The sequence below is a fragment of the Streptomyces sp. NPDC002156 genome (assembly GCF_053593675.1).
The window spans coordinates 1-94,188 of record NZ_JBSFDA010000019.1; the positions used below are offsets into that span (position 1 = coordinate 1).

Annotated in this window: 80 protein-coding genes and 5 pseudogenes; 35 read left to right on the plus strand and 50 right to left on the minus strand. The window is 69.8% G+C overall.

The window, feature by feature from the left end:
• Positions 1-359: 359 nt before the first annotated feature.
• The 3 genes and pseudogenes from ACWCRB_RS11175 to ACWCRB_RS11185 form a co-directional block, all read right to left on the minus strand.
• Positions 360-803, minus strand: a pseudogene (locus ACWCRB_RS11175) (transposase); the annotation flags it as partial.
• A gap of 27 nt (positions 804-830) precedes the next feature.
• Complete coding sequence (locus ACWCRB_RS11180; RefSeq protein WP_450995794.1) at positions 831-1,772, minus strand: IS3 family transposase; 942 nt, start codon at positions 1,770-1,772, stop codon at positions 831-833.
• Positions 1,760-2,050 (minus strand): transposase, encoded by a 291-nt coding sequence (locus tag ACWCRB_RS11185; protein ID WP_450995795.1) that lies wholly within the window; start codon positions 2,048-2,050, stop codon positions 1,760-1,762. The genes ACWCRB_RS11180 and ACWCRB_RS11185 overlap by 13 nt, the downstream gene beginning before the upstream one ends.
• Before the next feature lie 316 nt (positions 2,051-2,366).
• Here ACWCRB_RS11185 and ACWCRB_RS11190 point away from each other — a divergent pair.
• A pseudogene (locus tag ACWCRB_RS11190) lies at positions 2,367-2,507 on the plus strand (IS30 family transposase); the annotation flags it as partial.
• A 191-nt stretch (positions 2,508-2,698) separates the two neighbouring features.
• Here the strand turns inward: ACWCRB_RS11190 and acnA are convergent.
• From acnA to ACWCRB_RS11210, 4 genes are all read right to left on the minus strand, one after another.
• The gene (gene acnA, locus ACWCRB_RS11195; protein WP_450995796.1) at positions 2,699-5,413 is read right to left on the minus strand and encodes an aconitate hydratase AcnA; all 2,715 of its coding nucleotides are present in this window, start codon (positions 5,411-5,413) and stop codon (positions 2,699-2,701) included.
• A gap of 261 nt (positions 5,414-5,674) precedes the next feature.
• A complete protein-coding gene (locus ACWCRB_RS11200) occupies positions 5,675-8,389 on the minus strand; it encodes a hypothetical protein (RefSeq protein WP_450995797.1) in 2,715 nt (904 codons plus the stop codon).
• Positions 8,386-9,858, minus strand: coding sequence for an SWIM zinc finger family protein (locus ACWCRB_RS11205; RefSeq protein ID WP_450995854.1), 1,473 nt, complete (start codon positions 9,856-9,858; stop codon positions 8,386-8,388). The genes ACWCRB_RS11200 and ACWCRB_RS11205 overlap by 4 nt, the downstream gene beginning before the upstream one ends.
• 329 nt (positions 9,859-10,187) lie before the next feature.
• Positions 10,188-11,039 carry a helix-turn-helix transcriptional regulator gene (locus ACWCRB_RS11210; protein WP_450995798.1) on the minus strand — a complete coding sequence of 284 codons (852 nt, stop codon included), beginning with the start codon at positions 11,037-11,039 and terminating at the stop codon, positions 10,188-10,190.
• A gap of 85 nt (positions 11,040-11,124) precedes the next feature.
• Between ACWCRB_RS11210 and ACWCRB_RS11215 the strand changes: the two genes are divergently transcribed.
• The 3 genes from ACWCRB_RS11215 (at position 11,125) to ACWCRB_RS11225 (ending at position 13,801) form a co-directional block, all read left to right on the plus strand.
• A complete protein-coding gene (locus tag ACWCRB_RS11215) occupies positions 11,125-11,931 on the plus strand; it encodes an SDR family NAD(P)-dependent oxidoreductase (RefSeq protein ID WP_450995799.1) in 807 nt (268 codons plus the stop codon).
• A 50-nt stretch (positions 11,932-11,981) separates the two neighbouring features.
• Positions 11,982-12,179 carry a DUF4236 domain-containing protein gene (locus tag ACWCRB_RS11220; RefSeq protein ID WP_235474283.1) on the plus strand — a complete coding sequence of 66 codons (198 nt, stop codon included), beginning with the start codon at positions 11,982-11,984 and terminating at the stop codon, positions 12,177-12,179.
• Positions 12,180-12,271: 92 nt separating this feature from the next.
• A complete protein-coding gene (locus tag ACWCRB_RS11225; RefSeq protein ID WP_450995800.1) occupies positions 12,272-13,801 on the plus strand; it encodes a helix-turn-helix domain-containing protein in 1,530 nt (509 codons plus the stop codon).
• Positions 13,802-13,854: 53 nt separating this feature from the next.
• Here the strand turns inward: ACWCRB_RS11225 and ACWCRB_RS11230 are convergent, their stop codons facing one another.
• A complete protein-coding gene (locus ACWCRB_RS11230) occupies positions 13,855-14,274 on the minus strand; it encodes an SsgA family sporulation/cell division regulator (protein ID WP_450995801.1) in 420 nt (139 codons plus the stop codon).
• Positions 14,275-14,553: 279 nt separating this feature from the next.
• Between ACWCRB_RS11230 and ACWCRB_RS11235 the strand changes: the two genes are divergently transcribed.
• From ACWCRB_RS11235 to wrbA, 4 genes are all read left to right on the plus strand, one after another.
• Complete coding sequence (locus ACWCRB_RS11235; RefSeq protein ID WP_450995855.1) at positions 14,554-15,573, plus strand: ROK family glucokinase; 1,020 nt, start codon at positions 14,554-14,556, stop codon at positions 15,571-15,573.
• Positions 15,574-15,788: 215 nt separating this feature from the next.
• Complete coding sequence (locus tag ACWCRB_RS11240) at positions 15,789-17,222, plus strand: sugar porter family MFS transporter (protein WP_450995802.1); 1,434 nt, start codon at positions 15,789-15,791, stop codon at positions 17,220-17,222.
• Positions 17,219-17,518 (plus strand): WhiB family transcriptional regulator, encoded by a 300-nt coding sequence (locus ACWCRB_RS11245; protein ID WP_450995803.1) that lies wholly within the window; start codon positions 17,219-17,221, stop codon positions 17,516-17,518. Before ACWCRB_RS11240 ends, ACWCRB_RS11245 begins: the two co-directional genes overlap by 4 nt.
• A 101-nt stretch (positions 17,519-17,619) precedes the next feature.
• Entirely contained in the window at positions 17,620-18,243 is a 624-nt protein-coding gene (wrbA, locus tag ACWCRB_RS11250; protein ID WP_450995804.1) for an NAD(P)H:quinone oxidoreductase, read from the plus strand.
• A gap of 5 nt (positions 18,244-18,248) precedes the next feature.
• Here wrbA and ACWCRB_RS11255 read toward each other — a convergent pair whose 3' ends face one another.
• Entirely contained in the window at positions 18,249-21,056 is a 2,808-nt protein-coding gene (locus tag ACWCRB_RS11255) for an ATP-binding protein (RefSeq protein ID WP_450995805.1), read from the minus strand.
• Positions 21,057-21,271: 215 nt separating this feature from the next.
• On the opposite strand from ACWCRB_RS11255, the gene ACWCRB_RS11260 reads away from it, so the two are divergent.
• A complete protein-coding gene (locus ACWCRB_RS11260) occupies positions 21,272-22,243 on the plus strand; it encodes a pirin family protein (protein ID WP_450995806.1) in 972 nt (323 codons plus the stop codon).
• A gap of 23 nt (positions 22,244-22,266) precedes the next feature.
• On the opposite strand, the gene ACWCRB_RS11265 is transcribed toward ACWCRB_RS11260, so the two are convergent.
• Positions 22,267-22,854 (minus strand): TetR/AcrR family transcriptional regulator, encoded by a 588-nt coding sequence (locus ACWCRB_RS11265; protein WP_450995807.1) that lies wholly within the window; start codon positions 22,852-22,854, stop codon positions 22,267-22,269.
• Positions 22,851-23,183 (minus strand): non-heme iron oxygenase ferredoxin subunit, encoded by a 333-nt coding sequence (locus ACWCRB_RS11270; protein ID WP_450995808.1) that lies wholly within the window; start codon positions 23,181-23,183, stop codon positions 22,851-22,853. The genes ACWCRB_RS11265 and ACWCRB_RS11270 overlap by 4 nt, the downstream gene beginning before the upstream one ends.
• Positions 23,184-23,370: 187 nt before the next feature.
• Here ACWCRB_RS11270 and ACWCRB_RS11275 point away from each other — a divergent pair, with 187 nt between their 5' ends.
• Positions 23,371-24,738, plus strand: coding sequence for a lanthionine synthetase LanC family protein (locus ACWCRB_RS11275; protein ID WP_450995809.1), 1,368 nt, complete (start codon positions 23,371-23,373; stop codon positions 24,736-24,738).
• A 16-nt stretch (positions 24,739-24,754) separates the two neighbouring features.
• On the opposite strand, the gene ACWCRB_RS11280 is transcribed toward ACWCRB_RS11275, so the two are convergent.
• The 7 genes from ACWCRB_RS11280 to ACWCRB_RS11310 all read right to left on the minus strand — a co-directional run bounded on the left by ACWCRB_RS11280 (position 24,755) and on the right by ACWCRB_RS11310 (position 32,712).
• A complete protein-coding gene (locus ACWCRB_RS11280) occupies positions 24,755-26,848 on the minus strand; it encodes a SpoIIE family protein phosphatase (RefSeq protein WP_450995810.1) in 2,094 nt (697 codons plus the stop codon).
• 101 nt (positions 26,849-26,949) lie between these two features.
• Positions 26,950-27,621, minus strand: coding sequence for a GntR family transcriptional regulator (locus ACWCRB_RS11285; RefSeq protein WP_235474292.1), 672 nt, complete (start codon positions 27,619-27,621; stop codon positions 26,950-26,952).
• 76 nt (positions 27,622-27,697) lie between these two features.
• On the minus strand, positions 27,698-28,699 hold the full coding sequence (locus tag ACWCRB_RS11290) for a proline racemase family protein (RefSeq protein ID WP_450995811.1): 1,002 nt from the start codon (positions 28,697-28,699) through the stop codon (positions 27,698-27,700).
• 50 nt (positions 28,700-28,749) lie between these two features.
• On the minus strand, positions 28,750-29,649 hold the full coding sequence (locus ACWCRB_RS11295) for a dihydrodipicolinate synthase family protein (RefSeq protein ID WP_450995812.1): 900 nt from the start codon (positions 29,647-29,649) through the stop codon (positions 28,750-28,752).
• A 99-nt stretch (positions 29,650-29,748) separates the two neighbouring features.
• The gene (locus tag ACWCRB_RS11300) at positions 29,749-31,137 is read right to left on the minus strand and encodes an FAD-dependent oxidoreductase (RefSeq protein ID WP_450995813.1); all 1,389 of its coding nucleotides are present in this window, start codon (positions 31,135-31,137) and stop codon (positions 29,749-29,751) included.
• An 88-nt stretch (positions 31,138-31,225) separates the two neighbouring features.
• Positions 31,226-31,543 (minus strand): (2Fe-2S)-binding protein, encoded by a 318-nt coding sequence (locus ACWCRB_RS11305; protein WP_450995814.1) that lies wholly within the window; start codon positions 31,541-31,543, stop codon positions 31,226-31,228.
• Positions 31,540-32,712 (minus strand): NAD(P)/FAD-dependent oxidoreductase, encoded by a 1,173-nt coding sequence (locus ACWCRB_RS11310; protein ID WP_450995815.1) that lies wholly within the window; start codon positions 32,710-32,712, stop codon positions 31,540-31,542. Before ACWCRB_RS11310 ends, ACWCRB_RS11305 begins: the two co-directional genes overlap by 4 nt.
• A 166-nt stretch (positions 32,713-32,878) precedes the next feature.
• Between ACWCRB_RS11310 and ACWCRB_RS11315 the strand changes: the two genes are divergently transcribed.
• From ACWCRB_RS11315 to ACWCRB_RS11335, 5 genes are read left to right on the plus strand one after another with little or no spacing between them, the layout of a single operon-like run.
• A complete protein-coding gene (locus ACWCRB_RS11315; RefSeq protein WP_450995816.1) occupies positions 32,879-33,991 on the plus strand; it encodes a TniQ family protein in 1,113 nt (370 codons plus the stop codon).
• Positions 33,981-34,742, plus strand: a complete 762-nt coding sequence (locus tag ACWCRB_RS11320) for a TnsA-like heteromeric transposase endonuclease subunit (RefSeq protein ID WP_450995817.1) — start codon at positions 33,981-33,983, stop codon at positions 34,740-34,742. The genes ACWCRB_RS11315 and ACWCRB_RS11320 overlap by 11 nt, the downstream gene beginning before the upstream one ends.
• Positions 34,739-36,895, plus strand: coding sequence for a transposase (locus ACWCRB_RS11325; RefSeq protein WP_450995818.1), 2,157 nt, complete (start codon positions 34,739-34,741; stop codon positions 36,893-36,895). Before ACWCRB_RS11320 ends, ACWCRB_RS11325 begins: the two co-directional genes overlap by 4 nt.
• On the plus strand, positions 36,892-38,082 hold the full coding sequence (locus tag ACWCRB_RS11330) for a TniB family NTP-binding protein (protein ID WP_450995819.1): 1,191 nt from the start codon (positions 36,892-36,894) through the stop codon (positions 38,080-38,082). The genes ACWCRB_RS11325 and ACWCRB_RS11330 overlap by 4 nt, the downstream gene beginning before the upstream one ends.
• Before the next feature lie 54 nt (positions 38,083-38,136).
• The gene (locus ACWCRB_RS11335; RefSeq protein ID WP_450995820.1) at positions 38,137-39,270 is read left to right on the plus strand and encodes a TniQ family protein; all 1,134 of its coding nucleotides are present in this window, start codon (positions 38,137-38,139) and stop codon (positions 39,268-39,270) included.
• A gap of 26 nt (positions 39,271-39,296) precedes the next feature.
• Here ACWCRB_RS11335 and ACWCRB_RS11340 read toward each other — a convergent pair whose 3' ends face one another.
• The 11 genes and pseudogenes from ACWCRB_RS11340 to ACWCRB_RS11390 form a co-directional block, all read right to left on the minus strand.
• Positions 39,297-39,479: a hypothetical protein gene (locus ACWCRB_RS11340; protein WP_450995856.1), complete on the minus strand. Its 183-nt coding sequence runs from the start codon at positions 39,477-39,479 to the stop codon at positions 39,297-39,299.
• Between the two features lie 342 nt (positions 39,480-39,821).
• Positions 39,822-40,250, minus strand: a pseudogene (locus ACWCRB_RS11345) (TniQ family protein); the annotation flags it as partial.
• Positions 40,243-40,680 carry a DUF6221 family protein gene (locus ACWCRB_RS11350; RefSeq protein ID WP_450995821.1) on the minus strand — a complete coding sequence of 146 codons (438 nt, stop codon included), beginning with the start codon at positions 40,678-40,680 and terminating at the stop codon, positions 40,243-40,245. The pseudogene ACWCRB_RS11345 and the gene ACWCRB_RS11350, both read right to left, overlap by 8 nt.
• Positions 40,681-40,804: 124 nt before the next feature.
• Entirely contained in the window at positions 40,805-41,737 is a 933-nt protein-coding gene (locus tag ACWCRB_RS11355; RefSeq protein ID WP_450995822.1) for a TniQ family protein, read from the minus strand.
• 427 nt (positions 41,738-42,164) lie between these two features.
• A complete protein-coding gene (locus ACWCRB_RS11360; protein WP_450995823.1) occupies positions 42,165-43,664 on the minus strand; it encodes a ThiF family adenylyltransferase in 1,500 nt (499 codons plus the stop codon).
• A complete protein-coding gene (locus tag ACWCRB_RS11365; protein ID WP_450995824.1) occupies positions 43,661-44,035 on the minus strand; it encodes a hypothetical protein in 375 nt (124 codons plus the stop codon). The genes ACWCRB_RS11360 and ACWCRB_RS11365 overlap by 4 nt, the downstream gene beginning before the upstream one ends.
• Entirely contained in the window at positions 44,032-44,298 is a 267-nt protein-coding gene (locus tag ACWCRB_RS11370; RefSeq protein ID WP_450995825.1) for a hypothetical protein, read from the minus strand. Before ACWCRB_RS11370 ends, ACWCRB_RS11365 begins: the two co-directional genes overlap by 4 nt.
• Before the next feature lie 70 nt (positions 44,299-44,368).
• Positions 44,369-44,521, minus strand: coding sequence for a hypothetical protein (locus ACWCRB_RS11375; protein ID WP_450995826.1), 153 nt, complete (start codon positions 44,519-44,521; stop codon positions 44,369-44,371).
• A gap of 168 nt (positions 44,522-44,689) precedes the next feature.
• Complete coding sequence (locus ACWCRB_RS11380) at positions 44,690-45,214, minus strand: ImmA/IrrE family metallo-endopeptidase (protein WP_450995827.1); 525 nt, start codon at positions 45,212-45,214, stop codon at positions 44,690-44,692.
• Positions 45,201-45,524, minus strand: a complete 324-nt coding sequence (locus ACWCRB_RS11385; RefSeq protein ID WP_450995828.1) for a helix-turn-helix domain-containing protein — start codon at positions 45,522-45,524, stop codon at positions 45,201-45,203. The genes ACWCRB_RS11380 and ACWCRB_RS11385 overlap by 14 nt, the downstream gene beginning before the upstream one ends.
• 393 nt (positions 45,525-45,917) lie before the next feature.
• Positions 45,918-47,618, minus strand: coding sequence for a hypothetical protein (locus ACWCRB_RS11390; protein ID WP_450995829.1), 1,701 nt, complete (start codon positions 47,616-47,618; stop codon positions 45,918-45,920).
• Between the two features lie 204 nt (positions 47,619-47,822).
• On the opposite strand from ACWCRB_RS11390, the gene ACWCRB_RS11395 reads away from it, so the two are divergent.
• The gene (locus tag ACWCRB_RS11395) at positions 47,823-48,695 is read left to right on the plus strand and encodes a hypothetical protein (protein WP_450995830.1); all 873 of its coding nucleotides are present in this window, start codon (positions 47,823-47,825) and stop codon (positions 48,693-48,695) included.
• A gap of 303 nt (positions 48,696-48,998) precedes the next feature.
• On the opposite strand, the gene ACWCRB_RS11400 is transcribed toward ACWCRB_RS11395, so the two are convergent.
• The 3 genes from ACWCRB_RS11400 to ACWCRB_RS11410 all read right to left on the minus strand — a co-directional run bounded on the left by ACWCRB_RS11400 (position 48,999) and on the right by ACWCRB_RS11410 (position 54,724).
• Positions 48,999-50,684: a SpoIIE family protein phosphatase gene (locus ACWCRB_RS11400; RefSeq protein WP_450995831.1), complete on the minus strand. Its 1,686-nt coding sequence runs from the start codon at positions 50,682-50,684 to the stop codon at positions 48,999-49,001.
• 568 nt (positions 50,685-51,252) lie between these two features.
• Positions 51,253-54,330 carry an NACHT domain-containing protein gene (locus ACWCRB_RS11405; RefSeq protein WP_450995832.1) on the minus strand — a complete coding sequence of 1,026 codons (3,078 nt, stop codon included), beginning with the start codon at positions 54,328-54,330 and terminating at the stop codon, positions 51,253-51,255.
• A 37-nt stretch (positions 54,331-54,367) separates the two neighbouring features.
• The gene (locus tag ACWCRB_RS11410; protein ID WP_450995833.1) at positions 54,368-54,724 is read right to left on the minus strand and encodes a trypco2 family protein; all 357 of its coding nucleotides are present in this window, start codon (positions 54,722-54,724) and stop codon (positions 54,368-54,370) included.
• A gap of 188 nt (positions 54,725-54,912) precedes the next feature.
• Here ACWCRB_RS11410 and ACWCRB_RS11415 point away from each other — a divergent pair, with 188 nt between their 5' ends.
• On the plus strand, positions 54,913-55,503 hold the full coding sequence (locus tag ACWCRB_RS11415; RefSeq protein WP_389349335.1) for a TetR/AcrR family transcriptional regulator: 591 nt from the start codon (positions 54,913-54,915) through the stop codon (positions 55,501-55,503).
• 14 nt (positions 55,504-55,517) lie between these two features.
• Here the strand turns inward: ACWCRB_RS11415 and ACWCRB_RS11420 are convergent, their stop codons facing one another.
• Entirely contained in the window at positions 55,518-56,537 is a 1,020-nt protein-coding gene (locus ACWCRB_RS11420) for an SMP-30/gluconolactonase/LRE family protein (protein ID WP_389349334.1), read from the minus strand.
• Between the two features lie 218 nt (positions 56,538-56,755).
• On the opposite strand from ACWCRB_RS11420, the gene ACWCRB_RS11425 reads away from it, so the two are divergent.
• Complete coding sequence (locus ACWCRB_RS11425) at positions 56,756-58,564, plus strand: flavin-containing monooxygenase (protein WP_450995834.1); 1,809 nt, start codon at positions 56,756-56,758, stop codon at positions 58,562-58,564.
• 399 nt (positions 58,565-58,963) lie between these two features.
• Positions 58,964-59,803 carry an enoyl-CoA hydratase/isomerase family protein gene (locus ACWCRB_RS11430; RefSeq protein ID WP_389349332.1) on the plus strand — a complete coding sequence of 280 codons (840 nt, stop codon included), beginning with the start codon at positions 58,964-58,966 and terminating at the stop codon, positions 59,801-59,803.
• 210 nt (positions 59,804-60,013) lie between these two features.
• Here ACWCRB_RS11430 and ACWCRB_RS11435 read toward each other — a convergent pair whose 3' ends face one another.
• A complete protein-coding gene (locus tag ACWCRB_RS11435; protein ID WP_450995835.1) occupies positions 60,014-60,607 on the minus strand; it encodes a TetR/AcrR family transcriptional regulator in 594 nt (197 codons plus the stop codon).
• Between the two features lie 96 nt (positions 60,608-60,703).
• Here ACWCRB_RS11435 and ACWCRB_RS11440 point away from each other — a divergent pair, with 96 nt between their 5' ends.
• From ACWCRB_RS11440 to ACWCRB_RS11510, 15 genes and pseudogenes are all read left to right on the plus strand, one after another.
• A complete protein-coding gene (locus ACWCRB_RS11440) occupies positions 60,704-61,774 on the plus strand; it encodes a zinc-binding dehydrogenase (protein WP_450995836.1) in 1,071 nt (356 codons plus the stop codon).
• A gap of 3 nt (positions 61,775-61,777) precedes the next feature.
• The gene (locus ACWCRB_RS11445; protein WP_389349329.1) at positions 61,778-62,302 is read left to right on the plus strand and encodes a nuclear transport factor 2 family protein; all 525 of its coding nucleotides are present in this window, start codon (positions 61,778-61,780) and stop codon (positions 62,300-62,302) included.
• Between the two features lie 169 nt (positions 62,303-62,471).
• Complete coding sequence (locus tag ACWCRB_RS11450) at positions 62,472-63,269, plus strand: SDR family NAD(P)-dependent oxidoreductase (protein WP_389349328.1); 798 nt, start codon at positions 62,472-62,474, stop codon at positions 63,267-63,269.
• Positions 63,270-63,540: 271 nt separating this feature from the next.
• The gene (locus ACWCRB_RS11455) at positions 63,541-64,368 is read left to right on the plus strand and encodes a pentapeptide repeat-containing protein (protein WP_450995837.1); all 828 of its coding nucleotides are present in this window, start codon (positions 63,541-63,543) and stop codon (positions 64,366-64,368) included.
• Between the two features lie 465 nt (positions 64,369-64,833).
• Entirely contained in the window at positions 64,834-65,538 is a 705-nt protein-coding gene (locus ACWCRB_RS11460; RefSeq protein WP_389349326.1) for a GntR family transcriptional regulator, read from the plus strand.
• Positions 65,539-65,879: 341 nt separating this feature from the next.
• Positions 65,880-66,746, plus strand: a complete 867-nt coding sequence (locus ACWCRB_RS11465) for a fumarylacetoacetate hydrolase family protein (RefSeq protein ID WP_389349325.1) — start codon at positions 65,880-65,882, stop codon at positions 66,744-66,746.
• 48 nt (positions 66,747-66,794) lie between these two features.
• Positions 66,795-67,577, plus strand: coding sequence for an SDR family oxidoreductase (locus ACWCRB_RS11470; RefSeq protein WP_389349324.1), 783 nt, complete (start codon positions 66,795-66,797; stop codon positions 67,575-67,577).
• Positions 67,578-67,666: 89 nt separating this feature from the next.
• Entirely contained in the window at positions 67,667-68,539 is an 873-nt protein-coding gene (locus ACWCRB_RS11475) for an ABC transporter substrate-binding protein (protein WP_389349323.1), read from the plus strand.
• A 14-nt stretch (positions 68,540-68,553) separates the two neighbouring features.
• On the plus strand, positions 68,554-69,453 hold the full coding sequence (locus ACWCRB_RS11480) for an amino acid ABC transporter permease (RefSeq protein WP_450995838.1): 900 nt from the start codon (positions 68,554-68,556) through the stop codon (positions 69,451-69,453).
• Positions 69,453-70,214, plus strand: coding sequence for an amino acid ABC transporter ATP-binding protein (locus ACWCRB_RS11485; protein ID WP_389349321.1), 762 nt, complete (start codon positions 69,453-69,455; stop codon positions 70,212-70,214). Before ACWCRB_RS11480 ends, ACWCRB_RS11485 begins: the two co-directional genes overlap by 1 nt.
• Positions 70,215-70,293: 79 nt before the next feature.
• Positions 70,294-71,487 (plus strand): pyridoxal phosphate-dependent aminotransferase, encoded by a 1,194-nt coding sequence (locus ACWCRB_RS11490; RefSeq protein WP_450995839.1) that lies wholly within the window; start codon positions 70,294-70,296, stop codon positions 71,485-71,487.
• Between the two features lie 233 nt (positions 71,488-71,720).
• Positions 71,721-72,089: pseudogene (locus ACWCRB_RS11495) on the plus strand (MMPL family transporter); the annotation flags it as partial.
• Positions 72,089-73,030 (plus strand): SGNH/GDSL hydrolase family protein, encoded by a 942-nt coding sequence (locus tag ACWCRB_RS11500; protein ID WP_450995840.1) that lies wholly within the window; start codon positions 72,089-72,091, stop codon positions 73,028-73,030. The pseudogene ACWCRB_RS11495 and the gene ACWCRB_RS11500, both read left to right, overlap by 1 nt.
• 253 nt (positions 73,031-73,283) lie before the next feature.
• Positions 73,284-74,051 carry an SDR family NAD(P)-dependent oxidoreductase gene (locus ACWCRB_RS11505; RefSeq protein WP_450995841.1) on the plus strand — a complete coding sequence of 256 codons (768 nt, stop codon included), beginning with the start codon at positions 73,284-73,286 and terminating at the stop codon, positions 74,049-74,051.
• Between the two features lie 228 nt (positions 74,052-74,279).
• A complete protein-coding gene (locus ACWCRB_RS11510) occupies positions 74,280-75,467 on the plus strand; it encodes a sensor histidine kinase (RefSeq protein ID WP_450995842.1) in 1,188 nt (395 codons plus the stop codon).
• A gap of 228 nt (positions 75,468-75,695) precedes the next feature.
• Here ACWCRB_RS11510 and ACWCRB_RS11515 read toward each other — a convergent pair whose 3' ends face one another.
• From ACWCRB_RS11515 to ACWCRB_RS11590, 16 genes and pseudogenes are all read right to left on the minus strand, one after another.
• Entirely contained in the window at positions 75,696-76,499 is an 804-nt protein-coding gene (locus ACWCRB_RS11515; protein ID WP_450995843.1) for a hypothetical protein, read from the minus strand.
• A gap of 54 nt (positions 76,500-76,553) precedes the next feature.
• Positions 76,554-76,673, minus strand: a pseudogene (locus tag ACWCRB_RS11520) (IS5/IS1182 family transposase); the annotation flags it as partial.
• 155 nt (positions 76,674-76,828) lie between these two features.
• Entirely contained in the window at positions 76,829-77,260 is a 432-nt protein-coding gene (locus tag ACWCRB_RS11525) for a hypothetical protein (protein WP_450995844.1), read from the minus strand.
• 494 nt (positions 77,261-77,754) lie between these two features.
• The gene (locus ACWCRB_RS11530; protein ID WP_389349314.1) at positions 77,755-79,491 is read right to left on the minus strand and encodes an ABC transporter ATP-binding protein; all 1,737 of its coding nucleotides are present in this window, start codon (positions 79,489-79,491) and stop codon (positions 77,755-77,757) included.
• Entirely contained in the window at positions 79,484-81,307 is a 1,824-nt protein-coding gene (locus ACWCRB_RS11535) for an ABC transporter ATP-binding protein (protein ID WP_389349313.1), read from the minus strand. The genes ACWCRB_RS11530 and ACWCRB_RS11535 overlap by 8 nt, the downstream gene beginning before the upstream one ends.
• Positions 81,308-81,370: 63 nt before the next feature.
• The gene (locus ACWCRB_RS11540; protein WP_389349312.1) at positions 81,371-81,499 is read right to left on the minus strand and encodes a hypothetical protein; all 129 of its coding nucleotides are present in this window, start codon (positions 81,497-81,499) and stop codon (positions 81,371-81,373) included.
• A gap of 44 nt (positions 81,500-81,543) precedes the next feature.
• Entirely contained in the window at positions 81,544-81,789 is a 246-nt protein-coding gene (locus ACWCRB_RS11545) for a hypothetical protein (protein WP_450995845.1), read from the minus strand.
• A gap of 47 nt (positions 81,790-81,836) precedes the next feature.
• Positions 81,837-81,989 carry a hypothetical protein gene (locus ACWCRB_RS11550; protein WP_450995846.1) on the minus strand — a complete coding sequence of 51 codons (153 nt, stop codon included), beginning with the start codon at positions 81,987-81,989 and terminating at the stop codon, positions 81,837-81,839.
• Between the two features lie 78 nt (positions 81,990-82,067).
• Positions 82,068-82,241, minus strand: coding sequence for a hypothetical protein (locus ACWCRB_RS11555; protein WP_450995847.1), 174 nt, complete (start codon positions 82,239-82,241; stop codon positions 82,068-82,070).
• Between the two features lie 39 nt (positions 82,242-82,280).
• Positions 82,281-82,415, minus strand: a complete 135-nt coding sequence (locus ACWCRB_RS11560) for a hypothetical protein (RefSeq protein WP_450995848.1) — start codon at positions 82,413-82,415, stop codon at positions 82,281-82,283.
• A gap of 75 nt (positions 82,416-82,490) precedes the next feature.
• Positions 82,491-82,658, minus strand: coding sequence for a hypothetical protein (locus ACWCRB_RS11565; protein ID WP_450995849.1), 168 nt, complete (start codon positions 82,656-82,658; stop codon positions 82,491-82,493).
• Positions 82,659-82,720: 62 nt separating this feature from the next.
• A complete protein-coding gene (locus tag ACWCRB_RS11570) occupies positions 82,721-82,879 on the minus strand; it encodes a hypothetical protein (protein WP_389349307.1) in 159 nt (52 codons plus the stop codon).
• Between the two features lie 30 nt (positions 82,880-82,909).
• Positions 82,910-84,703 carry an alpha/beta hydrolase family protein gene (locus tag ACWCRB_RS11575; protein ID WP_450995850.1) on the minus strand — a complete coding sequence of 598 codons (1,794 nt, stop codon included), beginning with the start codon at positions 84,701-84,703 and terminating at the stop codon, positions 82,910-82,912.
• The gene (gene lanL / locus ACWCRB_RS11580) at positions 84,700-87,588 is read right to left on the minus strand and encodes a class IV lanthionine synthetase LanL (RefSeq protein ID WP_450995851.1); all 2,889 of its coding nucleotides are present in this window, start codon (positions 87,586-87,588) and stop codon (positions 84,700-84,702) included. Before lanL ends, ACWCRB_RS11575 begins: the two co-directional genes overlap by 4 nt.
• A 549-nt stretch (positions 87,589-88,137) precedes the next feature.
• Positions 88,138-90,969 carry a LuxR C-terminal-related transcriptional regulator gene (locus ACWCRB_RS11585; protein WP_450995852.1) on the minus strand — a complete coding sequence of 944 codons (2,832 nt, stop codon included), beginning with the start codon at positions 90,967-90,969 and terminating at the stop codon, positions 88,138-88,140.
• A gap of 138 nt (positions 90,970-91,107) precedes the next feature.
• Entirely contained in the window at positions 91,108-91,569 is a 462-nt protein-coding gene (locus tag ACWCRB_RS11590; RefSeq protein WP_389349303.1) for an Lrp/AsnC family transcriptional regulator, read from the minus strand.
• 189 nt (positions 91,570-91,758) lie between these two features.
• On the opposite strand from ACWCRB_RS11590, the gene ACWCRB_RS11595 reads away from it, so the two are divergent.
• Positions 91,759-94,188: ATP-binding protein (locus tag ACWCRB_RS11595; protein ID WP_450995853.1), on the plus strand; the 2,430-nt coding region annotated here is incomplete at its 3' end.

The window sequence follows — 94,188 nt, forward strand, 5'->3', positions numbered from 1 at the left end:
CCACCCCCCAGGTCATCAAGGACAGGGGGACACAGTCATGCCGGGCCCGGAGGCCAGCGGCCCTCTTGCAGGACCGCGGAAAACATAACGGGGGACACCCGTACGTCCGACATGACCCAGCCATGACATAGTCACTCCTTCCGTCTAGACCCGGACTTCGCAGGTCACCCGTTAGTGGCGGCTCAGCGCATGATCGCCGACCGTCTCCTATCGAAATCGGGCGCATCGCGATAATCAGGCGTTCCGCCTGACCGCTGCGGGACCGACCGTGACCGTTTGATCTTCACGATCGAGGGACCTGCGAAGTCCGGGTCTAGACGGGTGTGTCAACTTAACGGCTGATCTTGGTTGTTGAGGTGTCAGTTGTTGTTCGGGGTCAGGCGGCCTCCGAAGGCGATCTGGAAGGCGTTCAGGGGCGCCTTCCAGCGCATGGCCCACCTCTTGCGGCCCTTGCCGGTCGGGTCCAGGCTCATCAGGGCCATGTAGATGCACTTCAACGCGGCGACCTCGTTGGGGAAGTGCCCGCGGGCGCGGACGGCCCTGCGGATGCGGGCGTTGACGCTCTCGATCGCGTTCGTGCTGCGGATGACCTTGCGGATCCCGACGTGGAAGGAGAGGAAGGGGACGAACTCGGCCCAGGCGTTCTCCCACAGCTTGATGATCGCCGGATACTTCCGGCCCCAGGCTTCCTGGAACTCTCCGAACCGCTCGGTGGCCGCGTCCTCGCTGGGGGTGGTGTAGACGGGCTTGAGTGCCTTGGCGACCTTGTCCCAGTCCTGGCGGGCCGCGTAACGGAATGTGTCAATCCCCTGGTTGCGCAGAGACGTTGGTTATGCGGCCCGGCCTTCCTGATCGGCCCGCGTTCGTGTTTCCTGGATGATCCGTTCGAACTCGGCGGGTGGTTTCCCGCCGGCCGAGCTGTGACGGCGTTTCGTGTTGTAGAAGTCCGCGATCCACGTGGCGGTCTTCAGCCTCGCCTCGGCGCGGGTGGTGAAGGTGTGCCGGTGGATGTACTCGACCTTGAGGACCGAGTGGAACGACTCCGCGGCGGCATTGTCCAGTGCGGACCCGACACGCCCCATCGACTGGACCACGCCCCAGCGGCCGCACAGCTGCTGGAACGCCTCGGATGTGTATTCGCTGCCGCGGTCCGTGTGGAAGATGACGCCGTCGACCTGGCCGCCCCGGGTCGCGATCGCCATCTGCAGGGCGGCGCCGACCAGCGCGGCGTCGTGCCGCGCACCCATCGCGTAGCCCAGAGCCCGGCGGGAGAACGCGTCGTGGACGGATGCGAGGTAGAGCTTGCCCTCGCCGGTGCCGACCTCGGTCATGTCGCCCCACCACAAGACGTTGGGCGCGATGGCGTCGAACTTGCGTCGCACCAGGTCAGGAGCAGTCTTCCGCTTGCCGGGACGGGTCAGCGAACGGCGTCGACGAGGAGGCTTGCGGCGCTGCAGTCCGAGTTCGGCCATGATCTCGGCGACGGTGTTCTCCGACACCTGCCAGCCCTCCTCCCACAAATCCAGCGTGATCCTCGGCGAGCCGTACGTCCGGCCCGAGAGGTCAAAGAAGCAGCGGATCCTCCCGGCCAGCTCTGCGCGTCTGACCTCGCGTTTCGTCGGCTCGGACGGTCTGCGGCGCCACTTGTAGAACCACGCCTCCGACACGCCGAGTGCTCGGCAGGAGGTGCGGTACGCAATGCTGTGCCCGGTCTTCTGGTCGCTGATCACCCCGACGAGCACCGCCGGGTCCGCCACAACTACTTCACCCACAAGACCATGCAGCGTTTGAGCACATCACGCTCCATGGCCAGCTCCTTGTTGTCCTTCTTCAGCTGCGCGTTCTCCCGCCGCAGCCGCGCGAGCTCCTCGCTCTCACCCGTCGCCGCGGCCCCGCCGGCCATGCGGGCCCGCGACACCCAGCTCGCCAGCGTGGTCTCGTTGATCCCGAGATCCTGAGCGACCTGCGCGATCGGCTTGCCGGTCTCGGCGACGATCCGCACAGTCCCCTCACGGAACTCCGCGTCGAACTTCCGCCTCTTGCCCGCCATGACCCTCAACTTCCCCTGCAGTCAGGGTCTCTACGCTACGAGGGGAAGGTCAACACCGTCGTCCCCGCTTGTACGTGCGAATCGGGTGAGTGGGGAGAGCTGGGCCGCCCGGCCGTGAAGTGTCCGGTCCGAGCCGGGCCCTCAAGGACGCCTACGGCGCCGCTACCGCGATGAGCTGCGCTCATCCTTGACCGCCCGGCTCGGATCTGAAGGATCGGCTGGTTGCCGGGCGGCCCGGGGAAGAGCGCCGTCTGCCTGGTCGTCGCGGAGCAACTCCGCGTTCCCCATGGCCTATTCCGCGGAGTTCGGACTGGGTCCGAAGGGCACAGGCCTCTCCGTCCATACCCGCGAGCACCTGGACGCCGTTGCTGCCGAGCTGAACAGCCGCCCACGCAAAACGCTCGGCTGGGAAACCCCAGCCGAGCGTCTCGCTAAGCTCCTGGCGACAGCCAGTTGATCACTGTGTTGCGACGACCCTTGGAATGCGCCGTACCAGGTGCGGGGCTCTCCGCCGTCGCAGGATGCACAGCTCCGCTCCGGGAACAGATCGCGAGCGACCATGGTCGCAGGCACGTCTTCCGCACCGTCGCGCGCGAGCGCCCCGCCCCCCGCGCGAGATGCAGGGGCAGGGCGCTCGTTCACGTCAGGTCAAGAACCGGCAAGTTGGCGAAGCACGTAGTGCAGGATGCCGCCGTTGCGGTAGTAGTCGGCCTCACCGGGGGTGTCGATGCGGACGACCGCGTCGAACTCCACACCCGTGTCGGTGGTGACCTTGACCGTGGCGGGGGTGGTGCCGTCGTTCAGCTCGGTGATGCCGGCGATGGAGAAGGTCTCCTCGCCGGTCAGCCCGAGGGACTCGGCGGACTGGCCCGCCGGGTACTGGAGCGGGATGACGCCCATGCCGATGAGGTTCGAGCGGTGGATGCGCTCGTACGACTCGGCGACGACGGCCTTGACGCCGAGGAGCGCGGTGCCCTTGGCGGCCCAGTCGCGGGACGAGCCGGAGCCGTACTCCTTGCCGGCCAGGATGACCAGCGGGACGCCCTGCTCGATGTAGTTGCGCGAGGCGTCGTAGATGAAGGAGACCGGCCCGCCGTCCTGCGTGAAGTCGCGGGTGTAGCCGCCCTCGGTGCCGGGCGCGATCTGGTTGCGCAGGCGGATGTTGGCGAACGTACCGCGGATCATCACCTCGTGGTTGCCACGGCGGGAACCGTACGAGTTGAAGTCACGACGCTCGACACCGTGCTCGGTGAGGTACTTGCCACCGGGGGTGTCGGCCTTGATCGCGCCGGCCGGGGAGATGTGGTCGGTGGTGACCGAGTCGCCGAGCTTGGCGAGGACGCGGGCGCCGGCGATGTCCGAGACCGGGGTGGTCTCCATCGTCATGCCCTCGAAGTACGGGGGCTTGCGGACGTACGTCGACTGCGCGTCCCACTCGAAGGTGTTGCCGCTCGGGATCGGCAGCGCCTGCCACTGGGCGTCGCCAGCGAAGACGTCCTGGTAGGACTTGTTGAACATGTCCTCGCCGATGGCGTTCGCCACGACGTCGTTGACCTCGGCCTCGGAGGGCCAGATGTCGGCCAGGAAGACCGGCTTGCCCTCCTGGTCCACGCCGAGCGCGTCACGCGTGATGTCGACCTTCATGGAACCGGCGAGGGCGTACGCGACGACCAGCGGCGGGGACGCCAGGTAGTTCATCTTGACGTCCGGGTTGATCCGGCCCTCGAAGTTGCGGTTGCCGGAGAGCACCGACGTCACGGCCAGGTCGTGGTCGTTGACGGCCTTGGAGACCTCCTCCGGCAGCGGTCCTGAGTTGCCGATGCAGGTGGTGCAGCCGTAGCCGACGAGGTTGAAGCCGACCTTGTCGAGGTAGGGGGTGAGCCCCGCCTTGTCGAAGTAGTCGGTGACGACCTTGGAGCCGGGCGCGAGGGTGGTCTTGACCCACGGCTTGCGGGTCAGGCCCTTCTCCACGGCCTTCTTCGCGACGAGCGCGGCGGCGACCATGACGTACGGGTTCGAGGTGTTGGTGCAGGAGGTGATGGCCGCGACCGTCACCGCGCCGTGGTCGATCTCGTAGGTCGAGCCGTCGGCGGCGGTCACGGTGACCGGGTTGGTCGGCACGCCGTTGCTGGTGGCCGGGGAGTCGGAGGCCGGGAAGGACTCCTTGCCCGCCTCGTCGTCGTCGGCGACGTAGTTGCGTACGTCCGACTTGAACTGCTCGGCGGCGTTCGCGAGGACGATACGGTCCTGCGGGCGCTTCGGGCCGGCGATCGACGGGACGACCGTCGACAGGTCCAGCTCCAGCTTCTCGGAGAAGTCGGGCTCGGCGGCCGGGTCCAGCCAGAGGCCCTGCGCCTTGGCGTAGGCCTCGACGAGCGCGAGCTGCTGGGCGTCGCGGCCCGTCAGCTTCAGGTACTTGATGGTCTCGTCGTCGATCGGGAAGATCGCGGCGGTGGAGCCGAACTCCGGCGACATGTTGCCGATGGTGGCGCGGTTCGCGAGGGAGGTGGCGGCCACGCCCTCGCCATAGAACTCGACGAACTTGCCGACGACACCGTGCTTGCGGAGCATCTCGGTGATGGTCAGCACGAGGTCGGTGGCGGTCGTGCCCGGGGTCAGCTCACCGGTGAGCTTGAAGCCGACGACGCGCGGGATGAGCATCGAGACGGGCTGGCCCAGCATCGCGGCCTCGGCCTCGATACCGCCGACGCCCCAGCCGAGCACACCGAGGCCGTTGACCATGGTGGTGTGGGAGTCGGTGCCGACCAGGGTGTCCGGGTACGCCTGGCCGTTGCGGACCATGACCGTACGCGCGAGGTGCTCGATGTTGACCTGGTGGACGATGCCGGTGCCCGGCGGGACGACCTTGAACTCGTCGAACGCGGTCTGGCCCCAGCGCAGGAACTGGTAGCGCTCGCGGTTGCGGCCGTACTCCAGCTCGACGTTCTGCGCGAACGCCTCGTGGGTGCCGAACTTGTCGGCGATGACGGAGTGGTCGATGACCAGCTCGGCGGGGGCGAGGGGGTTGATCTTCGCCGGGTCGCCGCCGAGCTCCTTGACGGCCTCACGCATGGTGGCGAGGTCGACGACACAGGGCACGCCGGTGAAGTCCTGCATGATCACGCGGGCGGGCGTGAACTGGATCTCCTGGCTGGGCTGCGCCTGGGAGTCCCAGTTGCCGATGGACCGGATGTGGTCGGCGGTGATGTTCGCGCCGTCCTCGGTGCGGAGGAGGTTCTCCAGCAGCACCTTCAGGCTGTACGGAAGGCGAGCCGAGCCTTCCACCTTGTCCAGCCGGAAGATCTCGTACGACTCGTCGCCCACGCTGAGCGTGCTACGGGCGTCGAAGCTGTTCGCCGACACGACAGTCTCCTTCATTGATGTGCGCGTTCCACCGCATCCTGCCGCCACGCCTACTTGGCCGATCCGCTAAGGTAAGGCTAAGTTAGGTAAGCCTTACCGCTGGACCGGCAGTGGAGTGGGCCGCGGTACGCCCGGCAGATATCTCGATGTCGAGATAACTCTAGTACATGGGTGGCGGATGGTCATGCCCGGCCGCCGTGTGATGTGCCCGACCGTACGGCGGCCACCGCGCGGTGATGTCCTGCGCGGTGGCCGGGCCGGTCAGCCCAGTACGTCGCGCAGCAGGCGCGCGTTCTTCACCACCTGGCTCGATCCGGTGCGCGCGGCGGCCGTCGTGACCTCGGGTATCTCGCCCTTCGCCGCGCAGCGGGAGGCGCAGTCGATGCCGAGGGCGAGCAGTGCTCCGGTGCCCCGGACGACGGGGTCGCCCAGCAGGCGAGGCAGGGCGGTTTCGAGGACCGACCAGATCGTGGCGTACGCGCCGGTCTCGGCAGCCGTGCGCAGGGACGCGGTCACCCGGTTCGCCTCGACCCACGTGGCGCGCAGCATGTCGGCCAGCCGGCGGCCGAGCAGGCCGGTGTCCAGCTGGCCCCGTCCGGCGAGCACGAGGAGCGCGTCCACCGCGGCGTCGCGCTCGCCCTGCTGGTCGTAGGCGAGGGTGGACGCCACGGCCGTGTGCAGCGCGAATCCCGCCGGGCCGCCGGACTCCGCGGCGAACGGCAGGGCGTGGGCCCAGCCCCGCATGGACACGCGGTACCTGAAGTAGTCGCGGGCCAGGACGAGTTCGCGGTGGTGCGGCAGCTGGGCGAGCCAGAAGGGGACCATCGGGTCGTAGAGACCGTCGTTCCGGTACGGCCCGATCAGGGTCTCGGCGGCCGGGAGCAGCGGGGGGCCGGGGAGCGGCTCGGGGTGGAGGTGCTTCACCAGCTCCGACGGGTGCTTGCCCGAGTGGGTGTCGTCCTCGGGGCGGGTGTCCCGGTGCGGCAGACCGCCCTCGCGCAGCCACTGGGCGAGCCTCCGCCCGGCGTCGGACGCCAGCTCCCCGGCCGCGTCCAGCACCTTCTCGTCGGCGGTCGGGGTGACGCGCAGCAGCGCCTGGGCGAGGTCGACCGGCGCGGGTGTGATGCCGAGCCCGTCGAGCACCGAGATCCGCCGTACGAGTTCGGCGGCGTCCAGCGCTCCCGTGGCGTCGGTCGGCACGGCGAGCAGGAAGGGCTGTGCGTCGGCTTCGATGATGTCGATCGCCTCGGCCAGGCGCGCCCTCAGCAGTTCCCCGGCCGGGGAGGTGTGGATGAACCTGTGGTGGGCGATGAGGCCGCGCTGCCTCGGCTCGTCGCCGCGCAGTGCCCTGGCCACGTCGTACACGTCGGACTGGGTGTAGTCGACGGCGTCGCGGGGTTCCTTGCGCATGGCCGGCTTCAGCGCCTGGGCGAGCGCGGCCCGGTCGAGGTGGGCGTGCCGGACGAGTCCGTCCAGGACCCGCTCGAACGTCACCACGTCCTTGGGGTTCGCGACGGCCGCCGCCAGCTCCTCGGCGACCTCGACGGCCGTCCCGATGGGCCCCGGCACCAGGCGGGGCTCGGGCACGGCGGGCAGCGTGTCGGCGTACTGGTCGGTGAGCCGGTCCGGCGCGGTGCCGAGGAGTTCGGCGGCCCGGCCCGCGAGGGCGGGGTTGATCCGTGCGGCGGCCGTGCGCAGCTCGGGCAGGACCGAGTCGCCCGCGGCCTTGAGGTGCCGGGCGATCACGGCGAGGGCGCGCTCCTGGAGGTCGACCTCCCGGTGGTCGAGGGCCGTCGCCGCGTCGAGCACGGTACGGGCCGCGCGCGCGGGGTCCTTCCGGGCCGCGCGGTCGAGCCGGGTGAGCTGGGCGCGGACCAGTTTCTTCTCCGGGCGGAGCAGGACCCGTTCGCACATCTCGGTGAGGACGTCGGGCTCCAGCAGCCCGGCCTCGTCCAGGCCGGTCAGGACCTCCTGGGCGTAGCCGGCCACCGGCATCGACAGGTCGAGGAGCGCCACATGGTCCCGGAGGGCGGGGGCGTTCTCGGCCGGGGTGAGGGCGAGGGCGCGGAGGTACTCGAGCGGCGGCGCGGTCTCGTCGCGCGTGCCGTCCTGGAGCAGTTGGGCGACCAACGGCTCGGCGAGCGCGACGCGTTCACGGGCCGTGGCGGCGTGTTCCGCCGGGGTGAGGGCGAGTTGGGTGAGCGCGACAGCGGCGTCCCGCCCCCAACCGGCGGCGGCCAGGTCGGCGAAGACACGCCGGACCAGCGCGGCGCGGTCCACCAGGCCCTCCTTGGAGAAGGTGATGAACACGCCAAGCCTGGTGTCCTCCATGATGTACGCCAGGCCTCTGCTGCTGAGCATGTGGCAGAACGAGCCCGAGCCGAGGTGCACGCCCGGTCGCTCCAGCACCAGCGGGAGGAGCAGCGGCGACAGGTCGTCCGTGCGCAGCCGCTCCAGGAAGGTGGCGCCGGGCCGGGGCCCGCCGCGCAGATGTGCGGGATGCGTCCAGGTGCTGTCGCGCCAGCGCAGCCAGTTGTCGATGAACCCGTCGGTGGTCGGGACGGGGCAGCCCGTGTCGAGGACGAGGTGTTCGACGAGGTCGGACCTGAGGCCCTGCCCAGGGGTCAACCGCTCGGCGAGCTGTGCGGCCAGCTCGGCCCGCCAGTCGACGGGGTGGAGGTTCACGACGTCGAGCACCCAGACGCCGTCGAGGGGCAGCCGAACCGCGTGCCTGTCGTTCTCGGGCCGCAGGATCCATTCGGCCGCGGCCGCGGGGTCGGTACGGCAGCCGAACTCGGCGGCGAGCTGGGCGGCCTTCCCCTCCTCCGTGACGTCGTGGAACCAGCCGGGCCGCAGCGCCGCGCGCCGGGCCTCCAGTGCCTCGGCCTGCGCCGCGCGCTCGTCCGGGGTCAGGGCAGCGAGCTCACGGAGCACGGCCTCGACGTCGCCCGCTTCGGCGAGGTGGACCAGGTTCATCGGGGGGTCTCCGATCGTGCGGGGGTTGTTGTGGCTGTTGGTGCAGGTGAGGGTGGGGCGGAAGCCGACCCCACGGCGGAAGCCGACCCCACGGCTTCCACGGCAGCTTCCGCCGCCGCGCCCCGCGCGATGCCCGCCGCGAGCACGTGCTTGCAGGGGCCGCGTCCGCCCCGGTACTTCGCCCACCAGAAGCAGGTGCAGCTCAGTTGGCCCGAGTCGTCGTCGGTGCGGACCACGTGGGCGTCGTCGCCCTTTCCGACGCGGGCCAGCGGTCCGTCGAGCCGTACCGCGCCGTCCGCGACGAGCGCCCGTGCGCCGCGCAGCCGGGGGTTGCGGGTCTCGGCGGCGGCCGCGCGGTAAGGGAGGTGGCGGTGGAAATACGCCTCCTCGGCGAGGTCGTAGCCGATCTGGCCGGACGTGCCCAGCACGGTCAGCGCGGCGCGTACACGGTCGGCGGGCAGACCTGCCTGCGCCGACAGCTCGGTGACATCGATCCGCGGCTCCCAGGCCAGCAGTTCGGCGACCCGTTCCGCGTCCGCCGTCGAGGGTCCGGTGGCGAGGTCGTTCAGCACTCCGCCCTCGCCGGAGAAGCCGCGCGAGGCACTCTGGGAGAGCATCAACGTCAGCCGCATGCCCGGCAGTTCGACCTCCCAGGCGGCGGCGGTCGTCCCGTCCGGGGAGTCGACGGCGTCCGGGGCGTACACCCGTACGGTCGTCGCGTGCCGCAGGACCGTACGGAGGGTCAGCAGCCGCTCGGGGCCGGGCAGGCACACCGCACCGGGCGCCGGTCTGGTCGTGGGACGCAGGGTGCGGCCCGCGGGCACGATCCAGCGGGTCGTGCGGGCGTCGGACCGCTGGGTGGGCCGGGGCAGCGCCCGCAGCAGGGCGGCCGCCTCCACGGCGGGCACCTCGGCGCGCTGGGCGAAGCCCGCCGCGAGCACCTGGGCCTCGGCGAAGCCGCGCAGCCAGCGCTCCGGCAGCGGGACCTTCTTCTCCACGAACTCGCCGTCGAAGGTCTTGACGGTCAACTCCTCGGGCCCGACGGCCAGATGGAGGGGGTCGAGCCCACCGAGCCCGGCCAGCGCCCGCCGCAGCGGCGGGTTGACGTCCACGTTCGTGGTGCCGTGGCCGACGTCGTCACCGTCGAGGCCGGGAGCGAGGACGTCGAGACGGGCGTACACACCGCAGCAGCCGGAGAAGGACTCGAGCCGCAGCCGGTCGCCGTCGGCCGTCACCACCGGATCGAGCGAGGTGTTGGCGCCCGGCCGGTAGTAGCGGGCGGCGGCGACGTCCGCGACCGCGAGCAGCGCCGTCGCCGCGGCGGTCGGCGCGGTCAGGAACCCGCTGAAGAACCGGGGGTTGGCCGCCTCTCCGGCCGGGGTGGCACCGCCGGAGGTCTCCAGCGCGAGGGTGCGTCCGGCCGTGGTCTCGTGCACGGCCGAGGGCCGTAAGTAGGAGTACGTCTGCATGAGTTGGGTCACGCGCACACGCTACGGCCGAGGACTGACACCGGGCCGCGGGGAAGCCCCCTGCCTCCGGCCACTCGGGCAACCGGCCGTGTCCGGAGGGGCATCCCGGCGAGCGGATCAGCAAGTCGCCCCGGCCTGCGACGGTGTTCGCCGTGGCCGGACATCCGACCGCGGCGCTGAGCGGACCCGGTGAAGTCGACCGCGGTCCGGCGACGCGGCCAAGGGGCGCGGGGCTGTGTTGAATTTGCGGCTACCGCCGCGTGGGCGCGACCAGCCACGACGGTGCCGCAGCCGAGAGACAACCCGTCACGGTACATCCGGCGGAGCGCTCAGCGGCGATATTCGCCGGCCTCGGCTCCCAGCACGTTCAGCAGCGCCAGCGCCTCGGCGCCAGGGGAACCCGGCGGCGCGCTGTAGAGCACGAGATGCTGGTCGCGGTCCGTGAGCGCGAGTCTGTCGCAGTCGACGGTGACCTCCCCGACGACCGGGTGGCGGAAGGTCTTCGTGAGCATCGGCGCGGCCTGTACGTCGTGCCGCTCCCAGAGCCGGGCGAAGTCGGGGCTGGCGTCCCGGAGTTCGTCGACGAGGCCGGTCACCGCGGGATCCGCCGGGTAGCGGGCGAGGGTGGCGCGGAGTTCCATGACGACGTGGTGCCGGAACTCGGCGGCGTCGGAGATCCCGTACAGCGGTGTGTCGGGTCGCGTCGGTCCGAGGAACGCCCGGCGCGCGAGATTGCGGTCCCTGGGGGCGAGTTGGGCGAAGTCCTCCATGAGCGCGGCCGCGAGGTCGTTCCACGCGAGCACCTCGAACGCCGCGGAGACGACGAACCCGGCCGTCTGCGGCAGCCGTTCGAGGAGCGCGAGGACGCTCGGGCGGACGTCGCGCCGGTGCAGCCGGGTGCGGATCGGCGCGGTGCCCGCGAGGACGTGGAGGTGGTCGGACTCGGCGTCGGTGAGCCGCAGCGCGCCCGCGATCCCGGCGAGGACCTCGCCCGAAGGCCGTGGCGCCCTGCCCTGTTCGAGCCGGACGTAGTACTCCGTGGAGATGTGCGCGAGGACCGCGGCCTCCTCACGGCGCAGCCCCGGTGTCCGGCGTCGCGGTCCGGAGGGGAGGCCGACGTCCTCCGGCCGCAGCCGCTCGCGCCGGCTGCGGAGAAACGCCCCGAGTTCCTGCTTGTCCATACCCCGAGTCTGCACGCAGAACGGCGCCGGATCCTGGTACCGCTTGTGCCTGTATCCGGTTCCTGGGGCCGCGCACGCTGTTGGCATGACAACCGACAACGACACCAGCCCCGCCCCCACCCCCACCTCCACCCCGATCGGCCTGCTCACCGGCAAGGTCGTGCTCATCACCGGCGCCAGCCGTGGCATCGGGGCGGCCGCGGCCCGGCTCTTCGCCGCCGAGGGCGCCACCGTCGTACTCGCGGCCCGCAGCACCAAGGCCCTCGACGACCTCGTCACCGAGATCCGCGCCGACGGAGGCGTCGCCGACGCCGTCACCCTGGACCTCGCCGACCGTACGAGCGTCCGCGCCGCCGTCGACCGCGTGGAGGAACTGCACGGACGGCTCGACGGCGCCTTCAACAACGGCGCGACGATCCAGCGGCCCGGCCCGCTCGACACCACGAGCGACGACGACATCGACGAGCAGTTCGCCGTGAACTTCCGCTCGCACTGGACGGCCATGAACGCCGAGGCCGCACTGATGCGGCGAAGCGGTGGCGGGGCGATCGTCAACACGTCGAGCATCGGCAGCCGCCGTGCGAACCCGGCCCTCCCCGCGTACGGCGCCATGAAGCGCGCGCTCAACAGCATCACCGAGACCGCTGCCGTGACCTGGGGCCCTGAGGGCATCCGGGTGAACGGCATCACCCCCGGCGGCACCGCCACGGAGATGATCGACGCGTGGGAGGCGGCCACCCCGGGCATCATCGAGCGCATCACCCCGACGATCCCGCTCGGCCGCATGGCCGAACCCCGCGAGGTGGCCGAGGTCGCCGCCTGGCTGCTCAGCGACCGTGCCTCGATGGTGACGGGCGCGATCGTGCCGGTCGACGGCGGCGCGGGCGCCTGAAAGGAGGGCGTTGTGGCCATTACCGCGCCGATCCGGGGTAACCGACCCCTATGCCTCTTACTTTCCGCAAGAGCTTCCGCATCCTCCCGGGCCTCCGGCTGAACATCAACAGGCGCTCCTGGTCGTTCACGTCCGGCGGCGAACACGGGCCGCGGCGCACCCACAGCAGCACGGGACGCCGTACGACCTCGATGGACCTGCCCGGACCGTTCGGCTGGCGCCGTACGCGCACCAAGAAGCGCCACTGACGCCCGTCCGAGAACCAGCAGTAACTGACGGTGCGTCACCCGCACGGACTCCCCAGAAGGCGCCATCTCATATCTGAGATAGCCTCAACCCCATGGCAGACGACTACCTCGTACGTATCGGCAAGCTCATCCGTGACGCCAGGCAGCATCGGGGCTGGACACAGACGCAGCTAGCCGAGGCACTCGGCACCAGTCAGAGCGCCGTCAATCGCATCGAGCGCGGCAATCAAAACATCAGCCTTGAGATGATCGCCCGAATCGGTGAAGCCCTCGACAGCGAGATCGTCTCCCTGGGGTACGCGGGTCCGATGCATCTGCGGGTGGTCGGCGGTCGCCGCCTCTCCGGCTCGATCGACGTCAAGACCAGCAAGAACGCGTGTGTCGCGTTGCTGTGCGCCTCGCTGCTCAACAGGGGGCGCACGGTGCTGCGCCGGGTCGCCCGCATCGAGGAGGTGTACCGCCTCCTGGAGGTACTCGGCTCGATCGGCGTACGTACGCGGTGGATCAACGACGGCGTCGACCTGGAGATCGTGCCGCCCGCCGAGCTGGACATGGAGGCCATCGACGCCGAGGCGGCCCGCCGTACGCGCTCGATCATCATGTTCCTCGGCCCGCTGCTGCACCGTATGGACCGCTTCCAACTTCCGTACGCCGGTGGCTGCGACCTCGGTACGCGGACCATCGAGCCGCACATGATCGCGCTGCGCCGGTTCGGGCTCGAGATCGCGGCGACCGAAGGGCTGTACCACGCCCAGGTCGACCGGTCGGTCTCCCCCGGCCGCCCGATCGTGCTGACCGAGCGCGGGGACACCGTCACCGAGAACGCGCTGCTCGCCGCCGCCCGGCACGAGGGCGTGACCGTCATCCGTAACGCGTCCTCCAACTACATGGTCCAGGACCTGTGCTTCTTCCTGGAGGCGCTGGGCGTACGGGTCGAGGGCATCGGCACGACGACGCTCACCGTGCACGGCGTACCGACCATCGACGTGGACGTGGACTACTCGCCCTCCGAGGACCCGGTCGAGGCGATGAGCCTGCTGGCGGCGGCGGTCGTCACCGAGTCCGAACTGACCGTGTGCCGGGTGCCGATCGAGTTCCTGGAGATCGAGCTGGCGGTCCTGGAGGAGATGGGGCTCGACCACGACCGTACGGACGAGTACGTCGCGGACAACGGCCGCACCCGCCTGGTCGACCTGACGGTCCGGCCCTCCAAGCTGGAGGCGCCGATCGACAAGATCCACCCGATGCCGTTCCCGGGCCTGAACATCGACAACGTGCCGTTCTTCGCGGCCATCGCGGCATCGGCCCAGGGCAAGACCCTCATCCACGACTGGGTCTACGACAACCGCGCGATCTACCTCACCGACCTGAACCGCCTCGGCGGACGCCTCCAACTCCTCGACCCGCACCGGGTCCTGGTGGAGGGCCCGACCCGCTGGCGAGCGGCCGAGATGATGTGCCCGCCCGCACTGCGACCGGCGGTGGTGGTCCTGCTGGCGATGATGGCGGCCGACGGCACGTCCGTACTGCGGAACGTGTACGTCATCAACCGGGGGTACGAGGATCTGGCGGAGCGGCTCAACTCGGTGGGGGCGCAGATCGAGATCTTCCGCGACATCTGACGGTTTTCCGAGAAGGCGCTGCCGCACTCGGTGGCAGCGCCTGTCGATGTGGCCTATCGATGCGGCTCTCCTGGGCCGCCCAGGAGTTGATGGACGGTTCCGTCCAGGTCCAGGTGGCGGTCCTCGGTGCCGGCGGGTACCACCGCGAGGGTGCGCAGGAGGAAGGCGTCCAGGGCTCGTGCCGAGGCCGCCACGACGACCTCCCCCTTCCCCGGGGACTGGCGCAGCGCGATGCACGTCTTCTTGGCCCAGGAGCATCGTGACGGCCAGACCTGGACGTCGCCGACGCCGGTGAGTCCTTGCTGTCCGGCCAGGAGGAGATCGCGGCCGAACACCCATCGCACGCTGTCCTCAGCACTCACGTGGAACGTCAAGGACACCGCGTACGGATCCGTGCACTTGTAACAGAGATCGACCATCACGGGCCGGTCCACGCCCTGGGCGACGACCAGGCGGACAAGTATCCGGGACACCACCAGAGTGAGACCGTCATGTTCTCTCATCACATCACCGCTCGGTAAACCGGTGCGATCAAGGGGCTGCGCGAGTCATCGCCTCACGATCCTCGAGGGCGCGGAGAGCTCCGTCATCAGTCAAATGACTCGGCGGCCGTCAAGGGTCGACTGCCGGTACGAAACGCAGTCGAACGACTTAGGCAACTCGCCGCCGGAACAAGGAGGCTGAGGTGATCCCCGGACCGGTAGCGACCGTCGGCTCCGGGGCGTCGACACGATGAAAGGAACGCCGTGACGATCTCCCTGCGCGAGTACCGCGGACAACCATCCACCGAGCAGACCGGTGGTCTGACCGTGGGAGTCGACCTCGGCGGCACGAAGATCGCCGCCGGAACGGTCGACCCCGGCGGGGCGGTCGTCTCCCGGGTGCGTATCCCCACCCCTCGGGACCCGGACCGGATCGCCGGGGCGATCGCCGAGGCGGTCCAGCGGGTCCGCCAGGGTCGGGACGATGTGCGGGCGGTGGGAATCGGAGCCGCCGGATATGTGGACGCTGAGCGCTCGACGGTGCGCTTCGCGCCCAACCTGGGCTGGCACGACAAGGCGATCCGGGACATCGTCCAGGAGGCCACGGGGCTTCCGGTCGTCGTCGAGAACGACGCGAACGCCGCCGCGTGGGGCGAGTTCATCCACGGAGCCGGTGCCGGGCACGAGGACATGCTGATGGTCACCGCGGGCACCGGCTTCGGCGGAGGCATCATCAGCAGAGACCGGCTCTTCCGCGGCTCCTTCGGCATGGCGGGCGAGATCGGCCACTACCGGGCGGTCCCCGACGGTCTCCCGTGCCCCTGCGGTCAGCACGGCTGCATGGAGCAGTACGCGAGCGGAGCGGCCCACACCCGCCGTGCCCGCGAGCTGGCGGCCGCCGATCCGGCGTACGCGGCGGCGGTGCTCGCGCTGGGCGACGGCACCCCGTCCGGTCTCCACGGGCACCATGTGACCGAGGCCGCCCGGCGCGGCGACCCGTTCTCCCTCGACGTGTTCGCGCGATCGGGTCGCTGGCTGGGCCAGGCCCTCGCCGACCTCGCCTCCGTCCTCGACCCGTCCGTCCTCGTCATCGGCGGCGGCCTCGGCGACACCGGGGAGCTGATCCGGCGTCCGGCCGAGGTCGCCTACCGCCGGGCCCTGGGCGGCGGCGCGTACCGGGCCTACGCCGAGGTCCGCACCGCCACCCTCGGGCAGGACGCGGGCCTCGTCGGCGCGGCGAACCTCGCCCGTCTCCACGAACTCATCTCGTTCCCGGCGGCCGGCCGCTGACAGCAGAACCTGACAGCGGCGCTCGCACCGTCAAGGCCGACGGCCGGGGTTCCCAGCCGTGCCCGAACGGCAGCACCGAGGCGCCAGGCAGCCGTCGCCTCAACCCACTTGCTCCATCCACTTGAATCCACGCCCGTACGACCGGTGTACCCGCCCGGCCCGGGAACCCCCGCCTGCGCGCCCCGCGAACCCGGTCCTGTGAAGGAGTCCTGTCCATGACCGCGAACGCCACTCCCGCGGGGTCGGCCCCGCACGTGGCCACGCCCCCCGCATCCGATCTCCGGCGCATCACCTACATCTCGGCAGCCGCGTCGCTCGGCGGCTTCCTGTTCGGCTACGACAGCGCCGTCATCAACGGCGCCGTCACCGGAATCCAGCACCGATTCGACGTCAGCGCCGGCCAGACGGGCACCATCGTCGCCTCCGCGCTGCTCGGTTCCGCCTTCGGAGCCGCCGTCGCGGGGCGCCTCGCCGACCGCGTCGGCCGCCTGCGGGTGATGCACCTGGCCGCCGCCCTCTTCGCGATCAGCGCACTCGGCTCGTCGATGCCCTTCTCCGCCTGGGACCTGGGCGCCTGGCGGGTCGTCGGCGGCATGGCGATCGGCCTCGCCTCGCTGATCGGGCCCAGCTACATCGCCGAGGTCGCGCCGGCCGACCACCGCGGCCGGCTCGCGTCCTTCCAGCAGGCGGCCATCGTGCTGGGGATCACCGCCTCCCAGCTCGTCAACTGGGCGATCGCCCAAGGCGCCGACGGGAAGAGCGAGAACCCGCTGGGTCCCCTGCACGCCTGGCAGTGGATGCTCATGGCCGCTGTCGTACCGGCACTCGCCTACTGGTTCCTCACCCTCCGGATCCCGGAGTCGCCGCACTTCCTCGTCGCCACGGGCCGTCTGGTCCAGGCCCGCGCGGCACTGCGCGACCTGCGGGGAACGCAGGACGGCACCGACGACCGGATCGCCGAGATCCAGCACGCGCTCCGCACCGGCCACAAGCCGCGGGTACGCGATCTGCTCGACGGCCGCTTCGGGCTGCTGCCGATCGTGTGGGCCGGCATCGGGCTCGCGGTCTTCCAGCAACTCGTCGGAATCAACGTCATCTTCTACTACTCGTCGCTGCTGTGGCAGTCGGTGGGCATCGACCAGTCGAGCTCCCTGCTGATCAGCCTGTCGACGTCGATCATCAACATCGTCGGGACGGTCGTGGCCATGCTCCTGATCGACCGGGTCGGCCGCAAACCGCTCGCGCTGACCGGCTCGCTGGGCATGGCCGTCTCGCTGGCCTTCGCCGCCTGGGCCTTCTCGTACCGGACAGGCAGCGGCAGCACTCTGTCCATCCCGGACGCCCAGGGGACCGTGGCGCTGATCGCCGCCCACGCCTTCGTCTTCTTCTTCGCGGTCTCCTGGGGTGTGGTGCTCTGGGTGATGGTCGGCGAGATGTTCCCGCTGCGGATCCGTGCCGCCGCGATGTCGGTGGCGACCGCCGCCAACTGGATCGCCAACTGGGCCGTCACCGAGAGCTTCCCCCGTATGTCGGACTGGAGCCTGTCGTCCACCTACGGCCTCTACGCGTGCTTCGCCCTGCTCTCCTTCGTCTTCGTCGCCGCCCTGGTGCGCGAGACCAACGGCAGGAAGCTGGAGGAGATGGGATGACGACGGCACTGAGCACCCACTTGGCAGTGAGCTGGTGGCAGGCCGCGTACTGCCGCGGCGCCGCCATCGAGACCTTCTTCCCGCCTCCGGGCGACGAGGCCACCGTCCAGCGGGCGTTGTCGATCTGCGCCCGGTGCCCGGTGCGGATTCCCTGTCGGCGCTACGCACTGAGCCACCGGGAAAGGCACGGCATCTGGGGCGGGTTGACCGAGGAGACGCGCGCGACACTCATGCGCATCGGGCCACCCTCACCGACCGGACTTCCGGTGAAGTCGCAGCCCCAGTCGGATGACTGATGCCCGGTGGCCGGGGGGCCGGAAGGCTGTTACCGAACTTCCGAAATCCCGAACTTCCAAGATCCCGAATTCCCGAACCGTTCGAGCTCCAAGGAATCGTCATGGACAGTACGGACAATGCGGTGAACGTCGCCGTCATCTACTACTCATCCACCGGGACCGTCTTCGAACTCGCCAAAGCCGCCGCGACGGCCGCGGAGAAGGTGGGGGCCGAGGTACGGCTGCGCAAAGTGGCGGAGCTGGCGCCGGAAGAGGCCATCGCCACCCATCAGGGCTGGTCCGATCACCTCGCCGCCACCCAGCACATACCCCTCGCGACGCTCGACGACCTCGACTGGGCCGACGCCGTCATGCTGGGGTCACCCACCCGGTTCGGCCTGCCCGCGGCCCAGCTCAAACAGTTCATCGACACCTCGGGACCGCTCTGGTCGCAGGGACGGCTGGTGGACAAGGTCGGCTCCTCGTTCACCGCCACGGCGACGGCGCACGGCGGTCAGGAGTCGACGATCCTGGCGATGAACAACACCTTCTACCACTGGGGCGCCGTCATCGTCCCGCCGGGTTACGCCGACGCCATCCAGTTCGAGGCGGGCAATCCCTATGGCACCAGCCACGTGTCCCACAACGGCGAGATCCCTCCGGGCACGACGGAACTGGCCGCTGTCGAGTTCCAGACCCGCCGGGTCGTGGAGATGACGCGCCGGCTGCGGACGAGGGCGCTGTGAGGGGATCACAGCGGGATCCGGCCGTTCCCTCCCGGTCCAGCGGGCTGGAGAGCGGCGAGCACTGCGGCGAGCTTGCCCCGGCTCGTGATGCCCAGGCGGGGATAGATCCGGTACAGGTGGGCCCCGACGGTGCGGTGGGAGATGAACAGGCGCTGGCCGATCTCCCGGTTGCTCAGCCCTTGTGACGCCAGTACGGCTATCTGCATCTCCTGCGCCGACAACTGCTCGGCGGTGTTCGCGTGCCGCCGACGGCTCGACTCGCCGGCGGCACGCAGTTGCTCGCGGGCCATCTCGGCCCAGGGCTGGGCGCCGACCTGGTCGAACTCGTCGCGGGCGGTGCGCAACGGGTTCCGGGCGTCCACGTTGCGGCGTTGGCGGCGCAGCCAGCGGCCGTGGTGCAGGTGCAGCCGCGCCCGCGACAGCGTCCAGCCGGCGGGCAGCGCGGCGAGGGCGGCGGCGTAGCGCTCCTCCGCCGTGTCGTCGGGGGCCAGCACGGCGTCGGTGTAGGCGTGTGCGACCACCATCATTTCCGAAGGCAGTCGGCGGGCCAGTTCCGGTAGTTCCGCCAGGAGTTGCCGGGCCTGCGGGACAGTGCCCGCGGCCACCGCGGCGTCCGCCAGGTCGGGCGCGAGCAGCCAGCGGCTCACCGAGTGGTAGTGCGGGTCGGCCGGATCGAACGCGCGCGCGAGAAGGTCGTACGCCTCGGTGGTGCGGCCGTCGAAAAGGGCGAGCAGGCCGTCGACCTGTTGTGCCATCACCGTGGCGAACGGCATGCCGGGGAACAGTGCGTGGGCGCGGAGTTCGCGGATCGTACGCGCCGCGGCCTCGGTCTCGCCGCGCAGCGCCGCCACCAGGCCCCCCGTCGCCTTCAGGCCCAGCCAGACGATCCGTTCCCCGGTCTCCTCGGCCAGGGCGAGCCCTTCGCCGGATTCCTCGCGGGCCCGGTCGAGCTGACCGAGGTACACCCGTGGCCAGCTGCCGGCCAGCGAGCGGGCCAGCAGCCCGAGCCTGCCCTGCGACCGCCACACCGCGGCCGCCAGCGACAGGTACCGGGCGGCGCGGGTGGCGTCACCCAGGACCATCGCGCCGCTGCCGAGGAAGTGCAGGATCCGGCCGTCCTGGCTGTCCGGTTCGAGGTCGTCGAGCCGCGCGAGCACCTCGGCCCCGTGCCGGTACGGCTCTGTGTACGCCCGTACCGTCAGCGCGTGGGGGCCGTCCGGATCGGGGTCGCAGCGAGCCAGTTCGGCTGCGGTCCCGGCGCGCACCTGTGCGTCGCCGTCCTGGAAGAAACATCGTGCGGCCGCACGCCACAGCAGGTTCTCGGCGGTGTCCGTGCCTCCCGCGTCGAACGCCCCGGCCGCCGTGGTGACCATCTCCCGGATACGTCGATGCGGTTCGCCCGGGTCGAACGCGGCTCTGTCGGACACGACCATGAGGCGGGCCCGCTCCAGTGGGCCCAGCTCGCGCATGTCGGCGCGGTCCAGCAACAGCTGGGTGTGGACGCGGTCGTTGATCTCGGCGGCCAGCTCCACCGCCCGGATGAGGATGCCGGTCCGGCGGTGCGCGTCGTGGACGAGGTCGGCCGCCCGGCGCAGGGCGGGGACGGCGGCCGCCAGTTTGCCCCGGGCCTGCGAGGCGTCGGCGAAACGCTCCAGCCGGGCGGCCAGTTCCTCGTCGAGGCCGAGCGTGGAGGCCGCCAGGTGGACGAGTTGGCGCTCGGGCATGTCGTCCATCACCGCGGCGAGGGCGCGGTGGGTGGCCAGCCGGTCGGCCACCGTGGCGCGGGTGTGGATCGCCGAGCGCATCAGCGGATGCCTGAATTCGAGGCTACGGCCGACCAAGGTCACCAGGCCCGCGTCGACGGCCTCCTGCACGGTGTCCACGGAAACCGTCGAACCGGAGAGACGGCTCGTCACGTCAAGGAGCCGGTTCAGCGGGGCGTTCGGCTCGGCGGCCAGAGCCAGGAGGAACGTACGGCACTCCCGGCTCGCCGAGTCGGTACGTGCGGCGAACGCCTCCTCCAGCCGCTGCGGCAGCGGCAGATCGTCCGGCTCCGTGGGCATGGCCTTCACCGCCTTGGGCAGCTCGACCAGGGCCAGTGGGTTACCGGCCGCGCGCTCCAGGATGAGTGCCCGCACCGGCGCCGACAGGCCGGGGGCGCCGGCGTCGAGCAGTTCGGCGGCGGCCGTCCGGCCGAGCGGTTCCAGCTGGAGGTCCGGGTGCGCACTCAGGCTGTTGGCTTCGGGGTGGTGGATCCGGGAGGCGACGATCATCAGTACGGGAAGGTCGCGGGTGCGCCGGGCGACGAACCTGAGCACGTCCCGGCTCGACGAATCGACCCACTGCAGGTCGTCGACAAGCAGCAGAAGTGGCTGCCGGTCGGCCGCGTCGGCGAGGAGTTCGAGTACGGCCATGCCGACCTGGAAGATGTGGGGCTCGGCCTCCGTGGCGCTCAACGCGCCGCTCAGCGCCAGTCGGTGTGGGGCCGGCAGGTTGTCGATGCCGTCGGCGGCCGGTTGCAGCAGCAGTTGCAGTGCGGCGAACGGCAGCCACAGTTCGGACTCCACGCCGGACGCGCTCAGCACCCGGAAACCGCTCCCGGCGGCTTCGGCGCCGACCGCGCGCAGCAGAGCCGACTTGCCGACGCCGGGGGTGCCGTGGACCAGCAGCGCACCGCCGCGCCCGGCCGCCGCGTCCGCCAACGCCCCACGGAGGGTTCGCAGTTCCTCGTCCCGGCCGATCATCGCGCGCATGCCGGTGCTGCCGCTCTGCCCCGCGAGTGGGTTGCCGTAGTGGTTGAGAAGCGATTCCACGGTGAACTCCGTGTCATGTTGCGGATTCACCCCTACTGACCGGATCCGCACAGCGATACGTGACAGAAAGCCCGGTGTGACGTCCGTCTCGGCTCTTGGGGTTTCGGTGTCCTGGCGCAAGGCGATTCCACTCGGCGGCTGTCACACCCTGGGCGGGTCGTCTGTCAAAAGGGTGAAAGCGGCCACGAGCCCGCTGACCCGAGGAGGTCCCGACCATGCCCGCTGTGACCGTCGAGAACCCGCTGGCCCTCCCCCGGGTCGCCGCGGCTGCCGGGGCCGCCTCCCGCCCCGTGCTCTCCGTCACCACCGCTCCGAGCGGATTCGAGGGCGAGGGATTCCCGGTGCGCCGCGCCTTCGCGGGGATCGACCACCGCCACCTCGACCCGTTCATCCTGATGGACCAGATGGGCGAGGTGGACTATGAGCCCGGGGAGGCGAAAGGGACACCGTGGCATCCCCACCGCGGCTTCGAGACCGTCACGTACATCATCGACGGGATCTTCGACCACCAGGACAGCCAGGGTGGCGGCGGCACCATCACCAACGGCGACACCCAGTGGATGACTGCAGGCTCGGGCCTCCTCCACATCGAGGCCCCGCCGGAGTCCCTCGTCATGTCCGGCGGCCTCTTCCACGGCATCCAGCTGTGGGTGAACCTCCCGGCCAGGAACAAGATGATGGCCCCGCGCTACCAGGACATCCGCGGCAGCCGGGTCCAGCTGCTGACCTCCCCGGACGGCGGCGCGCTGCTGCGCGTCATCGCCGGCGAGCTGGACGGCCACGAGGGCCCCGGCATCACCCACACCCCGATCAGCCTGGTCCACGCCACGCTGGCCCCGGGCGCGGAGATCACCCTGCCCTGGCGCGAGGACTTCAACGGCATCGCGTACGTACTGGCGGGCAAGGGCTCGGCCGGTGCCGAGCACCGTCCGATCCGGCTGGGCCAGGCCGCGGTCTTCGGCACCGGCTCCTCGCTGACCGTCCGAGCGGACGAGAGGCAGGACTCCCGGACGCCGGACTTGGAGGTCCTCCTGCTCGGCGGCCGGCCGATCCGCGAGCCGATGGCCCAGTACGGCCCGTTCGTCATGAACACGAGGGCGGAGCTTGAGCAGGCGTTCGAGGACTTCAAGAAGGGGCGCCTGGGCACGATCCCGGCCGTGCACGGGATGTCCGAGGGCGGGCTGTAGGGCTCGCTAGCCGTACCCGCCCCTCACGTCAGCCGCCCCACCAGGTCCACCCAGGTCGCCCGCAGCCGCGCGCCGCTGATCCGGCGCCCGTCGCGCAGGTGGTCCACGCTCTCGAAGCTCACGAAGGCGAGAAGGGCGTGGGCGAGTACGGCGTGGTCCCCCTCGGTCTTCGCCTCGCGCAGGAGGGATTCCACGTGGTGCTGGAAGGCGCGGCAGGTTTCCGAGGCGATGCGGCGTTCGCAGAGGATCTGGCGGCCCAGCGCGGCGCCCAGGTCCTCGTCGTCGGTGATGCGCTCGATCAGGGCGGAGCCGAACGCCGTCAGCCGTTCTCTCGGCGGTGCTCCCGGTCCCAGCGGAGGGGGGCCGGAGGTGTACGCCTCCTGGAACTCCGCCTCGGCTTCGTCCAGCAGGGCCAGCAGGAGTCCGTCGCGGTCGCCGAACCGGCGGAAGAGCGTGCCCTTTCCGACCCCGGCCGCCCGCGCGACCTCGTGCATCGTCACATGCTCCGCTCCCCGGTCGGCGACCAGCAGGGCGGCGGCCGCCAGCAGCCGGGCGCGGTTACGGGTGGCGTCGGCGCGCACCGCGGTGGCGTCGTGCGGCGCCCGCGTCACTGTCCGGTCCGCGGTACGACGTGTGCGTACACGCCTCCGTCCTCGACCTCCACCGGGTACACGGGGACGGGACGTGTCGCCGGCCGGTCGAGGGGCTGTCCGGTGCGCAGGTCGAAGCGGGAGCCGTGCAGCCAGCACTCGACCGTGAGGCCGTCCACCTCGCCCTCGGAGAGCGAGACGGCGCTGTGCGAGCAGACGTCGTGGATGGCGAACACCCGCTGCCCGGTCAGCACGAGGCAGACGGGAAGGCCCTCCACCTCGAACCGCTGGGGGGCGCCCTCCTTCAAGGCGTCGAACTCGCAGACGTACGTGTAGCCGCTGCCGGGCATCGCTCTCCTCACCGTGGCTGATCGCCCACGCTAGTGACGCGGCCCGAGGCTGACACCCGCCCCCGGTCCCGATCCGACTCGGCCCATGGACCTAAGCCTCCGCCGCCACCTTGTGCTGGACCTTCCTTGACCTTCCTCGGCCCGTGGGCGCCTACCCGCGGCGATGGTGCGGCTGTAGCGTGACCGGGTGCCGGAGAAGAACGAATCGAGCAGCTCGAGCAACTCGTACGACGGCTACCGGGAGTTGGGCGAGGCCGCCTGGTCGTGGGTGCTGGACCGGATCCGCGAGGACGACGGACCCTGGCTGCCGGAGACGGTGCCCGAGGACGCGGCGCAGGACGGTCCGGACGCCTCCCCCGCGGAGGACCGGGACTCCCTGTACGCGGGCATCGCCGGCCTGGCCCCCGTCCTGGCGGAGATCGCCCGGCACCGCGAACTCACCGAGCAGGAGCGGTCGTTGGCGGCCGGGATCGTCAACAGACTGTCGGCGGCGGCCCGAGACCGTACGGAACCCTCGCTGTACGAGGGGCTGGCCGGTGACGTCACCGCGCTGAGGCTGCTCGAACCGGGCTCGGAGTCGGTCGCGCTGCGACGGCTGGCCGAACTGGCAACCCCCGACGGCTGGAAGACCACCGTCAGCTTCGAAGCCGGTTCCGACGCGCCCCTCAACGACATCATCATGGGCACCGCGGGTGTGGTGCTCACCGCCGTCTGGGCGGGCGGCGAGCACGCCGAGTCGATCGCGACGACGGGCTGCGAGGCCCTGCTGCGGATCGCGGACCGTACGGCGGCGGGCCTGGACTGGGGCATCGGGGCGACCACGGAGCGGCGGGCGCCGAACTACTCCCACGGCACCGCCGGAGTGGCCTCGGCGCTGGCCGTCGCGGGGGCGGCGCTCGGCCGCAAGGACTTCGTCGAGGCGGCCGTGAAGGGAGCCCGACATGTGCTGTCCGTAGGCCTGTTGGACGACGGCGGCTTCATCGTCCCGCACACGATCCCGCCGTCGAAGCGGGAGGTCGAGCCCCTGACGTACACCTGGTGCCACGGCCCGGCGGGCACCTCGCACCTGTTCTCGGCGCTGGCCCACGCGGGCGTCACGGAGGTGTCGGGCCTCGGCGTCGGCGAGCTGCGGCGGCGCTGTCTGACCTCGATCCTCACCTCGGGCGTCCCGCAGCGCCTGCGCCCCGGCTTCTGGGACAACGACGGCCGCTGCTGCGGCACCGCGGGCGTGGGCGACGTACTCCTGGACGCGGCCCAGGACAGTCAGGACACGGATGCCGCCGACAGGCTCGTCCGGGCGGCCCGGGTGATGGGCGATGCCTTGGTGGAGCGGGCCGTCCGGGACGGGGCGGGCGCCCGCTGGCGCTTCGTCGAGTACCGCAAGGAGGACCCGCTGTTGCCCCCGGGCACCACCTGGATGCAGGGCGCGGCGGGCATCGCGGCGTACCTCTTCCGGCTCGCCCGGTTCATCGAGACCGGCCCTGAGGCCATGGTGGTCGACCGTCCGGACCAGTGGTGGGCGGTCCCGCAGCGGCTGCGTACGACCGTCTCCTGAGGCTCGGCGGGAACGGTCAGGTCAGGGCCTGTTCCGCCCAGATCGTCTTGCCGTTCCTGGTGTGCCGGGTGCCCCAGCTGGTGGTGAGCTGGGCGACGAGGAGGAGGCCCCGGCCGCCCTCGTCGGAGATCCTGGCCCGGCGCAGATGCGGTGAGGTGGAGCTGCCGTCGGAGACCTCGCAGATGAGCGTGCGGTCGTGGATCAGCCGAAGCTGGATCGGGTCGGCGCCGTAGCGGATCGCGTTGGTGACCAGTTCGCTGACGACCAGTTCGGTGACGAACGCGGCCTCGTCGAGCCCCCATTCCGTCAGCTGTGCGACGGCGCGTCTGCGGGCCTCGGCGACCACCTCGAAGTCGGCGGGCAGGTCCCAGACACGGACGTGGTCGGCGTCCAGGGCGCGGGTGCGGGCCAGCACCAGGGCCACGTCGTCGCTCGGGTGGGTCGGCAGCAGGGCGGACAGGACCTGGTCGCAGCGGTCCTCAAGCGGGCGGGTGTCGTCGCCGTCGGCCAGGGTCCGGGCCAGGAGGGCGATCCCGAGGTCGGCGTCACGCTCGGTGGCCTCCACCAGCCCGTCCGTGAACAGGGCGACGAGGGTGCCCTCCGGCAGGAGGCTCTCGGTGGTCTCGAAGGGCAGGCCGCCGACGCCCAGCACCGGCCCGACGGCGACGTCCACGACCCGGGTGTCGCCGTCCGGCAGGACCAGCACGGGTGGCGGGTGGCCGGCGCTGGCGACGGTCAGCTCGCGGGAGACCGGGTCGTAGACGGCGTACAGACAGGTCGCCCCGGTGGCTCCGACGCCGATCCGCGCGTCGCTCGCGTCACTGTCGTCGTCGGCGGCGAGGCGCAGGACCAGGTCGTCGAGGTGGGCCAGGAGTTCGTCGGGCGGCAGGTCGACGTCGGCCAGGGTCTGGACCGCCGTACGCAGTCTGCCCATGGTCGCCGAGGCCTGGATGCCGTGGCCGACCACGTCGCCGACGACCAGGCCGACGCGGGCGCCCGACAGCGGGATGACGTCGAACCAGTCACCGCCGACGCCCGCGCGGGAGTCGGTCGGCAGATAGCGGGAGGCGACGTCCACCGCCGACTGCCGGGAGGGGCCGCGCGGCAGCAGGCTCTCCTGGAGGGCGAGGGCGGTGGTGCGCTCGCGGGTGTAGCGGCGGGCGTTGTCGACGCACAGGGCGGCGCGGCTCGCCAGTTCCTTCGCCAGGACGAAGTCGTCCTCGTTGAAGACGTCGGCCCGGGTGCGCAGCAGGACGGCGACCCCGAGTGTCGTACCGCGCGCGATGAGCGGCACCGCGACCAGCGAGGTGACGACGGTTCCGCGCAGGCTCTCGGCCCGTTCGGGCGCGCTCGCCATCCAGTGGTCGAAGTCGGGGGCGCCGCTGCGGCTGAGCACCGTCTGCCCGGTGCGCAGCGCCCGCGCGGGCGGGGAGTACGGCGGGTACGTGTCCGTGGCGCCCAGCCCCATCACCGCGCCGGGCACCCACTCCGTGCCGGAGGCATGGGCGAGGCGGCGCAGCACGACCTCGCCGTCCGGCCCGGCCTCGGCGGGCTCGTCGCCGCGCATCACCGCCTCCAGCAGGTCGACGCTGGCGAAGTCGGCGAACCGGGGAACGACCAGGTCGGCGAGTTCCTGGGCGGTGCGGTCGAGGTCCAGGCTGGTGCCGATGGAGACGGCCGCCTCGTCGAGCACCGCGAGCCGCTGCCGTGCCCAGTGCTGCTCGCTGCTGTCGAACCCGGCCATCCCGACCGCGCACACCTCGCCGGAGGCGTCCCGGACGGGCCACAGCTCCAGGTTCCAGGCGTGCTCGCGGATGCCGGAGGGGGCCCGGGTGAAGCTCTCGTAGTGCGCGGGCTTGCCCGTCGCGGCCACGTCCTTCAGGGCCTGCAGCGTGCCCTTCCAGTCCACGTCCTCCGGGACCCCGTGCGGGAAGACCCGGCCGAGCAGCGCGTCCTCCTCGACGCCCATCACCTGGCAGGCCACGTCGTTGAGCCGCCGGTACCGCTGCTCGATGTCGAACACGGACATCGAGTACGACGCCTGCCGGAACGCCTGTTCCACCAGGTCGGGTCCGTCCTGATGTTCGTCGTCCGCGTGCTCGGAGGCCATGGATTCAGTGTCCTCCCGCCGCCCGGAGGGCAACAACCGAACACGTCCGAACGCGCACGGTGAGTTCGCGTACGCCATTCGCGCAACGGGCCCGGGGAGATTCAGTGGGCCCAGTCGCCCCGGACATGGCCCAGATGCCGGGTCATCGCGGTCCGTACGCCTGCCGCGTCCCGGGCGAGGAGCGCGTCGAGGATCTCCAGGTGCTCCTCGGCGCTGGACGTCAGCAGGCCCCGCTCGGCCAGCGCGGTCAGCCCGTACAGCCGGGATCGTTTGCGCAGGTCACCGACGACCTCGACCAGATGCTCGTTGCCGGCCAGGGCGAGCAGACCGAGGTGGAAGCGGCGGTCGCTGTCGACATAGGCGATGAGGTCGCCGCTCTCCGCCGCGGCCACGCTGTCCGCCGCGTCCTTGCGCAGCGCTTCCAGAGCGGCCGGGTCGGCGGTCGCGGCGAGGCCCACGGTGGTCGGGATCTCGATCAGCGACCGGATGTGGGTGTACTCGTCGAGCTGCCGCTCGGAGACCGTGGTGACCCGGAACCCCTTGTTGGGTACGGGATCGACCATGCCCTCCTTCACCAGGTCGAGCATGGCCTCGCGCACCGGGGTGGCCGAGACGCCGAAGCGGGCGGCGAGCGAGGGCGCGGAGTAGACCTCGCCGGGCCGCAGTTCACCGGCGACGAGCGCGGCCCGCAGCGCGTCGGCGACGCTCGCCCGATAGCTGGGCCGCGGCCCACCGAGGCTGGGCAGGGCGGGGCCGGTGCGCTGAGCGGCCATGGGTGTCTCCTGGATGGATCTCGGAACTCGCTGGTTGTCGGTTGGCTGATCGTTCGTTCGCTGATTCGTGGCGGTGTCAGAGTACGAAGCCGGCCGGGAACGGGTCGTCCGGGTCCAGCAGGTACTGGGCGGTGCCCGTGACCCAGGCCCGCCCGGTGATCGTGGGCACCACGGCGGGCCGCCCGGCGACTTCGGTGCTCTCGACGAGCCGCCCGGTGAACGACGTACCGATGAAGGACTCGTTCAAGAAGTCCTGGTGCAACGGGAGTTCACCGCGCGCGTGCAGCTGGGCCATGCGCGCGGAGGTGCCGGTGCCGCAGGGCGAGCGGTCGAACCAGCCGGGGTGGATCGCCATCGCGTGCCGGGACCGGGTCGCGTCCGAGCCGGGAGCCGCCAAGTACACATGGTGGACACCGTTGATGGTCGGGTTCTCCGGATGTACGGGGGGACTGTCGGCGTTGATCGCGTCCATCAGGGCGAGTCCGGCGGCGAGGATGTCGTCCTTGCGGTCGCGCTCGAAGGGCAGGCCGAACTCGTCGAGGGGCAGGATGGCGTAGAAGTTCCCGCCGAAGGCGAGGTCGTACGTGACGGTGCAACCGTCGGCGAGCGTCGCCTTCCGCTCCAACTCCACCGCGAAAGAAGGCACGTTACGGATGGTGACTGCCTTGGCCGCACCGCCCTCCACAGCGACTTCGGCGACGACGAGCCCGGCCGGGGTGTCGAGGCGGATGGTGGTGACCGGTTCGACGACCGGGACCATGCCCGTCTCGACGAGCACGGTCGCGACACCGATCGTGCCGTGGCCGCACATCGGCAGATAGCCGGAGACCTCGATGTAGACGACGCCGTAGTCGCAGTCGGGCCGGGTCGGCGGCTGGAGGATCGCCCCGCTCATGGCGGCGTGCCCACGCGGCTCGTTCATCAGGAAGTTCCGTACGTCGTCCCGGTGTTCGCGGAACCACAGCCGGCGTTCGTTCATCGTGTCGCCGGGGATGGTGCCGATCCCGCCGGTGACGACCCGGGTCGGCATGCCCTCGGTGTGCGAGTCGACGGCGTGCAGGACGAGCTTGCTGCGCATGGGGGCGATCCTCTCAAGGTCGGGCCAACTCTGTTCAGCGGGCCGTCGGTTCAGGCGAGGCCGAGGGCGACGGCCTTCTCGGTGGCCTCGCGGACCGCCTTCTCCTGCTCCGGCAGCAACGGCATGCGCGGCGGCCGGACGGGACCGCCGTGCCTGCCGACGATGTCCATCGACAGCTTGATCGCCTGCACGAACTCGACCTTGGAGTCCCAGCGGTGGAGTGCGTGCAGCTGCTGGTAGAGCGGCAGGGCGGTGGCCAGGTCGCCCGCGACGGCGGCGCGGTACAGCGCGACCGTGGCGCGGGGCAGGGCGTTGGGATACCCGGCGACCCAGCCGACCGCTCCGGCGGTCGCCAGCTCCAGCAGGACGTCGTCGGCACCGATCAACACATCCAGTTCCGGGGCGAGTTCCTGGATCTGGTAGATGCGCCGGGTGTCCCCGGAGAACTCCTTCACGCCCTTGATGAGCCCGGCCGCGTGCAACTTGGCCAGCAGCTCGGGGGTGAGGTCGACCTTGGTGTCGATGGGGTTGTTGTACGCCACGATGTCGATCCCGACCTCGGCGACGGCCGCGTAGTGCGCGAGCACCGAACGCTCGTCCGCCCGGTAGGCGTTGGGCGGCAGCAGCATGACGGCGGCGCAGCCGGCGTCCTTGGCCTGCGCGGCCCAGCGGACGGACTCGGCGGAGCCGTAGGCGGCGACGCCCGGCATGACCCGGTCCCCGCCGATCGCGGCAACGGCGGTCTCGACGACTTTCGTCCGCTCCTCGGCGGTGAGCACCTGGTACTCACCGAGCGACCCGTTGGGTACGACACCGTCACACCCGTTCTCGACGAGCCAACGGCAATGATCTGCGTACGCCTCGTAGTTGACGCTCAGATCGTCGTTGAGCGGCAGCGCGGTGGCGACGAGAACGCCGCGCCAGACGGGGACGGGAGCGGTGGTGCCCATAAGAACCTCCAGTTTTCGAGATACAGAGGAGAAGCGCGCCCCTTCAGGGGCGCGGGGAACTGCGCGACCAGCCACAACGGGTCCGCAGACAAAACACAGTCATGAGCACTCAGGCTCCTTCGCCAACACACCCAACGGCACAGGCCGAGCAAACGGCCGCTTGGCCAGCCCCACGGGACACCCCGCGACCCCGGCAACCCCGGTCGCACAGACCCGCCCCTGACACCACCCCATACCCGCGCGAGTGAGCAGCTTGACGGTACGCAAATCCGTCGCCCCCAACTCCTCGACGGCCTCCCGCACTTCGGAGGCCGTCACCTCCTCGCAACGACAGACGACGGTGTCATCGGTGACCTGCTCCACCCAGTGCGCAGGCGGCGCGTACGCGGCATCAACGGCAGCGAAGAACTTCCGCAGCCGCGTACGGGTCCGGGCGGCAGCCGCCCAGTCGGCAGGACGAGGCTCAACTCCCCCCAGCCGCGCGGCGATCGAGCACCCGGCGATCTCCCCCTCGGCGAGCGCCAGCACCGCTCCCCCGATGCCGGTGGCCTCGCCCGCCGCCCAGACACCGTCGACGTCGGTGCGCTGCTCGGCGTCGGTGACGACGAAGGGGTCACCGGTGGCGTCGATCGCGCACCCGAGGGTCTCGGCGAGGTCGGTGTGCGCGAGCATGCCGTGGCCGACGGCCAGGGTGTCGCAGGCGATCCGCCGCTCGGTGCCGGGCCGCACCCGGCCGCCGGTGTCCAGGGCAGCGACGGTGACCGCCTCGACGCGGTCGGCGCCATGGGCTGCGACGACGGTGTGACGTACCGTCACCGGGACCTTGTGGCGCAGGAGTTGGGCCGCGTACTGAACGGCCTCGGCGATCTTCGCCGGGTTGGCGGCGAGTGTCGCGGTGTGCCGTACGAAGTCGGCGGGGTGCGTGGACTCGACGTACGCGGCGACTTCGGCGCCCGCTGCGGCGAGCCCGGCCGCGACCGGCATCAGCAGCGGCCCGGTCCCGGCGACGACCGCCGTACGGCCCGGCAGGACGAGCCCGCCCTTGAGCATCGCCTGGGCGCCACCGGCGGTGACCACACCGGGGAGGGTCCAGCCGGGGAAGGGCAGCACCTTCTCGTACCCACCGGTGGCGAGGAGGACGGCGTCGGCGGTGACGGTCTCCGACTGGGTCTGTGCGGGACCGAGAAGAGCATGCACGCCGAAGCGGCTGCTTCCCCCGAACTCCCTTTCCACGAACCAAACATGACGATCCGCCAGGTGGGTGAGCCGACCGGCCGCGACATGCACCGCCAGCCGATCCCGCAGCTTCTCCCAGGTGCCCCAGGTGTGGTGCAGTGCCTGCGGCCGGCGTGCGTTGAGCGCTGCGGCGGGCTGCCGGTAGAACTGCCCACCGGCCTGCGAGCCCGAGTCGAGCAGCACGACCCGTACACCCAGGTCGGCGGCGGTCAGCGCGGCAGCGAGGCCTGCGGGACCGGCGCCGATGACCACAAGTGCTCCGTGGGTTGTGCGGTTCCTTTGCTGCGGGCCGGTGGGGGCTGGTCGCGCAGTTCCCCGCGCCCCTGTCGGGGCGCGCCGCTCAGCCGCCGAGTTCGTCATGACCCGTGCCCTCCTGGGTACTGATCGCGTCGCCGGATACGGCCGGCACCAGGCAAGCCCGCTGGTTGGGCCGGTCGTTGACGGTGACGAGGCAGTCGAAGCAGACCCCGATACCGCAGAAGATCCCGCGCGGCGCACCACTCCCCCGGGTGCTCCGCCAGGAGGTGATCCCCACCGACCAGAGCACGGCGGCGACAGTCTGACCGGGCAGCGCAGCGGTCTCGTGTCCGTCGACAGTGACGGTGAAGGGCGACCCGGGGTGGGCCCTGGCCAGCTCCTGCGGAGTCCTCTGTCTCACTGATTGCCCTCCTCGAAGCGGTCCGGACGGAACGGCGCGAGGTCCAGATCGGGCCGCTTGCCCGCCAACGACTGCGCGATCAGCTGCCCCGTACCGACCGCCAGCCCGATCCCCGCCCCCTCGTGACCGCACGCGTGATAGAGCCCCGGCGCCCGTGGATCGGCGCCGATGGCCGGCAGATGGTCCGGCATGTACGGCCGGAACCCGAGGTAAGCGCGCATCGCGTGCACACTCCCGAGCACCGGGAAGAGCGCCGTGGCCTGGGCGGCGAGTCGACGCACGACCGGGAGCGAGAACGTCCGGTCGAAGCCGACCCGTTCACGGCTGGCCCCGATCAGCACCGGCCCCGCCGCCGTGCTCTCGACGACCGCCGAGGACTGGAGCCCGGCGTCGCCGCTGGCCACGTCGGCGACATAGTCGGCGGCGTACACCTTGTGCCGTACGGTGCCGGGCGGCAGCGGTTCGGTGACCAGGACGAAGCCGCGCCGGGGCAGCACGGGCAGGTGCACCCCGGCCAGCGCGGCGACCTCGCCGCCCCAGGTGCCGGCCGCGTTGACGACGGCCGGGGTGTGGATGTCGCCGTGCTCCGCAGTCCGGACGCCGCGTACGGAGCCGTCCGGTGCGCACAGGATGTCGGTGACGGCCGTGCCGGTGCGCAGCTCGGCTCCGGCCCGCCGGGCCGCCCGGACGACCTGGGCGGCGGCGAGGGAGGGCATCACCTGGCAGTCCTGCGGGTACAGCACACCGCCCGCGAGGTCGGGGGCCAAGTGCGGTTCCAGGTCGGCGAGTTGACCGACGTCGACCGTCTCGGCCTCGATACCCGCCGCCCGTTGCCCGGCGGCGAACCCGGCCAGCGCGGCCATGCCTTCCGCGTCGGAGGCGACGACGATCCCACCCTTCGCCTCGAACTCGACGGCACCGCCCAAGCCTGGTTCGGCGGCGAGGTCGTGCCAGAGGCGGGCGGAGAGCAGCGCGAGGTCCAGCTCGGGCCCCGGTTCCTTGTCGGAGACGAGCAGGTTGCCCTCACCGGCGCCGGTGGTGCCACCGGCCACCGCTCCCCGGTCGAGGACGAGGGTCGCTAGGCCCGCCCGGGCGAGGTAAAGGGCACATGCGGCACCCACCATTCCGGCGCCGATGACCACAACATCGCAGGTCAGTCGCTTACTCACGTCAGTACAATGTCACATGTTCCTATTCCCGCCAAGGGCGCCCAGGCTCGACTCGCGGCTGAGCGCGGCACCTCAAAATGAGAGTGAATACCTAAACATGAGAGTGCAAATGAGAGTGAATACGTCATAATGTTAGTGACGCAGATCACTCTCAGGAGGTGGACACATGCTGCCAAGGAGATTGGCGCTGGTCACAGCTCCGCAGGCGGATGAGGCGTTCGCATCGTGGGTGGATCGAATGGCCCGCGTGAACCGATGTCCGCCGGCCGAAGTCGCCGACTTGATGGGGCTCCGCCTCCGGGGGGTGTATGCGAACGCCCGGCCCCCTGCGCTCGGAGTGCAATGCGACGAGGCGGTCCGGCAAACCGTGTACGCGGCGACGGGTGTCCCTGGCGCCATGGTGGACAGGATGCACCTGTCGGTTTTCGAGGGTGGGCCGCTGAGCGTGGCGGCAGTGCTCTCCGCGGGCAAGGCACACTGGCCGCCGGCGGCCCGAGAGTGGGTGGAGGTGTACGGCAGCCGGGCCTGTCCGTGCTGCCTGCTGGTGTCGGGTGGGGTGTGGCGCCTGTGGTGGAAGCTGTCGTGTGCGGCGGTGTGCCCCGAGCATCAGGTGACGCTGCTGGATCGGTGTCCAGGGTGCGATTGGGTACTGCGATGGGGCGGGGACCGGCCTCGGATCGTGCCGGCGCGATGGGTCAGGCCTCCGACCTGCTGTGCGAATTCCATTCGAGGGAAACCGTGTCCCCAATGGCTGCCTGCGGTTCGTGTGAGCCAGGCAGACAAGCGGACAGTCCACGCGCAGCGGCGATGGCTGGACACCGCGTACAGCCGTTCCCGCCCCGCGCTGGGCGGCGTGAACGTGACGGCAGGAGAGTGGTTCGCGGCGTTCCGAGCATGTGTGATCTTGTTGCGGCTCGGACTGCCCCAGATCCTAAAGCGTCTGCCAAACGTGCCTGGCTGGTGCAGTCGCGCCCTCCTGGATGAACGCGTCGAACGCGATGTGCATCGGAACCAGTTCGGATGGGGTCCCGCTTCGGCCGGAGCCGCAGCTGCGTTTCTCACGGTGGTGACCCCTCTTCTGGCCGCCGCCGACATGGGGAAGTTGACTCGGCGGTTGGCACCGTTGGTGCGGACAGCGGTTGAAGAAGGCTGCTTGACAGCCCGGCCGTTGGCGCGACTCCCGGTGCCTGAGGTTTTCGCGGAGGCAGTGGCGGTGCAGGTGCCGATAGGACGTTCGGTCAGGAGTCCGCAGAGAGGAGGTGCTCTCGGTGAACGGTGATGCGAAAGCACCGGAGCCATCCGGTCGAGACATCGACATGGTGCGGGTGCGATACGTCGATTCCGAAGGGCACCAGCATCTGGTACGGCTGGAGGAGGCTGCTGACGTGCCGTTCGAGGACGGCAGGATGGTGCGGGCCATCCCGAGCCACCGGGACCAAGGGCACATGCCGGGCCAGTACTGGGTGGCGAAATGGGGTGACTTCGCCGACTACGAAAGCGTGCTGGAGTCGAAGTGGCTGACCCTGCTGGACTTCGACCCGCAAGTGACCGCATTCGTGACGCAGCCCTTGGAGTTCGACGCGATCGACGCCCGCGGGGTCTGGCAGCACACACCGGACGTCTTCGTACGCCGCCGTGACGGCAGCGTGCTGCTACTGGACGTGAAGAACCCCGAGCAGCGTGACGATCGGGAGGTGCTGCTGCAGGAGGAGCGCACCCGGCATGCGTGCGAGCGGCTGGACTGGGACTACTCGATGGTTTCGGAGCCGAGCGAGCAGCGCTGGGTGAACGTCGACCTGCTGTCCAGTGCCCGGCGCCCACTGCATCTTGGTGCGGACCTGGTACCACGTCTGCTCGAACTGGCCCGTGAACCAGTGGAGATCGGGGAGCTCATGCGGTTCATGGAGTACCCGGATCTGGCACGCGGAGTGCTGTATCACCTGATGTGGCATCAGCGGATCGTCACCGATCTGGATCGCCCGTTGCGGGAGACAACGCTGGTGAAGACCGCAATGGAGGCACAGCCATGACGTCTGACGGCTCGATGCGGCTGCAGCGTGGATCCAGATTGTGGCTGGACGACGAGGTGCACACGGTGACGGGGGTGACCGACGACGGTGTGCGACTGTGTTCGGAGGGCGGCTCGTGGACCGTGATCGCCGTGGGACACCTTGTCGCAGATCCGACCTTCCGTCCCTACGAAGGCGACTCAGATCGGTCAGGTGAGGACCCCGCTGAGCACGACACCCCGACAACCAAGCTGTGGATGGATGCCGCCGCCCTGTTCGACAAGCTGAGTGACGATCAGTTGAAGGAATTGCAGCGCGCCCAGGAGCACCTCCTGGAAATGACGACCGGTTTCCGCAGTGGAGATCCTGAGGAGGCGGCGCCCGGAGAACCCAGGCCGGAGTATGCCCCTGATGTGTCGCTGGCCCGGCGGGTGCAGAGCAAGGCGCGGGAGCTGGGGTACAGCGAGCAGCAGATTTGGCGGCGCCTGCGGAAATGGCGGGACGAGGGCCCATGGGGCCTGGTGGACCGGCGCAGCCATCGGCCGTCGGATCCCTTGGCTGGGGCGGACCAACGGTTGATCGATGCGATCGTCGCCCAGTACCACGTGACCGAGGCGGAAGACTCGACCGGCAGTCTGAACCGGCTGCGCCGCCGAGTGGAGCGCCGCCTGGCCGATGGCTACGGGCCGGGCACGGTGAAGATGCCGGCGCCCAAGACGTTCAACCGGTACGTCGCCGCTCTCCTGCCCGGCCGCTACACCACAGGGCTGGCCACGACGCGGCAGTCGGTGGCGAACCGACCGGGTGGCTACTACCGTCCGATCACCGCTGGCCGTCCCGGTGAACTGGTGATGATCGACACCAGCTGGCTGGACGTACGTGCCTATGACCCGGTCGAAGACCTCGTCATTTCGGTGGATCTGACCATCGCGATCGATGTGTGCACCCGCAGTCTGCTGGGATGGCGTCTGGTGCCCAAGGGGACGAAGGGCGTGGATGCGGGGCTGGTGATCGCAGACGCGATGATGCCGGAGCCGATGCGTCCAGGCTGGCCCGAGGGCCTGCGGCACCGAATACTGCGTCTGCCGTGCGAGCCGAAGCTCACGCAGGACGAGCGGTTCGCGGCCGCCGCGGCCCGCCCGGTGGTGTTTCCTGAGAGGATCGTGATCGACCACGGCAAGGCGTTCGCCTCTCAGGCGGTGAAGAACGTGTGCCGCCGCTACGGGATCACCATCCAGGACACCCGTAAGTACCGGCCCACCGACAAGCCTCAGGTCGAGGCCGCGTTCAAGACGATCAGAAGCCAGTTCTCCGAGCACATCGCCGGATACAAGGGCAACCACGTGGTGCACCGCGGCCAGGATGTGGACGCGACCGCCCGGTGGACGATCGAGGAACTGGAGGAGTTCTTCGCGGAGTACGTCGTCTCGATCTACCAGCGCCGCCGACACACAGGGCTGGTGCTGCCGGGGTTCCCGGAGATCAGCCTGTCGCCGAACGACGCCTACCGGCTCGCGGTGCACCGCTGCGGCTTCATCGCCGCCCCGCGCGATCCCAACCTGTTCCTGGAGCTGCTGCCGATCCACTGGTGCGGCATTCACAATCGCCGTATCCAGAAGGACCTCCTGTACTACAGCGCGCCCATCACGGGCACCTACAACGAGTCCAAGTCCCCCTACGCGCACGCCATGGGCGCCTGGCCCGTCCGCTATGACCCACGGGACATGACACAGGTCTACCTCCATGACCCCTACACGGGCGACTGGCACACGCTGCGCTGGACCCACGCGTTGACCGGGCTCGAGCCGTTCACGGACATCACCCTGCGTCAGGTCAAGCAGGAACTGCGTGAACGAGGCCGCGAGCCACAGGACCAGGAAGCCGTCCTGGACGCGTTGTTGGACCTGCAGAACCGCACGGACGCCGCCGAGGCGTCCACCGCCCGCTCCCGCAGGGCCCGGGCCCGGGACGCCGAGCGAGCCAGGGCGGCGGCGCGGGACAAAGCCCGCACCGAACTGGTCGATTCCGCCGCCGATGTCCCGGTCAAGGATTCCCATCTGCGGGCGGTGCCGCCACTGCCTGCGGACGACGAGGAAGAGGTCACGATCGACTTCGATGCCCTGCCGTCGTACGAAGTGTGGGGCGGTCGTCCAGAGAAGGACGACGCACCATGATGGCCCCGCGACCGGAGGAGTCCGAGAGCCTGCACCCTGGCCTGGCTGAACCGCGCACTCATGAGGACTGGTTCGACTACGTCTTCTACGAGCCACCACCACCACCCCACCTCCCCCCGTACGACATCTACTTGGCGATGGACAAAGAGGATCCTGAACGTCGTCGCCTGGACCACAGCCGCAACCAATATCACAGCGCCTTGGTCCTGGCCTGGACCCCTGCCGTTCGACACTTCGAATCAGAGATCACGGAACTGCTCGCTGCCAACGAGATGGCTCCGCCCGGCGCCCGGCTCGGACTACTCATCGACGGTCCGCCCACGGTCGGCAAGTCCACTCTGGTCAAGATGATCGGCCGGAAGTTCGAACAAGGTCTTCGCAGGGACTTCCCCGAACGGTTTGCGCCACGGTTGGGGGTCTATGTCCCTGTCGTATACATCTCCCTCACGGACCAGGTCACCCCCAAGCAGATCTCCCTCGCGATCGCCCGCTACCTGAGCGTCTCGACCAGCGGCACCAAGGACACTGTCGACGATCGTGTCCTGACCGCGATCACGGCGTGCGGTACACAGTTGCTCATCTTCGACGACCTGCATTTCCTGGACTGCTCCCACAAGGAGGGGCGGGCCTCCAATGACCACATCAAGTTCCTCGCCAACCACACCCCCTGCACGATCATCGGCACCGGCGTCGACCTGGAGGAGAGCCCTCTGCTCAGCGAGGGAGGTCCTAGCGGACCCGTGAAATCGAACACCCGCGTCAAGTCTCCGCCGAGTAGCGGCCCCAGGACCCAGACAGCCGGCCGGTTCAGCCGCCAGGAACTCGCGCCCTTCACCCTGGACAGCAAAACCGAAATCCTGTGGTGGGTCGGCGTCGTCCACTCCCTGGAGAACGCGCTGTGCTTGTACCGGCACGAAAAGAACAGCCTGACCCGTCGGCACTGGCGCTATCTTCACGCTCGCACCAACGGCAGCATCGCCGGCCTCCACGCCCTCCTCCGCCGCAGTGCCGTACGCGCCATCGCGCAGGGAACTGAGGCCGTCACGCGCGAGATCATGGACTCCATCGTCCTGTCGTACGCCCACGAACGTGCCTACGCCAAGGTCGTCGAACTGCAGTCACGCCAGTCCGCGAAGAGCAGGAGCAAGCTGAACAAGAAGCCGTCCGCAGCAGAGGGAAATGCCTAAGGAGACCAGAGAGCCTGGTGGCTCCTTACACAGGCGCACTGGCATGCTCTGCGCGTGCCCACGTCGTTGCGTCGTCTCGCGCTGGTGCCGGAGCCGTACCCCGGTGAGTCCCTGCTCAGCTGGGTCGACGCGCTCGCCGGGCTCAACCGGATCAGCCGTCTACAGGCCCTGCATCTCTCGTCCTTCGTCCGTGGCTCCGCGTACCGGCCCGGTGCGTACTTCGTCGCCTATCTGCCGACGGAGGTGATGGCCCGCGTGCAGGTCACCACTGGGCTCTCCGCCGGGCAGTTGCATCGGATAACCCTTATGCACTATGCCGATGGTGTTCTGCCGTCGCCGCCTTCTCCCACGCACCGACGGGGTATCGCCATCTGGCTGCACCGCCTGCAGCTCGCGCAGCCTATCCGTTCACGCGCGTGCCCGGCCTGTCTGCGGGAGAACGGTGGTCGCTGGCTGCTGCGCTGGCGTCTGATCTGGTCCTTCGCCTGTGTACGCCACCGCGTTTTCCTGCTCAGCGCCTGCCACGGTTGCGGCCAGGGTCTGCACGAGGTGCTTCGTGGTCCGGCAACCTCTGAGGTGTGTGGTCAGACCGACTGGCACCGTCCGGTATACGTCTGCCAGCGCTCCATCTGGCGCATGCGCCCTCCCCGACTGTCCGACGCGCATCTCCTTGAATGCCAGCGCCGTCTCGACGATGTTGTTGATCATCCCCACCGTCCGGGCAGTACAGACATCCTGCGGACACTGCACTTGGCGCTGGACGACGTCAGCCACTACAACGGCTGCGCCCCGTCACTGCCGGACACCGATGCCGTGCTCCATCAGCGGTGGCAGGGCCACAGCGATGTGTCGTGGTATCTGGACGATCCTCTGCTCACCGCGGCCCTCATCAAGATCGCCACGGTGGGTGGCCTCGCAGCCTCTCAAGAGGTCTACGCTCAGGTGAGCATGGCCTCGTGGTCGACCGACGGCTTCCCTCGGACCACCGACGTGTTGCCGGTCAACCGCTTCGGCGGATTGTGCCGCGCCACCGCCTGTCTGGCCTGGGTACCGCCCGGACAGGGCGTCGTAGTACATACAAAGAGAGGACCGTTGGTTCTGTGCCCCACGCACGTCGATGACGCCAAGTCGGGCAGTTACGGCTCCGTGCCACCTCCCATCGCCGAGTCCTTCGCCTCACGGCCGTGACTCACTGAAGTCCAATACGAATCGTCCTAGGTTGCTGTTCCGTCGACCAAAGGCACGGACGTCGGGTCGTCCGGCAGCACGGTGCGAGCGGCGATGCCTACGAAGGCGGAGAGCGTGGCAGGCGCCCCGCGTTCCAGCGTCCCCGCCGGCGGGAGATCGTAAAACTGCCCTTCGATCTCGTACACGGCGCGCACGACGCTGTTCTCCATCCTGTCGAGCCTGCCGCCTATCGTCCTCCGCCTCGCAGCGTCCTGGACGATCCCAGACATGTCTCGCAGCAGGCCGCGCGACGTGTCATTGTGTGAGGCGTCTGCGGGTGTGAGTAGTGCGGAGACACGTCGTTGGACGTGAACAGCCTCCTCGTCCTCTACAGGGATTGCCGGGATCTCCGGCACCCAGAACCCGCACACTTTGGCCCCCACTCGGCTCCTGCCGCGGCCGTGGCGCCCCAACGGCCGAGTGCAGTGCTCGCGTTGACCGGTACCGGTCGCCTCATGACGCCAGTAGAGCCTCAGATGGCAGCGCGGGCAGCGGTCCGCCAAGTACACCAGGTGATCCGCACACAAAAAGGTCCACTTCAACCGCCAGCTGAGCAACCACCGGCCGCCCGATGCCTGGAGGCACAGCGGACATGCCGCCGAGTGGTCACGCCGCAGCCACGGATTGCGCACATTCCATCTCCGCTCTATGTCGGAGGTGAACTGGGGTAGTGCCGTGCGAGCGTAGAAAGCGAACAGCATCCGCTCCACCTGCGCCGGACGCAACCCAGTCCGTCGGCACACTCCTCCCAGCTCTTCAGGACTCAGATGAATTTGCGGTGTGCTAAATGTCGCCGAACCCGGCAGTCCCAGTTCCTGCAGAGTCGCCGCACGCGACAGCCTCAAGGTCACCGCAAGCGTATCGACCCAGCTGAGGAACGACTCCCCGGCGAAGGGAGTCGGGACGACACCGAGCCGCCGGACTCGCTCCTGGTCAACCACGGTCCGTCATGTCTCCGCTCGTCCTCCTGGCCGCGCTCTCTCCAATGGGGTTCGCGGGATTCTCACCCTGTCGTGGCAGCCACGCCGGTCGAAAGTCCGGGTGGCTGGCGTAGGACAGCAGCAGGCACCGTACGGCGTACCTCAGTGCCTTCCCCTCTTTGGTTCGTGGATCGGTTTCCACACAGGCGTCCAGGATCAGCCGCTGGGCCTCGATCCCCAGCTCTCGCGGTTCATCGTTTCCCTCTCGGAAGCGCTGCTCTTGATCGCGGAGCCGGGCGTCGAGGAATCGGAGCCGTGGGTCGGTGGTCGTGATCGGTCCGGAGCGTTCCCGAGGACGTGTCCGGATGGTGAGCTGATCCGCATGCCGTGGACAGTAAGTGACTCCGCCAATGCGCCGTTCACCCTCGCACCGTGCCCTGCCGGAACCCATGTCTTGCAGCCATTGTGGTGACAGTGCCCGCCGAAGCGGTTCGCGGGCAGTTGGAATTCGCCATGGGGTACAAGGCGTAGCGGCCGTGGATGGCCCCAGTTCGGCCGTGCCTTCACCTGCTCTGCTACCTCGCGCTCCCCGCGCTGTCCGCCGAGCCGAGCCCGGCCTCGGTTGCGATTTTCATGGCGGCGGCCACGATCAATGGCCGAGGCTGCCAGCGGAAGCCGTCGGGTGCGTGATCGCTGTCCCATGCCTGGTGGACCACCTTGTCGGTGTGAGGAAGGCGCGCCGGACTCTCCGCGCCCCACACATCCTGCATCGAGCGGTACAACGCTTCGAAAATCTCCTGAACTTGTTCCTGCGGCAGGTCTTGGGAACCCTCCAGAAGGCGGTCGATCCGCTGCTGGCAGTCGAGAAGCCGGAGATCATGAACCGGCTTGGCATGCATTCGGCGGATGTCACGGCCGCACGGCCTACTCGGCTTGTAACGTCCCCAGCCCGGCGCGGGGCCGGGACAGATCCAGGACTGCGGAGTCCCAGGCCGCGGGGGATGAAGTCCGGCGTCACAAACGCGGCATTCCGAGATCAGGTAACGCCGGTGCTCGACGCATGCGAAGGACCAAGCCAGCCGCCATTTCAGGAGCCATCGGGCGCCGTTCTCCCTCAGGCATACCGGGCAGGCGTTGGAACGCTGGCGGAGCACCATCCGCTGCCAATATCTCCAGCTGGCCAGGGCGTCCTGTCCTTCCGCGTCTCGTTGCGGCAATGGATCCAGTGCCCCTCCTGCATAGCGAGCTAGCGTTATGCCCCACACCTGCTCCTCCGTCAGCCCGGTGGTGAGCCGAACCGATCGGACGACGGCGTCGCTGACGCGATAGCCGAAAGTGTCCGACGCCGCAGAGCCATTGCCCATGCCCGTCATCCGCAGTGCCATGGGCCGTGACACCTGGTTGAGTCGCGCGAGCGCGTCCACCCAGCTCAGCAGCGATTCACCGGAATACGGTTCGGGCACCAGTGCAAGCCTACGCAAGGGGCTTCGAACGTTCATGATCTCCATTCCGTGTTTCCCCCAGCGTGCACAACCGCTCCCGCAAAGCGGGGACTCCAACCGTTTGAGGCGAGTCGCCCATGGCAAATATCCGGCCCACTTTCGTCTTTTCGCGCACGTCGCAACGGTGGCAGCACTTTGCCCGGGGCCTGAAGCTGGCCGCTTGGAGCTGCATCGGGGATTTGCTGGACGGGTCGCGGGATGCATCCGGCGAGACAGTTACGCCTTCACTGGCGGTGACCGGGCCACAGCTGCCGTTGCCGTCCATGCCGACCGCAGACACATTCGTGCGGTCTAGGAAGAGGCCTTCCCTGAGCTCGTCCACCAGGCATCGAGCCCGTCCTGACTTCACCAGCGGCACACTGGTCACCGCCGTAGGCACGATCATCGAGCCTGAACACCCCGGGTCGGTCCCGAAGTTCGCTGCACTTCGGGCTCAGCGATCCAGGAGACGCGCCAAGAGGTGATCGGCGGCACGCTGGGCTCGTAGCGGCCATCGGCGTACCGCAAGGGCACGAGCGTCGCGGGCCCTTTCAGCAGCCGAGTGCCGTCCCGTGACGGTGACGGGGACATCGTCGCCGAGCGACATCAGCACGCCGTCGTAGGGGCAACTCGCCTCGCATCCTTCCAAGCGCTGGTCCACGGTTCCGGTGCTCAGGTGGTACAGGTGAGCACCGGTGTCGGCGATGCCTCTCGGCGCTGTGACCATGGTGAGGAACTGGTTGAGCTGCGCGGTGGCAGCGTTCGCGGAGAAGACGAAGACGTTCTCTTTCCGGCGCAGCGGATGGTCGGCTGGGAGGCCCCTGATGTAGGCGGGGTCGTCGAGCAGCCCGTCGCGTTCGGCGGGAACGTGGGCCGGGTCGTACTGGCCCAGGCATTCCATGCACGCGCGGCCGGGGGCAGCGACATGGGCGCGCCATTCGGCGCCATTCAGGCGCCCTCGGTGGGCATCGACCGCGATGCCGCCGTCCACAACGGGGATGAGGTGGGCGTAGGCGAGGAGGTTGAGGGCGGCGCGGGGCCAGGGTCTGTCGACGCAGGAGAAGAGCAGGTCGCAGTCTGCGGCGGCGGCGAAGCCGTCCGGCTCCACGACGCTCAACTCGTGCGTCGCGACACGGATGTTCGCGCCGGTTGCTGATCGCCGGGCTGCGCGTGCGGCGATGTCCACTTTGGCCCGGTGCAGTCGTACGTCACGGTCGGTGGCGTGGAGGAGCCGGTCGAGGTTGAGGGCCTCGACGGTGTCGAAGTCGAAGAAGCTCAGGTGTTGGAGACCGGTGCGGGCCAGGACCTCGACGATGAGCATGCCGACCGATCCGGTGCCGACGACGCCGACGTGAAGCCGCGCCAGGTCGTTCTGGGCGTCCTGTCCCCAGGCGGAGATGGTGCGCACCTGCCGGTCCGTGGCCTCGGGCGGGGGAATCAGGGTGTCGTTGAAGGTGACCGTGAAACGGTCGCCGACGACCCGTACGTTCTCCGCCTCCGTCGGGACATAGGTGCGTGGTGCGTGCCGCTGCCAGACGCGGGCGCCGTATCGTGCGTCCGCGCCGGCGAAGGTCATGCCGATCAGCGGCAGACCGGTGAGGGTGATGGTCTGGGCGGCGAAGGATGCCTCGGCCGCGTAGTCGACGTCGTTCAGGCGCTGCCAGCGGCGGCTGCGGGGATGGGCATGGATGAACCCCAGTCCGCAGCCGCGCTCGGCGGCGATGCCTGCGGCCCGCAGGAAGTACTCGCTGGTGAAGTCGACGGTGCCGTGCACGATCCGCTCGTCTTCCTCGGGTGGGACGAGGTCGACGATCAGAGCGGTCGTGCGGCGGGAGCCGGTACTCGGCCGCCACAGGACGAAGGTGCAGTCCTCCTGGCCGTCCGCGCGCCGCAGATGTCCGGTGAGGTGCTGCGCGACGCCGGTCGTCATCGCGACCGAGAAACGGGTGATCATGCCGGGGGCTCCAGTTGGGAGAAAAGGGTGCGCAGGTGCCGCAGGTAGCCCCGGACGGTGCGGTCGGCCGACCAGTTGGCGGCCGGACGGCTCCAGTACTCCCATTCCTCTCCGGCTCGGTCGAGCCAGGAGGCGTGTACGGCTCCGTGGGGGTGGCCGAGGCGCGGGCTGATGTGGGGGCCGGGCGGAGGGGACAACGGCCAGTCCTGCACGAGCGCCAGACCGATCTTGACGGTTTCCCCGGCCCTGGGGCCGACCTCGATGATGTAGTCGAAGAGGGCGAACTCGCCGCGCTGCTCGACGGTGTAGCCGGCCGCGGCCAGGCCCGCGAGCATGCCCGCGGGCCCGGCTTCCGGCAGGGTCGTGGTCACGAGGTCGGTGTGGGGCCGGTGAACACCGATACGAACGTCTCGCGTTCGTGCACGGTGATCTCCTGGTCGCCTTGGTCCTTGAACGACTCCCGGTGCCGGCCCTTGACCCGGACCAGGTAGTGCGTGGTCGGGTCGATCCCGGCCAGCTGCAGGATCGCGTTCGGGGTCGTGTGCCGAGGCACGCCCGAGACAAGCTCTTCGTCGACGATGACCGTCACCGTCTTGTGTGCGGCGTCTGCGTGCCGCGTGTCCGTCGTCGTCATGACAACCGTCTCCCTTCCCCGGCCCGCCACAGCGGGCCGGGATACGTGAAAGGCGGGCCCGGAAGCCCGCCTACCTGCTCTTCTTCGAGCCGCGCGACGCGCGCTCGTTCACCGTCGTCGACGGGTGCCTGCGCACCGTCGCCTGCTTGACGAAGCGGCCCGTGATCGCACTGCGACCGCGCTTGCCGCCCAACCCGCTGGCCTTGCTCGACTTCCCGGGCATGGCCCACCTCCTGTCTCAGGGGCCTCGGTGGCCTCTGTGCACTCCCTGAAGTTCAGCACGGGACGACCCGGTGAGGCAACATTTTTTGAATGACAGTTAACCTGTCATACATCTGCACAAGAGAGGCCGCCCGGGCGGTGGGCGGCCTCTCGAGGGGACTGCGGAACCCTACGGTGTCGGTGTGGGGTCCGCGATGATGCCGAGATTGATCAGCCGGTAGTTCATGGCCATCTCGCTCAGGTCGAAGTACCTGGCCATGAGGTGAACCAATTGCTTGGCCGTGCGGAATTCAGCCTCCCGTGCCGCGCGGCGCACCATGGCCTCGGGCGCCAGCAGGGCAGCCGCGAACCGGTTGGCCTCCATCTCCTCACGGTCCGTAGCCATGCTCGACACCGTGTCGCGGAAGTTGACACGGGTGTCGGTGTCCAGGATCAGCGGGCGGCCTCGGTGCAGCTTCAGATGCCCGAGTTCATGGGCCACCGTGAAACGCTGCCGGTTCTCGTGGTGCTTCTGGTTCACTCCGATGACCTGCTCGTCTCCCCGGCGCATCAGCATGCCGGAGACGTCGTCCGGCATGTCCTGCGGTACGACCAGCACTCCGAGCTTTTTCGCGATCAGCCGCGGATCGATGGGCGCCTCGTCGATCTCGAACTGCGCCAACAGCGCCTTGGCCGCCGCGTCAGACCTGGCCATTGCGCGCCCTCCGTTCAACCACCGACGTCCAGGAAGCCACCGTGTCGGCGAGATAGTCCGGCAGCTCGCCTTCATGGCCGGGTTCCTGCAGCCCGGGCAGGAGGTCGGCCGGCTTCACCCCAAGTGCTGAGGCAAGGCGCACCAGCCGATAGGGCGGAGGGGCCTGCGCGCCGGACTCGATGTTCGTGATGGAACCTCTCGTCAGCCCCGCCTTCCGGGCCAGCAACTCTTGCGTCAGCTTGGCCTGCGCCCTCGCTACGCGCACCCGCCGTCCGATCTCGGCATTGAAATTCCGCTCAACATCGTCCACGCCACTCCCCACAATGACAGCCACACTGACATTCCAACTTAGTCCACCCTCACCAAGACCACCACAGCGGCTCCCCGGCAACTACACGAGCGACAAGTGGCCAGGAAATTTGGATCAGCCTTGGGGCGCGCACGGCGAGCGACACCTACGGCGGATTCGGCCTCGAAGGCGCCGCACTCGCCCGTTCCCAACCAAACCGCGCCGAAAAACCAGGGCCTGATGGAACCGCCGACCTGTATAACAGCGCGCCCGTACTCACCGCCCTGTACCTCTACCCGGATGCGTTCCCCGGACCCGACCAGGGCAATGAGGCCACGGATACATGGCGGATGACGGTGGACTTGTTCGACGCCCGGCGCCGAGGGCCCCGTACGGAGCGGCAGCGCCGGGCCGTCAGCGGGGGTCGGTGTAGCCGGGCAGGCCGAGCGGAACGGGGACCAAGGCACGGGAGTGGTCCGGGGCTTCGGCGAGATAGAGGCGGAAGTGCTCGCCGTCCTGGGGGCGAAAGACGACTTTCGTGCCGGCAGCCCGTCCGGCTTTGAGTGCTGCGATGGCCTGCTGACCGTTGTCCGCAATGACTCGGGCGTGGAACACATGGACAGAGCCGATGTCCAAGGTGCGGCCGCCGATGGTGAATTCGAAGCCTTTGCCTCCGAAGCGCAGGCATTGGGGCTGCGGGCCGAGGGCGGTTCGGAGTTCGGGGGAATCGAGGCCGTTGAGGGTGGCGGTGACCGTGTGCGCCGACCGGTCGGCCACGCAGCGTCCCTCGATGAGCAGACGTGCGATCCGGAGGTCGATGCGCTCGGCGCCGCTGTAGACGAGCGGCGCGGGGAAGTAGGCCTCGCAGTGGCGCTGCACGACCTCCAGGTCCGAGAGGTACGACAGCAGCTTCTCGACCTCGGTGCTGTCCTCCTCGGTGCCTCTGGTGGACAGCTTCCCGGAGCCAACCTCGGTGCCGTTGACGCTGACGCGAAGCGAACCGCCGCGCAGGATGCGCTGGTACAGCCGCAGCACTCTCGTGGCCTCGGCGGGATCTCGGCCGGTGAGGTCGAAGGAGTACCGCACCATCCCCTCGGTGCGCTGGTCGAACGGGACGAGCATCTGCAGCCGGGCGCCGAGGATGTCGGCTTCGACGGACGCTCCCAGTTCTCCCGAGCGGTGTGCGATCAGGCGTCCGGCGTACCGCCCGGTCGGCACACCTTCCGGGTCCAGGAACTCGACCTCGGCGGCGGCGGACGGAACGGCGTCTGGAACGGGTTCCCAGGTCACTCGGACGTCACTCACCGTCTTCGACAGCCACTCCGGGCCGTCGACCGTCAGGCTGGCCACCCCTTCAGGGGGCAGTTCGACTTCCTCGGCAGTCCCGTATCCCAGGGACCGGGTGAAAGCTGCGGTCAGTCCGGCGTCCATGGCCTCGGGGCGTGTCTTCAGACTCAGCCGGACGGGACTGACCTCGTGCGCGAGCGCGTGCTGGGCACGCAGTGTCCGGATGACGGTGTCACCCCGGCGCTGGAAGTCCCAGGTCCAGTCGGGGTCGATGTTGTCCGCCCGGTTGCCGAGGGCCCGGACACGCTCGATCAGGTCGTCCCCGTCCACCAGAAGTGCCTGTTCGCGGCCGAAGTCCCTGGCCGCCTCCCGCGCCTGATCGCGAGTGAACGTGGCTTCCAGGGAGGAGTGGACGGCGAAGGCGTCATCGAGTGCCGGTCGGTCCATCACGGACACCTTCACCGTCCGGCCGACGGCGAGCCTGTCGACGAAGGAGCGCTCCGACCCGGTGAGCGTGCAGGGGACCACCAAGGTCCACTCCACCGGATCATGCTGCATGGCCCGCAGGAACGACTTCTTGATCGCGGTGCGGCGCCCCCGGTAGGAGCCGGGAAAGCCGTCAGGGTGGTACTTCAGCTGAAAGATCCGCAGCCCGGCATCGGTGCTGACGCGAACGTCGATCCCCTGGTCACCACCACGTCCGTTCATGGCGATCGCCCTGCCGTCGTACATGCGGTGGAGCAACGCCTCCACATGCCGGTCGAAAGCGACCTGCCCGATGCGGTCCCACTCGATGACCCCTCGCAGTGAACGTTGAGTGATTCTCACCGAAAGCTGAGTGCCGGATTGCGCAGTGTTGAAGCAGTGTCATCCGGTGAGGTTTTGCCGGCCGTTTCAGCACTGCTGGTGGGGGTGTTGGCAGATGCGCAACTACTGCATATGGAACAACGACATCAAGCAGGGCATCCTGGGCTTACCGGCCTTACTCGATCGCGCCGCTCGTACTGTCGGTCCGGCTGGGGAGGGGACAATATGGACGCCGACGACCGTACGGGCCCCAGTTACTGGGTCGCCACTTCGCTTAAGCAGTTCGACCAGCTGGCTCGCGGGATGCTGAGGGCCGCCCGCAGCGCGGCCCGGGAGTTGCGGCGGGACCCGCCAGACCCGGACCGGCGGACCGAGGCTCTTGGCCTCCTGGCCGGACAGACACAGGCGATGTTAGGCCATGACCGGCCAGCCCACCCACCGGTCGGGGCCGCAGCGCAGAGTGCCTTCGTTTGCACCTCTCTCCAACTCGCCGTGCATGCGCTGGCACACCGATGGTCAGAGACTGACCTCGGTCTGGCAGGTCAGGCCGAGGTACCGCATCTTGGTGAGCGCCAGACGGCCGACGCCTTCGACGTTCTCGGGCGGCTGATGCTCCCGCACGCCTCACCCGAGGGATGGACCGCTGCCGTCTTCACCGACCTGGCCCGCGGCGACGAGGCGTGGGAGGCGGCGGTCAAGCTGGGCAAGTACATCCTGCACCCGACTTTCCTGGCCCTCGCCGACGACGCGACCCGTGTCGTCGGCGAGGCCGTGCACCACATCCATGTGGACCGCCTGCAGGCTCTGGTCGACTCGGTGCGACACTTCGCGTGCGCCGCTGTCCCACCCCCTCCGGCGATGCCATGGGTAGTGAGGGCGCCCGATGGGGAACCGGAGCCCGATGTGCCGGTGATGAAACCATGGGTAGTGAGGGCGCCCGATGGGGAACCGGAGCCCGATGTGCCGGTACGCGTGGCACTAGCGGACTTCGCGGGCGGGGACGAAACGGTGAATCAAAAAGTGCGCCTCGCGGTCGAGTCCGACGATATGAGCATCGACGACCCTCATCTGCGTGACCGCGGTCCGATCGGCCTCTGACCGGGACCGCTGGGCTGCACTCGGGACGCGTTCCTTTCTAGGCCCCCGCGGACAGGCGCTCAATGTTCGATGAGAATGCTCAACCTTCGCTGCGAGGGGTCACTCGATCGCCATTCTGTGCACCTCCTGTATGACCCGCATCCTGGGGGCACCGACGGAACTCGCTGGTCAGGGCTTATACAGGGGTCGATAGAGATCGTTTCCCACGCTGGACTGCCGGATTTCCCGCGTCCCAGGCCAGAGGTACAGCCACGGACGCCGACGGGTCCCTACTCTGTCGCAGCGAAGGTTGAACGGGGAAGACTATTGATTTCCGTCGCGTGGGCGAGCGGCGAGGATCGCGACATCGTCCTCGTACGCACCGTTCGCCAGGCGGGCCATGAGCGTGTCGATCATGTCGTCGAGGGGGCTGTCTGCTGGCAGGTTCACGGTCTCAAGCGTCTGCACAGAGGTGTCGATGTCTGTGTCGCGTCGTTCAACCAGGCCGTCGGTGTAGAGCAGCAGTGTGGTGCCGCGGTCCATTCGTACGGTGAGTGGTTCGTAGCCGCCGAGTCCGGTGCCGATGGGTGGGCCGGCCGGGAGCCACAGGACCTTGATGCTGCCGTCCGGCTGCACGGCGGCGGGTGGCAGATGCCCGGCGCTGGCCATCGTGCAGGTGCCCGCACCGGGATCCATGACCGCGAGCAGACAGGTGGCGAGGCGGTCAAGGCCGAGGTGCGCTACCTGGCGGTCGAACTCGCCGAGGATCTTGTCGACGCCCGCGCCGGAAGCGGCGATGGTGCGGAGCAGGGAGCGGTACTGGCTCATGGCGACAGCGGCCCGGAAGCCGTGGCCCATCACATCGCCCATGACCAGCAAGGTGCGGGAGTCCGGCAGGGGAATCGAGTCGTACCAGTCCCCGCCGACGAGGACGCTGCGGCCGGAGGGGAGGTAGCGGGCGGCCACTTCCACAGCGGGGTGGGGGGTGCGGGGCTCGGACAGCAGGGCCCGCTGGAGTTCCAGCGCCATGGTGTGTTCGTAGCTGTAGCGGCGCGCGCTGTCGATCGAGAGGGCGGCCCGGCCGGCCAGCGCCTGGAGTGTGGCGAGGTCGTTGTCGTCAAAGGGCCGCGATGCGCCGGCCCGGCCCAGAATGACGACGCCGACCGGGCGGCCTGCCGTGATCAGCGGGGTGATGAGAAGCGAGTGGATGCCGGCCGCACGGAAGAGCCTGGTCCGTTCGGGGGTCACGGTCACCTTCTGGAACAGCTCGTCCGAGGCCAGGTTGCCCAGCCACGGCCGCCCGCTGTCCAGGCAATGCCGGGTTGCGACGCCACGGGGAACGTCGACGTATGGTCCTGGTCCGCCCATCTGGTGCAGCACCCATTCCATCCCGGGGAGCGCGGAGCCCCCCGCCTTGCGCAGCCTCAGGAGACCGGGAGGCGGCGGGGGAGCACCGGTGAAGTCGTCTTCGACGATTCCCACCACGGCCATGTCGGCGAGCGAGGGGGCCAGGAAGTCGACCAGCTCCTGGCACGTGGTTTCGATGTCGAGTGTCGTGCCGACGCACGCGGCCGCGGCGTCCAGCAGAGCAAGCCGCTGATGTGCGGTCTCCAGATCGGTCACATAACGGCGGAGATTGCTGATCTCCACGCCGATCCCGCACAGCCGCGCGTCCTGTCCCGGTAGATCCACCCGGTGGTAGACCGCTCGCCAGAGCCTCTGCCCCAGTGGCGAAGCGACCTCTGTCGTTCCTGCGATGGTTGCCTCCCGGGGTTGCCCGTCTGCGAGCACGTCGACCAGGACGTCGTCCGGGCTCTGAAGGTCCGGCAGCACCTCTTCCAGAGTTCGCCCCAGGAACGCGGTGGCGGGCACGCCGCTGACCTGGACCCATGCCGGGTTGACGTACAGATGGCGCAACTGTGCGTCGAGAACGACGATGGGGGCCAAGGTCCCCTCTACAAGCTGACGCGCCGGAAGGCCATCACCCTCCGGAAGAGGCCACTGCGGCATGGGGCCCTCACCGTTCACAAGTTCCCTCTCACTGTCTTCACCGGAGCCAATGCATACCCCGTCAGTGAAGTGACCTCTCGCATTGAGGCTGGGCGCATGACCTAATCGGTTTCGGCCGGAACGAACCCCACCAGCGTTCCGAACCGGCACGCGCCCACGACAGGGCAGACAGAAGCACCCTCGGCGCACGCCCGGGGATTTACCACGCCCCCGCGCGCACGGGAGGTCCACTGGACTGCTGACCTGCGCTTGACCATCGGTAAGTAGAACGATCAGTGCCCAGCCTTTGCTGAGAATCGCTCAGCCTTCACTGCGAGAGGTCACCTTGAGTCCTTTGGCCTCGCGAACGAATTACGTGAAATGCGGCAGGGTGATCATGTAGCCGGGCTTCGTTGGGTGGGTGTCCGGCAGCTGGCTTCGCACCTCACTGGCAAGGCGCGAACGCGTTCTCCAGCCAGGCGGAGGAGAAGCTTGTGAATGCGGAAATTCAGCTTGATGACCTAGGGGATATTGAAGGACTCTCTGATAGCCGAGGAGGGTTTCGCTGGTCCCTCCGGAGGATTTTCAATTAGGCGTTTGGCCCTTGAGGAGAAGAGGGCAATGGCGCGGGAGCGCCGAGTCCCGCCAGCGCTTCGGCCGCCTGCACGCGGTCATAGTTGGCCAGGGTGGTGTTGCGGGCAAGGGCGTGCAAGAGGTCGGCGGCGCGCGAGTCCCCGCGGTCAGCCAGCGCTATGGCCGCCCGCACGCGGTCGCCGGCGCCGAGGCGGGTGTCGCGGGCGAGAGTGTCCAAGAGGTTGGCAGCGCGCGGATCCCCGAGTTCGGCCAACGCCATGGCCGCCGGCATGCGGTCATAGCCGGCTTCCGTGGTGTCCTCGGCGACGGCGTGCAGGAGGTCGGCACCACGCGAGTCACCGAGCCCAGCCAACGCTATGGCCGCCCGCACACGGACAAGCCCGGCCTGGGCGAGGACATGGAGGAGGTCGGCGCCGCGTGAGTCGCCGAGCCCGGCCAGCGCGACGGCCGTCGCCACACGTTGATAGCTGGCCTCGGTGGTGTCGTGGCCAAGGGTGTACAAGAGGTCGGCGGCACGCGGGTCCCGATGGTCAACAAGCGCTATGGCCGCCCGCACGCGGTCGCCGCTGGTGAGGGTGGTGTCGTGGGCAAGGGCGTACAGGAGCTCGGCAGCACGCGGGTCGCCATGGTTGGCCAGCGCCTCGGCCGCCTGCACGCGTTCATACGTTCGCACGCGCTCATGGGCGGCCAAGGCGGTGCCGTCAGCGAGGGCGTATAGGAAGTCGGCGCCGCGTGAGTCCCCGAGCCCAGCCAGCGCGTCGGCCATCCTCACACGTTTATGGCTTTCCTGGGTGAACTCGCGGGCCAGCGCGTACAGGCCGTCGGCAGTTGTGTGGAGGACGTTGTCGGGGAGATCGGTACCCAAGCGGTTAAGGGTGACGATGAACTCCCAGCCCGGGAGCCCGCCTCGGGTCAGGCGGCCGAGGTATTTAGCACCTGAGGCGCGGCCGCGGTGGTGTGCGGCATCGAGGAGGAAGCCGACGTAGGAGGGGTCTGGATCAGGAGGTGCCCAATACCTGCGCCCCCACACCCGCCACGTAATGCCGTCGGGCCACGGTGGCCGGGGCCACTGCTGTCTGCGGGGCCAGTATCTCCGCGGCTGGTGGAACACATCGCGTACGGCTCGGGTGCCGGTGTGCGGGTCGTCCACGAGGTTGTGTGTGGCATCCGTGAGGTGGCGGGCGGCGAGGTGCTCCAGGAGGGTGTGGTGGAGGAAGACGAGGTCGTTGCCCTGTGGGGTGAGCAGGCCGCTGCGGCGTAGGCAGGCATCCAGGAAAGCGCGCCAGTCCGTGACGAGTACGTTCTTGGGACATCGGGCCACATTCCGGGACTGAACGATGGTGAGCGCCGGGAGAGTGTTTCCGGCATGGCGTTCGGCGGCGACGCAGTCGATGAGGTCCTGGAGGTGTTCCAGTACTTTTCGGGCGGGCGCGATGGCGTCGGATGCGTAGCCCTCCAGCCCGGGGTATTGGGCGTTCGGAGCGGCGGAGGGGTTCTGGCGCTTGCCCAAAAGGATGATGAAGTCGCGGTAGATCTGTCCGCGACTGGCGGGCAGGGGCTGGTCTGGTGCGGCGGCGTGGAGTTGGCAGAGCATCGCGGTCATCAGCGGAATGCGGGCGAGGTCGGCCAGCCGACTGCTGTCCAGTGTCTGGACGAAGCGCCGCGCGGCACCCTCGGGATCCGGCAGGGGAATGACTCGGAACCAGCCATGGACGACGGTCTCCAGGTCGTCGTGGTCGAAGGGTTGCAAGTCGTAGCGGGGCACTCCGGTACCGAGGGTGTCGAGTTCGCCGTCGGGCAGGGGGCGGGTGGCGATGACGAACTGGTACAGGTGGGCGTGCTCCCCGGTTGTCGCCACGGCGATCTTGTGAAGAATCTTGTTGCGCTGGGCCGGGTCTGCGACCTCGTCCAGGCCGTCGAGGAGCACCAGCCAGCGGGCGCCCGGCCGCGGAGGGCTACGGAAGAACGCCTTGGGGAGCTCTTCCACCAGGCCGAGGTCCGAGGCGGCGACCGTGAGTGCGTCGGTCAGGGTGCGCTGGGCCAGGGCCGCCGCGTGGACCATGACCGGCAGTAGGTCTTCGCTGTGGCCGTCCTGCCAGCGTTTGACGCCGTTGGCGAGGCGGGTGCGCAGCAGGCTGGACTTGCCGCCGCCAGGTCCGGAGAGGATCACGCAGGTCGGTGGGTCGGTCAAGACGCTGTCGGCCGGCCCGGCTCCCGTGACACGGGCTTCGTAGGCGTCGAGTCGGCTGATCTGTTGGCGCAGGTAGACGGCGGCCAGCGGCGGTGTCGTGCCGGGCACGACGCCGGCATAGGGCTGCTGGATGGCGGTGCGGTAGGCCGCGGCCAAGTAGGCGGACAGGTGTCGGGCGGCTGGGCTGGCGTGTTCGAGCTGTAAGTCGATGCCGAAGTCGAGGAGGGTGTCGCGGAAGCCGGGCAAGTCCGCAAGGGTGGCTATGGGAACCGCGCCGAGGACGCTGGCGTCTTCCGCGATGTTCCGGTCGGTGGCCAAGACCCCGACCAGGAGAGACTCGCAGAACATGGCGGCGCCCGAAACGCCTGACCAGCCGGAAGAGATCTTGCCGTCCTTACTCCGCAACCGGCGGGCCACAATGCCCTTGTCGACGTGCACGGTCAGCAGGCCCGACTTGAGCGCCTGAAGGGTGTCCACGTGGCCGCGCACGGGCATGGTGTCGCGCTGCTTGTCCGGGCGCTTCTCCGCGTCCGGGAAGCCCAGCCCCTCGCAGGGAATCCGGTCCATCCCAGTGACCTGCCCGAAGCGGACCGCGCCTACGAACGGACCAGCCCCGCCTGGCAGGTCGTCGATCACCAGCAGCGCGGCATCCCGCTCTGGGAATGCCTCGATGTCAACCGTCTCGTATGGCCAGGACAACGTCGCCGCCAGCCAACCAGCGCGCTGCGGCACTTCCAGGGGCCGCACCTCGACCCTGGCCCCGCGTGCCAGGCCACGCACGAGGTGGTAGGACGTCAAGACCAGGCAGTCGGCGAGCAGGTATCCGCTGCCGAATCGCTTGACGCCTGGAACCCACACCTCGACGACCCGCGCCTGGTCCATCCCCTACCCCTTCCCCCCTGGCCCGCGGGCTCTGCGGTCAGGCCGGCCGCTCTTCTTCCTCGGAACTGATGAGCGCGTCCGTGCCGGTGTCGTCGACAGGCTGCAACGTGAGCTTGATGCGGTGAACTGCGTCAGAACTCACAGCTCCGCGAGCCTCGGCGGACCAGGGCAGCACGAAGACCTTTGTCTTGGCCTCGCCCTCCTTGCGGACCTCGACGGTGAACTCCAGCTCCACCGGCCCGGTTCGAAACTGCAGCGTCTTACCGATGCCGTCGTCCATGGCCTCCTGCAGCTGCGCACGGATCGCGCTGACCGCCTCGCCCAGTTCCGCCCACGGTTCCGCCACCTCATCACCCCAAGCCGCCTGCTCTGTCCAGTTTTTACCGTAGAACAACCGCGATCAGTGCACCGCCCCAACGGCCAAAACCCCGCCCGCATGCTGCATCAACCGTCCCCGGCCGCGTCCCGTGGTCTCGTTCAGATTTCGTGGTCCACACCGTTCCCTGGGCGCACGCAGCGACCGACGGCCGGGCGCTCTCACCGGAACGACCACAGGGGGGACGTCGCCGGTACCCTTCCGGGGTGACCCAGCCCCCCGTACCGGACGAGCGGCGGCCCGCGAGCGGCGGGTCCAAGGCCGCTGCCCGCAACCGGGCCGCCCTGATCGCCGCTGCCCGGGAGATCTACGCACAGGAGGGTCTGGACGCTCCGTTGTCCGCGATAGCACGCCAGGCAGGCGTCGGGCAGGGCGTCCTCTACCGGCACTTTCCCAACCGTGACGCCGTGGCCGGTGCGGTGCTGGAGGAGAACGTACGGCAGATCGAGCAGGCGGCCGCGGCCCCGGACGCGACCTCCGCGAGTGTTCTCGGTGTGCTGACCTGGCATCTGGCGGAGTCGGCGGCTTTCATCGGCCTCTTGTCCGTTGAGGCGACGGGCCGCAGCTCCAAGAACCTCGCGCACTCACTGGTCCTGTCCGAGCGGGTGGAAAGAGCCCTGGACGGGCACCTGCCGGACGGTGGCCTGCTGCGGGAGATGAGCGACCTCACGCTCGCCGTCGCCATGGTCTCCGGCGCCGTCGCCGGCCACAGCCGCGAGGAACGGCAACGCCGGGCGCTGGCGGCCTGGCGGCTGCTCGGCGTCACGGTGGGGCCGGTGCGCCCCTTCGAGGAGTGAACAGGCGACGGGTTTCAGCCGCCGTTGGACTGCCGGACGCCCTTCGCCAGCGCGTCGAAGGTGTACAGGTATCCTCCGGCCGGTCCGCTGACGGTCATGTAGGCCGTCCGTGAGCCGGGCCTGATCGCGACGTTCGTCGCCGATTCGAGACCCACGGCGCGGCCGGGCACCTCGACGGTCGCCAGGCGCTCACCGAACTTGCTGTACACGATCATCGCGGGCCGGCCGTGCAATGCCTGATAGAGATTGCCGTCCGCGTCCACCGCGATGGAGTCGGTCTGGGCGATCCCACCGTCGACGCGGAGGGCGGTGTGCCGGGAGGTCACCTTCCCGTTTCCGTCGAGGCGGAGGTAGGAGACCCGGTTCTGGGTGAGCTCGCTGATCCACAGCCCGCGGTAGTCCACGTCGAACGAGATTCCGTTCGTCGCGGCCAGCTGCCCGGCCAGGACGGTGGCCCTCTCGCCGTCGCGGTCGATCCGCACCACGCGGGCCTGTTCCTCGCCCTCGGACAGGCCACGTGAGTCGCTGAGGTAGAGGTTGCCCTCCTTGTCGAAGGCGATGTCGTCGGGGTTCATCGGAGCTCCGTCGACATCGCCGGAGAAGAAGGTCTGCGGATCGCTGCCGTCCGGGGCCAGGCTCACCACCTCACCGTGGGCGTAATCGGTCAGATAGAGCCGTCCGTCGTACGGGCTGAACTGCGCGGAGGTGTAGGCCCCCCGGTCATCGGTGTGGAACACCCGCGAGGTCTTCTTCGCGAGGTCGACGCTCATCACCTTCGGCTCGCCCGCGGGCGCGGTGACGTCGACGACGAGCAGTCTGCCGTCCTTGCCGAAGGTCGGACCCTCCAGCAGGGTCATCCCGGTCTCTTCGTGCACCGTCGTCAGCTGCATGACCTTCTGGGCCGTGATGGTCCTGGCCGTACCGGGGGAAGCCTCGCTGCTGCCGGGGCCAGATGTCTCTGTACCGCATCCGGTCAGGGTCAGGGTGCCGATCGTGGCGAGTACGGCAATGCGCCTGATCGTGAGTTGTCGCATGGGGGGATCGCTCTTCCTGTCGATGGACGAGGGCCAGGTGCGGGGCCGGTGTGGGGGAGGCTCCTGCGCCGGGGACAACGCCTTCCGGCCGGACAGTGCGCCCCCTGACCCCAACCGGACACCACTGTCCGGTAGTTGCTACGGTAACGGCAAGTCGCCTCGCCTCGACTGCGGGGCGGCCTGCACATCAGCACGCCCACAGGATCGAGGCCCCCCACGTGACGATTCCTCACGCCCCGACCCGCGCCGAACTCATCGCTCTGAGGCAGCGTTACCGCCTCGAACGCGAGCGGCGCGTACAGCCCGACGGTGCCGGCCAATACCGCGCCACCGACGCCGAGTTCAGCTACTACGCGGCCGACCCGTACACAGAAGTGGCCGAACGGGAGCCGGTGCACGACACCGTCGACGTCGCCGTGATCGGCGGTGGATTCGGCGGCATCCTCGCTGGTGCCCGCATGCGGCAGGAAGGCGTGGAGCGCATCCGCATCATCGACAAGGGAGGCGACTTCGGAGGCACCTGGTACTGGAACCGGTACCCGGGCATCCACTGCGACATCGAGTCGCACGTCTACCTGCCGATGCTCGACGAAACCGGGTACGTACCGGAGTGGAAGTACTCCCCCGGCGAGGAGATCCGCCGCCACGCGGTACGGATCGCACGGAAGTTCAACCTCTACGAAGACGCCCTGTTCTCCACCTCGGTCACCTCATTGACCTGGGACGAGGCATCCGAGACGTGGATCGTGGCCACCGACCGCGGCGACGTGTTCCGAGCCACGTACGTCGTCACCGCGACCGGCACCCTCTCGGAACCGAAGCTCCCCGGGATACCTGGCATCGAGGACTTCAAGGGGCACACGTTCCACACGTCGCGATGGGACTACGCCTACACCGGCGGCACCCCGGACGGCGGCATGACCGGCCTCGCGCACAAGCGGGTGGGCATCGTCGGCACCGGTGCCACCGGAATCCAGGTCGTTCCGATGCTGGCCGAGGACGCCGGACATGTCTACGTCTTCCAGCGCACCCCCTCCACCGTCGACGTGCGCGCCAACCGACGCACCACCGCGGACGATGTCGGCGCCGGCCGCGACGGCTGGGCACGCGAGCGTCGCGAGAACTACCTCCGCATCGTCTCCGGCGAGCCGGTCGAGGAGGACCTCGTGGCGGACCAGTGGACGAGGTCGGCGGGCCTCCTGGAGAAGCTCCTGCCGAGCTTCCGCCGACACGGCGACCGGACGGCGTTCGAAGCCGCCTACGAGATCGCCGACGCCGCCAAGATGAACGAGCTCCGCGCCCGCGTCGAGGAGACCGTCACCGACCCGGACACGGCCGCCAAGCTCACACCCTGGTACCGGTACGCCTGCAAGCGCCCCACGTTCTCCGACAAGTACTACCCGGCCTTCAACCGCGCCAACGTCACCCTGGTCGACACCGCGGACACCCACGGCATCGAGCGCATCACCGAACACGGCGTCGTGGTCGCAGGCACCTCGTACGAGCTCGACTGCCTGATCTTCGCCACCGGATTCTCCGCCGGGACCTCCGGCATCAGCTCCGGCAACCTGCCCGTCCACGGCCGAGGCGGCACCCAACTGCTGCACGCCCGGGCACAACAGGGTCCGCGTACTCTGCACGGCTTCACCAGCAACGGCTTCCCGAACCTGATCCAGATGGGATCCCTGCACAACGCCAGCAGCGTCAACTTCACGCACATCCTTGACGAGCAAGCCGTTCACGCCGCTGCGCTGGTCGCGGCTGCCGAAGCCAAGAGCGCCCTCGTCGAGCCGTCCCGCGCATCAGAGGACGCCTGGATCGCCGCCCTCGCCGAGGGTGCCCCCGACCACGAGTGGTTCCACGCCGAATGCACTCCCGGCTACTACAACCGGGAAGGACGCGGCCGGCCCAACGGCCCGACCGCCTACCCCCACGGCGCAGTCGCCTTCCACGAACTCCTCCAGCGATGGCGCGAAGGGGCCGTGACCGAGATCCTCCAGACCAGGACATCCCCCCAGCCCAGGTAAAACGTCGCTCGCCGACCGCGGGCATCCCTGTGGGGGGCGGATACCTCCCACAGGGCAGGGCGCCATGCTCCCCGTGCGTCGGAACGGGCGAATACAGCGATGCAGTCACCGTGGCCGTCGGCCGGCGGGCGCCCCGGCAGCGGCAACAGCCCGCCCTCGCCGGTCAGTTGATGGCCGCACCTTGGGCACGGCTCACCAACTCGTCGATCAGCAGGTCGTCCGCTGCTTTCGACGGCATCGACTCGACCGGTTTCGGGTCTTGGGCCCGGATTCCGAATCATCTCTTGGCCTGGGCCTTCAACGGGCTTGCCCCTCACACCGACGTCAGGTTTTAGCGTAGGGAGGCGGGACGGCGATACGCCTCGGGTACCCCGAAGTGCTCTGTGCAGGAGTTGACGCATGACTTACGACGGTTACAAGGCTCTGCGGATCCAGGTGAGCGATCGCATCGCGCACGTCACGATCGACCATCCGCCGATGAATCTCGGCGATCACGTGTTGCTCTCCGACCTTGCCCGGTTCAGCGCCGAGGTCCGGACCGACGACACCGTGGGCGTCATCGTGTTCGACAGCGCCGATCCTGACTACTTCTACGCCCACGTGGACATAGAGGACAAGGCTGTGTTGGAGCAGCTACTCCAGGACGGCGCACTGAATTTCGTCGAGGAACTGCACGAGAGTTACCGGACCCTGCCGCAGGTCACGATCGCGAAGATCGCCGGACGGACACGCGGTGGCGGCATCGAGTTCATCTCGGCCCTCGACCTCCGGTTCGCGGCGCTCGACAAGGCGCTGTTCGCTCAGAACGAGGTGAGTCTGGGCGTCCTTCCGGGCGGCGGAGGCTCGCAGTACCTGCCACGTCTCCTGGGACGGTCGCGTGCGCTCGAGATGATCATCGGCGCCGATGCCTTCGACGCCGCACTCGCCGAGCGGTACGGGCTGATCAACCGGGCGCTGCCCGCGGACGAACTCGACGGGTTCGTGGAGCGACTCGCTCAGCGGATCGCCTCCTTCCCGCCCGAAGCGGTCTCGCTGGCCAAGCAGGCGGTCGACTTGGGCTTCGGTCTGTCAGTGCCCGACGGACTGCAGGAGGAGAACAAGCTGTTGCGGCAGGTCGTAAGCCCGCAGGTCGTCGAGTTCTTTCACGCTGCCGTCGCCGCTGGGGCACAGACTCGTCAGGGCGAACTCGACATGGAAGGTCTCATCGAGGGCCTCCGCTCGCAGCCTTCTCGCGGCTGATATCCGCCGTCCGAGGGCGGAATGCTGCCCGGGAGCCGGCCCTGGCGCCAGGGCCGGTCGTTCGAGTACGGAGCCGGAAGGCACGGGCGCCGTATCGGTAGTTGTGCCTGACAACCTCACGATCATCACCAGAGCGGCATCCGTACGCAGGTCAGGAACCCCTCGTCAGCAGAAGCGCCGTCACCGGGGAGGACCGCGGCCCCATTCTGGTCACGTCGGCCGGTCGAGGGGCCGCAACATCCGGAGCAGCATGTCGACAGTGCGCTCCAGGGGGCGTTGTCGCGTGGTGACCGGCAGCAGAAGGGTGCGGGCGAGCACCGCGCCGAGGAGCATGTCGAAGGCGTCGTCCGGGTCCACGGCGGGGTCGACGCTGCCGGGCGGTGCGGCGCGCAGGATGTCCCGGAACTGGGGCCGCGCCGACACCCGCAGGTCCGTCTCCGGCGTGCGGGGGCGCCCCGAGGTCTGGTGGTGGGCGAGGAGACCGGCCGCCGCCGCGCGTGCCGCGGGTGCGCCGAAGGCCGCCAGGTAGGCGCGGACGAAGCGGCGCAGGTCACGCCGGAGATCGCCCGTCGGCCGGACGCTCAACGGGTTGAGTCCGGGGAACGTGGCCTCCTCGATCAGCTCGATCCGGGTCGGCCAGCGCCGGTAGATGGCCGAGGCGTGGACGCCGGAGTGCTCCGCGACGGCCTGGATCGTCGTCGCGTCGAAGCCGCGCCGGACGAGCAGTTCGCGGGTCGCCGCGAGGGCCCGTTCGTCGATGCTCGAGTCGCGTGGACGCCCCGGGCGACGGCGGGACTCTGTCATGCCCTCAATTATAGGAGACGGTCTTCTATAACCCGCCCGGCGTCGCTAGAGTCCCCTGACGTAGGCGAGAACCGGCTTCTCGGGTGGGAGAACCTGATGCGCGCTGCGGTGCTGCGGGGCGGAACGGTCGAGGTACGGGTCGTCGACGACCCGGTTCCCGGCCCCGGCCAGCTCCTCGTCCGCTCGCTCGCGTGCGGGATCTGCGCCTCCGACCTGCATTTCATGGACCATCCGGAGGCGGGCGCCGACGACGACAGCGGGATGTCGACGTACGACCAGGACGTCGACATCGTCATGGGGCACGAGTACTGCGCCGAGGTCGTCGGCCACGGGCCCGGCACCGAACGCCGTATCCCCGTCGGGACCCGGGTGAGTTCCCTGCCGGTGCTGTCCACGCCCGCCGGGCGCCGCATCATCGGGCAGAACCCGGACTCGCCCGGCGGATTCGGCGAGTACTTCCTGCTCACCGAAGCGATGACCCGGGTCGTGGCCTCCGACCTGCCCAGCGAGGTCGTGTGTGTCGCCGACGCGATCTCGGTGGGCTGGTCGACGGCGTCACGGGCCCAAGTCACGGCCAGGGAAGTCCCGTTGGTCATCGGCTGCGGTGCCGTCGCCCTGTCGGTGATCGCGCGGTTGCGACGGCTCGGTGTGGGACCGGTCGTCGCGGTCGACTTCGTGGCCTCACGGCGCAGGACCGCGCTGGCCATGGGGGCCGACCTGGTCGTCGATCCCGCCGAGATGTCGCCGTACCGGGCCTGGCGGGATGTGGCGTACGGGCCGGACGGACCGACGAAGGACCTGATAACGGCGATGGCCGGCCGACTGCCGGGGTGCGTCGTCTTCGAGTGCGTCGGGGTTCCCGGCGTCCTCGACTCGATCATCAAGGGGTGCGAGCGCGGCACCCGGATCTTCTCCGTGGGCGGTCCGCCGGAGGGCGACCACCTGCACACCTTGACCGCCAAACGGAAGGGCATCAACATCCAGTTCGGCGGCGGCCCGTCACCGGACCACTGGGACGAGGCGTTCGAGGCGGTCTGCTCGGGCGGCCTCGACGTCACGCCGATGCTCGGCCGGACGGTCGGGCTCGACGAGGTGCCCGAAGCGCTCGACGCCGCACGCGACGCGAACGGGCCGGCCCGCATCGTCGTTCTACCCGGGGAGCTGTGACGGATGAGCGAGACCGACGAACTTACCCAGTTGCGCGCCACGGTGGAAAGGCTGGCGGCGAAGGTGCGCGCCCTGGAGGACCAGGTCGAGATCATGCAACTCGTCGCCCAGTACGGGCCCGCGGTCGACAGCGGCTCGGGCGAGGCCGCCGCAGGACTGTGGACCGACGACGGCGTCTTCGATGCCATCCCCCATCTACGGATGCAAGGACAGGACGACATCGTCGGCATGGTGCACGGCGCCGGCCACCAGAGCCTGATCCACAAGGGCTGCGGTCACGTCCTGACCGCGCCCCACATCGTCGTCGACGGCGACGAGGCCACCGGCCGCAGCCACGCGCTGCATCTGCGCTGGGACGCCGACGCGGGCCGCTTCTGGGTCTTCCAGGTCTCCGCGAACACCTGGCGCTGGGTCCGCACCGAACAGGGCTGGCGCATCGCCGAACGCGTCAACGCCAACCTCGACGGGAGCGCCGAACACCGGGAGATGCTCGCGCCGCCCATCCGCGGCCACCTGGAGGACGAGTGAAGATCGGATTCATCGGCCCGGGCCGTACGGGTCGGCCGATCCTCAACCGCCTGGTGGCCAACGTCGTGTTCGTCGTCGTCCTGACCGCGCAACTCCTCGCCGAGGCGAGCGCGTGAACTGCCCTTCTGCTCATTCCAGTTGACCGGTAGACCCAGATGAGGAGTACGGAATGCCTGAAATTCTCACGACCACGTACGGGCCGTGGGGGATCGTCGCCGGCGGATCCGACGGAGTCGGTGCCGCGTTCGCCCACGGGATGGCCTCCCGTGGCATGAACGTCGTACTGGTGGCACGGCGCTCAGCTGTGCTGGAGGCATGCGCCGACGACATCCGGGCGCAGCACGGCGTCGAGGCCCGCACGGTCGCGCTCGACCTCAGCGCCACGGGCGCCCTGGAGGCACTCGCACGCGCGACCTCCGACCTGGAGGTCGGGCTCTTCGTCTACAACGCCGGTGGCGACGACCGAAGCGTCGCGTTCCTCGACAAGGATCTCGACACCCACCTGGGACTGGTCCACCGCAACTGCGCCGCCGTACTGGAAGCGGCCTACCGCTTCGGCGCCCCGATGGTGGAACGGAAGCGGGGTGCCGTGGTGTTGGTGACGTCCGGCGCGGCCTGGGCAGGCGGGGCCACGCTCGCCACGTACGGCGCGACGAAGGCGTTCGATCTCATCCTGGCGGAAAGCCTGTGGGCGGAGTGGCGCGACAGCGGAGTGGACGTCCTGGGGCTCGTCCTCGGCAGGACCGACACTCCATCGCTGCGCCGTGCGGAAGAGGCACAAGGCCGCGCGTACGGCGGCGAGGCGGCCGACCCCAGGGACGTTGCCGAGGAGGCGCTGGACCACCTGGCCGACGGCCCCACCTGGATCTGCGGCAGCGACGCCCCGACCGGCGGCTCACCGTTCGGCGGACTCAACCGCCGCGACGCGGTACTTGCGATGAGCCGGAGCGCGTCCACGCGCGGCTAGGGAGACGAACGGCACTGAAGATCTCGTTTCAGGACGATCTTCTGAGTCCGCGGCGAGTGTTCCGGCGATCTCGGATTCCGACAGGTCTCGCGCGGCCTCCAGCCCGTTCATCCCAAGCATGGACCGGATCAAGGTCCGACTGCGGGCGTCGTCAAGCACCGGTGTTGGTGTCCAGATCGGACCGCGATTGTGACGACGAGTGATCGATACTGCACGCTGTCGACCGGTCCCGTCCTTGTCAGCAGTTGGGGATGGCCTTCATGCTTCGGGCATGCGGCGAACTGCGTTGCCGGCAGTGGTGATCACGGTGGGGATTGGCGTACTGCTGGGCTGGTGCGTGGCGTTCGCGCCCGCGTGGATCGTGCGGCACGACATCGGCGTCCACGGCGGGTTCCAGCTTTCGGCTGCCGACCGTCTCAAAGCGGTGAACGACGTACGCGTGGTGCTTCTGCAGGGTGCGGCGGGTCTGGTCGCGCTGGGAGGCATCGGGCTGGGTGCGGTGCTGACCCTGCGTCAGATCCGCGTGAGCCGGGAAGGGCAGTTCATCGACCTGTTCGCGCGGGCCATCGAGCAGCTGTCGAGCGAGCAGGTGTCCGTTCGGCACGGCGGCGTGTACGCCATGGAGCAGATCGCCGACGCGGCACCGCACTACCGCGGCCATGTGGCCGCGCTGCTGGCCTCCTTCGTCAGGCAACAGGCACCCTGGCCGCCGACCCGTCCGCCCGGTGAGGTGGACGCCGAACGGCCGCGCTACACCGGTGGGCTCCGCGACGACGTCGGCGGAGCCATTGCGGCACTGAGCCGACGCAGCATGATTCTGCCAGGAGACAGCATCGAGCTGGAGAAGGTCGACCTGCGCGGCGCCGAGCTGGTCGACCACGACCTGAGCGGGTTCTGCTTCGCCGGGTCCAACCTCAACGGAGCCAACCTCAGCGGCTGCGACCTCTCGTACACGACGTTCACCGACGCCAGCTTGAAGAACGCCAACCTGACAGGCGCCACGCTCACCGACGCAAACCTCACTGGCGCGGACCTCACCGGGGCCACCGGCGTCGGCACACCGCCCGCGCCCCACCGCGCTCCGGCCCCACAGAGCTGACGCCAAGTGGACTCGCCCACCGCGCACGAGCACTCGAACGAGACCCCAGCCCTGCGAATGGTCGCAGAGGGTTGGATCCGAATGCCTCGGCTGCCATCTCCATGCCACCCTCTGACTGCGCGTCGCCCCAACCCGTCTGGAACGCACCGGAAACGGCTACAGGGTCAGCATCAGGGCCCGCCGCCTCAAGCAGGCCGCCTCCCTCATCTCCCACGGCCGCCTGGCCCGTCCCGCACTCGCGCAGACCCGGCTTCGTGTCGGCGGTCCACGGTCGGCCACTCCGGACTCCGGCCGGACCCGACGGCGCCTCCCCCATGGCCTGACTGAAGCTTGACGAGATACGATATCTTGTATTCCAGGTGGCGTCGGCTCTGGATCACAGGTATCGATGGTCGACATCAGCAGACTCGGCCGGCGAAGGGGCGAGCTGCGCAGGGTTTCCGTCCGACATGGCAGAGGACTTCGATGGGCAACGGCACGGCGAGCGACGTCTCGGTGGAGGTCTCGCTGGAGAGGCCCAGGAAACTGGGCGACATCGTGCTCGACCAAGTGCGCGAGCTGATCGTCAGCAAGCGACTGCCGCCCGGGGAGCGGCTGAGCGAAGCCAAGATCGCATCGATGCTCGGGGTGAGCAAGACCCCGGTGCGCGAGGCACTGCTCCAGCTCCGCATGATCGGGCTGGTCTCGATGATCGACGGCAACGCACACGTCGTCGTCCCTTCGGCTCGGCTGATCCGCGAGGCGTACGAGGTCAGGGCGGGACTGGAGGCATTGACGGCGCGGCTCGCCGCCGAGCGGGCCGACACCGCCCGGCGGGCACAGCTGCTGCCACTGGCCGAGGAGTCCCTGCAGGCCGCCCAGGCCAACGACGCCGAGCGCTTCCGCACTCTCGACCAGCAGTTTCATCACGCGGTGGCACTGGCGTCGAACAACGCGACGGCGCAGCAGCGCATCGACGAAACACTGGTGCTGTGCCAGACCCTGCGTCGGCGTGACGTGCTCACCGGCTGGGACTCACAGCTGTGCGGACAGGCCCACGTCGCCGTCGCCGAAGCGATCAACTCGGGTGATGCCGAGACCGCGTCCCGGGAGATGTACACCCACATCAACTATGTGATGGAGAAGGTTCTCTCCGCCCTCGCGGGACAGCAGGGCGCACAGGGCGCCTGACTGTACGAACGCCAGCCCGTCCCGGCCTCGCTGGGACGGGTCATCGGCATGCCCGGAGTTCCCCGGCGTCCCGCTGGTCACTCAGCACAGTCACCTGACGCGTGAAAGATCTGCCTCCCTCGCGGCGACAGGGCCCTGACCAGCGGCTTCACTGACACAGCGCTGACGGTGCCGCCCTCAGGAACTTTTCGTGCCCGTGTAGGGCCCATGCCTTCGTGACTCATTTTCCGCCCGCGCCACGGTGCTCTCTCATCCGTTGACAGGAACCAGATACGAGATACCGTATCTCGCCAGAGCAGGATACGAGATACCGTATCTCGGTGTAGAGAGGATCGATCCGTATGCGACTGGCGAGCATTGTCCGGGACGGGCGCCCGGTTCCCGTTGTCGTCGGCGATCGCGGCGTGGCGGCGGTGGAGGACTTCTGGCCTCACCTGCCATCGGACGCGATGGCGTTGCTGGACGAGAAGACCTGGCGCGAGGTGACGGCGTCAGCGGAGACGGCTCCTGCGGAGGTCTTCGCCCCGGCGGACGACGTGGTGTTCACCGCCCCGTACCGGCGGCCCCACAAGATCTGGGGCATCGGGCTCAACTACCGCGACCACGCCGCCGATCTGAGCGAGACCGCGCCGGACCAGCCGGCGTCGTTCATCAAGGGCGACCACACCATCGTCGGCCCCGACGAGCCGATCGTGATTCCGTGGCAGAGCGAGCGCACGACGGTCGAGGCCGAACTGGGGATCGTGATCGGGCGGTACTGCCGCAACGTCTCCGAGGCGGACGCCCTCGACTACGTCTGGGGCGTCACGACGATCCTGGACCAGACCGCCGAGGACATCCTCCGGCAGAACCCCCGCTTCCTGACCCGGGCCAAGAACTTCCCCACGTTCTTCTGCTTCGGCCCCGAACTCGTCCCGCTGGCCGAGGTCCTGGAGCGGTTCGGAGCGGTGGAGGACATCGAGGTCTCCACGGTCGTGAACGGTGACCAGCGCCGGACCAACACCGTGGCCAACATGACCCACCGGCCGGCCTCACTGATCAGCTTCCACAGCCAGATGATGCCGCTGTACCCCGGCGACATCATCTCGACCGGCACCCCGGGGGCGATCGTGGTCGCCGACGGCGACCTGGTCGAGGCCGTCATCCCCGGGATCGGGCACCTGAAGTCGACGGTGCGGGCGGAGTCCCGCCACCCCCAGGCCGACTGACGCCGTTTCCGGCTTCGCCGTCTCCCAAGAGTCATCAGGAGTTGTTTCGTGGATCTCAACCTGCAGGACAAAGTGGCGCTGGTCCTCGGCGCCGGAGGCGGTCTCGGCGGTGCGATCGCCGACGCGCTGGCCGCCGAAGGGGCCAAGGTGGCCCTCGCCGACATCAACAAGGAGGCACTGGACGCGGTCCAGGAGCGCGTGGGTGCCCGGACGGCGACGGCCGCTGTCCAGTGGGACCTCGGCGACCTCGACTCGATCTCCGGTCATGTGGCCGCGATCGGGGAGCAGTTGGGCCCGGTGGATGTCCTGGTGAACGTGACCGGTGGCCCGCCGCCCACCCCGGTCGCCGGCCAGGACCGTACGACCTGGTCGCGGTACTTCGACTCGATGGTGCTCTCCGTCATCGGCATCACCGACGCCGTACTGCCCGGCATGCGCGAGCGCGGCTGGGGCCGCGTCATCACCAGCACCTCCAGCGGCGTCATCGCGCCCATCCCCAACCTCGGCCTGTCCAACGCGCTGCGCTCCAGCCTCGTCGGCTGGAACAAGACACTGGCGCGCGAGGTCGGCGCGTACGGCATCACCAGCAACCTTGTCGTCCCCGGCCGGATCGCGACCGGGCGGATCACCCAGCTCGACGAGGCCAAGGCCGCGCGCGAGGGACGGCCGGTCGCCGACGTCTCCGCGGAGAGCGTCGCCTCCATCCCGGTCGGGCGCTACGGAAGGCCCGCCGAGTACGCGGACATGATCGCGTTCCTCGCCAGCCCGCGGGCCGGCTACATCACCGGCAGCACCATCCGGATCGACGGCGGACTGATCGCGTCCGTGTGAGTCCGTGCCGGCGGATCCCCTGCCGCCGGCAGCACAACTTCATCTCCTTCATCTCCCTTTCCCTCCTCACCACTTCAGTGGAGGACACCATGAAGAGAACGTTGTTCCTCGCCGCGTCCTGTACGGTCGCCGCCCTCACGCTCACGGCCTGCGGCTCCGGTGAGTCGTCGTCGCAGAACGCCGCTGCTTCCTCGAATCCCCTGAACGCCAAGCTCCCCGACAGCATCAGGGACTCCGGCACGCTGAAGATCGCGGGCAGCACCACGGTCGCTCCCTACCTCTACAAGGACGGTTCCAAGGCCGCCGGTTTCGAGCGGGAGCTGATGGACGCCCTCGGCTCGGCGCTGGGCGTCAAGGTCCAGTTCTCCGACGCCGGTTTCCCCGCGCTCGTCCCCGGACTGCAGTCGAAGAAGTTCGACGTCGCCATGGGCGACTTCACCGACACCAAGGAACGCCAGCAGGCGGTGGACTTCGTCGACTACACGAAGTCGTACCAGTCGCTGTTCGTGCAGAAGGGGAACCCGAAGAAGCTGACCGGCAAGGACGACCTGTGCGGCGCCTCGGTGGCCGCCGCGACCGGCAGCATCTCCGCCCGGCTCGCCGAGGAGCAGAGCGCCGCGTGCAAGGACGCGGGCAAGAAAGCCGTGAAGGTCCTGCAGCTGGAGGACATATCCGCGGCGATGATGCAGGTGAAGACCAAGCGCGCCGACGCCATGCTCATCGACGTCGTCATCGGCCGTCATGTCGCCGAGACCGGCCAGTACGGCGAGGTGGTCGGCGAGCCGTTCTACCCGCAGTTCCACGGTGCGGCCGTCCGCAAGGACAACACCGAGCTGCGGGACGCGCTGGAGGCCGGCTTCAAGGAGATCATCCAGAACGGCAGTTACGGCAAGATCCTCGAGAAGTGGGGCATGAAGGACCTGGCCATGCCGGCCCCGAGCGTGAACGCGGCGACGTCATGACCACGGGCACTGCTATGACGTCCGACAGCGCCCTGGACGTGGACCGGCTCGTCGGTCTGCGGATCGCCTCGAATCGCAAGCCCTGGCAGTGGGCGGCGACCGCGGTCCTCGTCGTCCTGTTCGGGCTGATGGTCGCGTCGGTTGCGACGAACGAGAACATGGGCTGGTCGGTCGTCGGCGACTACCTGTTCAAGGCCGAGATACTGCGCGGGGTCGGCTGGACCGTGCTGCTCACCGTCCTGTGCATGGTGCTGGCCACCGTCCTCGGCGTCGTCATCGCGGTCCTGCGCACCTCGGACAACCGGGTCCTGTCCGCGGCGGCCTCCCTCTACCTGTGGTTCTTCCGCGGTACGCCGCTGCTGGTGCAGCTGATCTTCTGGTTCAACCTGGCCCTGGTGTTCCCGCTGCTCGGGCCCGCCGTCTTCTTCGGCGAGAGCGCGGGCGGCATCGACACCAACCAGGCGATCAACTGGTTCATGGCGGCGCTGCTCGGCTTCGGCCTGCACGAGGCCGCGTATATGTCCGAGGTCGTACGCGGCGGTTTCCTGGCCATCGACCGGGGCCAGACCGAGGCGGCCGAGTCGCTCGGCATGACCGGCGGCCAGACCCTGCGGCGCGTGCTGCTCCCGCAGGCCCTGCGGGTCATCGTGCCCCCGTCGGTCAACCAGTTCGTCAACCTGTTCAAGGCCACCTCCCTGGTCGCCTTCATCTCCGGCCAGGACCTGCTCTCCTCCGTCACCCACATCTACGCCACCAACTACCAGGTCATCCCGCTGCTGATCGTGGCCAGCATCTGGTACCTGGTCCTGGTGTCGCTGGCCACCTTCGGCCAGCACGTCCTGGAGAAGCGGCTCGGCCAGGGCCACGCGCACGCGACCGCCAAGGCCACCAAGACCGTGAAGGGAGCCAAGTGATGGCGGCCATGGTGCAGGCCCGCGGCCTGAAGAAGTCGTACGGCATGCTGACCGTCCTCGACGGGCTCGACTTCGACGTCGAACGCGGCGAAGTCGTGTGCATGCTCGGCCCGTCCGGGTCCGGCAAGTCCACCCTGCTGCGGTGCGTGAACCATCTGGAGCGTCCCGACGCCGGAGTGATCAGCGTCGACGGCGAGATCATCGGCTACCGCGCGTCCGGGGACCACCTCCGCGAACTGCGCGGCAAGGAACTGGCCCGCCAGCGAAGCCATATCGGCATGGTCTTCCAGCGGTTCAACCTCTTCCCGCACCGCACGATCCTCGACAACGTCATCGAGGGTGCGTGCGTGGTCAAGAAGGAACCGCGCGAGCAGGCCCGCGCCCACGCCCTCCAACTCCTCGACCGAGTCGGCCTCGCGAGCAAGGTCGACGCCTACCCCAACCACCTCTCCGGCGGCCAGCAGCAGCGCGTCGCCATCGCCCGTGCCCTCGCGCTCCGGCCGAAGCTGATGCTCTTCGACGAGCCCACCTCCGCGCTCGACCCGGAACTGGTCGGCGAGGTCCTCGCCGTCATGAAGGACCTCGCCCGCGACGGCATGACCATGATCGTCGTCACGCACGAGATGGGCTTCGCCCGCGACGTCGCCGACCGCGTCATCTTCATGGACGGCGGAGTGATCGTCGAACAGGGCCCTCCGAGCGACGTGCTCGACAATCCCCGGGCCGAACGCACCCGCAGCTTCCTGGCACGCGTGCGCTGACACCCCCCTTCCCGGCACCCGCAGGCCGCTCCCGGCCCTACCGACCACGCCTCGGCCCCCTCTGAGGAGACTGAACACGGTGAATTCCACATTCGACCTCGCCCAGCCCGCCGCCCGGCTGGCCGACATCAAGCCCTCCCCGATCCGCGCCATCTTCGACCGCGCGAGCGAGCTGGAACGCGCCGGAGAGCGTGTCATCCACCTGGAGATCGGCCGCCCGGACTTCGACACCCCCGAAGTGGCCAAGCGGCGCGCGACCCAGGCGATCGCGGACGGCAAGGTGCACTACGGACCCAACGCCGGCCAGCCGGAACTGCGTGCCGCCATCTCGCGCTACCTGGACCGGCGGCACAATCTCATCTACAGCCCGGACGACGAGATCCTCGTGACCATCGGCGCCAACGAGGCGGTCTTCCTCGCCATCATGGCGTTCTGCGGCCCGGGCGACGAGGTCGTCATACCGGTGCCGGCCTGGTCGGCGTACGTGGCCTGCGTACGGCTGGCCGGCGCGACCCCGGTGATCCTGCCGCTCAGCGCCGACGACGGTTACCAGGTCGACCCCGACGCCCTGGCGGCCGTGATGACCGAACGCACCCGCATGGTGGTCCTGTGCACCCCGCACAATCCGACCGGCGCGGTGACCGACCCCAAGCGGCTGGCCGGGGTCGCCGATGTCGTCCGGGACACCCGGGCGCTGGTGCTGTCCGACGAGATCTACGCCGAGCTGGTCTACGGCGGACGCCGGCACATCTCGCCCGCCTCGGTCGCCGACCTGCGCCACCGGACACTGGTCGTCGGCGGCTTCGCCAAGGCGTACGCGATGGACGGCTGGCGGCTGGGCTGGCTCGCCGGGCCCAAGGAACTCGTACGGCCCGCACTGCGGATCCGGCAGTTCACCACCATCTGCCCGACGACGTTCGCACAGCTCGGCGGCGCGGCCGCGCTCGACGAGGCCGGCGCCGAACGGGAGGCGATGCGCCAGGAGTTCGAACGGCGCCGCAACGCGGCACTGGAAGTGCTGGCCCAGCAGAACGTCCTGTCGCTCGGTGAGCCGGGCGGAGCGTTCTACATGTACCTGAGCTACCCCGAACGCCTGGGCCCCTCCGACGAGTTGGCCTGGCGCCTGCTGGAGGAACAGCACGTCGCCGTCGTACCCGGCACCGCCTTCGACGCCGACGGCGGCAAGCACGCCCTGCGCATCTCCTACGCCTGCGGCATCGACGACCTCCGCGAAGGACTGGGCCGTCTCGTCGCCACCGTGCACAGCAGCTGAACACTCAGGCGGCTCACGGCGGAGAGCTACTACGCCAGTCGTATGTGAGCCACCTTTGTAATACATAAGAACCACTACAGATTGTCGGCAGCCGCACGACGACTACGCAGTCCCGTTCCGGGAGCCTGGCAAGGTCCCCGAGGCCAGGATGTGGAGTCCTCTGCCATGGCTGCTTTCCTTCATCGACCGGGCCGGCCCGCCTTCCGGCGGCGCTGGTCCGTCGCCGCGCCGTGGGTGGTGGTGCCGGCCTCTCGAGCGTCGAACCGACCGGGCCGATCATGAGCATGATGCCGATCTTCCGCATGCGGCGGGAGGCATACGTCCACGGCGACAGCCCGGCACAGGCCATGATCAGCGGGTTCCGGTACACCGCCCGCGTCGTGGCGGCGGCCGCGCTGATCATGACGGCCGTGTTCTCGGGACTCATCGGCTCCGGCGAATCCGCCATCAAGCTGATCGGCTTCGGACTGGCCGTCGCCGTCCTCTTCGACGCCTTCGTCGTCCCCTTGGCCCTCGTCCCCGCCGGCACAGAGGGAGAAGCCCTCAGCCGCCGCGCCTCCACCCCCCGGTCCGGCATCGCCGGAAAAGACAGGACGCTTTGATGACGACTCACGTACGCACGATGCTGGTCGGGGTCTTCCTCGCGTGCGGCACCCTGGTCACCGCGCTCGGCATCGCACGGCACGACGACGACGCCGACCCGGCCGGTTCCACGGCCCCGCGGGGCCCGTATGTGGCACTCGGCGACTCCTACACCGCCGGGCCGAAGATACCCAACCAGACCGGATCCCCGGCCGGGTGCGACCGCTCCGACCGCAACTACCCGGCGCTGGTCGCCGAAGAGCTGGGGCTGAAGGCTGCCGACTTCCGCGATGTGAGCTGCAGCGGGGCCACAACCGCCGACATGACCGCGCCGCAGTCCACCGATGGCGGGACCAATCCGGCCCAGTTGTCGGCGCTGTCCGCCGACACACGGCTGGTCACCCTCGGCATCGGCGGCAACGACATCGGCTTCAGCTCGCTGATCACCACCTGCGTCAAGGCGGGCGTGGTCTACGACGCGACCGGCCGCGGCAAGTACACCGGGAACGACGCACCGTGCCGGGGAAAGTACGTCTCCGGCGACACCGACGACGTACAGCAGAAGATCAGTACGGCGGGTGAACGGCTGTCGGAGACACTGACCGAGGTGAAGCGCCGTGCGCCGCAGGCCCGGGTGTACGTCGTGGGATACCCGGCGATCCTGCCGGCCAAAGGCGACGGCTGCCGCGACGACATGACCATCGCCCCCGGCGACGCGACGTACCTCAACGCCAAGGAACAGCAGCTCAACAGCATGCTGCGCCAACGGGCGCAGGACGCCGGAGCGGGATACGTCGACACGTACCAGCCCTCCGTCGGCCGCGACGCCTGCTCGGACAGGGACACCCGCTGGGTCGAGCCGCTTCTGCCCAGCGCCCCCGCCGCGCCCATGCACCCCAACGAGCGCGGCGCCCGTGGCATGGCCGACGCCGTGTTGCGCGCCGTCAGCGCTTCGAAATGATCACCATTGAGCCGATTGTCCATTCCCCGCACAGGGCCACGGCACCGCGCGCCATGGCCCTCACCGACCGGGACCGCCTTGAGCGGAGGGGGTCCCGCCACGCCGTACCCCGTGGGGACGGGGTACGGCGCGGGGCTCCCGGACCCGATCTTCCCCCCAGGTCCGGGAGCCCCTCTTCGAAGCCCGAGCAGGACGAACAGAGCAAGAACAGACCTGCCCGTTCACCCAGCACACCGATGAAAGAGAGCACATCATGAGCAGCAACGGTTTTGAGGGACGCAGCGTCGTCGTCACCGGAGCCGGATCGGGCATCGGCCGCGCCGCCGCCTTCAAGTTCGCCGCTGAGGGAGCGCGGGTCCTGGTCGCCGACCTGAACCCGGAAGGCGCCGGGGAGACCGTCAAGGCCATCGAGAACGAGGGTGGCATCGCCCGCGCGGTCGTCGGCGACCTGAGCGACCAGAGAGTCGTGGACGAGGTCGTCGCCACCGCCGTGGATACCTTCGGCGGCGTGAACGTCCTGGTCAACAACGCCGGGATCATGGACCGCATGTCGGCTCTCGGTGAGACCGACGACGCCGAGTGGGAGCGCGTCATCCGGGTCAATCTCACCGCCCCCTTCCTGCTGGCCCGGGCGGTCCTGCCGCACATGCTGGCCAACACCGACGGCGGCGCGATCGTCTTCACCGCCTCCGAGGCGAGCCTGCGGGGCAGCGCCGCCGGCGCCGCGTACACCGCTTCCAAACACGGCATCGTCGGGCTGGTCAAGTCCCTCTCCGTCATGTACCGCGGGGTGGGGATCCGGGCGAACGCCATCGTTCCCGGGGCGACCGCGACCAGCATCCAGGTCGACGCCCGGGCGGATGCCCATGGGCCGGCCACGCTCCGTCCCTACCTCGGCCTCTCCGGACGGCCGGCCGCCGCCGACGAACAGGCCGCCGCCATCCTCTTCCTCGCCTCCGACGCCGCCAGCAACATCAACGGCGCCGTCCTGCCCGTCGACAACGGCTGGTCCGCCATCTGACGAGCACCCCTCGCCACGTCTGAGGCTCGGTGGTTCCTGCGGCTGACCAGGGTCGGCCGCAGGAACCACCGCAGCAATCCCACTCAGGCACGAAAGACCCCCCGGGCCGCCGCGATCGCCAGGCCGTCCGGTTCGACCCGACCAAGCGGCGCCCAAACGAACACAGCGTCCCTTTCGGCGCCGTTGAACCGTCGTTCCTCAGTACCGCTCCCGCCAGGAACTCCCCCCATGATCAAAAGCTTGCGGCGACTCGTGCTCGATCACCCGCGCGCCGTCAATGTGACGGTGGCCGTCGTGCCCTTCGCCTGTTCGTCCCTCGGCAGTATCGTCACGCTCCCCGGCGCAGCGCTGCCGGTCACGTGGTGGCCCGGCGTGCTGCTGTCAGGCGTCTCCTGCACCGCCCTGCTGTGGCGCCGCAGTCACCCCCGCACCGCAGTGGCAGTAATCACCGTCTCCACCATGGCCATCGCCGCGCTCGGCTACCTGGTCACCGCCCTGATGCTGGGACCGCTCATGGCCGCTCTCTACTCACTGGCCGTCCGCACCGACCGAAGAACCGCGTACGCCGTTACCTTCACCTGCATCGCCATGCTGGTGGGGACGGCAGTCTTCGACGGCCCGACCGACGAACCGCTGGCCCTCAGGACCATCAGCCCCGCCGCCTGGCTGATCATGTCCACCGTCCTCGGCACCACCCACCGGCTGCGCGCGGCCTACCTGGAAGCCGTACAGACCCGCGCCGAGCACGCGGAACGAACCCGGGAGGACGAAGCGCGGCATCGCGTCATCGAAGAGCGCGTGCGCATCGCCCGCGAACTGCACGATGTCGCCGCCCACCACCTCGCCCTGGCCAACGCGCAGGCCGGCACCGTCGCCCACCTCATGCGCAGCCGACCGGACGAGGCCGCGAAAATCGTCGCCGAACTCGCCGGCACAACCTCCGCAGCCCTGCGTGAACTCAAGGCCACCGTCGGCCTGTTGCGCCGCGCCGACGACACGGACGAGCCCCTGCAACCCGTTCCCGGGCTCGCTCAGCTCCCGGAACTGACCGCCTCGTTCCAGAGCACGGGACTCATCGTCACCGTCACCACCGACGGGGACCCCCGGCCGCTCTCCGCAGGAGCGGAACTCACGGCGTACCGCATCGTGCAGGAGGCACTCACCAACGTCACCAAGCACGCCGTCACCGGTTCGGCCGACGTGCGGCTCGTCTACGCCAATGGCCTGCTGGGCATCACCGTCACCAACGAGGGGGGCAGAAAGCCGCCTTCCCCTCCTGCCCCGGACAGCGGATACGGCCTCATCGGCATGCGCGAACGCGCCGCCTCGGCCGGCGGCCGCCTGCGCGTGGGCCATCGCCCTCAGGGCGGCTTCGAAGTCTTCGTCGAACTGCCGCTGTGCCCCCTCTCCTTGTGAGAAGTCAGGTTCGAAGGCATGGAGCGACCGGCAGTAGGCCGTGCACTGTTGGGAGACCGAGTTGGTCGCGACGAAGCGGGCAAAGGCTCACATGATCACGGGAGGGTTGACGTTCTGTGACCGCAAAGGACCTCTTACCCGTGTTGCGTCATCTCTGTTCGGAACGCGCCGACCCGCGGTTCGGGTGGCGGCATGATTGAAGTCCTCATGAAACGAATACCTGACCGCTCACCGGCCTCGGTATCCCGTGTCCTGCTCCGCGGCCCAGGTCCGCAGCCGGGTCACGGCCTCTTCCCGTGACAGCGGGCCGCGTTCGAGATGCAGCTCTTGTAGATGGCGAGTGGCCGCGCCGATCAGTGGGCCTGGAGGTATGCCGAGGAGCTCCATGATGGCCTTGCCGTCCAGAGCCACCGCAACGTTTGGGAGCCTTCTGTATTTCTCGACCTTCGCAGCGGCACGCGCTGTTCTCTCATGCTCCGCCAGCTGCTCCTGATGCCACTCGTCGTAGGTTGCCGCCCATCGAGCGGTCCGGCCGGCCAACTGCCAGCCGTCCATGTCCTGTTCCCGGCCAAGCCCCATCTCCCGGAACAGGTCGTGGTAGTTCGCTTCTTCGGAGCTGCGCGGAACGACATCGAGCAGGGCGAGCGCGGCGTTGATCGGCCAGTCTTCCCGTGGACCGGTGAAGTCCCAGGTATGGGCCGGGCCCCACACCTTCGCGCCGGTTCGCCACACGGCAGCGGTCTGGTATCCGTCTCCTCCGTGGAAGTCTGCCTGCACGTAGGCGATCGGCCCGCCCCGGGACCAGTAGCCCAAGGTCTGCCCGAAGGCCGGGGACATTACCGTGAATGGTTGACCAGGCCCGGCGCCATCCTGACCGGTAAGCAGACCAGTTGCCTCCTCGAGGAGCTGTTTGGTGACTGGCACCAGCCCCATGCGCTGTCGGAGCGGGGCGACAGCCGCTTCCCGAATCCCGGCAGTCCGGCTCCTGAGCAGGTCGAAGCTTCCAATGACGGCGTTGAGCTCGTACGGCATTCCCGCAGGGTAGCCACACAGCCGATCGATTTTTAGAGCGCCCTGCGGTAGGCATCACTCCAGTCGCCTGCTGGTGGGGCGGCCGTCCCAGCGGTAGCGCGGGGTCGCACGGCGGATGAGCATACGCAGTGTGACGATCGCAGCGGACAGGTAGGGGCGGAAGTCCGTTGGCCGCAGCCGAGACGATGCGGCGCCGGGGCTCAACCCGCGCGAACCGGCCCATCAGGACCTCGAACGCCTCCTGCCCACAGGCAGGGTCTACGCCGTGACCCGCAGTCCGATCGGCCCCGTCCAACCCCCGCGGTAAGCGAACCCGGGAGTGCCCTTCGTCAACAGCAAGGAGCAGGACCAAGCGATTCGATCCAGGACACGAAGTCCGCGGACACGACGTCGAAGTCCGCAGGATCCAGATCGCCCAGCCCGGAGGAGAACACGGCGGAGTCCGGGTCATCGGCACGCAGGAGGAATCCGCGGCCACCGCTGTCATCACCGACGAGGAGGAAACCCGGTGCATACTGCGCGACTTCGTACGTGGCATTGCGTTCACCGATGTCCCCTGCCGAGTACACGGCGACACCGGACTCGGTGAGAAGGCCGTCCCTCACGCTCCACAGTGCCACCAGCGGAGCCGGCAGGTTCACCTCCGTCTCGGCCCACGCCCGCCTCACATCGGCCGGCGTTGCCGCCGACGGCCTCGAAACCGACCCCGTCACCCTGCACCCCTCCGAACAGACTCCGGCTGCCTCGACAAGCAGCGGCACAGCCACTCCCACCAGGACCGCTCCCGAGCAAACCACTACAACCGAGCTGGCTGCTGGCCAACATGATCACGATCTACAGCAGGAGTACCGGGCGGAACGAGACCTTGGGACCCGGAAGTTCGGCGAACGAGCTCACCCGTGTCCGCATCTGCCGGCCGGCGTTCGGCGTTGAAGGAGATGCGGATCATCTGGTCCTGCCTTCCCTGCTTTTCCTGTTGCTCGGGGTCCGGCCGTGTGGGACCGGTGCCGCCCGCGCTCTGCGGTCAGACGCTGTCAAGGCAGGCGAACCACCCGGCCGTCGCGGGCATTGGACCGGGCGGCGTCCCACCCGCCGCGGCTCGAGGCGATTGGTTCGACGGCGTCTCCGCGCCGAACCTCTTCCCCAGAGGGGTTCGAGCGTCCCCGCTTTCGTCGTCTGCACTCGACCGGAGTGGGTATACCGCGCCATCGTCGGTGTCGGCGCCGGTAGCCACTTGCCCCCGCAGGGGCGGGCTTCACCGAGCCACCTCGGCGGCCCAGTGGCCGGCGAGGTCCGCGTAGCCGGCGGAGACGGCGAGAAGATCCTTGTGGGTGCCCAGGTAGGCGTGCTCGCCGTCGAGCAGCAGGACGTGCCGGGCGCGCCGGGCGGAGGCTATGCGGTGGGCGATGACGATCAGCGTGCCCGGTCTGGCGGCGAAGGCGCTCTCCGCGCGGGCCTCGGCCGCCGGGTCGAGGTGGCAGGTGGCCTCGTCAAGGACGACGACGCGGGCCGGTGACACGAAGGCCCGTGCGAGGACCAGCAGTTGCCGCTCCCCGGTGGACAACTGGGTGGCCGGGTCGACGAGTTCGGCGTCCAGGCCGCCGAGTCGTTCGATCACGGCGTCGGCGCCCACCTCCACGGCCGCACGGGCGAGTTCGGCGTCGGTCGCGGTACTCGCCAGATACCGGAGGTTCTCGCGGACGCTGCCGTGGTAGACGTACGCCTCCTGCGGGACCAGGGCGACCGTACGGGCGCTGCTGCCCGGGTCGAGCCGTGCGAGGTCGCTCCCTCCGAGCCGAACCGTGCCCGAGCTGGGCGTTTCGAGGCCCGCCAGGAGGCCCGCCAGAGTGGACTTCCCGATGCCGCTGGCGCCGACGATCGCCAGATGCCCGCCTTCGGGCACGTCGAGGGAGAGGTCGCGCAGGACGGGCTCGGCGTGCGGGCCGTAGCCGAAGGTGAGACGTTCGGCGGTCAGCCGGAAGCCGTCCGGTGCGGAGACGGAGGCCGTGCCCGGCGCCGTCTCCGGCTCGATGTACGCCGTTTCCGCCAGCCGTGTCAACGTGCTGCCCAGCTGGGTCCAGTAGCCGCCGACGGATCCGGTGACGGACGCGAGCGCGCCGATGAGGGAACCCGTCACATAGGTGATCGCGCCGACCAGTTCGCCGGGGCTGATCCGGCCCGTGCTCACCAGCCAGGGTCCGGTGAGCAGCAGCGCCAGCAGCGGCAGATGGCCACCGAGGAAGACGAGCAGCACCCGCACCGCCCCGAACCGGGCCGCGGCCACGCCCGCCCGGACATACGCGTTCGTCGCCGCCTCGACCTGGCCGAGGGCGTGCTCCCGCGCGCCGAGGGCGAAGATGTCACGGGCTGCGCCCAGTACCTCCCCGGTCCGTACGGCCACCTGCTCCTCGGCGAGGACCACCGCGCGGCGCCGGCGCATCATGGCGCGCAGCGTCAGCGGGAACACCAGAAGGACGGACAGCAAGGGGGGCACCACGACGGCCGCCGCGACGGGGTCGAGCAGCAGCAGTCCGATCACCGCCGCGACCAGGGTGAGCGCGAGCGGACGGGCCGTGCGCAGCAGGGTGGCGACCAGGTTGCGCACCAGCTCCACCTGGCGGGTCAGCCGGGCCACCGCGGCGGAGTCGGCCCGGCCCTGTCGGGCGGCCTGTTCCACGGTGGCGCGGACCAGGACGCGTACGAGATGGTCCCGCAGCGGTTCGACGACGGCGGCGAAGTACGGGAACATCGCCCGCTCCGCGCCGGCCCGCGCCCCGTAGAGGACGGCCAGCAGGCCCAGCCAGGCCAGACCCGTGAGGGGGCGGTCCGCGAGGAAGCCCCGGTCGATCGCGGCGGCCGTCACCCAGCCGGAGGCGAGGGCGGGGGACGCCTCGACCAGCGACCAGGCCGCCAGCCCGGTCAGCGGGCGGCGGCTCCCACGCAGTCCCGAGCGCAGCAGCCGCAGGCCGTCGCCGCTCACCACACTAGACATCGGCTGTCTCCTGTTCGTCGTGCGCCGGAGTCGGTGGCGAGGTCAAACTCGGAGTCTGGGCCGGGGCCGGAATCGGGGTGCCGGTCTCCGTCTCCGGCGCCGTCTCCATCCCTGTTCCCATCGCCATCCCCGTCTCCGTCTCCGCGAAGACCGCGCGGTATCCGTCGTCACGCCACAGTTCCGCGTGCGGGGCGAGGGCCGCGATCCGTCCGCCGTCCAGCCATGCCACCAGGTCGCAGCGGGCCGCGGTGGCCGCCCGGTGGGCCACGATCAGGCGGGTGCGGCCGTGCAGCCGGGTGGTGAGCGCCTCGGTCACCTCGGCCTCGGTGACTGTGTCCAGTCCGGAGGTCGCGTCGTCGAGGACGTACACGCGCGCGGGGCGGACCAGAGCGCGGGCCAGGCCGATCCTCTGGCGTTCGCCGCCGGACATGGGGGCGTCCGCCAGTGCGGTGTAGTACCCGTGCGGCAGCCGGCGGACGAATGCGTCGGCGTGCGCTGTCCGGGCGGCCTCGACGACGTCGGCGTGGTCCAGACCCGGCCCGCCGTACGCGATGGCCTCGTGGACGGTGGCGCCGGTGAGCGCCGGACGGTCGAAGGCATAGCTGACCTGGCGGCCCAGTTCCGTGAGGGGCAGTTCGTCGACCGGCACGCCGTCCAGGAGCACCTGGCCGCCGTCGGGGTCGGACAGCCGGCCGATCAGTCCGGCGACCACGCTCTTGCCGGTGCCGGAGCGGCCCACCAGCGCGATCGAGCGCCCGGCCGGCAGTCGCAGGTCCAGCCGGTCCAGTACGGGCACGCCGTCCCTGGTGACCGTCACCTCGCGCAGCTCCACCTCGCCCGGACCGGCCGGGAGGCCCTGCCGGGTGCCGTCCACGGGGCCAGGGCGGGCGAGGATCTCGGCGAGGCGGGTGGTACCGGCGCGGACCTGGGCTATCTCCAGCAGTACGTCGATCTGGGCGAGCGCGCCGGAGGCCATGCCCAAGTACCCGGTCACCGCGAGGAGTTCGGCCGGGCCGGTCCGGCCCGACGCCACGCCGAGGCCCGCGACCGCCAGGACGACGACCTGGGTCAGCGGGATCAGCAGCTTCAGCTGCCATACGGTGCCGCGCTGAAGGTTCCACAGGGCCTGTCCGGCCGCCGACAGCCCGGGCAGCGGGGCGAGCACCCGGTCGGTCTCGGCGCCGACCGTGCCGGCGGCCCTGATGGTACGGGCGCCCGCGAGCGCCGACATCAGGCGGGCGGAGATGGCGGACTGGGCCTCCAGGTAGCCGGCCTGCGCGGTGGTCGCGCCGCCGATGAAGCGCCGGGAGACCAGCACGACCGCCGGCACGGCGAGGGTGAAGACCAGTCCCGCCCACGGGTCGATCCACCACAGCAGACCGAGCGCGACCACGGAACTGGCCAGGGAGATCACCGAACCGGCGACCGTCACCATGAGCCCCGCCGTGCCCGGCGCGGCCTGAACCACCCGGGCCGTGGCATCGCCCGGTGCCAGTGTCGAGCGGTGACCGAACGTCAGCAGATGTCCCACGGTGTGCGTCTGGAGCCAGGCGCCCGCCCGTCCCACGACCGAGGCGCCCAGCGGGGCGGTCGTGGCGTCCAGCAGACCGGACAGCGCGACCGCCGCGCCGAGCAGGGCCACCGGGCGCACGGCGTTGCCGCCGTCCAGCGCGGCCTTGACCGAGGCCGCGAGCAGTGTGGGGGTGGCCAGGCCGAGCAGTGCCCTGGTGACCATGAGGGCCACCAGGGCGGTCAGCGGGCCGCGGACACGCGCCGCCGTGCTCAGCAGCAGTGCACGGCTTCCGTCCGGGGCCATGTCGCTCTCTCCTTCGTGTCGTACCGCCTGTGCCGAATTGTCCGTGTCGTGCTGTCCCGCGCGTTACCAGGTGGTAGCGCAGGTGCGGGTGGCGATGTCGTCGAGGGTGATGCCGCAGTCGACGGCTTGGACGTGCGTCTCCTCACCGTTCAGCAGTTGCAGGGCGTCGATGTCGGTGTCGGTGTCCGCCATGCTCCGGGCCTCTCCTTTTCGTCCGGCTGTGGGAACGCGTCCGGCTACTGGACCGAGAACCAGCAGGTGATCTTGCAGGTGCTGCCGCAGGGTTCCGGGTCCAGTTCGCCGTCGTACAGCCGGCTCTCCTCGGCGAGGAGGAGCTGGAGCGCGTCCGTCTCGATCTCCATGGGGGGTGTGTCTCCCTTCTTCTTCGGTGGGTCGCGGTCGCCGAGGTAGAGCCGCGCCTCCTCGCCGTTCAGCAGCTGGAGCGCGTCAGCATCCAATTCGATGTCGGTATGCGTTTCCATGAGTCACCTCCTCGCGGAAGTCGTTCGGGTACTCCCCGGTCACCGGATCAGGTGGTGACCAGGCAGCTCTGGCTACAGGTCTGGGCGCAGCTCACGCCGCAGGTCTGGGCGCAGGACTCCGGGTCCAGGCCGCCGCCGTCGTACAGCCGGCTCTCCTCGGCGAGGAGGAGCTGGAGCGCGTCCGTCTCGATCTCCATCACGCTGTGTCTCTTTTCTTCTCTGGGTAGGTCGGGTGGCCGGGCGGGCGCGCGTGCGTTGCGCGCCCGGCCGGTTCGTCATCACAGCCGGCTGTACTCGCAGGTGTTAAAACAACTGGCGGCACAACTCGACTCGCAGGTGACGCGGCACTGTTCGGGGTCGAGGTCTCCGGTGGAGAGCCGCGCCTCCCCGATGTTCAGGAGCTGGAGAGCGTCCGGACTCAGGTCGATGGTGGCGTCCATTCCGTAGGTCACCGCTCCGGGGTGTCGTTCCGGTCCTGCCCGATCACTGGATCAGGCGGTGATGGTGTTGCAGCTGAGCTTGCAGGTGGCAAAGGGGCAGGCATCCGGGTCCAGGTCGCCGCCGTCGTACAGCCGGCTCTCCTCGGCGAGGAGGAGCTGGAGGGCGTCCGTCTCGATCTCCATCACGCTGTGTCTCTTTTCTTCTCTGGGTAGGGTGGGTGACCGGCCGGGCGCGCGTGCGTTGCGCGCCCGGCCGGTTCGTCAGAGAGCGCTGGTGAGGTTGCAGGTGATGTCGCAGCTGTAGTTGCAGCTCACCGCGCAGGTGAACGTGCCGCATTCGTCCTTGTCGCGGTCACCGGTGTAGAGCCGCGCCTCCTCGCTGGTCATCAGCTGGAGGACGTCCAGGCCCAGGTCGATGGTGGTGTCCATGTCCGTAAGTCACCTCCTCTCGGGTGTCGTTACGGTTGTGCCTGTCCTGCCCGGTCACCGGATCAGCCGGTGACGGTGCAGGTGGCGCCGCAGGTGGCCTTGCAGGTGGGGCCGTCGCAGGTGATGCCGCACGTCGCCGGGTCCAGGCCGCCGCCGTCGTACAGCGACGCGTCGGCGGGGCCGAGCAGCTGGAGCGCCTCGATCTCGAGTTCCATGTCCATGAATTCACCTCCTTTCCTCATGTCTCGCGTTCAGTGGTGTGCCATGGCCGCCAGAGGCGGCCGGTTTCCCTGGCCCGCGGATGCCCCGCGACGGGCATCCGGCCGGGTCAGGAAGTCGGTGATCTCGCGCGGCTGCGGAGCGCCCGCGAGAGCGGTGAGGGCCGTGTGGCCCCGGTCGGCGGGCTCCCGGTAGGTGACGTGGCCGTGTCCCGCGTCGATCAGCCGGTGCGCCAACGCCCGTGCGTGGGCGACCGGGATGGTCTCGTCGAGCCGTCCGTGGAGGAGGAACACCCTCGTGCGGATGAGCCCCGCCAACCGCAGCAGATCGCGCGGTCCCAGCACGTCGTCCACGTCGCCGTGGCCCACCAGCCGGTCGATGAGGTTGCGGGTCGGCCGGTACGCGTCCGCGTACAGCGCCGGTACCGAGCTGAACGGCGCCACAGCCACGCAGCCCGACCATCCGTCGGGGTCGGCGGCAGCCGCCAGCAGGGCCAGGAAAGCGCCGTAGCTGCTGCCGTACACCGCCGGCCGGGGTGCGTCCGGTCCGCGCGTCTCGTCGACGTAGGCGCGCAGAGCACGGATGTCCGCGAGGTCGGGCCCGCCCCACGCGCCCCGGATGGCGTCCGCGTGTTCACGGCCGTAGCCCGTGCTGCCGCGCTGGTTGGGGGCGATCACGGCGAGCCCGGCGTCGGCGAACAGCTGGAACAGGCTGTCGAAGGCGAGCGTCCAGTGCCGGTCGGGTCCGCCGTGCAGCACGATCACCACCGGGGCGCCGGCACGCCAGTCGGGCCCGTAGACCACGGCTTCGAGGGAGCCCTTCGCGCCGGGCAGCCGCTCCAGCCGCGCGGGATGCCGGCCGGCCTGAGCGGGCGCCGACCGCAGTTCGCTCTCGCCGGGCCGTACCCAGCCGAAGACGGTGGGCCTGGTCGGGCCTGTGTACGCCAGCCACAGCCCCCGGTGGGTCCAGGCGGCCTCGGGCCCGACGACACCGGGGGGCGTCGCCACCTGGCGGACGGCGCCGGATTCCACGTCGTACAGGGCGAGTTCGGAGCGCGCGCCCCTGTTGACCGACGCGGCCAGGAGACCTCCCGTCGGGTCCAGTGTCAGCGGGGTGACGGTCGAGTCCGGAGTCCCCAGCCCGTCCAGGAGACGTACGACCGTACCGGTCGTCACCCCGAGGCGCGGTCCGGCGCCGGTGTCCAGGGCCAGCAGCACCCGGCCCGCGCGGGACAGCAGGACATGGCCGACGCCGGCCCCGCTGCCGTCGCCGGTGAGCCGGGTGACCCGGTCGCTCTCGAGGGCGGCGGGGTCGATGCGGAGCGGGGTCGGTGTCCCGTCGACGACCGCGGTGACCGCCAGACAGGGGCCGACGGCCGCGGCGCCGCCCAGTCGTCCGGGCAGCCGGACGACGGGCGTGAGCCAGGGCTCGTCGTCCCCTACCCGGAACACCGTGGAATGGTCGTCGGCTCCGTACGCGACGGCCGTGGCGATCCAGCCGGGCAGGTCCAGGCCGGGCAGCAGGCGCAGTGGTGTCGGACAGGGGCCGAGCGATCGGCGTCCGCCGGTCAGGTCGAACAGGTCGATGTGCTGGACACCGCCCGGCTCGTGCCAGGAGAGCAGGGCCCGGCCGTCGTCGAGCGCCACGCACTGGGTCAGGGGCAGGTCCTGGTCGAGGGTGATCCGCAGCCTTCTGCGCGGGCCGGCCTCGGTGAGTTCCCATGTCTCCAGGTGGCGGGCGCCGGCCTCGTCGCCGGCGACGCAGACCGCCCGCAACCCGCTCGGGGAGAACGCCCTGCTGCCGCGGTGGAGGGTCCGGGGCGTCATGCCGGCACCTCATCGAACGCGGTGGCCCGTACGACGCGCTGCCCGGGCCACCCCGCGTCGTCGAGCAGCGGGCGCGGACCGCCGTGCCGCAGACGCAGTAGGAAGGAGACAGTCCCGGCGAGGCCGACACCGTAGTCGACGGTGATGCGCGTACCGCTCTCGTCGGGCAGCAGCGCACGGCCGTCGCGCAGGGCGTGCCGGGTGTGGAGGGTGGCGGCGAGATCCTCGGCCATGGCCCGGTACGGACCGCCGAGGGACTGGTCCATGTCGAGCAGGAAGTCCCCGTTGCCGGCCAGCCCGTGGCAGACGGCGGTTCCGGTACGCGTACGGGCGCGGTGGACGGCGGTCGCCGCTTCCTCGGCCAGTTCCCTCAGGGTGTCCTCGCCGGTGGCACGCCACAGCCGGAGCAGGAAGGTGCCGACCCCCGAGGCGCCGCTGCACAGGTGGTAGAGCATGCCGGTGCCGTTCTCCGCCGTGCGGTCGGTGCGCCAGCGTGCCCCCCAGACACCGCGTTCGGCGGAGCGCGTCAGAGTGTCGCCCGCTTCTCGGGCCAGGTCGAGGAGGTCCTCGCGGCCGGTGGCCAGCGCCGCCTCCAGGAGGAAGGCGCCCACGCCCGCCACCCCGTGGGCGTATCCGAGGTGGGTGATACCGGCGAGCGCGGAGTCGAAGTCCGCCGGGATGGGCCAGAACACCCCGTCGTCACCGCGCACGGCCACTTCCGCAAGGCCGTCGGCACAGGCCGCCGCGCGGTCCAGGAACTCTTCGCGTCCGGTCGCCCGCCACAGCCGCAGCTGTGTCAGGCCGGCTCCGGCCGCGCCGTGGAACAGGTCCGGGTTCTCCCATCGCAGGGGCAGTGCCAGCGCCAGCCGTTCCGCGCGCTCGGCGAGACCGGCGTCGTCGAGACGGCGAGCCGTGTCGTGGAGCGCCCAGGCGGTGCCCGCGCGGCCGAAGTAGAGACCGGGCAGCGGCGGTCGGGCGCCGGGCGTGTCGAGGCGGGCGGTGAGCCAGGAGGCGGTCCGGGCCATGGCGGCCCGGAGGTCGGGGCGTGCGAGCGCCGCGTCGGCCTGAGCCAGCGTGACGAGGACTCCGGCGGCACCGTGCTGCACGTTGCACGGGTCCGTAGTGTCACCGAAGGGTGTGCTCTGCCAGAGTCGTTCGGCGCCGTCGTCGGCCGTGGTCGCCAGTACGTGGGCCAGACCGTCGTCGACGAGCCGGTCCACCGGGTCGTCGCCGGGGTCGCGGGGGCGCGGCAGAGATCCGGAGCCGACAGGACGCGGCTGCTCCACATCTCCCTCCAGGAAGCCGACCGGCCGATCCACCGGATCCCCGCCGGAATCGCCAGAGCGCGGCAGAGGTCCGGAGCCGACGGGACGCGGATCCTCAGCGTGCGCCTCCGTCTGGTCCCCCGCCTGGTCCTCCAGGAAGTCGACGAGCCGTTCCGGCGACCAGCGGTCCGCCGGATCTTGCGCGCACAGGCCGCGCACGGCCGGCGCCAGGGTCCGGGCCGCCGTGTTGTGCTCGACGGTGAGTGCCAGGACGGCGTCGAGTCGTTCCACGACGGTACGGCGGTCGGCGGGCTCGTCGCCCGCGAAGGCCGGGCCGACGCCGGTGGCCATGAAGAAGAGGGTGGCGCCCAGGGAGAAGAGGTCCACGGTGAACCCGGGGGCGGGTCCGTACCGGGGTCCGTCGGCGTACTCGGGTGCGCCGTAGCCCGGGGTGTACGCGCGGGTCCCCCACTCGCCCGGGCGGGCCACGAACTCGGGGTCGATGAGCCGGAGTTCCCCGTCCGGGGTCACCATCACGTTGTTGGGGGTGAAGTCCCGGTAGACCAGGCCCCGGTCGTGGATCTCGCCGAGCAGACGGGTGAGCCGGAGGGCGATGTCGCGGATGTCGTCGAGGGGCGGCCCGGTGACGGGGTCCGGCAGGGCGTCGAACCGTTCGCCGACCCAGCGCGTCAGAGTCGTCCCGGGGACCACGGCCTCCACGAGGAACGTGCGGTCCTCGTGGTCGAAGAGTTCGACGAGGTCGGGTCCGAGCCCGGCCAGTCCGGTCAGCGCCGTCGCCTCCGCGCGCAGTGCGTCCCGTGCGTCGAGTCCCGTGTACCAGCTTCCGACGTGCGCCCGGGCCTCCTTGACGATGACCTCGTCGCCGGTCTGCCGGTCCACCGCGCGGTAGACACCGCCGCGCGCGGAGTGCCGGATCGCGTCGTGGACGGCGTAACGGTCCCGCAGCAGCACCTGCCGGGGTGCGCTCGGCGCCTTTCCGGGTCTGCCGGGCGGGCCGGGGAACGGCAGCTCCGCCCAGGCCGGCGGTGCGAACCAGGGGGTGCGCAGATCCTCGACCGCACTGCCGTCGGGGGCCTGGAGCCTGGCCTGGTGGACGCCTTCGTGGGTCAGGTGGGGGACACCGCGGAACGCGCCGTAGCGGTAGTGGACCAGACTGCCCGGGCGGTAGGGGCGGTCGGACAGGATGTGGGGGCCCGGCAGTCCGGCGGTGGCCCGGTCCAGTTCCTCGGCCAGGGCCCGGAACTGGTCGTCGTCGCTGGGGTAGGCGGTGATGAACTTGCCGCACTGGGCGCGGTCGTACCGGATGCCCGTCAGTTCCTCGACGTACGCGGCCCGCGCGGCGAACTTGAACGGGCACCCGTGACGTACCAGCACCCGCGCGGCCCGGACCAGCACCTCGGGCGCCGAGAGCGGGGTCGCGGACACGTGCAGCTTCCAGCCCTGCACCCGGCGCTCCTGCTCCACCGGCCCGACCCGGCACCAGAAGCCTCGCTCGGCCGTCTCCCAGTCCGGGGTACCCGCTTCGTCGTCGAGCACGAAGCGCACCAGTGCCTGCAGAGGAAAACCGGCGTCGCCGGCCCCAGGGTTGCCCAGTGCCACAAGGAACTCCAAGATCGAGCGTGCGGGGAAAGCCGCAGGAATGGCGGGGGATGCGTCCCTGGCGTCCCTTCCTGCGAACACGGTCGATTCTTCGCACTGGCGCCTCCCGCAGCATTGGGGAGATCCCTATCCCCGATCGGGGACGCCCGGCTGGGGTGGCTGCTCCTGCTGCCCGCCGGACGGACGTGACCGAACGGCCGGGCCAAGTCATGGTGGACGGTGGGCGTTCGTAGCGTCGCCCGTCGCGCAGGAGGGCCTGTCGAGCACGGTGTGGAGAGCGCGCCGAGTCCCGCAGAGCTGGGCCGGCCCCGTTTCGCGGAGGCCCGTCCGGGACTCCATGAGCACGTTGTCCAGGGCGTCGCCGATGTACCGACCGAGGCGTCGATGCCGGACTCGAGGAGGTGCGGGGTGAACGCGAACGACGAGCACTGCCCGCATCCGAATGATCAACCAGGCCCGGCCCAGCGGGAGTTCCTGAACGGTCCCGGCGGACGGGCCTGGCGCGCTTGTTCGGTTCGCCGGACCCGGGCCGTCTGCCGGGCCGGGCGTCTAGCTGATCCGGCGCAGGAGGTCGGACAGGGCGAGCCGGGACGTGACGTCGAGTTTGCGGTAGACGCGGGACAGATGGGTCTCCACCGTGCGAGGGCTGAGGAAGAGCCGCTCGGCGATCTCGCGGGTGCGCAGCCCCGCCACGGCCAGTTCGGCGATCTCCCGTTCGCGGTCGCTGAGCAGGCCGAGAGGGTGTGCGGTGCGGCTGTCCGCCGACAGTTCGGCGCGCAGCTGGGCCACGTGTTCCTGCACGAGCAGCGCCGTGGAGGCGCGGGCGATCGCCTCGGCCGCGTCGAGGTGGCCGAAGGCCGCGGCCGGGCCTTGGGTCTCGTGGAGGGAGCGGGCGCCGGTCGCCAGGGTCCAGGCGTACTCCACGGGCATACCGGCGGATCGGAAGGCCTCCCCAGCGAGTTCGAAAAGTTTGGACGCCGCGTCGTGTTCGCCGTCGCTCATGTGGAGTTGAGCTCGGGCCCGGCGTACGTATGCCTCCTGGACCGGCAGTCCGAGCCGCTCGGCCTCCGCCTCGGCGGTCCGGACCAGTCGGTGTGCCTCCTCGCGGTCCCCGCAGCTCAGCGTGGCCATGGCCAAGAGGGAAAGCAGGTAGGGCCGGGAGAAGGGCCTGACCAGCGGCAGTCCTTTGCTGACCCCGCTGTCCAGCAGGGTCCGCCGGCACCCGGCGGCATCATCGGCGAGCAGCCGGGCCTGTGCGAGCAGGCCCGTCGCCGAGGCGGCCCACCAGTTGTGGCCTGCCGAGGTGATGCTCGTCGCCTCCTCGACGAGGGCGACGGCCTCGTCGGCGTACTCCCGGCCGCGGGACCACACGAGCGCCGTCGCGCGCATCGCCTGCGCCAGGGCGACCGCGGGCGGCACGCCCAGGGAGCGGGCCAGAGTCTCGACCTCTCGGGCATGCCGCTGGGAGGCGTCCAGGTGGCCGGTCCACTGCTCGGCCATGGCGAGTCCCAGCAGCCGGTGGAGCAGGATGGGTTGCTGGGGGCCCGTGTGGTCGGCGGTCAGCCCCCGGCTCAGGTGGCGGACCGCGTCCGTGAACCGCTCCAGGTAGAGCTCGGCGCTGCCGAGCAGGGCAAGGGTTTCCGGCGTGCGCCCGGCGAGGGGGTCCGGAAGGGCGTCGACGAGCCGGGCACAGTGGGTGACTTCGTCGGCGGCCTCGTCGAGGTCACCGGCGTGGGTGGCGCAGAGGGCGTTGAGGACCCGCAGTACGGTGCGATCCGTCTCCTTCGTACCGTCCGCTTCGACCGGCGTCCGTACGGCCTCCCGGAGCAGGGCGCGTGCCTGGTCGTGCGTACCGCGCAGGACATGGACCAGCCCGTACTCGATGATCAGTTCGGCGGCCTCGGCCGGCAACGGATCCGGCAGCGGTCTGGGCAGCAGTCCGAGAGCGGCGCCGGCGATGGCCGCCGCTTCCGCGTACCGGCCGAGCTGCCGCTCGGCGCCGGCGCAGACGGCGTGGGTCTGAAGCAACTGCCGCTCACCGAGAGTCTCGGGCCGGCGTCCCAGTAGTTCGTGCGCGCGGGTGCGGGCCTCGTCCAGCCGGCCCGAGGCGATCAGCGCACGACAGCAGGCGACTTCCATCTCGGTCCGTACGGTGGAATCGCCTCCCCCGTCGGGCAGGGCCTCCAGGGCCAGCCGAAGCCAGTGAGCCGCAGCCGCCGGTTCCTGTGCGGTGATCTCGGCGGCCCCTTCCGCCAGGGTGCGCGCGGCGAGAGCGGCGTCGGTGCCCAGCAGGTGCTCGGCGTGGCGGGCTCGTTCGCGGGCCCGCCCGCCACGGCCGGTGATGAGTTGCAGGGCGCGACGGTGGGCGCGCAGCCGGAAGGAGAGTCCGGCTCTCTCGTACGCGACATGGCCGACGACGGGATGACGGAAGGTCAGGCCGCCTTTCCAGTCGGCCGAGCGCACCAGATCCGCCCGCTCCAGTTCGGCGAGTGCGTCGAGCGTGCTGTCCATCCCCAGGCCGGAGACCTGGGCGGTGTCCTCCGGCCGGAACGGGCTGCCGATGACGGCCGCCGCCGACGCCGTGACCGCCGCCTGCGGCGACAGCGCGTCGAGCTCGGCGATCAGTGGCTTCGCCTCGCGCAGCAGCCCGGCGGTGTCGGTGCCCGGGCGCTCCGGCCAGTGCTCGGGGTGCCAGTTCGCCGCTGCGAGCAGCCGCACGTGGCGCGGATTGCCCTCGGCCGCGGTGCACAGTTGGGTGGCGAACTCCTGGAGTACGGCCGGGGTACGCGGTCCGGAGCCCCCAGGGGCGCGCAGGTCGGCCAGCAACGCGGCCACTGGTTCCGGGGCGAGGGGGCCCGGTTCGACACGCGTCACCGCGCCGGCCCGTGCCCCGTCCTCCAGCGCTTCCCGAAGCTCAGGTGGCGTCTGACCGGGACGGTGGGCGAGGGCGAGCAGGAAAGGGCCGGGCACCACGGATCGCACCAGCCGAACGAGCAGCGCCGTCGAGCCCGGATCGCACCAGTGGATGTCGTCCAGGACCAGGGCGCAACCCGCCGCCCACTCGGCGGGCCGGTCACCGACCTCGTCGAAGCGCCGCGGGCCGCCGTCGGCCGCGCGTGCCGCCCAGGCGTCGCGGAACACCTGCAACGAGGCGGTGTTGCCGCGTACGGCGTGGGCGCGGACCACCGGGATGCCCCGTTGCGCGGCCAGCTCGGTCAGCGCGGTGGCCAGGCTGGTCTTCCCGATGCCCGGCTCTCCGGAGATCTCGACGACCGAGCCCTGACCGTTTCCCAACGCCTCCACGGTCCGCTTGAGCAAGGAGAGTTCGGCCTGCCGCCCGACGAGGCGCTCCCTGGCAGCCGGTATGGGCGCTGCGGCCATGAACGCCGTTCTCCCTCCGCACAGGGTACTGACAGGACAACCATACAGACGGAAACCACTGGGCTCGACTTCCGTTTTTGAAGTGACACGCATACTTGGACGTCGATTGCGATGTCACAGTTGCGTATTGCAGCCGTTTCAGTCAGGGATGTCCCACGTGAACCGGTGCACATGGATACCGAAGTACGGGAAGGACTCCACGGCGCGCACTCCTGGGATGGTGCGGACCCTGTCGTTGATGATCGTGGACAGCTCGTCCATGGTCCGGCACACGACCTCCGCGAACAGGTCGCAGGAACCGGCTGTGGACACGAGGTAGATCACGCTGTCGATGGCCTCCAGCGCGTCGATGATCTCCGGGAGTCCACCGTCGACCTTGATGGCGAGCAGCGCCATGACGGGCAGTCCGAGTTTCAGCGGGTCCGTGACCGCGGCGAACTCCAGCAGGCCGCGCTCCGTCAGGCGCTGCACACGGGCTCGCACGGCCGGAGCGGACAGCCCCACCTCCCGGCCCAGGTCGGTGTACGAGGCGCGGCCGTCCTGCTGAAGCAGCCGGATCAGAACCTTGTCGACTGCGTCCAGCTCGATACGGGCCGTCACGCGCTCCTCTTTCCTCCCTGGGTGTCCGGACGCGACCGTAGCAATTCGGCGACGTCAGCCGGAGGAGTCCCCTGACGCCCAACGGTACGGCAGGTACGTACAAGGCTTACGTACTTCCCCCGACGTATTCGCACTTGGGTTCGATGAAGGTTGATCTCGCAGCTGACCACTGTTGTGAGGGAGACATCGTTGGACACGCCCTTGGACCGAGCACGATCCTCCGTCTGTGAGGAGCCTCTGACCGGTCGTGAGCGGGAGACCGAACGGCTACGGCGGGTCGTCACGGCTCGCACGCACGCGGGGCCCTGGCTGCTGGAGATCACCGGAGACCCCGGCATCGGCAAAACCCGGCTGCTGACGGAATGGACCGGGCTCGCCGAGAGGGCGGGGCTGACCGTGCTGTCGGGCAGAGTGTCAGGGGCGGATCGGGGACGGCCGTTCGGGGTCTTCCGCACACCGGTCGTCCGGGCCCTCGAACTTCCCGGTGTGCTCGCAGCGGTCGCCCCGGAGGACCGGGCATTCCTGCTCCGCCACTTCACGGAAGCGGTAGCGGAGGGGGAGGAGGAGCCAGAACCGGAAACAGGGCCGGGACCGGAAGCAGGTCCGGACGGACCGGCGGCCGGGGCCGAGCCCCCCGCCGAGGAACAAACTCGACTGCGCCGATGTATCGCGGGTCTCCTGTGGGCGGCGGCCGGTGACCGCCGTCGTCTGACCCTCTGCCTCGACGACCTCCAGTGGGCCGACGACGAGTCCGTCGAGCTCCTGGGCCATCTCCTGCGCCGGCCCCGGCCTGGCACGTCGCTGATCCTCGTGTGTTCCGTACGCCCCAGGCAGCGGCCGACGGCATTGACGGCGTGTCTCGCCGATCCGGACGACGCCTTCCGCGTGGAGCGGTTCCGGCTCGGGCCGCTGCCGCGCGGCACGGCCGGTGAGCTGCCCGGCCTCGCAGCGACCACCGAACGGCAGCGATTCCTGTACGAGGCCGCCGGCGGCAATCCGTTCTACCTGCGCGTGCTGTCCCAGTCACCAGGACCGCTCGCGCCACCCGGCGGGATCAACCCATGGGTCCTGTCGGACGAGACGGTCATGACAGCGGGCTCCGTGCTGGCACGTGAACTCGCCCCTTTGGACGCCGCGGAGCAGGACGTCCTGCGGGCCGCCGCCGTGCTGGGCGAGGAGTTCGACCCCACACACCTGGCCGAACTGGCAGGCCGGGACCCGGCGAGCACCACACAGGCTCTCGACCGTCTGATCGCCATGGACCTGGTCCGCGCCGATCACGCCCAGGGACGGCGGTGCCGCCTGCGCCATCCGGTGCTGCGCACCGTTGTCTATCAGGGCGCGCCGCACGGCTGGCGCCTGGCCGCGCACACACGCGCCGACCGCGTCCTCCGGGAGGCGGGCGCCGACCCGGCGCAGCGTGCTCCGCACGTCGCCCGGTGCGCTGAGCCCGGTGACCAGAACGCGGTCCGCCTGCTGACGGAAGCGGCCGATCAGGTGTGTGACACGGATCCGGCGGCTGCCGCGTCATGGCTGAGCACGGCGCTGAGCCTCATCCGCGAGGACGGAGAGGGGCTGCGGGTGCGGCTGACGACGTCCTTGGCGCGCTCGCTCGGAGCCATCGGGCAGTTGCGCGAATGCCGGGAACTGCTGCGACGGATCCCCCGGCCGTCCGGCGCACCTCGCACCAGGGCGGACACGGAACTCGTGGCGTTCCATGCCATGGTCGAACGCCACCTCGGCAACTACGGCCGGGCCGAGTCCCTCCTGACAGCCGAACTCGCCCTGATGGCCGAAGACGCCGAAGACAACGACGGCGTCGCCGATTTCGCCGAGCTGAGCAACCCTCTGCGGCTGGAGCTGGCCACGGTCAGTCTCCTGCGCCGCGCGTTCCCCCGCTCACGGGCACTGGCCGAGGATGTGCTGCGGCACGCGACGGAGGTACAGAACCGCCACCTCCGCATGGCTGCCACCGTCCGTCTCACCCACTGCAGTGCCTTCGCGGGAGACGTCCCCACTCTGCTGCACCGGGCCCGGGAGGCCGGCGCACTGGTGGACTCGACGGGAGACAGCGAACTCACTCCGCACCTGGACACCGTCTCCCAACTCGGCTGGGCCGAGGCCCTCGCCGAGCGGCATCACGACGCGCTGCGCCACACGGCCCGCGGGATCCGGCTCGCGCAGATCTCGGGACAACTGTTCGTCCTGCCCTACCTGCGGCTCGCGCACGCCTACGCCAGCGTCAGCGTCGGCCGGCTCTCGGACGCGCTGAGATCGGCCGAAGGCGCCGAGGAGGACGCCCACCGGATGGAGCGGCCGGCCCTGCTCGGCTTCGCCCTGGCCCTGCGCGCCTGGGCCACCGCGCTGGTGGACGGCCCGGACGTCGCCACGACGACGGCAGAGCGGGCGGTGCAGGAGCTGGGTGCGGGCGGCAGGCTCTGGGCGGTCACCGCCGGGGTACTCGCCGACGTCCGGCTCGACCAGGGGCGGCCCGGCGAGAGCCTGGAGCTGATCCGGTCGGCCATGGAGCACGACAGGCATCCCGGCACCGCCCGGTCCATCAGGCCGCGCTGCGGCTCGCGGTACGGGGAGCGCTCCGGGTCGCGGGCGAACATCGAC

Excerpts from the sequence above, each read along its gene's own strand:
- ACWCRB_RS11185 (WP_450995795.1), bottom strand. The coding sequence starts at position 2,050 with ATGGCGGGCAAGAGGCGGAAGTTCGACGCGGAGTTCCGTGAGGGGACT.
- ACWCRB_RS11200 (WP_450995797.1), bottom strand. The coding sequence starts at position 8,389 with ATGAACCTGGTCCACCTCGCCGAAGCGGGCGACGTCGAGGCCGTGCTC.
- ACWCRB_RS11205 (WP_450995854.1), bottom strand. The coding sequence starts at position 9,858 with ATGCAGACGTACTCCTACTTACGGCCCTCGGCCGTGCACGAGACCACG.
- ACWCRB_RS11210 (WP_450995798.1), bottom strand. The coding sequence starts at position 11,039 with ATGGACAAGCAGGAACTCGGGGCGTTTCTCCGCAGCCGGCGCGAGCGG.
- ACWCRB_RS11215 (WP_450995799.1), top strand. The coding sequence starts at position 11,125 with ATGACAACCGACAACGACACCAGCCCCGCCCCCACCCCCACCTCCACC.
- ACWCRB_RS11220 (WP_235474283.1), top strand. The coding sequence starts at position 11,982 with ATGCCTCTTACTTTCCGCAAGAGCTTCCGCATCCTCCCGGGCCTCCGG.
- ACWCRB_RS11225 (WP_450995800.1), top strand. The coding sequence starts at position 12,272 with ATGGCAGACGACTACCTCGTACGTATCGGCAAGCTCATCCGTGACGCC.
- ACWCRB_RS11240 (WP_450995802.1), top strand. The coding sequence starts at position 15,789 with ATGACCGCGAACGCCACTCCCGCGGGGTCGGCCCCGCACGTGGCCACG.
- ACWCRB_RS11245 (WP_450995803.1), top strand. The coding sequence starts at position 17,219 with ATGACGACGGCACTGAGCACCCACTTGGCAGTGAGCTGGTGGCAGGCC.
- wrbA (WP_450995804.1), top strand. The coding sequence starts at position 17,620 with ATGGACAGTACGGACAATGCGGTGAACGTCGCCGTCATCTACTACTCA.
- ACWCRB_RS11260 (WP_450995806.1), top strand. The coding sequence starts at position 21,272 with ATGCCCGCTGTGACCGTCGAGAACCCGCTGGCCCTCCCCCGGGTCGCC.
- ACWCRB_RS11270 (WP_450995808.1), bottom strand. The coding sequence starts at position 23,183 with ATGCCCGGCAGCGGCTACACGTACGTCTGCGAGTTCGACGCCTTGAAG.
- ACWCRB_RS11280 (WP_450995810.1), bottom strand. The coding sequence starts at position 26,848 with ATGGCCTCCGAGCACGCGGACGACGAACATCAGGACGGACCCGACCTG.
- ACWCRB_RS11285 (WP_235474292.1), bottom strand. The coding sequence starts at position 27,621 with ATGGCCGCTCAGCGCACCGGCCCCGCCCTGCCCAGCCTCGGTGGGCCG.
- ACWCRB_RS11290 (WP_450995811.1), bottom strand. The coding sequence starts at position 28,699 with ATGCGCAGCAAGCTCGTCCTGCACGCCGTCGACTCGCACACCGAGGGC.
- ACWCRB_RS11295 (WP_450995812.1), bottom strand. The coding sequence starts at position 29,649 with ATGGGCACCACCGCTCCCGTCCCCGTCTGGCGCGGCGTTCTCGTCGCC.
- ACWCRB_RS11315 (WP_450995816.1), top strand. The coding sequence starts at position 32,879 with ATGCTGCCAAGGAGATTGGCGCTGGTCACAGCTCCGCAGGCGGATGAG.
- ACWCRB_RS11325 (WP_450995818.1), top strand. The coding sequence starts at position 34,739 with ATGACGTCTGACGGCTCGATGCGGCTGCAGCGTGGATCCAGATTGTGG.
- ACWCRB_RS11330 (WP_450995819.1), top strand. The coding sequence starts at position 36,892 with ATGATGGCCCCGCGACCGGAGGAGTCCGAGAGCCTGCACCCTGGCCTG.
- ACWCRB_RS11340 (WP_450995856.1), bottom strand. The coding sequence starts at position 39,479 with ATGGAGAACAGCGTCGTGCGCGCCGTGTACGAGATCGAAGGGCAGTTT.
- ACWCRB_RS11350 (WP_450995821.1), bottom strand. The coding sequence starts at position 40,680 with ATGGGTTCCGGCAGGGCACGGTGCGAGGGTGAACGGCGCATTGGCGGA.
- ACWCRB_RS11355 (WP_450995822.1), bottom strand. The coding sequence starts at position 41,737 with ATGGAGATCATGAACGTTCGAAGCCCCTTGCGTAGGCTTGCACTGGTG.
- ACWCRB_RS11360 (WP_450995823.1), bottom strand. The coding sequence starts at position 43,664 with ATGATCACCCGTTTCTCGGTCGCGATGACGACCGGCGTCGCGCAGCAC.
- ACWCRB_RS11370 (WP_450995825.1), bottom strand. The coding sequence starts at position 44,298 with ATGACGACGACGGACACGCGGCACGCAGACGCCGCACACAAGACGGTG.
- ACWCRB_RS11375 (WP_450995826.1), bottom strand. The coding sequence starts at position 44,521 with ATGCCCGGGAAGTCGAGCAAGGCCAGCGGGTTGGGCGGCAAGCGCGGT.
- ACWCRB_RS11380 (WP_450995827.1), bottom strand. The coding sequence starts at position 45,214 with ATGGCCAGGTCTGACGCGGCGGCCAAGGCGCTGTTGGCGCAGTTCGAG.
- ACWCRB_RS11395 (WP_450995830.1), top strand. The coding sequence starts at position 47,823 with ATGGACGCCGACGACCGTACGGGCCCCAGTTACTGGGTCGCCACTTCG.
- ACWCRB_RS11400 (WP_450995831.1), bottom strand. The coding sequence starts at position 50,684 with ATGCCGCAGTGGCCTCTTCCGGAGGGTGATGGCCTTCCGGCGCGTCAG.
- ACWCRB_RS11405 (WP_450995832.1), bottom strand. The coding sequence starts at position 54,330 with ATGGACCAGGCGCGGGTCGTCGAGGTGTGGGTTCCAGGCGTCAAGCGA.
- ACWCRB_RS11420 (WP_389349334.1), bottom strand. The coding sequence starts at position 56,537 with ATGCGACAACTCACGATCAGGCGCATTGCCGTACTCGCCACGATCGGC.
- ACWCRB_RS11430 (WP_389349332.1), top strand. The coding sequence starts at position 58,964 with ATGACTTACGACGGTTACAAGGCTCTGCGGATCCAGGTGAGCGATCGC.
- ACWCRB_RS11435 (WP_450995835.1), bottom strand. The coding sequence starts at position 60,607 with ATGACAGAGTCCCGCCGTCGCCCGGGGCGTCCACGCGACTCGAGCATC.
- ACWCRB_RS11440 (WP_450995836.1), top strand. The coding sequence starts at position 60,704 with ATGCGCGCTGCGGTGCTGCGGGGCGGAACGGTCGAGGTACGGGTCGTC.
- ACWCRB_RS11445 (WP_389349329.1), top strand. The coding sequence starts at position 61,778 with ATGAGCGAGACCGACGAACTTACCCAGTTGCGCGCCACGGTGGAAAGG.
- ACWCRB_RS11450 (WP_389349328.1), top strand. The coding sequence starts at position 62,472 with ATGCCTGAAATTCTCACGACCACGTACGGGCCGTGGGGGATCGTCGCC.
- ACWCRB_RS11455 (WP_450995837.1), top strand. The coding sequence starts at position 63,541 with ATGCGGCGAACTGCGTTGCCGGCAGTGGTGATCACGGTGGGGATTGGC.
- ACWCRB_RS11460 (WP_389349326.1), top strand. The coding sequence starts at position 64,834 with ATGGGCAACGGCACGGCGAGCGACGTCTCGGTGGAGGTCTCGCTGGAG.
- ACWCRB_RS11465 (WP_389349325.1), top strand. The coding sequence starts at position 65,880 with ATGCGACTGGCGAGCATTGTCCGGGACGGGCGCCCGGTTCCCGTTGTC.
- ACWCRB_RS11475 (WP_389349323.1), top strand. The coding sequence starts at position 67,667 with ATGAAGAGAACGTTGTTCCTCGCCGCGTCCTGTACGGTCGCCGCCCTC.
- ACWCRB_RS11480 (WP_450995838.1), top strand. The coding sequence starts at position 68,554 with ATGACGTCCGACAGCGCCCTGGACGTGGACCGGCTCGTCGGTCTGCGG.
- ACWCRB_RS11485 (WP_389349321.1), top strand. The coding sequence starts at position 69,453 with ATGGCGGCCATGGTGCAGGCCCGCGGCCTGAAGAAGTCGTACGGCATG.
- ACWCRB_RS11500 (WP_450995840.1), top strand. The coding sequence starts at position 72,089 with ATGACGACTCACGTACGCACGATGCTGGTCGGGGTCTTCCTCGCGTGC.
- ACWCRB_RS11505 (WP_450995841.1), top strand. The coding sequence starts at position 73,284 with ATGAGCAGCAACGGTTTTGAGGGACGCAGCGTCGTCGTCACCGGAGCC.
- ACWCRB_RS11510 (WP_450995842.1), top strand. The coding sequence starts at position 74,280 with ATGATCAAAAGCTTGCGGCGACTCGTGCTCGATCACCCGCGCGCCGTC.
- ACWCRB_RS11515 (WP_450995843.1), bottom strand. The coding sequence starts at position 76,499 with ATGCCGTACGAGCTCAACGCCGTCATTGGAAGCTTCGACCTGCTCAGG.
- ACWCRB_RS11530 (WP_389349314.1), bottom strand. The coding sequence starts at position 79,491 with ATGTCTAGTGTGGTGAGCGGCGACGGCCTGCGGCTGCTGCGCTCGGGA.
- ACWCRB_RS11535 (WP_389349313.1), bottom strand. The coding sequence starts at position 81,307 with ATGGCCCCGGACGGAAGCCGTGCACTGCTGCTGAGCACGGCGGCGCGT.
- ACWCRB_RS11540 (WP_389349312.1), bottom strand. The coding sequence starts at position 81,499 with ATGGCGGACACCGACACCGACATCGACGCCCTGCAACTGCTGAACGGT.
- ACWCRB_RS11545 (WP_450995845.1), bottom strand. The coding sequence starts at position 81,789 with ATGGAAACGCATACCGACATCGAATTGGATGCTGACGCGCTCCAGCTG.
- ACWCRB_RS11565 (WP_450995849.1), bottom strand. The coding sequence starts at position 82,658 with ATGGACACCACCATCGACCTGGGCCTGGACGTCCTCCAGCTGATGACC.
- ACWCRB_RS11570 (WP_389349307.1), bottom strand. The coding sequence starts at position 82,879 with ATGGACATGGAACTCGAGATCGAGGCGCTCCAGCTGCTCGGCCCCGCC.
- ACWCRB_RS11575 (WP_450995850.1), bottom strand. The coding sequence starts at position 84,703 with ATGACGCCCCGGACCCTCCACCGCGGCAGCAGGGCGTTCTCCCCGAGC.
- ACWCRB_RS11585 (WP_450995852.1), bottom strand. The coding sequence starts at position 90,969 with ATGGCCGCAGCGCCCATACCGGCTGCCAGGGAGCGCCTCGTCGGGCGG.